This is a genomic window from uncultured Lactobacillus sp. (genome assembly GCF_946477725.1).
In the GTDB taxonomy this organism is placed as follows: domain Bacteria; phylum Bacillota; class Bacilli; order Lactobacillales; family Lactobacillaceae; genus Lactobacillus.
The window spans coordinates 115,343-214,674 of record NZ_CAMKZC010000002.1; the positions used below are offsets into that span (position 1 = coordinate 115,343).

General features: G+C 35.8%; 96 protein-coding genes, 1 tRNA gene, 1 pseudogene and 2 other annotated features (1 of these 100 cut by a window edge). Of the genes and pseudogenes, 16 read left to right on the forward strand and 82 right to left on the reverse strand.

All coding sequences use genetic code 11. The features are described 5' to 3' along the window. Window positions 1-770: the 5' portion of a 50S ribosomal protein L11 methyltransferase gene (prmA, locus tag Q0R51_RS01840; RefSeq protein WP_294756275.1), read on the reverse strand. Its footprint begins 175 nt before the window's first position; only the first 770 of its 945 coding nucleotides appear in the window; it begins with the start codon at window positions 768-770; its stop codon lies beyond the left edge, outside the window. Between the two features lie 63 nt (window positions 771-833). Here prmA and ybaK point away from each other — a divergent pair, with 63 nt between their 5' ends. Then, window positions 834-1,334: a Cys-tRNA(Pro) deacylase gene (gene ybaK, locus Q0R51_RS01845; protein ID WP_046324899.1), complete on the forward strand. Its 501-nt coding sequence runs from the start codon at window positions 834-836 to the stop codon at window positions 1,332-1,334. Window positions 1,335-1,466: 132 nt separating this feature from the next. Continuing rightward, window positions 1,467-2,411, forward strand: coding sequence for a sugar-binding transcriptional regulator (locus tag Q0R51_RS01850; protein ID WP_294756279.1), 945 nt, complete (start codon window positions 1,467-1,469; stop codon window positions 2,409-2,411). On the opposite strand, the gene citX is transcribed toward Q0R51_RS01850, so the two are convergent. The 21 genes and pseudogenes from citX to Q0R51_RS01955 form a co-directional block, all read right to left on the reverse strand. After that, entirely contained in the window at window positions 2,408-2,965 is a 558-nt protein-coding gene (citX, locus tag Q0R51_RS01855) for a citrate lyase holo-[acyl-carrier protein] synthase (RefSeq protein WP_294756281.1), read from the reverse strand. The two genes, Q0R51_RS01850 and citX, sit on opposite strands and share 4 nt — an antisense overlap. Window positions 2,966-3,054: 89 nt before the next feature. Further along, the gene (gene citF, locus Q0R51_RS01860; protein WP_294756282.1) at window positions 3,055-4,593 is read right to left on the reverse strand and encodes a citrate lyase subunit alpha; all 1,539 of its coding nucleotides are present in this window, start codon (window positions 4,591-4,593) and stop codon (window positions 3,055-3,057) included. Then, a complete protein-coding gene (locus Q0R51_RS01865) occupies window positions 4,583-5,497 on the reverse strand; it encodes an aldolase/citrate lyase family protein (protein ID WP_294756283.1) in 915 nt (304 codons plus the stop codon). Before Q0R51_RS01865 ends, citF begins: the two co-directional genes overlap by 11 nt. Further along, window positions 5,498-5,794, reverse strand: a complete 297-nt coding sequence (gene citD, locus Q0R51_RS01870; RefSeq protein WP_294756285.1) for a citrate lyase acyl carrier protein — start codon at window positions 5,792-5,794, stop codon at window positions 5,498-5,500. After that, window positions 5,784-6,839: a [citrate (pro-3S)-lyase] ligase gene (gene citC / locus Q0R51_RS01875; RefSeq protein ID WP_294756286.1), complete on the reverse strand. Its 1,056-nt coding sequence runs from the start codon at window positions 6,837-6,839 to the stop codon at window positions 5,784-5,786. Before citC ends, citD begins: the two co-directional genes overlap by 11 nt. A gap of 20 nt (window positions 6,840-6,859) precedes the next feature. Further along, window positions 6,860-7,654: an alpha/beta fold hydrolase gene (locus tag Q0R51_RS01880; protein WP_294756287.1), complete on the reverse strand. Its 795-nt coding sequence runs from the start codon at window positions 7,652-7,654 to the stop codon at window positions 6,860-6,862. Beyond that, window positions 7,655-9,121: a DASS family sodium-coupled anion symporter gene (locus tag Q0R51_RS01885; RefSeq protein WP_294756288.1), complete on the reverse strand. Its 1,467-nt coding sequence runs from the start codon at window positions 9,119-9,121 to the stop codon at window positions 7,655-7,657. A gap of 5 nt (window positions 9,122-9,126) precedes the next feature. After that, window positions 9,127-9,837 carry an RraA family protein gene (locus tag Q0R51_RS01890; RefSeq protein ID WP_294756291.1) on the reverse strand — a complete coding sequence of 237 codons (711 nt, stop codon included), beginning with the start codon at window positions 9,835-9,837 and terminating at the stop codon, window positions 9,127-9,129. A 20-nt stretch (window positions 9,838-9,857) separates the two neighbouring features. Further along, a complete protein-coding gene (locus Q0R51_RS01895) occupies window positions 9,858-10,787 on the reverse strand; it encodes an L-lactate dehydrogenase (RefSeq protein WP_294756292.1) in 930 nt (309 codons plus the stop codon). 404 nt (window positions 10,788-11,191) lie between these two features. After that, window positions 11,192-12,586: a flavocytochrome c gene (locus Q0R51_RS01900; RefSeq protein ID WP_294756293.1), complete on the reverse strand. Its 1,395-nt coding sequence runs from the start codon at window positions 12,584-12,586 to the stop codon at window positions 11,192-11,194. Between the two features lie 30 nt (window positions 12,587-12,616). Further along, window positions 12,617-14,020, reverse strand: coding sequence for a class II fumarate hydratase (locus Q0R51_RS01905; RefSeq protein WP_294756294.1), 1,404 nt, complete (start codon window positions 14,018-14,020; stop codon window positions 12,617-12,619). 185 nt (window positions 14,021-14,205) lie between these two features. Further along, window positions 14,206-16,233, reverse strand: a complete 2,028-nt coding sequence (locus Q0R51_RS01910) for a copper-translocating P-type ATPase (RefSeq protein ID WP_367178601.1) — start codon at window positions 16,231-16,233, stop codon at window positions 14,206-14,208. Window positions 16,234-16,357: 124 nt separating this feature from the next. Further along, complete coding sequence (gene brnQ, locus Q0R51_RS01915; RefSeq protein WP_294756296.1) at window positions 16,358-17,731, reverse strand: branched-chain amino acid transport system II carrier protein; 1,374 nt, start codon at window positions 17,729-17,731, stop codon at window positions 16,358-16,360. Window positions 17,732-17,823: 92 nt separating this feature from the next. Further along, window positions 17,824-18,073 (reverse strand) — a binding site (T-box leader). Between the two features lie 198 nt (window positions 18,074-18,271). After that, a complete protein-coding gene (locus Q0R51_RS01920; RefSeq protein ID WP_294756298.1) occupies window positions 18,272-18,910 on the reverse strand; it encodes a copper homeostasis protein CutC in 639 nt (212 codons plus the stop codon). A 27-nt stretch (window positions 18,911-18,937) separates the two neighbouring features. After that, window positions 18,938-19,893: pseudogene (locus tag Q0R51_RS01925) on the reverse strand (N(4)-(beta-N-acetylglucosaminyl)-L-asparaginase). 349 nt (window positions 19,894-20,242) lie between these two features. Further along, window positions 20,243-20,962 (reverse strand): MIP/aquaporin family protein, encoded by a 720-nt coding sequence (locus tag Q0R51_RS01930; RefSeq protein WP_294756299.1) that lies wholly within the window; start codon window positions 20,960-20,962, stop codon window positions 20,243-20,245. A 259-nt stretch (window positions 20,963-21,221) separates the two neighbouring features. Beyond that, window positions 21,222-21,593: a dihydroxyacetone kinase phosphoryl donor subunit DhaM gene (dhaM, locus tag Q0R51_RS01935; protein ID WP_046324916.1), complete on the reverse strand. Its 372-nt coding sequence runs from the start codon at window positions 21,591-21,593 to the stop codon at window positions 21,222-21,224. Then, complete coding sequence (dhaL, locus tag Q0R51_RS01940) at window positions 21,590-22,174, reverse strand: dihydroxyacetone kinase subunit DhaL (protein ID WP_110446154.1); 585 nt, start codon at window positions 22,172-22,174, stop codon at window positions 21,590-21,592. Before dhaL ends, dhaM begins: the two co-directional genes overlap by 4 nt. 14 nt (window positions 22,175-22,188) lie before the next feature. Next, complete coding sequence (gene dhaK / locus Q0R51_RS01945; RefSeq protein ID WP_294756302.1) at window positions 22,189-23,184, reverse strand: dihydroxyacetone kinase subunit DhaK; 996 nt, start codon at window positions 23,182-23,184, stop codon at window positions 22,189-22,191. A gap of 165 nt (window positions 23,185-23,349) precedes the next feature. Next, window positions 23,350-23,832 carry a nitroreductase family protein gene (locus Q0R51_RS01950; protein ID WP_294756303.1) on the reverse strand — a complete coding sequence of 161 codons (483 nt, stop codon included), beginning with the start codon at window positions 23,830-23,832 and terminating at the stop codon, window positions 23,350-23,352. Window positions 23,833-23,884: 52 nt separating this feature from the next. Continuing rightward, window positions 23,885-24,529, reverse strand: a complete 645-nt coding sequence (locus tag Q0R51_RS01955; protein WP_294756304.1) for an SLAP domain-containing protein — start codon at window positions 24,527-24,529, stop codon at window positions 23,885-23,887. A 208-nt stretch (window positions 24,530-24,737) separates the two neighbouring features. Between Q0R51_RS01955 and Q0R51_RS01960 the strand changes: the two genes are divergently transcribed. Together Q0R51_RS01960 and Q0R51_RS01965 are read left to right on the forward strand one after the other, a co-directional pair. After that, window positions 24,738-25,598, forward strand: coding sequence for a glycosyltransferase family 8 protein (locus tag Q0R51_RS01960; RefSeq protein WP_294756305.1), 861 nt, complete (start codon window positions 24,738-24,740; stop codon window positions 25,596-25,598). A gap of 161 nt (window positions 25,599-25,759) precedes the next feature. Then, the gene (locus Q0R51_RS01965; protein WP_046324922.1) at window positions 25,760-26,041 is read left to right on the forward strand and encodes an HU family DNA-binding protein; all 282 of its coding nucleotides are present in this window, start codon (window positions 25,760-25,762) and stop codon (window positions 26,039-26,041) included. Window positions 26,042-26,104: 63 nt separating this feature from the next. Here Q0R51_RS01965 and Q0R51_RS01970 read toward each other — a convergent pair whose 3' ends face one another. The 5 genes from Q0R51_RS01970 to Q0R51_RS01990 form a co-directional block, all read right to left on the reverse strand. Next, window positions 26,105-26,806 (reverse strand): methionine ABC transporter permease, encoded by a 702-nt coding sequence (locus tag Q0R51_RS01970; RefSeq protein ID WP_046324923.1) that lies wholly within the window; start codon window positions 26,804-26,806, stop codon window positions 26,105-26,107. Beyond that, entirely contained in the window at window positions 26,799-27,863 is a 1,065-nt protein-coding gene (locus Q0R51_RS01975) for a methionine ABC transporter ATP-binding protein (protein WP_294756307.1), read from the reverse strand. Before Q0R51_RS01975 ends, Q0R51_RS01970 begins: the two co-directional genes overlap by 8 nt. 19 nt (window positions 27,864-27,882) lie before the next feature. Further along, complete coding sequence (locus tag Q0R51_RS01980) at window positions 27,883-28,734, reverse strand: MetQ/NlpA family ABC transporter substrate-binding protein (protein ID WP_294756402.1); 852 nt, start codon at window positions 28,732-28,734, stop codon at window positions 27,883-27,885. A gap of 42 nt (window positions 28,735-28,776) precedes the next feature. Further along, window positions 28,777-29,015 (reverse strand) — a binding site (T-box leader). A 60-nt stretch (window positions 29,016-29,075) separates the two neighbouring features. After that, entirely contained in the window at window positions 29,076-29,264 is a 189-nt protein-coding gene (locus Q0R51_RS01985; protein WP_122037646.1) for a hypothetical protein, read from the reverse strand. 1 nt (window position 29,265) lies between these two features. Further along, window positions 29,266-29,775 carry a dihydrofolate reductase gene (locus Q0R51_RS01990; RefSeq protein WP_294756309.1) on the reverse strand — a complete coding sequence of 170 codons (510 nt, stop codon included), beginning with the start codon at window positions 29,773-29,775 and terminating at the stop codon, window positions 29,266-29,268. Window positions 29,776-29,939: 164 nt separating this feature from the next. Here Q0R51_RS01990 and Q0R51_RS01995 point away from each other — a divergent pair, with 164 nt between their 5' ends. Beyond that, window positions 29,940-30,248 (forward strand): TipAS antibiotic-recognition domain-containing protein, encoded by a 309-nt coding sequence (locus tag Q0R51_RS01995; RefSeq protein WP_367178602.1) that lies wholly within the window; start codon window positions 29,940-29,942, stop codon window positions 30,246-30,248. 33 nt (window positions 30,249-30,281) lie between these two features. Here the strand turns inward: Q0R51_RS01995 and pnuC are convergent, their stop codons facing one another. From pnuC to Q0R51_RS02015, 4 genes are all read right to left on the reverse strand, one after another. Next, entirely contained in the window at window positions 30,282-30,995 is a 714-nt protein-coding gene (pnuC, locus tag Q0R51_RS02000; RefSeq protein WP_294756313.1) for a nicotinamide riboside transporter PnuC, read from the reverse strand. Window positions 30,996-31,139: 144 nt separating this feature from the next. After that, complete coding sequence (locus Q0R51_RS02005; protein WP_294756314.1) at window positions 31,140-32,300, reverse strand: cation:proton antiporter; 1,161 nt, start codon at window positions 32,298-32,300, stop codon at window positions 31,140-31,142. Between the two features lie 141 nt (window positions 32,301-32,441). Then, window positions 32,442-32,609 carry an AzlD domain-containing protein gene (locus Q0R51_RS02010; RefSeq protein WP_294756316.1) on the reverse strand — a complete coding sequence of 56 codons (168 nt, stop codon included), beginning with the start codon at window positions 32,607-32,609 and terminating at the stop codon, window positions 32,442-32,444. A gap of 15 nt (window positions 32,610-32,624) precedes the next feature. Further along, complete coding sequence (locus Q0R51_RS02015; protein ID WP_294756318.1) at window positions 32,625-33,032, reverse strand: carboxymuconolactone decarboxylase family protein; 408 nt, start codon at window positions 33,030-33,032, stop codon at window positions 32,625-32,627. Between the two features lie 157 nt (window positions 33,033-33,189). Here Q0R51_RS02015 and Q0R51_RS02020 point away from each other — a divergent pair, with 157 nt between their 5' ends. Continuing rightward, window positions 33,190-33,558 (forward strand): MerR family transcriptional regulator, encoded by a 369-nt coding sequence (locus Q0R51_RS02020; protein WP_046324932.1) that lies wholly within the window; start codon window positions 33,190-33,192, stop codon window positions 33,556-33,558. Between the two features lie 121 nt (window positions 33,559-33,679). Here Q0R51_RS02020 and Q0R51_RS02025 read toward each other — a convergent pair whose 3' ends face one another. Both Q0R51_RS02025 and Q0R51_RS02030 read right to left on the reverse strand, forming a co-directional pair. After that, on the reverse strand, window positions 33,680-34,003 hold the full coding sequence (locus tag Q0R51_RS02025; protein ID WP_294756319.1) for an AzlD domain-containing protein: 324 nt from the start codon (window positions 34,001-34,003) through the stop codon (window positions 33,680-33,682). Further along, window positions 33,990-34,697: an AzlC family ABC transporter permease gene (locus Q0R51_RS02030; RefSeq protein ID WP_294756321.1), complete on the reverse strand. Its 708-nt coding sequence runs from the start codon at window positions 34,695-34,697 to the stop codon at window positions 33,990-33,992. The genes Q0R51_RS02025 and Q0R51_RS02030 overlap by 14 nt, the downstream gene beginning before the upstream one ends. Before the next feature lie 212 nt (window positions 34,698-34,909). Here Q0R51_RS02030 and Q0R51_RS02035 point away from each other — a divergent pair. Then, window positions 34,910-34,999: transfer RNA gene (locus tag Q0R51_RS02035), tRNA-Ser, on the forward strand. Window positions 35,000-35,253: 254 nt separating this feature from the next. On the opposite strand, the gene Q0R51_RS02040 is transcribed toward Q0R51_RS02035, so the two are convergent. Continuing rightward, the gene (locus Q0R51_RS02040; protein ID WP_294756323.1) at window positions 35,254-36,174 is read right to left on the reverse strand and encodes a hypothetical protein; all 921 of its coding nucleotides are present in this window, start codon (window positions 36,172-36,174) and stop codon (window positions 35,254-35,256) included. A gap of 240 nt (window positions 36,175-36,414) precedes the next feature. Between Q0R51_RS02040 and Q0R51_RS02045 the strand changes: the two genes are divergently transcribed. Then, window positions 36,415-36,996 (forward strand): phosphatase PAP2 family protein, encoded by a 582-nt coding sequence (locus tag Q0R51_RS02045; protein ID WP_187157516.1) that lies wholly within the window; start codon window positions 36,415-36,417, stop codon window positions 36,994-36,996. Between the two features lie 96 nt (window positions 36,997-37,092). On the opposite strand, the gene Q0R51_RS02050 is transcribed toward Q0R51_RS02045, so the two are convergent. Continuing rightward, window positions 37,093-37,923 (reverse strand): DegV family protein, encoded by an 831-nt coding sequence (locus tag Q0R51_RS02050; RefSeq protein ID WP_294756324.1) that lies wholly within the window; start codon window positions 37,921-37,923, stop codon window positions 37,093-37,095. Between the two features lie 244 nt (window positions 37,924-38,167). On the opposite strand from Q0R51_RS02050, the gene eno reads away from it, so the two are divergent. Next, window positions 38,168-39,454 (forward strand): phosphopyruvate hydratase, encoded by a 1,287-nt coding sequence (gene eno, locus Q0R51_RS02055; RefSeq protein WP_110446171.1) that lies wholly within the window; start codon window positions 38,168-38,170, stop codon window positions 39,452-39,454. Window positions 39,455-39,525: 71 nt separating this feature from the next. Here the strand turns inward: eno and Q0R51_RS02060 are convergent, their stop codons facing one another. Beyond that, entirely contained in the window at window positions 39,526-39,861 is a 336-nt protein-coding gene (locus Q0R51_RS02060; RefSeq protein WP_294756326.1) for a hypothetical protein, read from the reverse strand. 571 nt (window positions 39,862-40,432) lie between these two features. Here Q0R51_RS02060 and Q0R51_RS02065 point away from each other — a divergent pair. Beyond that, window positions 40,433-42,706 (forward strand): HAD-IC family P-type ATPase, encoded by a 2,274-nt coding sequence (locus Q0R51_RS02065; RefSeq protein WP_294756327.1) that lies wholly within the window; start codon window positions 40,433-40,435, stop codon window positions 42,704-42,706. Window positions 42,707-42,808: 102 nt separating this feature from the next. Here the strand turns inward: Q0R51_RS02065 and Q0R51_RS02070 are convergent, their stop codons facing one another. The 28 genes from Q0R51_RS02070 to Q0R51_RS02205 all read right to left on the reverse strand — a co-directional run bounded on the left by Q0R51_RS02070 (window position 42,809) and on the right by Q0R51_RS02205 (window position 77,152). Further along, window positions 42,809-43,327 (reverse strand): GNAT family N-acetyltransferase, encoded by a 519-nt coding sequence (locus Q0R51_RS02070; RefSeq protein ID WP_294756328.1) that lies wholly within the window; start codon window positions 43,325-43,327, stop codon window positions 42,809-42,811. Window positions 43,328-43,600: 273 nt separating this feature from the next. Further along, entirely contained in the window at window positions 43,601-44,128 is a 528-nt protein-coding gene (locus Q0R51_RS02075; protein ID WP_265666653.1) for an adenine phosphoribosyltransferase, read from the reverse strand. Window positions 44,129-44,228: 100 nt separating this feature from the next. Next, window positions 44,229-46,505, reverse strand: coding sequence for a single-stranded-DNA-specific exonuclease RecJ (gene recJ / locus Q0R51_RS02080; protein ID WP_294756403.1), 2,277 nt, complete (start codon window positions 46,503-46,505; stop codon window positions 44,229-44,231). A 33-nt stretch (window positions 46,506-46,538) separates the two neighbouring features. After that, window positions 46,539-48,377, reverse strand: coding sequence for a translation elongation factor 4 (gene lepA, locus Q0R51_RS02085; protein ID WP_294756330.1), 1,839 nt, complete (start codon window positions 48,375-48,377; stop codon window positions 46,539-46,541). Between the two features lie 143 nt (window positions 48,378-48,520). Further along, a complete protein-coding gene (locus tag Q0R51_RS02090; protein ID WP_294756331.1) occupies window positions 48,521-48,685 on the reverse strand; it encodes a hypothetical protein in 165 nt (54 codons plus the stop codon). 57 nt (window positions 48,686-48,742) lie between these two features. Next, window positions 48,743-49,885, reverse strand: a complete 1,143-nt coding sequence (gene dnaJ / locus Q0R51_RS02095) for a molecular chaperone DnaJ (RefSeq protein WP_294756332.1) — start codon at window positions 49,883-49,885, stop codon at window positions 48,743-48,745. Window positions 49,886-49,965: 80 nt separating this feature from the next. After that, complete coding sequence (gene dnaK / locus Q0R51_RS02100; RefSeq protein WP_294756334.1) at window positions 49,966-51,822, reverse strand: molecular chaperone DnaK; 1,857 nt, start codon at window positions 51,820-51,822, stop codon at window positions 49,966-49,968. Between the two features lie 18 nt (window positions 51,823-51,840). Continuing rightward, window positions 51,841-52,428, reverse strand: a complete 588-nt coding sequence (gene grpE / locus Q0R51_RS02105; RefSeq protein ID WP_294756335.1) for a nucleotide exchange factor GrpE — start codon at window positions 52,426-52,428, stop codon at window positions 51,841-51,843. Between the two features lie 12 nt (window positions 52,429-52,440). Beyond that, window positions 52,441-53,490 carry a heat-inducible transcriptional repressor HrcA gene (hrcA, locus tag Q0R51_RS02110; protein WP_294756336.1) on the reverse strand — a complete coding sequence of 350 codons (1,050 nt, stop codon included), beginning with the start codon at window positions 53,488-53,490 and terminating at the stop codon, window positions 52,441-52,443. A gap of 134 nt (window positions 53,491-53,624) precedes the next feature. Continuing rightward, window positions 53,625-54,557, reverse strand: coding sequence for a riboflavin biosynthesis protein RibF (ribF, locus tag Q0R51_RS02115; protein WP_294756338.1), 933 nt, complete (start codon window positions 54,555-54,557; stop codon window positions 53,625-53,627). Between the two features lie 18 nt (window positions 54,558-54,575). Then, window positions 54,576-55,469 (reverse strand): tRNA pseudouridine(55) synthase TruB, encoded by an 894-nt coding sequence (truB, locus tag Q0R51_RS02120; RefSeq protein WP_294756340.1) that lies wholly within the window; start codon window positions 55,467-55,469, stop codon window positions 54,576-54,578. Window positions 55,470-55,514: 45 nt separating this feature from the next. After that, window positions 55,515-55,877 carry a ribosome-binding factor A gene (locus Q0R51_RS02125; protein WP_294756341.1) on the reverse strand — a complete coding sequence of 121 codons (363 nt, stop codon included), beginning with the start codon at window positions 55,875-55,877 and terminating at the stop codon, window positions 55,515-55,517. Window positions 55,878-55,894: 17 nt separating this feature from the next. After that, complete coding sequence (infB, locus tag Q0R51_RS02130) at window positions 55,895-58,534, reverse strand: translation initiation factor IF-2 (RefSeq protein ID WP_294756343.1); 2,640 nt, start codon at window positions 58,532-58,534, stop codon at window positions 55,895-55,897. Window positions 58,535-58,538: 4 nt separating this feature from the next. Next, a complete protein-coding gene (locus Q0R51_RS02135) occupies window positions 58,539-58,850 on the reverse strand; it encodes a ribosomal L7Ae/L30e/S12e/Gadd45 family protein (protein ID WP_294756345.1) in 312 nt (103 codons plus the stop codon). Window positions 58,851-58,852: 2 nt separating this feature from the next. Further along, window positions 58,853-59,149 (reverse strand): RNase P modulator RnpM, encoded by a 297-nt coding sequence (locus Q0R51_RS02140; protein WP_110446180.1) that lies wholly within the window; start codon window positions 59,147-59,149, stop codon window positions 58,853-58,855. Between the two features lie 18 nt (window positions 59,150-59,167). Further along, the gene (gene nusA, locus Q0R51_RS02145; RefSeq protein WP_294756347.1) at window positions 59,168-60,412 is read right to left on the reverse strand and encodes a transcription termination factor NusA; all 1,245 of its coding nucleotides are present in this window, start codon (window positions 60,410-60,412) and stop codon (window positions 59,168-59,170) included. Window positions 60,413-60,431: 19 nt separating this feature from the next. After that, a complete protein-coding gene (gene rimP, locus Q0R51_RS02150; RefSeq protein ID WP_198202174.1) occupies window positions 60,432-60,905 on the reverse strand; it encodes a ribosome maturation factor RimP in 474 nt (157 codons plus the stop codon). 105 nt (window positions 60,906-61,010) lie between these two features. Continuing rightward, window positions 61,011-65,318, reverse strand: a complete 4,308-nt coding sequence (locus Q0R51_RS02155) for a PolC-type DNA polymerase III (RefSeq protein WP_294756351.1) — start codon at window positions 65,316-65,318, stop codon at window positions 61,011-61,013. 5 nt (window positions 65,319-65,323) lie between these two features. Further along, window positions 65,324-67,024 carry a proline--tRNA ligase gene (locus tag Q0R51_RS02160; protein WP_294756353.1) on the reverse strand — a complete coding sequence of 567 codons (1,701 nt, stop codon included), beginning with the start codon at window positions 67,022-67,024 and terminating at the stop codon, window positions 65,324-65,326. Between the two features lie 23 nt (window positions 67,025-67,047). Then, entirely contained in the window at window positions 67,048-68,304 is a 1,257-nt protein-coding gene (gene rseP, locus Q0R51_RS02165; RefSeq protein ID WP_294756355.1) for an RIP metalloprotease RseP, read from the reverse strand. A gap of 10 nt (window positions 68,305-68,314) precedes the next feature. After that, window positions 68,315-69,112, reverse strand: coding sequence for a phosphatidate cytidylyltransferase (locus Q0R51_RS02170; protein WP_294756356.1), 798 nt, complete (start codon window positions 69,110-69,112; stop codon window positions 68,315-68,317). Between the two features lie 8 nt (window positions 69,113-69,120). Further along, entirely contained in the window at window positions 69,121-69,855 is a 735-nt protein-coding gene (locus tag Q0R51_RS02175) for an isoprenyl transferase (RefSeq protein WP_294756357.1), read from the reverse strand. 4 nt (window positions 69,856-69,859) lie between these two features. Further along, window positions 69,860-70,417: a ribosome recycling factor gene (gene frr, locus Q0R51_RS02180; RefSeq protein WP_046325001.1), complete on the reverse strand. Its 558-nt coding sequence runs from the start codon at window positions 70,415-70,417 to the stop codon at window positions 69,860-69,862. Next, window positions 70,410-71,141 (reverse strand): UMP kinase, encoded by a 732-nt coding sequence (gene pyrH / locus Q0R51_RS02185; protein ID WP_122026158.1) that lies wholly within the window; start codon window positions 71,139-71,141, stop codon window positions 70,410-70,412. The genes frr and pyrH overlap by 8 nt, the downstream gene beginning before the upstream one ends. A gap of 163 nt (window positions 71,142-71,304) precedes the next feature. Further along, window positions 71,305-72,216 (reverse strand): ROK family protein, encoded by a 912-nt coding sequence (locus Q0R51_RS02190; RefSeq protein ID WP_294756359.1) that lies wholly within the window; start codon window positions 72,214-72,216, stop codon window positions 71,305-71,307. Between the two features lie 75 nt (window positions 72,217-72,291). Further along, window positions 72,292-73,176, reverse strand: coding sequence for an alpha/beta hydrolase (locus Q0R51_RS02195; RefSeq protein WP_294756361.1), 885 nt, complete (start codon window positions 73,174-73,176; stop codon window positions 72,292-72,294). Between the two features lie 9 nt (window positions 73,177-73,185). Further along, window positions 73,186-74,373: an MFS transporter gene (locus Q0R51_RS02200; RefSeq protein ID WP_294756362.1), complete on the reverse strand. Its 1,188-nt coding sequence runs from the start codon at window positions 74,371-74,373 to the stop codon at window positions 73,186-73,188. After that, window positions 74,366-77,152, reverse strand: coding sequence for a family 78 glycoside hydrolase catalytic domain (locus Q0R51_RS02205; RefSeq protein WP_294756363.1), 2,787 nt, complete (start codon window positions 77,150-77,152; stop codon window positions 74,366-74,368). Before Q0R51_RS02205 ends, Q0R51_RS02200 begins: the two co-directional genes overlap by 8 nt. Window positions 77,153-77,265: 113 nt before the next feature. Between Q0R51_RS02205 and Q0R51_RS02210 the strand changes: the two genes are divergently transcribed. Together Q0R51_RS02210 and Q0R51_RS02215 are read left to right on the forward strand one after the other, a co-directional pair. Beyond that, window positions 77,266-78,360 carry an AraC family transcriptional regulator gene (locus tag Q0R51_RS02210; RefSeq protein WP_122026161.1) on the forward strand — a complete coding sequence of 365 codons (1,095 nt, stop codon included), beginning with the start codon at window positions 77,266-77,268 and terminating at the stop codon, window positions 78,358-78,360. A gap of 157 nt (window positions 78,361-78,517) precedes the next feature. Beyond that, window positions 78,518-79,639, forward strand: coding sequence for an acyltransferase family protein (locus tag Q0R51_RS02215; protein WP_294756365.1), 1,122 nt, complete (start codon window positions 78,518-78,520; stop codon window positions 79,637-79,639). Window positions 79,640-79,685: 46 nt separating this feature from the next. Here Q0R51_RS02215 and Q0R51_RS02220 read toward each other — a convergent pair whose 3' ends face one another. The 8 genes from Q0R51_RS02220 to Q0R51_RS02255 all read right to left on the reverse strand — a co-directional run bounded on the left by Q0R51_RS02220 (window position 79,686) and on the right by Q0R51_RS02255 (window position 87,148). Further along, entirely contained in the window at window positions 79,686-80,312 is a 627-nt protein-coding gene (locus tag Q0R51_RS02220; RefSeq protein WP_294756366.1) for a hypothetical protein, read from the reverse strand. Between the two features lie 103 nt (window positions 80,313-80,415). Further along, window positions 80,416-80,598 carry a hypothetical protein gene (locus Q0R51_RS02225; RefSeq protein WP_122037689.1) on the reverse strand — a complete coding sequence of 61 codons (183 nt, stop codon included), beginning with the start codon at window positions 80,596-80,598 and terminating at the stop codon, window positions 80,416-80,418. Window positions 80,599-80,625: 27 nt separating this feature from the next. Further along, window positions 80,626-81,468: a MerR family transcriptional regulator gene (locus tag Q0R51_RS02230; protein ID WP_294756368.1), complete on the reverse strand. Its 843-nt coding sequence runs from the start codon at window positions 81,466-81,468 to the stop codon at window positions 80,626-80,628. 89 nt (window positions 81,469-81,557) lie between these two features. Then, on the reverse strand, window positions 81,558-83,582 hold the full coding sequence (locus Q0R51_RS02235; RefSeq protein WP_294756370.1) for an FAD-dependent oxidoreductase: 2,025 nt from the start codon (window positions 83,580-83,582) through the stop codon (window positions 81,558-81,560). A 183-nt stretch (window positions 83,583-83,765) separates the two neighbouring features. Further along, complete coding sequence (locus Q0R51_RS02240) at window positions 83,766-83,948, reverse strand: hypothetical protein (RefSeq protein WP_294756372.1); 183 nt, start codon at window positions 83,946-83,948, stop codon at window positions 83,766-83,768. A 293-nt stretch (window positions 83,949-84,241) separates the two neighbouring features. Continuing rightward, the gene (tsf, locus tag Q0R51_RS02245) at window positions 84,242-85,117 is read right to left on the reverse strand and encodes a translation elongation factor Ts (RefSeq protein WP_294756374.1); all 876 of its coding nucleotides are present in this window, start codon (window positions 85,115-85,117) and stop codon (window positions 84,242-84,244) included. Between the two features lie 40 nt (window positions 85,118-85,157). Beyond that, window positions 85,158-85,961, reverse strand: a complete 804-nt coding sequence (rpsB, locus tag Q0R51_RS02250) for a 30S ribosomal protein S2 (RefSeq protein WP_122026169.1) — start codon at window positions 85,959-85,961, stop codon at window positions 85,158-85,160. A gap of 155 nt (window positions 85,962-86,116) precedes the next feature. Then, the gene (locus Q0R51_RS02255) at window positions 86,117-87,148 is read right to left on the reverse strand and encodes a GIY-YIG nuclease family protein (protein WP_294756378.1); all 1,032 of its coding nucleotides are present in this window, start codon (window positions 87,146-87,148) and stop codon (window positions 86,117-86,119) included. Window positions 87,149-87,206: 58 nt separating this feature from the next. On the opposite strand from Q0R51_RS02255, the gene Q0R51_RS02260 reads away from it, so the two are divergent. Both Q0R51_RS02260 and Q0R51_RS02265 read left to right on the forward strand, forming a co-directional pair. Then, the gene (locus tag Q0R51_RS02260) at window positions 87,207-87,821 is read left to right on the forward strand and encodes a 1-acyl-sn-glycerol-3-phosphate acyltransferase (RefSeq protein ID WP_294756380.1); all 615 of its coding nucleotides are present in this window, start codon (window positions 87,207-87,209) and stop codon (window positions 87,819-87,821) included. Window positions 87,822-87,903: 82 nt separating this feature from the next. Next, complete coding sequence (locus Q0R51_RS02265; protein WP_294756382.1) at window positions 87,904-89,079, forward strand: cyclopropane-fatty-acyl-phospholipid synthase family protein; 1,176 nt, start codon at window positions 87,904-87,906, stop codon at window positions 89,077-89,079. 76 nt (window positions 89,080-89,155) lie between these two features. Here Q0R51_RS02265 and Q0R51_RS02270 read toward each other — a convergent pair whose 3' ends face one another. From Q0R51_RS02270 to Q0R51_RS02290, 5 genes are all read right to left on the reverse strand, one after another. Next, entirely contained in the window at window positions 89,156-90,556 is a 1,401-nt protein-coding gene (locus Q0R51_RS02270; protein WP_294756383.1) for an FAD-binding oxidoreductase, read from the reverse strand. A 268-nt stretch (window positions 90,557-90,824) separates the two neighbouring features. Further along, the gene (locus Q0R51_RS02275; protein ID WP_294756384.1) at window positions 90,825-92,615 is read right to left on the reverse strand and encodes an ABC transporter ATP-binding protein; all 1,791 of its coding nucleotides are present in this window, start codon (window positions 92,613-92,615) and stop codon (window positions 90,825-90,827) included. 1 nt (window position 92,616) lies between these two features. Further along, entirely contained in the window at window positions 92,617-94,371 is a 1,755-nt protein-coding gene (locus tag Q0R51_RS02280) for an ABC transporter ATP-binding protein (protein WP_294756385.1), read from the reverse strand. Window positions 94,372-94,443: 72 nt separating this feature from the next. Beyond that, window positions 94,444-94,659: a YneF family protein gene (locus tag Q0R51_RS02285; protein ID WP_046325029.1), complete on the reverse strand. Its 216-nt coding sequence runs from the start codon at window positions 94,657-94,659 to the stop codon at window positions 94,444-94,446. Between the two features lie 68 nt (window positions 94,660-94,727). Continuing rightward, window positions 94,728-94,976: a DUF896 domain-containing protein gene (locus Q0R51_RS02290; RefSeq protein ID WP_046325031.1), complete on the reverse strand. Its 249-nt coding sequence runs from the start codon at window positions 94,974-94,976 to the stop codon at window positions 94,728-94,730. A 143-nt stretch (window positions 94,977-95,119) separates the two neighbouring features. Here Q0R51_RS02290 and lexA point away from each other — a divergent pair, with 143 nt between their 5' ends. After that, window positions 95,120-95,743 carry a transcriptional repressor LexA gene (gene lexA, locus Q0R51_RS02295; protein WP_294756387.1) on the forward strand — a complete coding sequence of 208 codons (624 nt, stop codon included), beginning with the start codon at window positions 95,120-95,122 and terminating at the stop codon, window positions 95,741-95,743. Window positions 95,744-95,780: 37 nt separating this feature from the next. Here lexA and Q0R51_RS02300 read toward each other — a convergent pair whose 3' ends face one another. After that, window positions 95,781-96,155: a MerR family transcriptional regulator gene (locus Q0R51_RS02300; protein ID WP_294756388.1), complete on the reverse strand. Its 375-nt coding sequence runs from the start codon at window positions 96,153-96,155 to the stop codon at window positions 95,781-95,783. 59 nt (window positions 96,156-96,214) lie between these two features. On the opposite strand from Q0R51_RS02300, the gene Q0R51_RS02305 reads away from it, so the two are divergent. After that, window positions 96,215-96,514 carry a hypothetical protein gene (locus Q0R51_RS02305; RefSeq protein ID WP_294756390.1) on the forward strand — a complete coding sequence of 100 codons (300 nt, stop codon included), beginning with the start codon at window positions 96,215-96,217 and terminating at the stop codon, window positions 96,512-96,514. Window positions 96,515-96,739: 225 nt separating this feature from the next. Here Q0R51_RS02305 and Q0R51_RS02310 read toward each other — a convergent pair whose 3' ends face one another. The 4 genes from Q0R51_RS02310 to rimM all read right to left on the reverse strand — a co-directional run bounded on the left by Q0R51_RS02310 (window position 96,740) and on the right by rimM (window position 99,300). Further along, window positions 96,740-97,507: a nucleoside phosphorylase gene (locus Q0R51_RS02310; protein WP_294756405.1), complete on the reverse strand. Its 768-nt coding sequence runs from the start codon at window positions 97,505-97,507 to the stop codon at window positions 96,740-96,742. Window positions 97,508-97,604: 97 nt separating this feature from the next. Further along, window positions 97,605-97,952: a 50S ribosomal protein L19 gene (gene rplS, locus Q0R51_RS02315; RefSeq protein WP_034981588.1), complete on the reverse strand. Its 348-nt coding sequence runs from the start codon at window positions 97,950-97,952 to the stop codon at window positions 97,605-97,607. A gap of 117 nt (window positions 97,953-98,069) precedes the next feature. Next, entirely contained in the window at window positions 98,070-98,795 is a 726-nt protein-coding gene (gene trmD / locus Q0R51_RS02320) for a tRNA (guanosine(37)-N1)-methyltransferase TrmD (protein WP_294756392.1), read from the reverse strand. Further along, window positions 98,785-99,300: a ribosome maturation factor RimM gene (rimM, locus tag Q0R51_RS02325; RefSeq protein ID WP_294756394.1), complete on the reverse strand. Its 516-nt coding sequence runs from the start codon at window positions 99,298-99,300 to the stop codon at window positions 98,785-98,787. The genes trmD and rimM overlap by 11 nt, the downstream gene beginning before the upstream one ends. Between the last annotated feature and the right edge of the window lie 32 nt (window positions 99,301-99,332).

The window sequence follows — 99,332 nt, forward strand, 5'->3', positions numbered from 1 at the left end:
AAATCAAGGAGTATTTCAGCTAAAATATTAGCAACTATAATATCATATTTACCCTGAACATTGTCTAATAAGCTGGTTTTTTTAAGTTTAATATTAGTTAAATCGTTCAAAGAAATATTTTCATTAGCAGCAGTAATTGCTTCGTCTGAAATATCAGTTGCCAGAACAGAACTGGCTCCCAAAAAAGAGGAAGCAATAGCTAAGATTCCTGAACCAGTGCCAACATCACAAACTCTTTTGGGTCTTATAAGAGTTTGCTCAAGTCCAATTAGGGCTAACTGCGTTGTCTCATGCGAGCCAGTGCCAAAAGCCAAACCAGGATCTAATTTTATTAACTTTTGATCTTTAAAAGCCGGCTGATATTCTTCCCATTCAGGTACTATTGCCAAATGGCGGGAAAAATCAATTGGATGATAAAACTTTTGCCAAACAGTATTCCAGTCCTCATCTTTAATGTAGGATGTACTTATTTCTGCTTTACCTATTTTTAAACCATAGCTTTTTAATTCAGATAACTTTTGCTTGTATTCTTCAATTAATTTCTCCTTATCTTGATCACTATCAAAATAAGCTAAAAACTGTAAATCTTCTGGTAAATCATTTATTTTATCAAGCTTAATCATTGTTGAGTCAGATTTCCAGCCAGCATGTTCAAAGTCAGACCGTTTTCGGGTCTCAGTACCCAAACAATGCAAGACATCATTACTAAATATGTTTAAGGCATCTTCAACTTCGTGACTGGTTTCAATTTTAATAATCAATAATTTCATTGTTTTTTAAACTTCCTTTTTATTTTCCCTTTTTGTAATGCTATCATGAAAAGGGTGATCAATATGTCAAAAAAGAAAAATAATATTGAAAAAACACTTGTCGAAAAAATTTTAGACAAGAATAAGATTCCATATCGTCAAGCAGAGTTTGCCACCCACGAGGATTCTGGTGGTGTAGCACAAATGGATACATCCATTTTAAACGAGAAAGAACATTTGGTCTATAAAACTCTCGTTTGTTCTGGAAATAATACTAAAGTTCTGGTAGGGGTTGTACCAGTAACAGAACATTTAAGCATGAAAAAATTAGCGCAAAATTCTGGGAACAAAAAATGTGAAATGTTACCTTTAAAAGATTTGGAAAAAACTACAGGTTATGCTCACGGTGCCAACACGCCTATTGGTATTTATTTCAAACATCATTTTCCTATTTTTCTTGATAAAAGCATGTCTAAAGAAAGCGAGATAGCAGTTTCAAGTGGTAAAATTGGCCGCAGCGTCTTTTTAAAACCACAAGATTTGCAAAAAATTACACATGCGAAGTTTTGCGATTTATTAGAGTAAGAAAAAATAAATATATTTTTCTGATATTCTGAAAAATATTTTATTTTAAAAAGTTGTTTAGGTTATAGTATTAAAGCGCTTTTTCTAATATAATTAAAATAAATGTAGAGTATGAAGAATAGGAATAACCAAATGACATTGTTAACAGATGAGCAAATTGCAAATATTGCACATGACTATTTTTTAAGTAAGTTAAATATTGCTGAAATTTCTAAGAAATACAATCTTTCTCGTTATCTTATTGCAAAAGCAATAGACGAAGCGGAAGACAAGGGTATTGTAAAAATTAGTATTTATCAAAGTCCCAAAAGAGCGCAAAATCTTGAACGGGAGTTTCAAAAACTTTTCGATCTGAAGGAAGTTTATATCTTAGAAGATAAAGAAACTAAAAATCAAGACAATGAAATGATTGTCAATTTTGCCGCCAAACAAATTCAAAACTATATTAATTCTGCTCACGTCGTGGGATTAACTTGGGGGACACTTTTAAGAGACATTATTGATGATTTTTCAGCCGAAACTCGCGCTGACCTGACATTTATTCAACTATTAGGTCAAGTGGTAAATTCTAGTAAACGCAAGCAGCCGCTTATTCAGCATGCTGCTGACAAATTTAATGCAAAAAGTTTAACCTTCCCCGCACCTCTTTATGCAATTGATCCGAGACTTATCAAAAAAATTCAGCAAGAACCTTATTATCAATATATTGAAAAATATTTTTCACACCTTGATCTGGTATTTGCAAGTATTGGTACCATGCAATCACTGGAATCAGGACAATTTTTTATGGATTATTACGCTGATAAACTGTTTACTGGAATTGAAAAAAATCAGTTAGCAGGAATTATTTTTGGCAGACCTTATGATATTAAAGGTCGTTTTTATAGTCCAATTGAGCCTCATATATCTGGCATCAGTCTTTCCGACATTTTTGCAGTTCCTGATCGGTTTGTAATTGTTAAAAACAGGTTTAAGGAAGATGCACTTTTGGGGGCTCTTAGATCTGGCATAATAACGCATTTAATTACCACTTCGGGTATAGCTGAAAGAGTTTTACGCAAAAATGAGGCACTTTAATTTGCGGATTTTTTACAGAACTCTTCATTATATAAGCTTGTAATATAATTTTGCAGATCTGCCACTGAATGTGTTCTTGAGCGAGCGCATTCTTTAGCGGGTTTTGAACATAAAAAGCATTTGCGAACAGGCAAGTCCAGATCTTTGCGGGATATTGCCTGTTTTTGCTTTTTAATTAATACATCGGCATCAAATAGCCGATTAATTTTTTGTTTATTTTCAAATTCAACTGCCCTTTTTTTAACTAAACGATAATCAGCATTAACGAGATAAAAGTTTTCTGAACCTGCTGCTCTCTCCCAATGTTCATACAAAGTAAAAGGTAACTGGTTATTTTGCAAAATTTCTTCTAAATTTAGAATACCTGAAGCAAAAATTTCTTTTAAATAGCGATTGTTTTTAATAGGGCCGGGAATGTTTAATTTAACATCCAGCAGCGTACATTCAGGAAACTTGTGAAATATTGTTTGTTGCAACTCTACCCTTTCATCCTTATTAGCTAATACCTCTGTAATACTCTGTGGTTCTCCTTCAGTAAATATTGTTTTTACCATTTTATCATCTTCTTTCTCTTTTTATATTAGAACTAAAAAGTGTGAGAACAAGTCTTACCCTCATTCTCACACTTTAGCAAAATAATTAGTTAATCTTTTACTTGCTTAATTGTATCAATAATAGTACCATCCCGATACTGAATTAAAGCAACAACACGATCAGTATATTCTAATGGCTTTGGTGTTCCAACCTGTTTTTGTGCCATTTCTTGCAGTTCTTTGATATCAACAATATTGAGTTCAGGAACCTTAGCAAAGGCAGCTATTAAGTCTTTACGGCGAGGATTAATTGCAATTCCTCTTTCAGTCACTAAAACATCAATTGAATCTCCTGGTGTAACGACTGTTTCTACCTCTGGGACTACTGTAGCGTTGCGTCCACGTACTAACGGAGCGGTGATAATAGTCATTTTTGCTGCAGCAGCATCCTGGTGACCACCAATAGCGCCACGAATAACGCCATCGGAACCTGTCATTACGTTAACATTAAAATTGGTATCGATTTGCAAAGCTGAGAGAATGGCCACATCTAAGTTATTTACTACGGCACCCTTATTATGAGGATCAGCATACCAGGAGGCATCAATTTCCTGTTGGTCTTTATTCTGAGCCATTGAAGCTGCAGCACCCTTGTCAAAGTCCTGAACATCCATAATTTTCTTGACCAGGCCTTCTTCAAGTAGATCAGTCGTAGGCTTTGTTATACCGCCTAGCGCGAATGATGCCTTAATCCCATCCTTTAGCATAGATTCTCTTAAGTATCTGGTCACTGCCAATGCAGCACCACCGGATCCAGTTTGGAAAGAAAATCCTTGTTTATAATATGGTGAATTTGTTATCACCTTATTAACAGTTTGTGCAATTTTCAGTTCTTTAGGATCTTTGGTAAAACGAGTCGCTCCTGAACCAATCTTATCAGCATCACCAATTTGATCAACCTTCACAACATAATCGACTTGAGTTTGTTTAATTGAGGCAGGCGTATTTGGATAATCAACTATATTGTCAGTCAGCAAAACTACTTTATCAGCATATTGTGCATCAATCAAAGCATAGCCCAGAGATCCAAAAACTGCATCCCCTTCTTGACCATTGGCATTACCAGCTGGGTCAGCATTTGGAACACCTAAAAATGCCACGTCAATTTTGATTTCTCCTTCTTCAATAGAACGAGCTCTATTGCCATGAGAACGGAAAATCACTGGGTTTTTCAAACCACCATGGGAAACAAAATCTCCCAAGCTGCCCCTCATTCCCGATGAAGTAATATTTGTGATAACACCCTTTTTTATTGCTTCAATCACCGTGTCATTCATAACACCGGTTAAGGAAGATGGAGCTAATGTTAAGTTTTGATAACCCATTTTAATAATTAGATTCATTACTTTATTAAAAGCAAAATCACCATTTCTAAAATGATGGTGGAAAGAAATAGTCATACCATCTTTTAAAGTTTTCTTAATAACATCTGCTAAAGAATCAACCACTTTTGATTCTCCCGTAGTAACTTGCACCTTAGGAGCCACTCTTTTCACTTCAGGGTTACCTATTTCCACAGATGCAAATGGTTTAAGATTCATTTTTGTCATCAAATCATCAGGCAAATTGCGTTTTACTTTATTCTTCAATGTAATTACCCTCCTCATCAATTAAATTCGATGCTTTAGCTGTTGCAATAACACGGTTAGCCTTCTCAACAACCGGTTTGTCGACCATTTTACCGTTCATTGAGATAACGCCTGAGCCTTTTGCCTTTGCTTCTTGAATAGCATTTTGGACAGAAAGAGCATTTTCAATTTCTTCCTTGGTAGGGTTAAATACCTTGTTAACCATAGGTATTTGTCTTGGATTAACTAAAGACTTACCATCATAACCTAGTTCATAGATATATTTGGTTTCACGGTAAAATCCTTCTGTATCATTCATATTAGAAAACACAGTATCAAAAGCATAAACATCGGCTGCTCTAGCAGCTTGCAATACCATGTTGCGGGCAAATTCTAACTCACGTCCATCCGGATAACGGTGTGTGTGCATATCTGCAGTATAGTCTTCACCAGAAACGGCTAAGCCCATCATTAATGGGGTTGCTGTTGCAATTTCAGGAGCATTAAGAACACCTTTTGCACTCTCAATCGCTGCCATAACACCAATAGAGCCTTTTTGAATACCGTATTCTTCTTCCGCTTTTTCCATATCCGCCACTAATTTTTTAATCATAGCGGCCGATTCAGTTTTAGGAAGACGAATAACATCTACTCCAGCGCGAACCATGGCTTTGACGTCTTCGTCATAAAAAGGAGTGTCTTGACCGTTAATTCTAACGACTATTTCAGCGCCACCAAAATCAACTGTTTTAATAGCATTAAATACTAACATTCTGGCTGCGTCTTTTTCAGTTAACGAAACTGCATCCTCTAAATCCAGCATAATAGAGTCAGCTCCATAAATGCCAGCGTCTTTAACCATTGCAGGATTATTACCTGGTACAAACATCATTGTTCGACGCAAACGATTTTTAACATAAGTCATTTATTGCAATACCTCCAATCTTGGCTGATCAGTAGTTTCAGTTGCTCTTTGCGCAGCCGCTAATGCTCTTGCAGCAATCACGCAGTCAAGAGCTCCTTTGTCAGTAGCCTTAACTTTTGCGTTAGTAATACCAAATTTATTTAGGGTTTCAGTTATTACCTTTTTGATCTGATCACCGTATGATTTAGCTACCTCTGAATCCAGATCAACTTCAATCCCATTTTGACCAGCAGAAATCATTATCTGAATATCCGAAGATTCTAATGTTCCTGCTACTCCAACAGTTTTAATTTCCATCAATGTTCATTCCTTTCTTGATTCTTTCTTGTAAAATTTGATAATTCTCATTTATAAAATTCATTGTAGTTGGCGGAACTAGAGTGGAAATATCTTTTAATTCACTATTTTTGATCAATTGGCGCACACTAGTTGCCGTAATTATTTTTTCGTTATCACGAAAACGTTGCACGATTTTAACAGCAATACTGGGACTAAGTATTTTTTGTAAACTTTGATTATAGAAATTAGTCGTCCTTGAAAATGGCTCAGTACCCAGATAACGTTTCTTAATTGTCAATTTTGGTGCAATAATATTTTTAAAAATTAAAGCGTCAATCTCTGTTTGTGTTGTAATTAGTTCATCAGGTGACTTTAAAAAATAAGCCGGAAATGTCGAGCGTGAAACTTGGTAATCTCCACCACTGACTACCACCACGTTTTTAAAGTTGGCAGTTCCTTTTTTTACTAAATCCATTCTTTCAGCTGTTTTAAATAAAGAAGCATCAGTAGCCACTACAAAAACATACACCAAATCATTTTCACTACTTGCTAGTTTTACTAACTTTTGGTGGCCCAAAGTAAATGGATTAGCATTCATTACAATTGCCGCAACTTCTTTTTGATTTTGGTTCTTAATTCTAGGCATTTTTGTTAAAAAGTCTTGAATACTTGGTGTTCCACTTTCTAAAAAAGCCGCAGTATCAGTATGAGCCAACTCATTAAAGCCTAAATGGCCGAAACTAGACGAATATTTTGCCTTGGTGAATACGAATGAATGATAAATTTTCTGACTAAAAAGGTATTCTTGCAAAGCCGACACTATTTGATTAAAGCGTGCCCCGTGAACAGCTTCATCATTTGACACTGCTATGTATTTAAGAACTTTGCCCGCGATACTACCAGTTCCAACCAAATGGCCATCTTCATCTATTAAACCAATAGTATGATCAAGAACGTCAACTTCGCGGGAGCTGAAATCTGTAATTCCCTGATTAATTAAGAAATTTTCCCATCTTGTTTTTGTGTCTGGAAAATTTAAATTGAGCTCTATTGTTTTATCCATTTATTTGGTTCTCACTTTAGCTAAAATTCTTGCAAAAATTTCATGACTTCTTGATACATTTTCAGAGGCTGTTCCGCCTGAATTAAGTGACCACAATTTGCTATTATTCCTGTGTCAATTTTAGGATTCAATTCTCTTGTAGCATAGGCAAAATGATAATCAAAAAAGGGTGAATTTTGTCCTGCTAAAACGAGCATAGGAACTTTTAAGCTAACTAAAACGTCCCGCCAATCCTGCTCAGCATGATCTATTCGACAAAGATAATTTTCTTCAGCATTATACGGATATTTTTGGGCTTCAATTTTGGCCTTTTTAAACATCTCATCATTGATATGAGCATAAATACCATTGCCCTGATCTGCCTTTAAATAATCCGGATAATTTTTCCAAGTTAAATCTTTAAACCCATAGTGCCAAGTGCAGTCTTGAATCATTTTTGGAGGTTGATCTAAGTCAACAATTGCCTGCAATCTCTGGGAGCCAAATAGTGAAACATAAGCCCAAATATTTGCGGCTCCCATGGAATTGCCAACAGCAATAATATTGTTTAAATCTAATCTGCTAATGAGCTCAGCTAAATCAGCTGCATGGCGACTAATGCGTTGCCCCTTAAATGTTCTTTGAGAACGTCCCTGATTTCGAGGGTCAATTATGATAATGCGGTAATCCTCTGTAAAAAGCCTTACAGCTTCTTGCCATAATGCTGCGGAACTACCTATGCCAGGAACCGCTAAAAGAGGTTGACCGCTTTTTAATGTATCGTAATAAGTTATTCGAATACCATCATTAGTGATAAAATTGTTTGCCTTAAGCATTTACCAAATTCCAATAACTTTCATCCATAAAGTGCCTATCACACCGAAAATCAGTAAATAGAGAATTCCTAAAATAAAATTATATTTCCACCATTCACTCTGCTTAATGTAACCAGTTGTAGCTAATATAGAAGCCGGTCCGTTAGCATAGTGAGTAGTTGAAGCATTAATTGCCCCAGTAAACGCCAAGAGCATAGCTGATAATCCTAATGGAGCACCTGTAGCAACAGCAACAGATAAGAATGGCAGGTATAATGCTGTCATATGTGCAGTACCACTTGCAAAGAAGTAGTGGGTGTAAAACATCAAGATCACTAAAACGGCTAATACTATTTGCCAGCTTATTCCGTGAAGACTAGTCTGAATTGTCTTAGAAAACCAGTCAATGAAACCAAAAGAAATAAGTTTACTTGCCATAAATATTAAAATCGACAGCCAAATTAGAATATTCCAAGCTCCAGTTTGGTTTAAAGCATCTTTCATAGTTAAGACACCAGTTAATAGCAATAAGCCGACAGCTAAAAAGGCCACAAAAGTAGAATCTAATTGAGGAATTTTGAAGATTCCGGATAAAACCCATAAAATAATAGCCAGCAAAAATACTATTGACATAATCATTTCAGGCTTTGTCACTGGTCCCATTTTTGCTAAACGGTCACTGGCCCATTTTTTAGCATTGGGAGTTTCTTTAATTTCTGGAGGAAAAATTTTATAAATCACAACCGGAATAATAATAGTTGCAACTAGAACAGGAACTATTGCTGCTGTAAACCAGCTGATCCAGGTCATATTATAATTTTTCTGTGCCGCCATTTGAGAAGCAACCATATTAGGAGCAGCACCTGTAATAAACAGAGCAGTTGACAGAATGTTGGCATGGAAGGCTGTAAAACTAAGATAAGCTCCAATTTTCTTTCTTGAAGGATCATTAGGATCAGAATCATAATCTTTAGAGATTGATTCTGTCACCGGCCAAACTACACCACCTGTACGAGCACTATTTGATGGTATTAAAGCTCCTAAAACTAATTCCAAACCGGTAATAGCATAGCCGATACCAATGGACTTCTTACCAAATTTTTCAATCATCCAATACGCAATCCGATTACCTAAACCGGTTTTGCTAATACCATATGCCATGATAAAAGCCATAGCAATTAGCCAAGAAGCAGAATTACTAAAGGCGCTGAGAATGCCAGAAGTTACTTTACCAGTTTTGGGATCTACAACATCTTTGATTGGAGCCAAACCAACTAAAACCGTCACTATCAGTCCGATCAAAGTGGTACCACCTATTGGCAAAGGCTTTGTGATGCAGCCAACAATAGTTGCTACAAAAATGGCAAACATCTCCCATGCTGGAGCAGACAAGCCAGCTGGACGCAGAGGTGTGATGCACCAAAGGATAACGCCAATCAGTAAAGGTAAAATAAAGCCCTTATAATTAACTTTTTCAAGTGTTTTCATAGTAATTACCTATAATTTTCCGGGCGATAAAAATCGTCGATAATTTCATAATTCTTATTCTTTAATTCATCATCAAGCCAATCTATATTTCCTGAACCATCATGAAAACTGGCTGCTTTTGCCTCATCCTTTTCATGAAAATTCTGAACAATCGGCAATAACTCCGTTGCTTCTTCCAGAGCAATTTTGATAACACCGTCAGCGTCACCTAAAATGACGTCACCTGGGTTAACACTTAGGTTACCACAAGAAACCGGTACATTAATTTCTCCTGGTCCTTCTTTATAAGGGCCATCTGGAGTGGTACTTACAGCATAAATAGGCAAATCCCAGTTGCTTAAACTATCAATGTCTCTTATTGGCCCATCAACTACTACACCAGCTACATGTCTTTGATCCCGTAGCCATGTCATCATTACTTCACCAATAACTGCCCTGGTATTATCATTTTCATTATCGATGACCACCACATCACCCTCTTGGCAATATTTTAAAGCTGCATAAATAGTTAAATTATCACCTGGGCGGTTATGAACTGTAAAAGCTGGACCACACATTTCTTCATGTGGGTGTGACATCAGCCTGATTCTGGGCGACATTGCACCTGTTCTATTCATACAGTCAGCCACATTTGATGAGGGCAGCTTTTTATATGCAGAAACTACTTCTTTTGCGGGAAGCTTTCTTTGTAAAAAAATTCTCTTACCAACCTGCATTATTCATGCCTTCTTTTTAATTAATCTAAAGCAATATTATTTAGTACTTCTTGCATTTTGGTAGCCGATTCCACCATTTTTGCCTTTTCAGACTCTGAAAGTTCAGTCTCAATCACCTGGCTGATTCCAGACCCGTCAACTACTGCAGGTGTGCCTAAATAAAGTTCGCTTTTAATGCCATACTCACCATTAATTGGTGCAGATAAAGGCAAAGCAATTGAACGGTTAGTCAATATTGCGGTAACAATTTGCGTTAACATCATCGCAATGCCATAAAAAGTTGCACCTTTATTTTCAATTATTTTTCCACCTTTTTGACGAATATTCAGTTCAACTTGGTTCAAAATATTATCATCAATATGAGCAAATTCTGTTAGTGGCTTACCGCCCACAGTTGACTCATCAAAGTTTTCAAATGAAGTATCACCATGTTCACCTAAAACCATGGAATTAACCCCAGCCACCGGAACATTTAATCTTCTGGCTAAATCAACCTTTAAACGAGCAGTATCTAGTGATGTACCTGTCCCAATTACTTTGTTTTTCGGAAAGCCAGATAGTTTTTGGGTTAAAGTTGTCAATATATCAACTGGATTAGCAGAAACTAAGAAAATACCATCAAAGCCCGATTCGACTACTGGTTGAATGATACTTTTCAAGATGCTAACATTTTTATTCACAAGATCAAGCCGACTTTCTCCTGGCTTGCGGGGAACACCTGCTGTAATTACCACCACAGCAGCATCTTTTGCATCAGAGTATTCACCAGAATGAATATTACACTCGCTTGTAAAAGGCAGTATATCTTCCAAATCCATTGAATCTCCCACCGGACGATTCTTGACCACATCACAGATTACCAGCTCGTCAACACTAGTATGTTGCAACAAGTCATTTGCAAAAGTTGAACCTACAGCTCCGTCTCCAACCAATAATACTTTCTTATTCATTAAGTCATTTCCTTTCGAATTTTTTAAAAATGTAATCCTTTACATCCACATTATAAATTTTATTTCTGTTATTTGCAATATTTAAAATAAATAATTTATTTTTTAATTTTTTAAAAATAAAAACAGTCTTACATATTTAAAATTCAGTTTGTTAATAAGGTAAAAATTAGTATTTTTGGCATACCCGTTTACCTAAAAACCTAAAATAAAAAAGCCCTTCGTCGCTGCTAGACGACAAAGAGCTTGAAAATTGCTAAACATAATTTTGCTTATGTAAAATAAAAAACAGTAGACAAATCATTGGCAAAACCACGACTGCCAAAACGTGGAGTTTGACAAAATACCTAACAATATTGCCAATGACTGCCAATTATTTTTTAAGCGCTAATTTAGTTAAATTATAGTTATTGGTTTTTGACAAATTTGCTCATTTGTATTCCTGCTTGCCTGCCAAAAATGACAGTTTCAGCAATCGAGTTGCCACCAATTCGGTTATTTCCGTGTAACCCGCCTGAAACTTCTCCCGCAGCATAGAGGCCTTTAATAATGTTACCGTCTGTATCATAAACTTCGGTTTTGGGATTGATATGGATACCGCCCATAGTATAGTGGATAGCCGGGTTAATATGAATTGCAAAGAATGGTCCCTGCGCAATTTGATGCTCCATTCCTGTTGTTCTGCCAAATTCTTTATCTGTTTTATTGGTGACAGACTCATTCCAATTAGTAATAGTTTCATTCAAGTTCGAAGCTGTGACACCAATATTTTGAGCTAGATCAGAAATTGTTTCTCCGTGACTAACCAATCCTACGTGATCATAAAATTCAACAGCAGTAAAGTTATTTCTAACAACTTGATCGAACACCAAAAAAGCACCGTTTTCATTTAAGTTGCTAATGGCGTCAGAAACAATTTTACGAGTACTTAACTCGTTGACGAATCTTTTACCAGATTTGTTAACGAGGATAGCCCCTTCTCCTCTTAATCCTTCTCCTATCAAGTAGACGTGATCAGTATCAGTTTGTGCAGTTGGGTGCACTTGAATAAAGTCCATTTGCTCTAGTTGTGCATCAATTTGACTAGCAAGCTTTAAACCATCACCAGTAGCCCCAGGCTGATTCGTAGTCTGATAATTTACCAGGTCAGGACGGTATTTTTTGATTAATTCTTTAGATGAGCCAAAGCCACCTGAAGCCAGTAGCACAGCGTTTGCATTTACTTTTACTTGTCCTTCAGGAGTATCAACCTGGACACCTGTTACTTGTTGTTTATAATCTTGTAAAAGCTTAGTTACTTTTGCATTATTAAAAACTGGTATTTTATCTTCTTGTATTTGCTTTAAAGCCCCAGTTACTAAATAATTGCCGACTGGTGCCATTGAAGCAGGACGGTGAGCTCTCTTCTTGCTCATCCCACCAGTAATAGTTAAATTAGTTAGCTCTATACCGTGATCCATTAGCCAATCTATTGCAAGAGCAGAATGATCGACAAAGTAGCGTAGAAGTTCACGATCATTCATCATTCCTCCACCTTTAAGAGTTTCACGGTAAAAGTCTTCTTTATCGTCTATAATTCCCTGTTTTATTTGAACAAGACTTTCAGAAGCATTCATTCCAGAAGAAGCTCTGTTTGTGTTCCCACCTAAATCAGAATTCTTTTCAAAGATAGCAACCTTCAGTCCTAATTCATGAGCCTGAATCGCTGCAGTTAAGCCGGCACCACCTGCACCGATTATAATTGCATCGTAACTTTCTTGTATTTCAGAAGCCTTATTAGGCGTAAAAACAAATTTACCCATTGATTTCTCCTCTACAGAAATTTAAAAGATTTATTTTTCAGGATTAGTCTGAGATATATTGGTCATCTCCATGTAATCCATCCATTCATCATATTCCTTTTCAGTTAATTTGCCACTTTTAAGGGCTGCTTCTTTAAGCGTTGTTCCTTCTTTATCTGCAGTCTGTGCAATCTTAGCAGCTGCATGATAGCCAATATGAGGTGACAAAGCCGTCACTGTCATCAAAGAACTTGCAAGTAAATTGTCCATTTTTTCAGCATTTACTGTTAAGCCGGCAATCATTTTATCAGCAAAACCATTAATGGTACCGTTTAAAATGTCGCAAGAATCCAGAAAAGCTGTGATCATGACAGTTTTATAAACATTCATTTCAAAATTGCCCTGGGAACAAGCAAAAGTGATAGTAGTATCATTGCCAAAAACTTTTGCAGCTGCCATAGTCACGGCCTCAGCTTGTGTCGGATTAACTTTGCCCGGCATAATCGAAGAACCCGGTTCATTAGCCGGAATATTAAGTTCATGATAGCCTGCTCTTGGACCTGATGCCAGGAATCTTATATCTTGGGCTATCTTAAACATGTCGGCAGCCAAAGTTTTTAAAGCACCATGGACAACATCTATGCCAGAATGATGAGCTAAACCCCAAAATTTATTGGTATTAACTTTAAAATCATGGCCATAAACTTGAGATAGTTTGTCAGCAATTTTGACAGTCATTCCCGGTGCAGCATTAAGGCCTGTTCCAACAGCCGTACCACCGATTGCCAGTTCATATAATGTAGGCTTAAGCTCTTGGATATAAGATAAATCATGTTTTAAAGCTGAAATATAACCTGAAACCTCTTGCCCAAAAGTTATCGGAGTAGCATCTTGCAAGTGAGTACGGCCAACTTTGACGGTTTTCCAATACTTGTCCTGCTTAATTTTGAGTTCGTCAATTAAGTGTTGCACAGCCGGTTCAAGTTTATCTAAAGCTTCCACTGCCACAATATTCATTGCTGTTGGATAAGTATCGTTTGAAGATTGCCCTCTATTAACGTCATCATTGGGTAAAATATCCAAATTTGGGTGCATCTTGTTAGCTAGATTTGCTACTACTTCGTTAACGTTCATATTGCTCTGAGTACCAGAACCGGTTTGTAATACGTGTAAAGGAAAATCTTGACGCAATTCATGATCATCTAATTTTAAAAGTTGATCTATTGCTTCCTCAATAGCCTGCCCTTTTTCTGCTGGTTCAGCGCCAACTTCTACATTCGATTCAGCTGCAGCTTTTTTTAAATGTAAAAAAGCACGAATAATTGCAAGCGGCATTAATTCACCACTGGGAAAATTGTGACGACTTCTTTCAGTTTGAGGACCCCACAGTGCATTTTTAGGAATTTTAACTGGACCAATTGTATCACTTTCAACACGGTATTCTTCTTTACTCATACTAAATCTCCTTTTTCAAATGTTAGTATTTAAGCTATTAAAGCAGTAATATTCTCTTGCACTTATAATACAGGTTTTTAGTATTATTTTCAATATTTTAAAATAAAAGGGGTATCATTTTAAAATTTTAAAATTTATTTTATTTTAGCAAAAAAGCACTCTTATTGAGTGCCTTAACTAGATATTTATATTTTTAGTGTTTCAGCATTAATAGCTACGATAACTGTTGACAAAGACATTAAAATCGCACCGACTGCTGGGGAAAGTAAAATTCCCCATGGTGCAAGTATACCCGCTGCCAGTGGTAAAGCTATGATATTGTAGCCTGCTCCCCACCATAAATTTTCAATGGTTTTTCTTTGAGTATGCTGAGCAAGGTTGAGGAAACTGATAATATCAAGTGGTTCACTGTTCACTAAAACAACATCAGCTGAGTCCACGGCAACATCAGTTCCTGCACCAATAGCTACACCAATATCAGCTTTAGCTAAGCTAGGAGCATCATTGATGCCGTCTCCCACCATCATGACTTTGTTTCCTTTTTCCTGAAGGTGCGCGACAATTTTTTGTTTGTCAGCTGGCATTAAGCCTGAGTGAACCTCGGAAATTTTTAGTTTCTGCGCAATACTCTGAGCGACTTTTTCATTATCGCCGGTTAGCATCACCGGTGTAATGTTAAGATCTTTAATTTGCTTAATCAAAGCTGCTGCATTTTTCTTTATTTCATCACCAACTGCTACGTAACCCAAAAGTTCATTTCCTGCTACCAAATAGCTGGAAGTGTAATTTAAAGCATCAATTTCCGGGAAATGACTCACCAAACTTCTAGCAGCTTTTTCATTTACAAGTTGATATTCCTTTCCATTTAAAGTTCCAGAAACACCTTTACCATCCAAAGTCTTACTGTTTGACAATGGATAGAGCTCAATATTTTTTTCCTTAGCAAATTGTAAAATGCTTTGAGCAATTGGATGATTGGAATCTTGCTCAAGTGAAGCGATCAGTTTGATGATTTCAGCAGAATCATATGCTTTATTTAAACTATCATATTTTCTTACCTGAAATTTGCCTTCAGTTAAAGTTCCCGTTTTGTCTAAAAGTAGATAATTTATTTTTGAACTAACACTGATAACGTTGCGGTTTCTAATGAGCAAGCCGTTTTTGGCACCAATCGAGGTACTTTTGGCATTTACTAAAGGAATAGCCAAACCGAGTGCATGAGGACAAGCAATAACTAAAACAGTTACCATCCGTTCAAGACCGCCAGAAATTCCCCGTAAACTGGTCCAAACGATTAAAGCAATAATACCAAAAACAAGTGCGGCATAAAATAACCAGCTGGAAACCCGATCGGCTAAGTTTTGCAGCCGTGATTTATTCATTTGAGAAGATTGCACTAACTTATTAACATTGGCCAAGAAACCTGAATTTGCGGAGCTAGTAACTTTGACAGTTAAAGTACCAGAGCCATTTATTGAGCCACCAATTACTTTGTCATTTTCTTTGCGCGTAACTGCACTGGATTCTCCAGTCACAAGTGATTCATTTACTTGACTTGAACCGTTTAATACTACGCCATCAAGAGGAATACTTTCACCGGCTTTAACTAAGATGACAGCATTTTTTTGGACAGCATTAATTGCCACATCTTCTGTTCGGCCATTATTTTGAACGTGAACTTTATCTGGCAGAAGTTTTGCTAAATCATGAACTGAGCTATTCGCATTCATTACGGACATCATTTCAATCCAATGTCCTAAAAGCATAATTAAAATTAAAGTTGCCAATTCCCAAAAGAAATCCATTACATGAACTTTGCTGTTTAGTAAATTGTTTTCAACGAAAGCATAAATACTATAAATATAAGCAGTAGTGATGCCTAAAGAAATCAAAGTCATCATTTCGGGCTTTTTTGCTTTTATTTCATAAAATGCACCTGATAAGAAGGGCTCACCGCCATAGAAGTAAAGAATTGTTGCAAAAATGGCTACAACCCATTCAGAACCTGGAAAAGAAAATTGAAATGGCAAATGGACCCCCATTGCTGGGGACAAAAAGATAATTGGCAAAGATAATATTAATGAAAGCCAAAACTTTCTTTTCAAATTACCCATATGCATCATATGACCGCCATGCATCATCATGTCATGACTACCCATTTTCATCGAAGAATTGGCGTTCATTGAATGATTCATATTTTCACTATGATTCATGTTCATATTATCCAAAATACTCAATCCTACCTTTACATTAACAAAATTGCTTTTTCTTTAATCTACTTTTATAAACAGTTGTTGTCAAAAGATGCGCTTGAGAAATCGAACAATATTTACACAATTAATTAGTTCTTTGCTTATGATAAAAGTGAACAATAAAACCGATTGCTAATCCAATAACTGCCGGAATAACCCAGTCCATACCTATGTCAGCAAAAGGAAGAAATTGTAATTGGAATGCTCTTAATTGTAGTGCCCATGCTTGTTTGCTAACTAGCGCAGGAAAAGACGCAATCATATCCAAAATGGCTGGAATAAAAGTAAAGACGATACTCCAGAAGTAAACAACTGGATCATGGTTAAATAAAGAACCAGAAATCGACAATATAATCAATACCATAGCGATTGGATATAAAAACATTAACATTGGCGTTGACCAGGAAATAATTGTGTCCAAACCAAAATTAGCAGTAATGAAGGAAACAATAGTCATAATTGTCAGCCAACCATGGTAACTAATTTTACTAAAACTGCGGTGAAAGTCTTGCGCGAAAGCTGCAATCAAACCGACAGCTGTAGTTAAACAGGTTAGTGTAACTAACGTAGCAAGTAGAGCATGACCAAAGTCACCCAGATAATAAGTCACTATTTGGTTAAAGACAGTACCGCCTTCAGCAGAAATTTTAAATTGGTTTAATGTCGTTGCTCCAACCCAAATTAAACCAACGTAAATGACACCAATTGCACTTGTGGCAATCACACCGGCTCTGGCAGTCACTTTTGCGTTACTTTTCGCCGAAGTTTTTCCAAGTTGGCGTACGGCTGAAACTATTGTGTAGCCAAAAGCCAATCCAGCCAGTGCATCCATAGTGTTGTACCCTTCCAAAAAACCATTAAAGAAAGGTGCACTTTGATAAGCCGCAGTAACATTTTGATTTTTGGCAGCACCCATTGGCGAAATAGCAGCTAATAAAAAAATTGAAAATAACAGCAATAAAAACAAAGGATTTAAAATTTTGCCGATACTGGTCAAAATCGTAGATTGCTTATAAGAAATAATAAAAGCCAAAATGAAGAATATTGCCGAGAATATTAAAAGTGCCGGCTTAGTAGCTGATTTCGGCAATACCGGCTGCAAGCCAACTGAAAAGGAAATACTCGCGGTCCGCGGTGTGGCAAATAATGGTCCTAAGGTCAAATGGATTAAAACCATAAACGCGAGAGCAAAACTATTTCCCAAAGGTTTGCCAATATCGTAAACCCCCTTAGCATGACTGGCACTAATAGCTAAAACGGCTAATAGTGGCAAAAGCACAGCCGTTACTAAAAAGCCAAAAGTGGCCATTCCCCAATTTGCTCCTGCAAGCTGGCCTAAATGAAGTGGAAAAATTAAATTACCGGCACCAAAAAATAGACCGAATAGCAATGATGCAACTACTAAATATTGTTTCCAAGATAAAGGCTTGGTATTAACATCTCTTTCGATTTCTTCCATTACAGTTCCTCCTGAAAAATATGAACACTTAATATAGATAAAGGGCCTTGATAAATTTATTTAGGTAATAAAAAAGCACCCTTGATTTGAAAATCAAGGGTGCTTAAGCACGGTACCACCTATATTACTGCAATAATTATCATTAAAGATGACAAAAACACAGTCACTTCACGTACGGCATACTGCGATACGCTAACACGTTAATGGGTGTACCCAATAATAGCTACTAACTTTCACCATATAGCTCAAAGTTACTTTCAGCTTACCATCACGGTCCCTTTTCAGCAACAGGACTCTCTAAAACGTTACTTGCAAACTTACTTATCTTTTCATCGCTTTATCAATATTAAAGATATTTTAATCAATGACTTATTTCCTGTCAACTATATTTTAGTGAAAATGATTAAGTCAGATCCTAATGCTTTTAATTTAGCTACTGTAGACAAATAAAACTAATGCCTTATTACTTAAAGTGGCTGTATATTTTGATGTGCAACTATTTTTCAGTAATCAGACTTTGAGCTATGTTAAAAATTAATTTCATTCAACAATTTTTGTACCATGTATCTGGTCTACCTGCAATCTTTCAGCAATTAAAGTGCTATTTTTGGCGGTAATGCCACCACCTGGTAATATTTCTATCTTGCCGTTTGCCCAGTTAATAATTTCTTTTAGATGAGAAATGGTATTTAAAACAGGAGTTGCTAACTCTCCGCCATGTGTCAAAATTCTCTTGACACCTTTATTCGCTAACCAGTTTAGTTCATCTTCTTGCTCAGTTAAAGGTATTGCGTCAAAAGCCATGTGCATAACAACATCAATATCTAAAGATCTGGCTAGAAATATAAGACGCTCCATTTTTGCTTTATCCAAATGATTTTGGGAGGTTAAACAGCCAAAAGCCACTCCTTGAGCACCTAATTTAGCTGCTATTTCTAAATCACTGGCCATTATTTCAATTTCACTTTCACAATAACAAAAATTTCCACCCCTTGGCCTAATCATCACAATAACTGGTATGTGAAAATTAGAGGCATAACTAACTGCTTTTTTGATAACTCCATAAGAAGGCGTGGTGCCACCTAATGCTAAATTATTATTCAGTTCAATTCTGTCAGCACCTTTATTAATAACATAAGGAATTTTAGCAAAATTTTCTACACAGGCTTCTTTTAACATTTAACTTCACTTTCTTCCTAACTTTGGTTACTTTACCGGTGCATTGATTTTGTTTTGGTAGTCATCTACCAGGCTTGAGAAATTGGTTCAATTTTGGTGTTATTGTGCAGCCCCGGATTTGCCATTAATATCTGAGGTCCTTGCTTTTTAGCAGCAATACAAAAAGGAAACTCAACATTGGTCGCTACGCCCCACTCGCCCTTTTTATTCAAAGCAATGAGGGAAATTTCCCCTACCTGACCATAACGCTTCTTTAAATCATTGCAAAATGGATAAACTGTAGCATCACAGGCTTCTTGGGGAGACTTTCCTTCTGCCATTTTACGGACTATTTCGTATGAAAGGCAGCCCTTCATGATGTCTTCTCCTAGGCCAGTTGCAGTCGCAGCTCCAATGTGACTATCCGCATAAAATCCTGATCCGGACAGAGGTGAATCGCCGATTCTACCATTTTTCTTCATAAATAAGCCAGAGGTTGATGTAGCAGCTGCCAGCGAACCATTTCGATCAAGAGTTATTGCTCCTACGGTATCATGACCATCATAAGGATGCAGGTCTGATTGAAGTTGCTGTTTTACTTTGTTCTGCCAGATAGTTTTGGCTCTTTCAGTCAACATATTAGTCATTTCAAAGCCATTCTGCATTGCATATTTAGTCGCTCCTTCTCCGACTAAAAAGCTGTTAGTCTTATTTAAGCTTAGTTTACGGGCTACCGAAACAGCGTGCTTTACGTTCTCAATTGCCGCTACAGAACCTTGCGCTAATGTGTCACCGTCCATGAATGCAGCATCCATTTGGACAACTCCATCTTCGTTAGGAAGTCCGCCATATCCTACAGATTTATAAAGAGGATATGATTCTACTTCTTTTATCAAATTTTCAACAGCATCCCCAGCACTTGCATCCATTCGCAGCAATTCTGCCGCTTTCACCAATCCGTCATACGACATACTCCAAGTTGATATTACAGCCCAATTATTCATTTAAACCGCCTTTTTTAATTCAATTTAATGCTAATAATACTAAACTAGAGCAGCAGAAAACAAGCACCCAAGGCAATTTTAAGGAGAATGTAACCTGTTCTAGTGAAAATCGTTGCTGCTAAACTCTTTTCTATAAAAAAATTAAAATATGTTAGCAGATTAAGCTCAACAGAACAATCAAAAATATTTAGCACATAAGCATTAAAAGTTTAAAAGTTTACTCGATAATTATTTTGGAACTAGAAAATTTTTATGAAATCAGATTGGAAAGGGAAAATGGATTGAGAAACAAGAAACACCCTCAAGTTTTACAAATTTGAAGGTGTTACTATAAGCTAATGCTTTTCTTTTATACAATAATTTTGAACAATAATGCAGCAATTACTCCGCCTAAAAGTGGGCCAAAGATTGGAACCCAGCTATAAGCCCAATCTGAACCACCTTTATTGGCAATCGGCATAAATTGGTGAGCCAGTCTAGGTCCCAAATCACGGGCTGGATTAATCGCGATTCCAGTCGGTCCTCCTAAAGACAAACAAATCGCTGTAATCAAAAATCCAGCTAACAATGGATTAAATCCTGGAGCTAATTTTGTATTGGTCAATCCCAACAAGCCAAATACCAAAACAAAGGTAGCAATCATTTCAGTAAAGAAATTCCAACCGTAATTTCTTATAGCTGGTGTCGTAGCAAACGACCCTAAAATGCCATCTTGATCAGTTGTTTCTTGCCAGTGAGGAAAATAGGTTAGCCATACTAAGATACCACCGATAAAGCCTCCAGCTGTTTGTGCCAGCATATAAGGCAAAACGGATGACCATGGCAACTTATTGGCAATTGCCATACCTAGTGACACTGCAGGATTAAAGTGACCCGGGCAAAGCCAGCTAACACAGAATACACCAAACGTCACGGCAAAGCCCCAGCCAAAAGAAATAACGATCCAGCCACTGCCCTTTGACTTCGACTTATTCAAATTGACACCGGCACAAACGCCATCTCCAAGCAACACCAAGATAATAGTTCCGAGGAACTCTCCCACTACTTGCATTGTTAAGCTATTATTCATTTTTAATCTCCTACTTCGATTATTGGACTTCCTTTTGAAACCCAAAATAATGTTTAGTAGTAAATTACTCCCAGATCCAATATATTATAAAATTCTACCTATGTAAACCCTTTCTTTAAATAAAACTATCTTTCCAAAAAATCTCAATTTGTTGTTATTTTATAACATAAGATTTAAAAGAGTTTCTGAATTTTTCGGCTAAAATTAAGTTAAGATACGCTTAATGTTATTTTTACTCAATATAAATCTGGTATTTATTCTATTTCTTTAGGGCTAGGGGCTTAAGCTGTCCTTCTATCTCCGTTAACTCGACCCCCGCCTCAATTAAAGTAGCGGCAGTATAAGCCCCTTCGATAAAGGCTACATCATATAGATGAATCTTTTTAGATGTCATTTCCGTTGCTAGTTCAAGATTCATTTTGGCACTGCCTAAATCATAAAATGCCAATATTTCATCAGCTTTATTTTCAGAAAAAGCCTGCAAAATTTTGTCCATACTGGTGCCAAGATCATCAGCGTTAGTTCCACCCGCAGTGGTAATTGACACATCTTTTGCAACCTGTCCCAACAGCTCAGACAAACCGGTTACAATCTCTGGAACATGGGATACTAAAGTAATGCCTAAACTCATAAGATACCTTCTGTTTCTAGTAACGCCTCAAAAAGGTACCCACTTGATTGCGAGCCAGGATCAACATGGCCTTTTGATCTTTCGCCTAAATATGAAGCACGACCTTTTTTGGCAACTAAGTCTTTGGTTGCCTCTACAGCTGAAGCGATTTTTTCCTGTGTTAGCTTATTGGTTTTAACTTCTGGAACTAATGCGGTCCACACATCAACCATGGTTTTATCACCAGGTTCAGCACCACCACGTTTTTTAATACCTGTCAATGCAGCAGCCAGTAAGTCTCCTATGTCTGAACTTGTGCTGCTTTTCTTCGCCATTTCCAAGAAAGCAGTTCCATAAAGTGGACCAGAGGCCCCACCAACTGTAGAAATGAGAGTCATAGCGATTTGCTTAAAAGCATCTGTGATGGTTTTGGGCTCAGTACTTAATTTTTGACTAACCGCTGTCATACCTCGGCTCATATTAAAACCGTGGTCACCATCGCCAATCGCAGTATCCAGATCACTTAAAAATTGCTTATTTTGTTCAATTTTAGCAGAAAAATTATTCATCCATTCAATCACATTTTTAACTGTTAAGCCCATATTAACTTCTCCTTTTACCAAGCAATTGTTTCTACTGGCTGATTGAGATAATCAAGCCACTTGTCATCAGCTAATTCAAATATTGTGAGTGAAATACCTGCCATATCAAGCGAAGTCATGTAATTACCCACTTTCATGAAAGCTGGCTTGACATTGAACTCTGCTAGTTTGTTAAGTAAATCATTACTAAAAATGTATTGTTCCATTAATGGTGTAGCGCCCATACCATTTACCAACACAGCATATTTCTTATTTTGGTCTAAATGCATTTCATCATTTAATTTGCCCACTAATTCCGTTACTAAATCTTTAGCAGGTTTAATCTGTTCACGCCGGTATCCAGGCTCTGAGTGAATACCAACACCGTATTCGATTTCATTATCTTTGAGAACAAAACCGGGTTTACCTGTTTCAGGATTGGTAGCAGCAGACAAAGCAACCGCGATTGTTTTAATATTAGGCAATACCTTTTTGGCTGTCGCATCAATCTCGTCTAGACTGGCACCATTTTGAGCCATTGCTCCCAAAATCTTGTGCATGAACAAAGTTCCGGCTACTCCACGTCTTCCTTGGGTAAATGTACTATTTTCGACGGCAATATCATCATCTACCACAATTGACTTGACCTTAATATTGTCCATATCAGCCATATCTTTAGCCATATCAAAATTCATCACATCGCCTGAATAATTTTTAATTACTAAAAAAACGCCCTGACCTTGATTAACAGCCTTAATAGCCTCATATATTTGATCTGGAGTTGGGGAAGTAAAAACTTGTCCGCAAACAGCTGCACTAAGCATTCCTTTGCCCACAAAACCAGCATGAGTAGGTTCATGACCCGAACCTCCGCCACTTACAATACCGACTTTGCCCGTCATAGAATCTTTATCTGCTCTCATAACAGCTTCAGTATCCTTAACTCTGGCAATATATTGGGGATATGATCTGACCATTCCTTCAACCATTTCTGGTACAACATTTGCTGGATCATTGATAATCTTTTTCATGATACTACTCCTTAAGTAAAAAATGTAACGCTTACATAATTATTATAGCAAGTAAGATAGCCATAGACCATTCTAGCTTTAATAAATTTAATTTTTGTCAAAAAAACTGTAGCCTCATCATTTAAAATTTGGACTACAGCTTTAATATTAAGTCTTTTAAAGCAGTTATTTTCTAATAACTTTATATCTATTCGATCTGTCATCATCTGGCTGCTCTGCAGCATGGCCACAGGCCACAATGACACTAGTTTCAAAATCTTCTGGAACTTCCAACTTTTGTTCTAAACTTTTAGCAGAATTTAACACATTTGCTGCATTCATTAGATAAACCGAACCTAAGTTAAGTGCTGCTGCCTCTACCATCAAATTTTCTGCAGCAACTGAAGCATCTCTTTCACCAAATTCATTCCCTTTTTTGACATTAATAATAAAGAGTAGAGGGGCATTATAACAAGCATTTTTTGTTACCTGTTCAATTTCAGATAGCAAATTCTCATCTTCAACCACTGTCATCTGCATTACATCAGCTTGGTGCATACCACAAGGCGAAGCTTGAAATGCTGCTATCAATGCTTTTACGTCGTCTTCAGAGACTTTTTCAGCCGTATATTTCCTAATAGCTACTCTTTTTAAAACTGCATCAGTCATTTTAGTACCTCTATCTGTAAATTCTTTAACTACCATTATTATAAAGCAATTTTTAATTAGTCTTATGAACTAAATCAGACCATTTTAGAAATTGGGTATTAGAAATTCCCGCAAATTTTTGGCCATTGATTTTCCTCACAAAATAGACCGGAATTTTTACTCCTTTTTTAACAAACGGATATTTATTTCCTATTACCACTAGTCTACCCTTTTTGTCGTAAACTTTGGCATTCGTCTTAACCTTGTAAACTTTAATTTTAAGAATTTTAACATTTCCCGGTTTAATAAATTGTTTTTTCTTACTTTTAGTACTTAGCTGTAAAAAGCTGTGTCCTTTGGCAGTATTAAGGCCGGAAACATATACAATTGTTCCTTTCTTCAATTTTTTATTTTTTATCTTTTTGCCTTTATTATCATAAATATATGCCGGCTTTTTTAATATGACACTTTTTTGCAAATACTTTAAAACTTTATTTAAATTATTAGTATTTTTGGAGGAATTGCCAGCAGCAGATGTTTCGTTTGAGCTAGTTTGTTCCTTATTGCTATCACTTTGAGTCGTAGTATTTGTTTCTTTAGCTGTAGCAGGATTCTGTCCTTGAATTGACGAACTTGCAGCTGCAACTGGGTTACTAACGGATAGCCCCAATACTAAAGCAGTAATTCCAGTTAAACTTAGCAATAATTTTTTCTTCATGTTAATACCTCTTTGCTAAAACTTTATTTATATACATTCTACTACTTTGAATAAATAATTTCTTTAGCAAAATCTAAGACAAGTAATTTAGTTATGACGTTTGCACACTAAGTTATTTTTACAACTTATATTATGAGGTATCTTAACGTGTTTTGCTTTATACTAATAAATAGTGAAAATAAACAAAAAACTGGTAAAGGAAGACTTTATGACTAATCCTCTAAAAGAACCGATCGAAATATTGGTTACTATTGACCAAAACTATATCAAACCACTTGAAGTGATGATGTATTCCCTCAGACTTAACAATATGACTGAGGAATTCCATGTCTGGTTAATTTATGATAATATTGATCAACATGCTCTAAATAAACTTAAAAAGTTTGGTACAAAAATCAGAATTAAAGTATCGACTCTAACTATGAACAAAAAAATCAAATTTCCAAATTCATTGCTAAACCTGCATGATTACCCCAAGGAAATGTACTTTAGGCTACTTTCAAGCAAAATTTTACCTGCAAACTTACATAGAATTATTTACCTCGACCCGGACATATTAGTTATAAACTCAGTAGTGCCATTATGGCAATTAGATCTTGAAGGTAAAATGTTTGCTGCTTCGGTTCATGAGGGCTTAACAGACATTATGAGTTCAATCAATAATATCAGACTTGGGACGTCAACTGGATACTTTAACTCAGGAATAATGTTAATGGATTTGGACCAAATGAGAAAAAAGATCAAAATTGAAGATATTACTCAGGCAATTGAACAGCATCATGACACTTTGATTTTGCCTGATCAGGATATTCTAAACTACTTATATGGCGAGGATATACTCAAAATTCCTGAAACACGGTGGAACTATGATGCAAGGGCTTTTTCAGTTTACTTGACCAGAAGCACTGGTGAAATTAACACAGAATGGGTCATGAAAAACACTTCAATTTTGCATTTTTGCGGTAAACCCAAGCCCTGGCAAAAAGAAAAACATTCTCGCTTCAAGCCTCTTTATTTAAACTATCTGCAAATGGTCAACCGCTTGTTAGAGCAGCAAAAATTAAGTTAACATTTAGCTTTTTACTATTGAAGGTAGCATTATCTGTGCTAAAATAATAAAAGTTGCCGGATATCAAGCGACACAATGCTTTAGGTGGATTAGTATAGAAAAAATACGAACTATTTAACAGCATTGAATATGTATAAATTTTTATAGAAAAGAGAAGAATTATGGCTTCAATTAACAAATCTGAACTCACTAAAGAGGTTGCAGCAAGAGCAGAACTTAAGCAAAACGTGGCAGAAAAAGTCATCGATGCTTTAATCGGATCAATCAAGGATAACTTGGCTAAAGGTGAAAAAGTACAAATTATAGGTTTTGGTTCTTTTGAAGTACGTAATCGTGCAGCTAGAAAAGGTAGAAACCCACAAACTGGCGAAACTTTAACTATTCCTGCAACTAAGGTTCCTGCGTTTAAACCTGGTAAAGCTTTGAAAGATGCAGTTAAATAGCTCTATATTTAAATACGAAAAAAACAACGAGTTTACCTCGTTGTTTTTATTTTTTTATATTTTTTAGCGACTTTGATGATTTAACTTCTTAGCGAAAAAGTCACCGATCACTTGAATGATAAATATCAAAATGATAACCAGCACTGTTGCTACAAGTGTTACATCATTGTTAAAGCGATTGTACCCATATGAAATTGCTGTATTACCCAAGCCACCTGCACCAATGGCTCCAGCCATTGCAGTTAAACCAATTAAACTAATAATTGTAACGGTAGAAACACGAGCAAGTTCTGATCTCGCTTCATTTAAATAAACACTAAAAATAATATCCCAAATCGTAGCACCCAAGCTTTGCGCTGCTTCAATTTTACCATGATCAACGCTTTCTAAAGCTACTTGAACTTGACGAGCATAAAAAGGAAACACGCCCAATGTTAATGGAACCAGAGCTGCTTTTATACCAATCTGAGTCCCGACAATTTTTTGAGTAACAGGTGCTATAAATGCCAGTAAGATAATAAACGGAATAGCACGAAAAATTGAAACTATTTTATCGCATACATTGAACCAGAATTTATTAGGTCTAATGCCATCACTTTTGGTCAGAACTAAAATTACACCAAAAATTAAACCTAAGATTCCCCCAAATATTCCGGACCAAAAAGTCATATATAATGTTTGAAAAATGCTGGTTCCCCAGCCAGTATCACCTAGCCAGCCCAGTTGCACAACATTGGGAAAAACTCTGCTAAACCAACTACTCATAAAGATCCCCCTTTTCGTTCAAACGAGTAACAGCGACTTTTTCTTTTTTCAAATAATCTACTGTTTCTTGCTGTTTTGTCTTATCACCTTTAACTTGAACAAGCAGAGTTCCAATTGGCTCATCATCAAGCAGTTCTACGTTACCATAGAGCATACTAGCTTCAACCCCGACTTTACGGTATAAATCAATAATGATAGTTTTAGTAACGTTAGCCATACTATAAACAAGTTGATAAATTGCTTCATTATTGTTATCTAATTTATTGATCTTAAGAGACCTTAAAGTATTAATTACTTCCAACGATCCGCCAACAAAACTCTTAGTCAAATCTTTTTGCGGATGCAAGACTACTTCACGGAGATTGCCATTTTCGATCACCTGACCAGATTGCATTAGCGCTACTTTGTTACAGATTTTTTTGACTGCAGCCATTTCATGTGTGATCAGTACGATGGTTAGGTTAAGATCTTTTTGTAACTTCTTTAATAAAGTTAAAATTTGCAATGTATTTTGAGGATCGAGTGCACTCGTAGCTTCATCAGAAATCAATATATCTGGTTCGTTTGCTAAAGCCCTGGCAATAGCAACTCTTTGCTGCTGACCCCCAGAAAGTTGAGCTGGATATGAATTTGCTTTATCTTTTAAATCCACCAGGTCCAACAATTTTAATGACTTTTCTTTAATTTCTTTTTCTTTTAAGCCGGAATGTTTCAGGGCAAAAGACACGTTATCAACTACGCTAATTTCGTTTAATAGGTTGAAATTTTGAAAAATCATGCCGATCTTTCTGCGAGCTAGTTGTAAATCCTTATTAGCAATTACTTGCTTACCATCTTTGACAAAGTCAGTACCATTTACCTTAATATTGCCTGCAGTTGGTTTTTGTAAAAGGTTGACAGTTCTAACTAGTGTAGACTTACCTGCTCCGGAAAAGCCTACAATGCCATAGATATCACCCTTTTCAACTGTTAAGTTAACATTATGAACAGCCTGAACAATTTTGCCTTTTTTACTAGGGAAATCCACACTAACGTGTTCTAACTCAATAATACCCATTTACAATCTTCTCCGATCATTAAAACTTAACGTCCCAAGCTGGTTTACTCATATCACCATAAAACTTCTTGTCTAAGCGCTTAGTTTCAGCTGTTTGATATGCTTTTACCACTGCCTGGTAATCCTTATTCTTTTCCTGACCTTTCTTTGCACAAATGATGTTTACCCATTGCAGAGAATCTTTGTTAACAGGCTCAACAAAAATTGTCTGTTTCTTACCTAAACCGGCAGGACCTGCAAAGTCGTTATTAACAACGGCGGCATCAACTGAATTAATTACTCGACCACATTGATCGGCACTAACTTCTTTAACTTTAATGTTTTTAGAAGTTTTAATTACATCAGCAGCTGAAACTAAAATCTTGCCTTTGCGTAACTTGATCAGACCAGCATTTTTAAGAACGAAAAGTGCGCGAGATTCATTACTTGCATCATTAGGCACAGCTATAGTTGCGCCCTTTGGAATATCACTCAATTTGTGATACTTCTTTGAATATAGTCTAATAGGGTTAATTTCGGTTCTACCAATTGCAACTACACCACCGTGATTTGCTTTGTTCCACGCTTTCAAAAATGCATAGTGTTGAAATGAATTAAGGTCAATATCACCACTTTTAACTGCCTTATTCGGTTGATTATAATCAGTAAAGTTCTTGATCTTAATTGTTACTCCATATTTTTCTTTAGCCAATTTTGCAGCTTTATTCCAAATAATTTGTTTTGGCTTTGTTTCACTAACAATACCTACAGTAACAACGTGATTGCTCTTTTGGTCACCACTTTTTTTACCAAAACTAAACCAGCCGACAGCAATAATTATAATTGCTGCAATCACTCCGATAATTATATTGCGACTCTTTTTTGTCATCAGAAAAACCTCCCAATTTTTCAATAAAAAAAGCACTCTTCCTCAAATAAGGACGAGTGCTTCGTGTTACCACCTTTAATTTGTCTATTACTCACGTAATAAACCTCACCAGCTATCTAGCAATAGCTTGCAATTATAACGGATGCAATTCCGCCACTAGCTAAATATCACCAGCAGTCATCATTTCAAGCCCATATTCACTAAGTCTTGTTAACTGACTCTCACCAAACGTCAGCTCTCTTTATTAACAAAAACTTAGCTACTCTGCTTTTCAAGATGTATTAATTATTTAATTGTTTATTAATTTAACATTGAAAAAATATTCTGTCAACCAAAAAAGTAAATTATTTTTTGGTCGATTGGTATGATTTTATTATTGCGAAAAAATATTGTCCAACAGCAAAAGTGACAACGGCCATGCCAATTACTTGCCACCAATAATTGTGATTAAAATTTTCTGCGAGAAAAAAACTGCTAATTAAGGTCATAATGCAGATTATAAAAACAATCGTTGAAGTAATAACTTGTTTCATGTTATTTCTCCTTTCTCATAAATGTCTGAAATTCATATGAATACAGATTAAGATTATCAGGCTGATGAAATTCTTTTTTGACTAAAATGAAGTCATCATAATCAATTTTTGTCATTGTGACATCAGCTTTAAAGGTTGCTATTATTTCAGTTTTTTCTAAACAATCTACCTGATTTTTTAAAGCGTTAAAAACCGAATTACCACCTATCACACAGAGGTTTTGCTGTTTATGCTCCTTGATCCAGTCCTGTAATTCTTTGACAGATTTAATAATTGAAACCTGGTTATTATTACGATATTTATTTTTTAATGTTAAGCTGGTCGTCAAAACAACGTGTTTGCGCCCAGGTAAAAGATGAGGCAAGCTCATGAAAGTTTTACGACCCATGATAATTGGATGTCCATAAGTGATTTTTTTAAAGTGGTGTAGATCTGCAGGCAGTTTCCAAGGTAAATGTCCATCTATACCAATTTGATGTTTTTGATCTTCTGCCCAAACAAAAGTGATCATTAATTCGCCTCTCTCTTTATTATAGCGCTTTAATTGGCGGATTTCTTAGCATCTGCTTAACTTTACCAATTATTTGGAATTAAATTATACCTTTTTTTATGTGATTTTTACTTATTTTGTTGCTATAGTATTTTAAGTATCTGAATAATTCGTTGGAGGGAAACATGGCTAAAAAAAATCAACTAACTGAAGAAAAATATCATAAAATGAAAGAAACAGAAGCCGATCTTGTACGAGATTTACAAGCAGTTGTTAATGATCCCAAGCAAGAAAAAGTTTTAAGTGCTGCTATTTTTAAAAATCACCAGAAATGGCTGCAGATCATCATGCCAAATTATTCTACCAAAATTCACCTGGCTATTGTTAATGCCTATGAGAATGATACACGCTATCAATCCTATTATGATGATAAAGCCGGTAAAGGTGCAACCAAAATCTTAAGTAAAATTGTGAAAAACCACTTGGAAAAATAAAAGAAGTCTTGTGCAAACAAAACTTCTTTTTTGTTAATGAAACCAGTGAACATGCTTATCGGTAAAAGCAAGTAAATCATTGGTTAAATACAAAATATATGTTAAGAACAATGTGAGATTAGCGTCACCTTGAAAGGCAGTAACTCCCCATAAAATAATTGAAAAAATTCCTTGCACAGTCCAAAAGTAATACTGTTCGCGAAAATGCAACATACAAAGAAGCGAACCGGTAATCCCTATTGCACCCGCAGTTGCATCAATTACAGGACGTGGACTAATAAATATTTTGGTGTCCAGCAGATAAAGTAAAGCTAAAACTATAGTGAAAAAGCTAATTGTCATAAGCCATTTTTTCAGCGTTAAACCATGAATATGTTTTTCCGTATCTTTAGACCATGACGGCAACATTAAGACTGGCAGATCCAATAACAGAATATAAATAGTTTGCAAGATCACGTTAGCGTAATTTTTTGCATACACTGAAATTATAATATAAATTGCAGCAGAAACTAAACCCAAGATGCCGTTAATTTGCCTAGCGTTAGTAATAGCGAGTGTGCACGTAAAGCCCAGAATAGCAGCAATCATCGTTAACAAAGAAATTTGACTGATGGGCGATGCCACAGTAGCACCAATGATAATGCCTATTCCCAACATTAACAATAAATATGTTTTAAAGCTCCAACCCCGCATTTGCTGAATATACCATCTTAATTTAAAGATTTCAGCTCCTGGCTGAATTTTCATTCGACCTTCCTACCTTCTGCTTAAATTTAACAATGAAAAAAACATGTTTTCCATATTATCATAACTTTTAAGCAATTTTAAGAGATTTGACTAGATGGCTAGGCAAATGATTATAGCCTTAGTAATTGGTATTTTGGAGTTTCATTATTTCTGAGCCATTTTTGCTATTGACCATTTTAGGAGAAAAGGCGAGACTACAGTGGTCATAATGATTGCTCCGATTACAGTTGAATAAGCCGCAGGTGCAAGTAAATGGTTGGTTAAGCCCATTTGCGCAACCACAAGAGCCATTTCACCGCGCGAAACCATTCCGGTTCCCACTAGTAATGCACTTGAATTACTAAAACCAGCAATTTTGGCTCCTAAACCAGCTCCCACCAATTTGGAAAAAACACTGCCAATTACTAAGACAAAAAACAAAATAAAGTCATTTAAAATACCTTTAATACTCATGTTTAAGCCAATACTAACAAAAAAGATGGGAATAAAGCTGCTGTAGCCAATTACCGTAAAATTCTTTTTGAGAGTTTTTTGCGCTGAAGTACGATTCAATGCCAGTCCGGCAAAAAAGGCTCCAATCACGTTACTAAGACCCACCTTCTCAGCTCCCCAAGAAGCCATTACTACAATAATCATTGCCACTAGCGTCTCCGGAACCGGTAATGTTAGACGCTGACTTAACATGATCAAACGGGGTATAACGTAAACACTAACAAAAACTAAAAGTATCAGAAATGCTGCTTGGGTCAGTAGGCTTAGAATTAAATCTTTACCCTTATTTAAGCCGGTTTCAGATACACCCGTCAGTCCACTAACAATGCTCAATAGTAGTATTGAGAGCAGATCATCTGCTACTGCAGCGCCCAGAATTGTCATGCCCTCTTTTCCTTCTAAGCGCCCCATTTCTTGCAGAACCGCAACTGAAATCGAAACAGAAGTGGCTGAAAACGTTAAACCTAAAAATAAACTCTCCACTTGAGAAAATGCAAAAAGAATACCAGTGAAATAAGCAATAATAATTGGTACAATCATACCAAATCCAGCCACCAATACACTGGGACGCAGTAACCTTTTCAAAGTTTTTAGATCACTGTCAAGGCCAGCCAAAAACATTAAAAAAATCACCCCAATATCGGATAATACTTTTATAATTTCTGTAGGTTGCACAAGATTAAGAACTGCAGGACCAACTATTATTCCAGCCAGCAATTCACCAACAACTGTCGGCAATTTTAATCTGGCACTAAATTGTCCTCCAATTAACGTGGCTAATAAAATAACGCTCAGCATACCTAAAAATCTCATTTGCACTCCCACTTTCTCCAGCAAAAAAAGGCCTTCACAAATTGCTTTGGCAACCCAAACCAAAGAACAATTCTTGAAAGCCTTAAACTCCAACCAAAATATTTATAATATTAATATTCTACCATTTTTAACTTAAATTTTCTAAATTAAGCGTAGGACTGCTAAAGATATTATGCCTACAATTACAATCACTAGCAAAGATTTACTAATAATTGCTGCTACCACAGTTGGTACCGAAGCAATTAAATAATCTACTCTTACCTTGGGTAATTGCCCTGGTTGAGCTATGAATATATTGCCAAACCACATAGTTGACCTGATGGCTCATTTACTTTTATGAGACATGGTGAAATCAATTCCGCGGTCTTTAAAAACTTGTTTTGCAACAGTAATTGCATTCAGGACTTTAGGAAATCCGACATAGGGAATAGTTTGAATAAAGGTTTCAATTATTTCTTCAGGCGTTAAGCCAACATTTAAAGCGCCATTAATATGAACATTCAATTGTGGTTCAGTGTCACCCTGCGTCAACAAAGTTGTGATGGTAATCATTTCTCTTTGCTTCAAATCTAAAACTTTCCGGTCATAGATGTCACCGAAAGCAAATTCAATAATGTAGCGCCCCACATCTTCTGATAAGCCAGCAAGTGAGTCAATAACTGACTGGCCTCCTTCCCTATCAACTTTCTCTAAATTTTCCAGACCCTTTTGATAGCGTTCATCGTTTGTCATAGTTTTCTCCTTTTCATTTTGTTTTTTGATATTTAATAAATTTCAGAATAATTGCTGGAGTATAGTCCATGTCAACTATTTTTTTAAAATTTGGAAGAAATAAAATATGACGATATACTATTTACTGAAATTAAAATTATTTTTGAAAGGAAATTCGATGAAGTATTCAATTGGTCAGTTTTCTGAACTAAGTGGTTTTTCAATTGACACATTACGCTATTATGAAAAGCAAAAATTACTTTTTCCGAAGCGAGATGAGAACAATCGCCGGGTTTATAGCGAAAAAGATGTAGCTTGGATCAGCTTTATCTCACGGTTAAAAAAGACAGGCATGAGCATTAGAGAAATGCAAAAATATGCCAAATTACGTTATGCGGGCGATCAAACTATCCCCGAAAGATTAGTTTTATTATTTAATCAATTAGATAATCTACATGAAGAAGAAAAGAAAATTGAAGATAATATTGAGTTTGTAGAACAAAAAATCAAAACCTACCTCAAGACAATTGGAGATTTAAAAGAATAAGAGTGGGATTTTCATGAATTTCAATCTTATTTAGCTAATTTAGAAATAAAAATATGACCTCCGAAATTGTCTTAATTTCGGTGATCATATCGGTCTATGATCCGTTTTTAAATTAAAATTTCTAAATTAAACGCAGAACCGCTAGGGAAATCATTCCCACTATCACAATGACTAATAGTGATTTACTAATAACTGCGGCAACAAAGGTTGGCAAGGATGCCAGAACATACTGCCAATTAAATTTAGGTAAATGACCCGGCCTAGCGATAATTAAATTACTAAACCAGAGTGCAGCCATAATTACTATGGGAACAAAAGAGAAAAATTCAACCAACTTTGGCGGCAAAGAGAATTTTTTTAATAAAACAAATGGTATCACTCTTGAAAGTAAAGTGGTCACTCCGCAAAAAACTATCGTTATTAAAATATATTTAGAAGAAGACATGTTTGAGCACCATTCCTAAACTGCAGCCGATCAAAGTAACAACTATTACTACTAAATTAGCGGGCAAAACAATGGTCAATAAGTAGGTCAACGCAAAAGATATTAATACAACAATTATCTGTAATATCTTATTAAGATTTTTGTCACCCAGCACTTGTAAATAAAGTAGACCAATAAACATTGCTACAATGGCAAAATCCAGTCCTAACTTTTTAGGATCTGTAATAAAACCGCCTAATATTGCACCGAGGAGTGTTCCAGCTTGCCAAGTTAAATAAGAAATAATATTGACAGTATTAAACCAGGTAAAGTTTAACTTACCTTTTGTGTAATTTATTTTATTCATACTAAGAGCAAAACTCTCATCAGTGAGAAAAGTTCCTATCAGGATATTTCTTTTTAAATTTTCTTGTTTTAAGTAGCCTGCGACAGTTGTGCTCATCAGGATTACTCGTGAATTAACTAAAAAAGCCGCTAATACAATTGAGGCTATAGGGCTGCCGGCAACCAGCATATTGAGAGTTGTCAGCTGAACCGATCCAGCGTAAATAATAAGGGACATTAAAGATACTTCGATGGTAGAAAAGCCACTTGCCTTACCGATAATTCCAAAAGCTACACTGATACCAATGTAGCCAAATATAGTAGGAAGTGCTTCTTTAATTGCTGCTTTTTTAGTTAGGTAACCGTCCATTGCTGCACCCTTTTCTGCAAGCTGTCTAAATAAAATATTAATTAAATTAATTTTAAATTAATTTGTAGTTTAACATTTATTATTATTTTTTACAACATTATCTTTTTCATTGCACGATAATTAAAAAATGCAGAATACTGACTATTAACAAGTTTTATGGATAAACAACAAGTTGAAAAAAATTTTAGATAAGGTATAATGTTATTCGTTACGGAGAGTTGGCAGAGTGGTAATGCACCGGACTCGAAATCCGGCGAACCAAGTTTTTCCTTGGCGCGCAGGTTCAAATCCTGTACTCTCCTTTTATTTTGCTCTGTAATTGCTGCTATTACAGACTTTTATACGGAAAAAGTATTCAAAAGGTGTCCAAGTTCTAATTTAAAAAAATAAAGTCTTTTTTCAAATCCTTCTGAAAAAGAGCAAATGAATAGAATCAAGCTTTATAACCAAATCTGTTTTCGGTATTAAAAAAAAGCCAGCGAAAGAAATTACTTTTACTGGCTTCTCTTTGTATCAGCGTCACAACTGTTAAAATTATCCAAACTTAGTCTTATAATTAAAAGACTCTGACTTTATGTAAATATTTGTATTGCAATCCTAGGCCAAATATTGCAACCAATGCTCCTAACAAGTTTGCTGCTAACCAATTGATTGAATTGCCCGTGAGCAGACACACTGCAACCCATGGTGCAACAATAATCAGATAGCCGCGGGCAGCCGTCATTAATAAAGTACCCCACTTAAATCCTTTACTTATATTATTTGTAACAACTTTATTGTGTAAAAATCTTTGAAATAGAACTGTACCCACTATTATTAAAATAGTAATTAAAACAAATTGCCAAGCTTCAAATTTAACTAAGATGAATTCTTTATAAGAAAAATGATTTGCCAAAAGCGCAAAACCACACGCAATATCAAAGAAAAAGCCCTGGCTGACATAACCCTTTTTGCAACTATTAACACTAAAGTCAATAGCATTTTTGCAGGTCTTTCCTAGTGATACCTTTTGCCTGTCAATGACTTGATGATTAGTCAGGTAATGATACTGACAAGTTATTCCAATCAAAGCCGTAAATAAGCCAACTAGCAAAGAAATAAAGAGGTTAAATCTTCCCTGAGTATGCATACTAAGAGCTAGTAATGGTGCGTTCCCTATTACAAAAGATCTCACTCCGGTTGATATCAAACTAGTATTTACGAAAAACGATGTCATTTTTTGGGAATTAACCTTGTGTCGCAAGAAGTTTTGGTAACGAATTACGCTAATGATTGCAACAATAGCTAACAATACAAATAGCCAGTCAAACCAAATAACAGAAAATAAAAGTGTAAAAAGATAAAGGGTGCCATAAATAACGAGATCACCAAGATGGTTAGTAGAATTATCAGCTAAAGCAAAGCTATGTTCATGGTGAGCAATATCACGTATAGCTTCACCGACAGTCTCTTGCTTAGAAGTGTGATTATTATTCATTTTTTCCTCCTAAATTACGCCCTAACTTGATAAGAATAATTTTAAGTTGGTTTTAATTAAAGTCAAGCTTTCTTTTAAAAATAATTACCTTGCTAGAACTTATCTTAGCGAAAATTATAATTCTGAATCTCCTTTAAATTACAATTCTTAAGTTTTACTCAAGAGTAGATTTTAATTTTTATGCTTTGCCCCGTTGCTGTTAAAATACAAGCGAATATAAATTATAGGTAGGGATGTGTTTTGAATATTAATTTTTGGATATCTTTATTATCTGCTCTAATACTAATACTACTTATCTTTAATGTCAGAAATTCACGGCGTTTTAATCTATTCGATCACTGGCTGCATCACAAACTGATTAGAAGACGTGATGGCATTGGTTGGCAAATAATTGCATTTATTAACGACCCAAAACTGCTGGTTGTTTTGGATGTATTTCTGGCAAGTTTTTTAATTAGCAATAATGAAAATTTGCTTGCCTTCTGGGCCTTATTTACATTAGGCTTTACCGATTTAATCGGGATTTTTTTGAAAAAGTGGATGCGCAGAAAACGTCCAATTCTGCACTCAGATTTAGAAGATGGCTATAGTTTCCCAAGTGGTCACGTTTTAGGAAGTACCGTCATGGCTTTAATTATCTGGCATCTTTTTGCAGGACAACTGGGAAACAGGCTGCTTTGGATTTTGCTGATAATTTGGCTGATGGTGGTCATTTCCCGTATTAGCCTTAAAGCCCATTTCCCATCAGACATTATCGGAGCAACATCGCTTGCAGTCTTCTGTTTTAGCATTTCGCAACAATTATTACTAATGATTATTTAAAAAACAGCTCTCACCTAAAAAAGTTAGAGCTGTTTTTTCATACTAAATTATTTCTATCTTATACAAAAGAGAAGCGAACCATTTTCTATTGAAAAATCACAAATCATCAAAGCCTATCATTAAACTTCCCTCTTCGGCATAAAAGGTACAAAGCCCTCTCATTGAACGAATTACTATTTCTGCTTGAGGGTAACTTGCTAAAATTTTTTCTTTTAACGTTTGGGCATCTTTTTCATTTTTACAATGATCTATAATCAATCGCCCACCTTTGTATTTCATTTCGGCCATTAATTTAAGAATTTCTTTAAAAGCACGCTTTATCCCTCTAACTTTTGATAATGGCTCTAATTTACCCTCATCACTGGCGGTGCCAACCACATCAATATTTAAAACTTTTGCTACTTTGGCAACAGCCATGTTTATCCGCCCATTTAGGGCTAAGTTATGGAGTGACTTTAATACAACAAGTAAATGTGTATGTGTCTTGTAATCTGAAATTTTTTGCTCTAAATCTACAAAACGAGTCTTACTATTAACTAATCGTTTAATTTCCCGTAAAATAACTGAAATTTCCGGTCCGGCCGTTCTGGAATCAACTACAAGTACGTGACTTCCTGGATGATCTTTTTCATAAATTTGTTTTGCCTGAAATGCAGAGGAGAAGCTTCCGCTTAAACCGCTGGTAATCGTCATAATGATTGCTAAGTCTGATCCCCTTAAAGCATTTAGCCATTGATTGATACTAGGGCAAGATGTTTTGCCTTCTTCAGTGTTTTTCTCCATACTAGCAATAAAACTATCTATATCAAGATTTTCGTCATCAACAAAATCTTGTCCAGCAATGGTCATTGTTAGAGGTACGACAGTTAAATCATCATTCATTCTATCGTTTGAACCAGAGTCGATTATTAACTTTACTTTATCCATTTTTTATTATCCTTATAGAAATAAACTATCCTTTTTAAAAAATATATAGCTAAATCATAAATCAAACCTGCAAAAAAAGCGACAAAAATATTTTTAATATTTTTTAACATTAGAAATCGTTTACAAATGTTTACATAATCACAAACTTAGGCTAAAATTTGTGATGTAGATATGGAGCTTATGCTCCACTAATGTATGTACTTACACAAAATAGTACAGCATTTATTATTTAGGAGGTTTTTAGATGTTAAAATCAGTCATTGAAAATGTTCATGCACTGGAAATCTATGATTCACGTGGTAACCCAACTGTTGAGGCTTTTGTGACCTTATCAAATGGTGTCGTTGGTAAAGCTGAGGTTCCATCAGGTGCTTCAACTGGTGAAAATGAAGCAGTTGAATTACGTGATGGTGGCAGCCGTGTAGGCGGTAAAGGTGTTTCCAAAGCCGTTGAAAACGTAAATACTAAAATTGCTGATGCTTTAAAGGGTTTGGATCCACACGATCAGGCAAACATTGACCGCGTAATGATTGAATTAGATGGTACCCCTAACAAAGCTAAGCTTGGTGCTAACGCCATTTTAGGTGTATCTATGGCTACTGCAGCTGCTGCCGCAAAAGACAGCCACCAACCTTTGTACAGATACCTCGGCGGCACTGATCTTGAAATGCCTCAAACTTTCCACAACGTTATTAACGGTGGTGAGCATGCTGACAACGGTATTGACGTTCAAGAATTCATGATCACTCCAGTTAAGAAGACTTCTTTCCGTGATGGTTTTGAAAAGATCGTTAACACTTACCATACTTTGAAGAAAGTTCTTGAAGATATGGGTTACGAAACTGGCCTTGGTGATGAAGGTGGTTTTGCTCCTAACATGAAGAACTCTGAAGAAGCTTTACAAGCTTTACACGACGCTATCGTTAAGGCTGGTTACAAGCCTGGTGAAGACATTGCCATAGCTTGTGACTGTGCTGCTTCTTACTTCTACAACAAAGAAGACGGCAAGTACCACTTCGAAGGTAAAGTATTTAACGATGAAGAATTAGCTCAATACTACGACAAGTTACTTGACGAATTCCCAGAGTTAATCTCAATTGAAGACCCATACGATGAAAATGATGTTGACGGCATGATTAAATTTACTCAAAGCCACAAAGACAGAATTCAAATTGTTTTGGATGACTTCATTTGTACCAACCCTAAGCTTTTGACTAAAGCTATTAAGGAAGGTGCAGGTAACGCTTCATTGATTAAGTTAAACCAAATTGGTACTGTTACTGAAACTTTGGAAACTATTCGTCTCTCACGTAAGAATGGTTACAACACCATGATTTCTCACCGTTCAGGTGAAACTGGTGACACATTTATCGCTGACTTTGCCGTTGCCGTTAACGGTGGTCAATTGAAGACTGGTGCTCCAGCTCGTTCAGAGCGTGTTGAAAAGTACAACCGTTTACTTGAAATCGAAGAAGAACTTGGCGAAGGCGAGCGTTTAGCTACTTTCCCAGACAGCGTTGATAAAGATTAATTTATCAATTTAAAAAAGTCTGCAATGATTGCAGACTTTTTCTGTGCCTTTTTTAGCTGATAACAAAGTGATTACTCATTATCTTGTTTAATTGCTTTTAGGTAAGTGGTTTTAGAAATATAGTCAATCTTTCTAACATACTGCCCTTTGTGGTCAATTCTTATATATTGCCTACCTGGTTCATAGCCGCCCACTCTCTTGATTTTATATGGCAATTTTTTACCAGTTTCTGGATTTATTGCTTGAACATTTAGATACTCTTGAGTATTACCCGGAACTTTCGCATAACTTATAGCTTCGTCAATTGTGGGATCTGCTCTATCAGTCCATGAATTATGGTTTAAAGGAATTTGGTTAGTGATAATTAAAAAACAAACATATATTGGTACTAACATTTTTTCAAACATGGTATTTCCTTTCTGCTTGCCTAAACCTATACTTTTGGTTCGATTTTTAGAACTTCTATTTATTTACAACTTTTGAAAATTTTTTTAGAAACATATTGAATTTCCTTAACATACTGGCCTCTATAATCAATTATTATATCTTCCTAACCTGGTTATTTTATAGGGATGCTTAACTTCCAGTTTGAATCGTATGCTCGCACGTTATAATATTGTTGAACATTTTGCGGTCCTTGAGCATAACTTTTGGTTTCCGGAAGCGCAGGGTTAAAGTAATCCAAAATTTCATTATGAATAAAAAAGGAAAACAAAAGAAAGCTGTAATTGTTAGCAATGAAACTAAAAGTATCTTTTTAAAGGACATGGGACTCACCTGATTAAATTAGGTATAACTGCATACATCCGACAGACTTGGGAATAATTATAATTGTTTAAGAGAAGTGTACTAATACACTACTATACCTAGTGTACACTATTTTGGGATTTTTTAAAACAAAATTGGGTATAAATTTATAGCAAAAGCGGTCTTTTTATGCTACTTTAATTAAAGTATTAAAACTAAGGAAGTAAAATTATGTCAGAAAAAATCACTGGTTTAACTCAGGCCCAAGCAGATAAACTTTTGCAAAAAAATGGCTTAAATGAGGTACCGGAACCCCAGTTCAATTTTTTTAAAGAGTTTTTATCCAAGTTGTGGAATTTATCAGCCTGGATTCTCGAAGCTGCCCTACTTTTGGAATGTGTTTTGGGCAAATGGATACAATCTCTATTCGTTCTTTTAATGCTTCTTTTCGCTGCTTGGAACGGGGCTTCCAAGAAAAAGCAGTCAAGACGCGTTTTAAATAATATCTCGCACAAATTGACTCCTACTATTTCTGTTCAAAGGGATGGTCAATGGCAAAATATTGACTCTAAATATTTAGTCCCAGGAGATTTAATCAGTATGCAAGGTGGAGATGTTTTGGCGGCTGATGTAAAACTAATTGATGGTCAAGTTTCTACCGATGAGAGCTCAATTACTGGTGAAGCCAGAACAGTTCGGAAAAATCCCCAAGATACAGCCTACGCCGGTACTACCGTTACGGAAGGCAACGGCCTTGCAGTTGTTACGGCTACCGGAGCTAATTCACGGTCTGGTAAAACAATTAATTTAATTAATAATTCCGCTGCCCCGGGTCACTTGCAACAATTACTTACTAAAATCATTTACTATTTGTGTATTCTTGACGGTATTTTAACTTTAATAATTATCATTGCTTCTTTCTTCAAAGGAGGAGACATTAATAATCTCATAAATATGTTGCCATTTTTGGCAATGATGTTTATAGCTTCCATTCCAGTTGCCATGCCCTCAACGTTTGCACTTTCCAATTCATTTGAAGCTACTCGTCTTAGCAAAGAAGGAGTGTTAACTTCAGATTTAACCGGAATTCAAGATGCCGCAAACCTTAATCTAATTTTACTTGATAAAACTGGCACTATTACCGAAAATAAAACAGCAGTTGGTCAATGGACAAATTTCAGCTCATTTAGTGATAAAGAAGCCCTTGAATTAGCTTCAGCAGCTACAGATCAAAGAAATAAAAAGCTAATAGACACTGCGATTGCTGAATACATAAAAAAGCAGGGCCTAACTGTCAAATCAGGTTCGGACTTTACTCCTTTTACATCTAGTACTGGCTATTCTATGGCAAATTGTAACGGTCATAATATTAAACTTGGCTCTTTTAAGCAACTATCATTAATTGATAGAAATGCGAACGAAAAAGCTAAGGAAGTTGATTTTAGTGCCGGTCGTTCAGTCGCTTTATTAATTGATGATAAATTAGCCGGTGTTTTCATCTTGCAAGATATGGTGAGATCTGATTCTAAAGAAGCCTTAGGTGAACTCAAAAAACGTGGCGTGAAGCCGATTATGTTAACTGGCGATAACCAAAAAACTGCTGTTGCAGTTGCTAAACAGGTTGATCTGCAAGGTGAAGTAATTTCTATTCATGATTTTACTGATCAAACTGATACCAGTAAACTGGCTGGAATTGCAGATGTTTTACCAGAAGATAAATTGCGCATGGTTAAATTCTTTCAAAAACAAGGCTATATTGTGGGGATGACGGGTGACGGTGTGAATGACTCGCCAGCCTTAAAACAAGCAGAGGTTGGAATTGCCGTTTCGAATGCGGCAGATGTCGCAAAAAGATCTGGCAAAATGGTTCTTTTAAATGATGGCTTATCTTCGATAGTAAAAATACTTGATGCTGGACACAGAGTTTATCAAAGAATGACGACTTGGTCCTTAACCAAACTAGCCAGAACTGCACAACTAACCATGCTCTTGACCTTTGGTTATTTATTCTTCAATTATATTCCGATGGCACTAAACGCCATGGTTATTTATACAATCATGAATAATATGGTTACGATGATGATCGGTACTGACAGAACTCATATCACCTATAAACCTGAAAATTGGAACATGGCTAAATTGGCTAAAATTGCTTTTTCATTGGCTTTCGGCTGGACTGTAATTGGAATAGCAGGTATTGCTTATCTCAATACTCATGGCTGGAGTCACGGCACAATATCAACAATGGTTTATGTTTATTTAGTTTTAAGTGCAATGTTCATTGTCCTAATCACCAGAACTAAAAAGTTTTTCTGGCAGGATTATCCTTCTAAAGCTGTTGGCTTAACTCAATTAGGTGATGTACTCTTAACCGTAATATTAGCTTTACTGGGAATTGCTATGACGAAAATTAGCTGGACTAATTTGCTACTCACTTTCGCTGTTGCCCTAGTGGCTGCCATACTGATTGATATCTTTTACCAACCAATTATGAAGAATCGCTAATTAAATAAAAGCAAAGAAAAACCTGGTGATGGAAAAACTCCATTATCAGGTTTTTAGTTTTGAATAGATTGTTATTGTGATATTTGATAACAATTTTTTCTTTTATTTAAGTAGTTCATAAACATATGAGGTTTCATTTGGTCGGTAAGCGCCATGCAAATAACCTACTTTAGAAAAACCCATCTTTGCAATCAAATGTTGCATGGCTTTATTGTCTTCGTGAGTATCAATTCTGATTGAGTCAATATCGTCCCTGTTGTTTTTGATATCATTGATAACAGCCTGTAACAGCTTGGTAGCATAGCCCTTACCAGAATGCTGAGAATGAATTGCCACGCGGTGAATAACCACATATTTATTAGTATCAGTCAACCATTTGCCATCCAAATGATCATAAACATGGTCTGGTCCGTCCACTATGGCAATAGCACCAACTGTTTCCTGGTCTTCAGAAACAGCTAAAAAGGCCCAGCCGTTTTCAATATCTTCTTTAATTTGTGCTTTTGACGGATAATCTCCTTGCCACTGATCAACACCACGTTCAGCCAGCTGATTGGCTCCGTCTTTTAAAATAGCGATAATTCGGTCAAAATCGGCCATTGTTGCTCTTCTTAATTGCAAATTATTCTATTCTCCTTTTTTAAAAATACTGTATCATTATATATACTTGACTTTGTCTTGTAAAAAATTTGCACTCAAAAAGAGCATAAAAGTTTTTATATTTCGGAAATCGCTTTCAGTAAAATCCAAGTTTTGCGCAATAATTTATTTTAGTCATGAAAAAAGTGCCCTTAATAGTTGACTCTATTGTCTAACTATTAAGAACACTTAAGATAAAAGCAGTATTTAATTACAAATCACGGATTTACCCTAAATTTCTAACTTTTGGTGATTTTAAGCACCATGATATTTAACGAGTGAAAATACGTCAAGTCCTGGTAATTTTTCTTTTCCCTTCAAATCTGGTAATTCAATATAAAAAGCTGAACCCACTAATTCTCCACCAAGATTTTCAACCAACTCTTTACATGCCCTTAAAGTTCCTGCAGTAGCAAGTAAATCATCACAGATTACTACACGCTGACCAGGTTTAATGGCATCTTTATGAATTTCCAAGCTGTTTGAACCGTATTCCAGATCATATGAAGCCCTTTCGACTTCCCGCGGTAACTTGTGCGGCTTTCTAGCTGGAACAAAACCAATACCCAATTCTGTAGCTACAGGGCAGCCAACAATAAAGCCACGGGCCTCCGGACCAACAATTAAATCAGCATTTTTACTTTTAACGTATTCAGCTAGCTTATGAGTAGCTGCTTGAAACAACTTGCCATCCTGTAGAACAGGGGTAATGTCACGAAAGATAATACCCTTATTAGGGAAATCCTTAACACTTGCAATATGTTTCTCAAAATCGTTTGCCATAAGAAGAAAAAACCTCCAAAACTTAACTTTCTTGCTAAAGCTTACTCGACCTTAATATTCTAACAGATTTTGAACTTAAAAGCATTAAATACGTGAAAAATTAATGTTGCTTTAATTGCTCATTCACGTACATTAATAATTTTTGACTTGGCATCTGTCTTAAATCAGTTATAAATTTAATTTGGGAATTAGTTGCCCTAAAATAATTAGAATCTGTTAATTTTCTTTCTATGGGATTCGCGACACCAAATATTCTGTCATCTTCTAATTTGATAAATTTTAGTTCAAAAAATACCCGCAAAATGAAAAGAATATTATCATAAGCGATTTGTAAAAATAAACCTACCGTGCGATAATCTGCTACAGCCAAACCAGGGTGAGAATACACGTATTTTAGCAGTCTCACAAAATCAACTTTTGGCGGGAGCCGCTTAACAGGCAATTGATCCATAATAAAGCGCAAATAAAGTTGTTCATAATTATAAGTTAAAGCCAAATTAAGTTCCTGCTGATTACGGGGAGCATCAAGAAAAGCAGCTACTTCACCCTCATTGTTATAATCATTTACCAATGTAATTTTAGCCGGATCAATATCATATAGGCTAGAGGCAGTATTTTTATTTCTTTTATCAAAAATCAAATACCTATCGGCAAATCCCATTATGTATTTTTCATCCCGCAAATCAATAACAGGTGCAGGAACTACTAATTTTGGCGCAGCAAAAATAATGCCTTTTATTATTCCTTGCAGTTTTACCTGATTACGGTAACAATTTTCCTGCAGCTGAATAAATATTTGATCTACATATGGTAAGAGGATCTTGGTCAAATATTTTTTGTTGAAGCCGACAACATCAATATTTTTATTATTTTTTCCAATATTTAACTTAATATGATTCTTTTCTTTTCCCATGTAAAAGCAACTATTTATTGCTGGATGCAATATGCTGAAAACAGGAGCCACATTATCGCTGCCAAAAGGCCCCGCCTTTTTAATGTCAGTAATTATTTTCAAGTCAAGATTAGAAAATGGTAATTCACAATCATAATAGCGAATATTTTGATTATAAATTCCTTTAAAACTTTTCTCGAAAGTGGCGCGCAATGAAGAAATCTTGTCTTCTGTCATTGACAGACCACAGGCAAAGTCATGACCGCCAAATTTGAGAAAAAGCTCATTCTTTAAAGGTTCTAAGGCATTAAAAAGATTAAAGCCGTCAACAGACCTCCCAGAACCTTTTATGATTCCCTGGTCATTTTTAGTCAGTACTATAGTTGGTTTGTGAGTTTTTTCTACCAGTTTATTGGCGACTAATCCTAAAATTCCTTCATGAAACTTAGGATCATATAAAACTAATGTTTTATTTCTTTCCCAACCGCTAGTTTTAATTTGACTAAGACAGGAATTGTAAACTTTACTAGTTAAATTTTTGCGTTTAGCGTTTAATTCTTCAATTTTATCTGCAATTTTTTCTGCTTCATCATCAGTTTCACACAAGAGAAGGTCCACAGCTAAACTGGCATTATCCAGTCTGCCAACTGCATTAAGTCTTGGCGCAATATTAAAGCCGACATCATTTTCGTCTATGTGTCCCATTTGCAAACCGGCTTTTTTTATTAGGGCTCTCAAACCTGGTCGCTCAGTTTCGTTGAGCATTTTGAGGCCCCGCTTGACGATAATGTGACCTTCTCCTGAGACTTTAACCATATCGCCAATTGTCCCAATCATTGCCAGCTCCAGTAATTCTGGCATTGAATCCTGCATCAAGGCCCGGCTAATTGTATAGGCTACTCCAGCGCCACAGTAATCATCAAACGGATATTTTTGCCCGGGGTAATTACAATGAACTATAGCATAACTTTCAGGCACTTTATCTTGAAAGTTATGGTGATCAGTAATTATTGTATCAACGCCCATACTTTTAGCATAGTCTACTTCTTCAACGCCCGTAACACCATTATCAACAGTAATAATTAGTTTTGTACCATCTGCTGTAATTTTCTTGTAAGCGGCAAGATTTGGTCCGTAGCCATCTTTAAAACGATCAGGAATGAAGAAATGGACATCAGCTCCTAAAATTCCCAGCGTTTCCATCATGATACAGGTAGCAGTAATGCCATCGGCATCATAATCACCATAAATAGTAATTTTTTCACCTGCATCAATTGCCTGATTAATCCTTGTAACAGCTTTTTGCATATCATGCATTAAATAAGGATCTGCTAAATCATCTTCAGTTGCATTAAACCAAAATGCAAGTTTTGCATCAGTATTTATTCCGCGCAAAGAAAGCAGCTTAGCCGTAATCGGACTAAGCTGATACTTTTCAATCAATTCTGGAGCTAATTCTTCACCCTTACGCTCGCGCCATTCAATCATTAATTTAATTCAGCCTTTTTATTTTTTCTACTATTTAGAATTTAAGTCATCATCATTCATTTTTAAAACTGCCATAAAAGCATCTTGAGGAATTTCAACATGACCTACTGCTTTCATCCGCTTTTTACCCCTCTTTTGCTTTTCTAGTAATTTAGCTCTTCTATCAGGGTCTCCCGTATGAATCTTCCAAGTTACATCCTTGCGGTATGGCTTAACAGTGGCACGCGAAATTATTTTAGCACCAATTGCTCCCTGAATATCAACCTCAAAGTTTTGCCGCGGAATTAATTTCTTAAGCATCGAGGTCATTTGTCTTGCTCTATTTTGCGCTTCATCACGATGAGCAATGAAACTAAGAGCATCAACAACTTGTTTATTCAACAGAATGTCAATTTTAACCAAATCAGTTGCACGGTAACCAGTAATTTCGTAATCAAGAGAAGCATAACCTTTAGTAGAAGACTTCAAATCGTCGAAAAAGTCATAAATAATTTCAGCCAATGGCATATTATAGATAACATTAACACGATACTTGTCTAAATAATCCATTGTCACAAATTCACCACGTTTGCGCTGACAGAGTTCCATTACTGGACCGACAAAATCATTAGGAACCATTACTTCTGCTTTGACAAAAGGTTCTTGCACTTCTTTATATTCACCAGCAGATGGTAAATCTGAAGGATTATCAATTACTTTTGTGGAACCATCATTCATAATTGCGTGATAATCAACAGAAGGGGCAGTCATGATCAAGTCCAAATCAAATTCCTGCTCCAGTCTTTCTTGAACTACATCCATATGGAGCAAGCCTAAAAAACCGCAACGAAAGCCAAAGCCCAGAGCAGTCGAAGTTTCGGGTTCAAATTCTAAAGCAGCATCATTTAGCTGCAATTTTTGCAAAGCTTCTTTAAGATCATCATATTTAGAGTTGTCAACTGGATACATACCTGAATATACCATTGGTGGTATTTGGCGATAGCCTGGTAATGGTTCTGCTGTCGGGTGTTCCGCTTTAGTGATAGTATCACCGACACGAGTTTCACGAACAGATTTAATGTTGGCAGTTAAATACCCAACATCCCCCGCAATTAAAATATCTTTTTTAACTGGATGTGGACTGGAAACACCCACTTCAGTTACTTCGTATTCTTTACCCGTATTCATGATTTTTATTTTATCGCCAGGCTTAACAGTGCCCTCTTCAATTCTGACAGAGAGAACTACTCCGCGATAGTCATCATATTTAGAATCGAAAATTAATGCTTTAAGTGGGTCTTGCAAATTACCTTGTGGTGCTGGAATATCTTTTACAATCCGTTCAAGTAGTTCTTTAATACCCTGACCTGTTTTACCAGAAACTTCAACAGCATCAGATGCATCTAGTCCCAACATTTCAGTAATTTCTTCTTTAGCCTGCTCCGGATTAGCAGATGGTAAATCAATCTTGTTTATTACAGGCAAGATTTCGAGATCATCATCAATTGCCAAGTATGTATTTGCCAGAGTCTGAGCTTGCACACCTTGTGAAGCGTCGACTACTAAGAGTGCACCTTCACACGCGGCCAAAGAACGTGAAACTTCGTATGAAAAATCTACGTGTCCCGGTGTATCAATTAAGTGAAAAATATAATCCTCACCATCGTTGGCATGGTACTTAATTTCGACCGAGTTCATCTTAATGGTAATACCGCGTTGGCGCTCAAGCGGCATGTCGTCTAACATCTGATTCTTCAATTGGCGTTCAGATACTGTATCTGTCAACTCTAAAATGCGGTCCGCAATCGTTGATTTTCCATGATCAATATGAGCAACAATGGAAAAATTGCGAATGTGTTTTTGATAATCTTGTAATTTTTTTATATCCATAAATATTTTGCACCCTTTACTCTATCTTTATTATTATAGCAAATTCAAGAGACTGTATAAAACTAAATAAGAAACATGCCAAAATTAAAGAGCTAATTCCTTGATATTTTAGGAATCAGCTCTTGTTCAAATTGCTAAAAATATTAATAATACTTGACTAAACCGTGTTTATCAGGTTTTCCATTTTTTGCAAAAAGTTCCATATACTGATGAAATTCTTTTTTTGCCCATTGAGGTGCATCCGCCAATATAGTTATCCCGGTATCATTTTTATTCCAATATTTATAACTCTTAGGATATTCTAACATTGCAATTTTTCTTTTTATCAAAAAGATCTGATCAGTTAAGTCATGATAACTTGATTATCACTGTAATTTTTCTTTTAGTCTTTCAAAAAAACCTTTTTCTTGCGGTGTTATTGACCCACCACCTGCTTTGACAAAATCAATTAGAGCCTGTTTTTGCTTCTCATTAATTGATTTTGGAATTTGAACTTGAACGGTGGTAATCTGATCGCCGTTACCGTTGCCACGCAAATACGGAACACCTTCACCGTGTATGGTAAATTCCTTATTTGGTTGAGTACCTGCAGGAATCTTTAGCTTCTTTTCGCCATGTACTGTTTTAACATTAATCTCATCGCCTAACGTTGCCTGGGCAAATGAAATTGGAACAGTCGTATAAATAGTGGTACCTTTACGCTCAAATTCCTTTGATGGTTTAATCCGATAGCTGATGTACAAATCACCGTAAGGCCCACCATTTTTACCAGCTTCGCCTTGACCTTCATAACGCAATTGCTGACCATTATCTATTCCGGCAGGAATATTGACTTCAATGGTATTCTTACCGTCAATTACGCCATTACCATGACAAGTCTGACAAGGATGTTCAATAATTACACCTTTTCCATGACACTTATCACAAACAGCTTGCTGTCGAATCACACCTATCAGAGATTTTTGAGTTATGGTCATATAGCCTGAGCCATGACATTTATCACAAGTTATAGGATGTGTGCCTTTTTCAGCACCATTGCCCCCACAAGTTGGGCAGGTTTCACTCCGAGTATACGAAACTTGTGTTTTCTTACCCGTAATTGCATCCATAAAATCAATAGACAACGTATAATCTAAGTCTTCACCGCGAGTTGGCGCTGTGGGATTTACATGATGTTGACTCTCACCAGTGGCACCACCGAAGAAATCATTAAATATATCGCCAAAATCACCGAAGCCACCAAAGTCACCGTATCCTTGACCAGCACCACCGAAACCTCCTTGACCATTGACTCCGGCAGAACCAAATTGATCATATTGGGCTCTTTTTTGCTTGTCATGTAATACTTCATAGGCTTCGTTAACCTTTTTATATTTTTCCTCAGCACCAGGCTCATGGTTTAAATCGGGGTGATACTTCTTGGCAAGTTTTCGATAAGCAGAGGTAATTTCTTTATCACTGGCATTGCGATCTACTCCCAGCACTTCATAATAATCTTCTTGTGCCATCTATAAGCTCCTTAACTTTACAAAAGAAAAGAACTACTTTTCCTGGCAGTTCTTTTCTAATTTATTCAATTATAAACCCTTTACTTATCTGGGTCTACCTTATGGAATTCACCTTCACCCGCTGAACCATTATTACCATCTTGTGAACCAGGATTTTGTGGTCCGGCTTGAGGTCCAGCTTGTCCTTGTGCACCTTGAGCTCCACCATTAGCTTGGTACAATTTGACTGCTAAGTCTTGTGCAACCTTGGATAATTCATCTTTCTTAGCTTTCATTTCATCCAAATTGTTGTCTTTTTGAGCTTTCTTTAAAGCATCAAGTGCATCTTGTACTTTCTTGGTGTCGTCATCAGATACTTTGCCTTTGACATCTTTCAAGGTCTTTTCAGTGGAGAAGATTAATTGATCAACTTCATTACGTAAGTCAACTTCTTCTTTCTTCTTCTTATCCTCTTCAGCATGTTCTTCCGCTTCTTTTTGCATCTTCTTAATTTCTTCATCAGATAAGCCGGATGAACTCTTGATAGTAATCTTTTGTTCTTTTCCAGTTCCCATATCCTTAGCAGAAACATTAACGATACCATTCTTGTCAATATCAAAAGTAACTTGAATTTGTGGTACACCACGAGGGGCTGCAGGAATATCAGTTAATTCAAACCGTCCTAAAGTCTTGTCATCAGCAGCCATTGGGCGTTCACCTTGCAAAACGTGAACGTCAACAGCCGGTTGATTATCTGCAGCAGTTGAGAAAATCTGGCTCTTTGAAGTTGGAATAGTTGTATTCTTTTCAATAAGTTTGGTAAATACACCACCCATTGTTTCAATACCAAGTGATAATGGAGTTACATCAAGTAAGACAACATCCTTAACGTCACCTGAAATGACACCACCTTGAATAGCAGCACCTAAAGCAACAGCTTCGTCTGGGTTAATTGAGTGATCAGGTTCTTTACCGGCCCACTTCTTAACTGCATCCTGTACAGCAGGAATTCGGGTAGAACCACCATTTAAAATGACTTTGTCAATGTCATTAACTGTTAAATCAGCATCTTTTAAAGCATTATCAAATGGAATCTTAGTCTTTTCAACTAAATCAGCAGTCAGTTCGTCGAATTTTGCCCGTGTTAAATCGGCTTCAAGGTGTAATGGGCCAGATTCTCCTGCAGAAATAAACGGCAGTGAAATATGGGTTGCTGACACACCAGACAAATCTTTCTTCGCCTTTTCGGCAGCATCCTTTAATCTTTGCAAAGCCATCTTATCTTTTGAAAGGTCAACGCCATTTTCATCTTTAAAGTTCTTAATCAGCCAATCAATAATCTTATTATCAAAATCATCACCACCAAGGTGGGTATCACCATTAGTTGACAATACTTGAAAGACGCCATCACCTAACTGCAGTACGGAAACATCGAAAGTACCACCACCAAGGTCGTAAACTAAGACTTTTTCATCTTCTGCGTCCTTGTCCAAACCATAAGCAAGTGAAGATGCAGTAGGTTCATTAATAATTCTCTTAACATCTAAACCAGCTATTTTACCAGCATCTTTGGTAGCTTGGCGTTGAGCATCATTAAAGTATGCAGGTACGGTAATAACAGCATCGGTTACTTTCTCGCCTAAATAATCTTCAGAGAATTTCTTGATGTACTGCAAGATCATTGCTGAAATTTCCTGTGGTGTATAAGCTTTATCACCAATTTTAACCTTGTAATCAGTTTCACCCACGTGACGTTTAATAGAAGAAATAGTATTAGGATTGGTAATTGCTTGTCTCTTAGCAACTTCACCAACTTGGATTTCTCCGTCTTTAAAAGCAACTACTGAAGGAGTAGTACGATTTCCTTCTGGGTTAGTAATAATTTTTGGCTCTTTACCCTCCAAAACAGCAACTGCTGAGTTAGTAGTTCCGAGGTCAATTCCGATAACTTTTGACATTGATATGCTTCCTTTCAATTATTGTGCTACAACAACCATAGCTGGTCTTAAAGTACGATCTTTGTACAAGTATCCCTTTTGCAAAACTCGTACAATATGATCTTTTTGATCATCATTTTCAGCTGCAACGGTTTGAACAGCTTGGTGTAAATTGGGATCAAATTTGACACCTTCAGCTGTAATTTCGCTGATACCGTGATCTTTCATCGCTTTAACAAGTGAATCAAGTGTCATCTGGACACCTTTTTTAAGCTGTTTTGATGCTTCATCGTCGACTTTAGTAGCTAAAGCTCTTTCTAAATTATCCATCGCCGGCAAAACATCTTTAGCTAAAGATTGAGATTCATATTTGATAAGCTGCGCTCTTTCTTTATTATAGCGATTTTGCATATTTTGCATCTCAGCTTGACTGCGCAAATACTTATCTTCCAAATCGTCTTTTTCTTTTTGCAATTGAGTCAAATTATGCTGCAATTTACTTTCCAAAGACTCCGGTTTCTTTTCTTCGTTAGCCTTAGAATCTTCTACTTCTGCCTGTGACTTTTTATGTTCAGCTTTTTTTGACTCTTTTTTTGAGTTCTTACTATTATCTTCTTCTTTACTCACGGCTAACCTCCTTTATTTGAATCTACCATAATAATCAAGTAATTTTTTTGATAGCTCGTTTCTGAAATACTCGAGTAATCCAATCACCTGAGAATACGGCATATTATCAGGGCCAAGTAAAGCAATTATGCCCTTTCCATGAGAGCCAACGCTATACTCTGCCGTAAGCAGACTGTAATCCTTTAACAAATCATTTGATAATTCGGATCCTAAACTAACTCGAACCGGATACCTGTCGCTTTTCAAATTTTGCCTATTGTCTAAAATACTGGAAATCAAATCATTATGCTCAATCATTTCATAGAGCGATCTTAAATTTGAAACATCGTCTAAAGAAATGTTATTAAGCAGGTTAATCTGACCATCAACATAGGTTTGTTCACTAGCGGCATCGTTAATAACATCCTCGACCAAATTAATCAGTTCAGAGACATGAGCAACTTTAAGTTTATTGCCCAAAGTCCTTTTAAGATAGTCTGGAGTAACCTGATCTAAAGTTTGACCCACCAGCTGATCGTTAATCATGCGCACAGCCTGTTCAATTTCATCACCATTAACATTATAAGGTAAAGTATAAACCTGGTCATGAACGTCACCATCACTAGTTCCTAAGACGGCCATAATCTGTCTGTTAAACAATGGCACGATCCGAAAACCAGTAATAGTTAATTCACTATTTTCAGGACCTTCCGCAAATGCTGTGTAATTGGTTAGATCCGATAAAATTTTTACAGCTGCCTGAACGATGTCGTTAACCTGATGAAACGGTTGATCAAGCTGACTAATGATTCGCTTATATACAGAAGATGAAATTTGTAAAGGTTCAACCAAGTTGTCAAGATAGTAGCGGTAGCCTTCAGTTGAAGGTACGCGGCCACTGGACAAATGAGTTTTTTCAATCAAACCCTTATCTTCTAAAACAGCCATTTCGTTACGAATAGTAGCACTTGAAACCTTAATAGGCAGTTGATTCATAACAGTCTTGGACCCAACAGGATCATGTGTCTGCGTAAAATCATTGATAATTGTTTTTAAAATTAATTCTTGACGTTCGGTCAACATAAATATCGCCCTCACTTTTAGCACTCAATCTGATTAGGTGCTAACAATTTATATGATACTAGCTTTTAGCAGAATGTCAAGTTGAGTGCTAACTTTTTTCTTAAAAAACGTCAATCATTTTTTAGTGTTATTAATTAATCCATCGCAGCAAAATAATTTTTAATTTCAGCCTCGTCTTGACTCATTTGTTTTGTTAGCTCTTTTAAATTGGCAAATTTAATTTCACCACGGGTATACTTATACCATTTAATTACCATTTCCTCATCATAGGCTTCCTGATCAAAGCCAAATAAGTTTGACTCAATATAAAGCTTTTTCCCCTGATTGATAGTCACATTATAGCCTACACTTGTCATTGAGTCATACCACTTACCACAAATCTTAGTTTTAGTCGCATATACCCCAATTTTAGGAACAGCCTTGTCATCAGTCCAAACCAAATTAGCTGTAGGAAAACCGAGTTTATGACCATTGCGTAAACCGTGACCAACATAGCCTGACATAACATAGGGAAAACCTAACAACTTAGCAGCTAATTCCATATTTCCGCTAGTTATCGCCTTCTTGATTTCCGTAGAACCAATTTTTTGACCATCATAAGATTGCTTAGGAACATTAACAATATCGAATCTTCCCTGAGCAAACTTAGGGAAATTTTTCATATTAGCCCTGTCTTTAGGGCCATAGGTGTAGTCAAAACCAGCTACGACAGTGTCTGCATGTAATTTAACTATTATATTATCAACAAATTCCTGTGCAGTTAGTTTACTAAAAGCTTCATTAAAGTGCATCACCAACAAATAGTCAACTTTAAGTTTCTGCATCTTGTATGCTTTTTCTGGAAGAGTATCAATGTATGTAACTTTTTTATTTTGATAAACTTCTTTTGGATGACGATCAAATGTCATTACCACTAGTGGCAAATGTTTTTGCGTTGCCTTTTCTTTTGCAATTTTGATTAATTCTTGATGTCCGCGATGAACTCCATCGAAGAAACCTAAAGCAAGAATAATATTTTGGGGAATTATGTTTTCCTTAAAGGGGTATGTTAAATGGATAATTTCCATAATAAGACCTTCATTCACCTATTCATTTTGTAAAAGCATTAAATACGGGCGATAAATGGTACCATCTTTGCGATAAATTGCCTTAACTTTATTATTGTAACGTAATGCCACATTATTTGCATTCGTTTTCAAAGAAATAGCTGCACCATTTTTAACTTTAGACCATAATTTTTCATCAAGATCCATTTGCACGTAATTTGTAAAAAAAGAATCAATGGGTTGAATAATTTGATCAATTAATTTAGGATCTGCAATTATTTCAGACAATTCTACAGATTGACTAATATCAAAGCCTGAACTAGATGTGCGACGCAAACATTTCATCACAGCTGGTACTTTTAACTCAGAACCTAAATCATTTATTAAAGAACGAACATAGGTACCTTTACTACATTCAATTTCAAAGTCAAAAGTTTCTTGACCTTTTTCTTTATCATAAAAAGGTTCATTTACAAGATTATAAGCCAAAATTTCGACCTGTCTTTTAGGTCGTTCTACTTCAATGCCAGCTCGTGCATATTCATACAAATGCTTGCCCTTAACCCTCACAGCAGAATAGATTGGCGGCACCTGCTCAATTTGTCCCACAAATTCCTGCATTGCTTCTTTTATCTCAGTTGAAGTGATTTTGGTCGTAATTTTTTTGTTAGCAGTTATTTTGCCGCTAATATCGCAACTATCGGTGGCAAATCCAAGTATACCTTGACCAATATATCTTTTATTTTGAGTATGCATTAACTCAATCAGCTTAGTGGCCTGTCCTATTGCAACTGGTAAAACACCCGTAACATCTGGATCTAGAGTACCCGCATGACCTATTTTCTTAATATGCAAGATTTTGCGTAAGTGATAGACAACATCAGCACTTGTCATGCCTTTTTCTTTATCTATTACCAAAATACCATTTAACATTTTTCCATACCCTAACCATGAAAAAAGCGCCTAACAGCGCTTTTCTTAATTATTTCGATTTGCATCCTGCTTTTTTACTTCAGCGATTAACTGATCAATTTTACTACCGTATTTAACTGAATTATCTCGTTTAAAGATCAATTCAGGAACTTTGTAAACTGTTAAGACTTGGCCTAATAAATGTCGCATCATACCTTTTGCTTTATTTAAACCAGCTGCAGCCTCTTCTTCCTTTTTTGTATCTTCTGAAAGAATACTGTAGTAAACAGTAGCATATGAGAGATCATTAGTACACTCAACAGCTGTGATTGTAACGTCATTAACACGTGGATCACGAATATTTTTGCGCAAAATTTTCGTTAATTCACGGAGGATTTCTCCTTCAACACGACCAATTCTGTGTTTCATACTTTCCTCCCAGTTAATTACTCTGGTTTGACTTCTTGCTTTTCAACGGCTTCCATTTCATCACCAATTTTGATATCATTGTAGCCCTCAATTGTTAAGCCACAGTCAAACCCTTGTTTAACCATTTTAGCATCATCTTTAAATCTTTTAAGTGATGCCACTTTTCCAGTATATATTACAACACCGTCACGAATCAAATTGATTTCAGAATCTTTTGAAACATAACCAGAATCAACAAAGGCACCAGCAATTGTTCCCACCTTGGAAACCTTCCAAGTCTCGCGTACAGTTAAATTACCTACAACCTTATCTTCATAAGTTGGTTCAAGCATACCCTTCATCGCAGCTTTAACATCGTCAATAGCCTTGTAAATAATGCTGTACAAACGAATATCCACACCATCTGTTTCAGCTTGTGACTTTGCGGTAGCTGTTGGACGAACATTAAAGCCAATTATGAAGGCATTCGAAGCGCCAGCCAAGGTAACATCTGATTCATTTACAGCACCAACTCCAGCATGAATAATGTTTACACGCACACCTTCAACTTCTATCTTTTCAAGTGACTGCTGTAAAGCCTCTACAGAACCTTGAACATCCGCTTTTAAGACAACATCTACTTCCTTCATGTTTTCTTTTTTCATTGTGTCAAACAGGTTATCAAGAGTAACATGTTGAACATTTTCACGAGATTGTTGCAAAGCTTGTTGCGCTCTTTGTTCACCAACACTTCTAGCAGTCTTTTCATCATCGAATACTACTATTTTATCAGCAGATTCTGGAACATCATTTAATCCGGTAATCTCTACCGGCATTGACGGTGTGGCCTTTTCAACTTGACGACCACGGTCATTAGTCATGACACGGACTCTACCAAAGCGATTCCCAACTACAATTGGATCGCCAACCTTTAGTGTTCCTTGTTGAACTAAAAGGTCGGCAACAGGACCGCGTCCACGAGAAAGTCTAGCTTCAATAACAGTACCAATTGCTTTTTGTGTTGGGTCTGCTTTTAATTCCATCACATCTGCCTGCAGGAGAATCATTTGCAAAAGTTCATCAACATTTTCACCGGTTTTGGCAGAAATGTTAACAAATATTGTGTCCCCACCGTAATTTTCCGGGATTAAATTGTACTTCATTAACTGTTCAGTAACATGCTCAGGATTTGCTCCCGGAACATCCATCTTGTTAATGGCAACAATAATTGGAACTTTAGCACTCTTAGCGTGATCAATAGCTTCAACAGTTTGTGGCATTACACCATCATCTGCAGCAACAACCAAGACAACAATATCGGTAATTTCTGCACCACGTTCACGCATATTTGAAAATGCGGCATGTCCTGGTGTATCCAAGAAAGTAATTGGCTGATTATCAACCCTTACCTGGTAAGCACCAATTTTTTGCGTAATTCCTCCAGCTTCATGAGCCGAAACATGAGTGTGACGTAAGCGGTCAAGCAAAGTAGTTTTACCATGGTCAACATGTCCCATAATGGTAACTACTGGTGGACGTTTAATTAAATGCTTAGATTTCAAAGAGGCTTTCATTCTCTTGTCATAAAGATTATCAATGTCAGATATATCCTCATGAACCTTTTCTTGAGCATTAATATTATATTCAGCCGCCACTAATTCTATTGCATCTTTATCAAGGGATTGATTTTGATTAGTCATGACACCCAGCATAAATAATTTTTTAACTATTTCCGCTGGCTCGCGGTGCAGAATTTTTCCTAAGTCTTGAGCATTCATACCCACTTCGTAAACCAGAGTATCCGGCAATGGCCGCTCTTTTCTTTGCGTTGGCTGCTTTTTATGTACTTGTTCAAACTGCTTCTTCTTATTTTTACGTTTACGCTTTTCTTGATGCTTCGAATAATTATTTGCACCATAGGTTTGATTTTTACCTTTTCTGCCTGGCTTGCCAGAATTACGACCATGACCGTTGCCACGACGTTTTTCTTCTTTTTCGGGTTCAGGAGCAGCAGTATCTAAAATTTTAGGCTGGCGAACAGGCGTAGACTTTTGCTTATTCTTAAACCTGGCTGGTGAAGGTTTAAGAATTTTAGGTCCAGTCACTTTAGGAGCTGTAGTTTCAGTTTTAACTACTTTATTTTCTGTCTTAGAAACAGACTTATTAGTTTCAGCAGACGCTGGTTTAATTTTAGTCTGATTTTCTTTATAAGACTTTTGTGCTCTTTCCGTTTGCCGATTTAATTTTTTCTCTTCCACTCGCTGTTTTTGCTTTAATTGCTTTAATAAATCTTGAGCTACTGGTTTAGAAGTTTTTTGACTCAAATTGGAATGTTGTCTAGTGCGATCTTGACCTTGTCTTGATCTATTATTTGATTTGTGAAAGTTATTATTTTTTCTATTACTTTTACTATTCTTAGTTTCATCATGCTTTTTTTCATTCTTTCGAATTGAAGTAACAGAAATTTTGATTTTACTACTCTTTTTCGCTGGTCTTTCTTGCTTTTTGGCGGGAGCGGAGCTGCTGCGGAAACTACCCTTTATTTGCTCTACTTGTGTATCTTCAAGTGATGACATATGATTTTTTACATCAAACCCCAGGTCCTTTGCTTTATTGACCACAGTTTTATTATCGATGCCTAATTCTTTCGCCAATTCATAAATTCTTGTTTTAGTCATCAAATCACACTCCTTCTTTGATTTTTTGTAACATTGCTTTGCCAAAACCAGCATCAGTAATTCCCAAAACTTTACGCTTTTTACCAATAGCTTGGGAAATTTCACTGCTATTGAATTCTGTAATCACAGGTACGTTATTTTGCTTTCCAATTTTGCTAATCTTTGCGGTGGTATCTGCCTGTGTGTCATGAGCTAAAATAATCAGCTTAACTTTTTTAGCCTTTACGCCCATTGACACAATTTCAAATCCTGAAACCAGTTTACCTGCCTTTTGGCTTAGTCCTATTAAATTTAATGCTTTTTGTCTATTTTGCAAACCTATTTATCACCAAACAATTCTTTTCTTGCCTTTTGATGGTCAACATATGAATAAAGCTCTTGGTAAAACTCTTCAGGCACTTTTGTTCCTAAGCTGCGCTCAATCAGTCCCTTTTTCTGAGCGTTTTTAATCTGACTTGGATCAAGTGAGACATATGCTCCTCTACCAGGTTTCTTTCCAGTAGGATCAACTGCGATATTTTTTTCTTTGTCAACCACAATTCTGACTAATTCTTTTTTGGGCTGCATAGTATTAGTTAACAAGTCTTTTCGCATTGGAATCTTTCTTTTTTTCAAAAAGTTTCACCCCTTGCATTATTCTCCAGTAGTATCTACCGTTTCACCGTTAGTAACTTCATCTGGAAGTCCATCTTCTGTTTTGGTCTCTTCAGATGCAGGTTCTTCTTCTGCAGCAGAATTATCTGTTACATCACTTGCAGAATTTGCATCACCTGCTACGAAAGTGTCAGATTCAGCCTCTTTATTTTCCTTTTCAGCTTGATCACTGCTTTCATCAACAAATTCTACTTCTGATTCTGGTCTGATATCTATTTTATAACCTGTTAGCCGTGCAGCCAAACGAACATTTTGTCCCTTTTTCCCAATTGCCAGTGATAATTGGTAATCAGGAACTATTACTAAAGCACTTTTTTCATCATCTTCATCTCCAAATTGCACGGCAATAACCTCTGCAGGATTTAAAGCATTAGCTATATAATCTGACGGATCTTCTTCGTATTTAACTACATCTATATTTTCTCCGTCAAGTTCGTTGACCACATTTTGCACTCTGGCACCTCTTTGACCAACGCAAGTACCAACCGGATCAATGTTAGGATCGTTCGATTTCACGGCAATTTTAGTTCTGTCTCCTGCTTCACGTGCAATTGAAGCAACTTCTACCGTTCCATCGTAAATTTCAGGTACTTCTTGTTCAAATAACCTTTTTACCATATCAGGGGCAGTGCGTGAAACCGTAATTTGGGCTCCCTTAGAATCCGAGCCAACATGTGTCACTAAAACCCGAATCTGATCTTGTGGATTATAAGTTTCACCTGGCATTTGATCATTGCGAGGCATTACTGCTTCAACATTACCAATTTTAACATAAACAAAGCGATTATCACGTCTTTCAACTGTGCCGGTTATCAATTCATCTTCATATTGAGAATATTCATCAATAATATGGTTTCTTTCAGCTTCGCGTAAATGTTGCATAATAACCTGTTTAGCTGTTTGGGCAGCAATGCGACCAAAGTTCTTGGGTGCAACCTCAAAACGAATTTTATCACCAAGTTCATAGGCCCGATTAATTGTCAAAGCATCTTTTAAACTGATTTCCAGGCGTTCATCATGAACTTCTTCAACAACAGTTTTTTCAGTCATTAATTTGAAGTCCCCTCTGCGCTCGTCAAATTCAACTATGACGTTTGTTGCTTGGTTATAATTCTTCTTATACGCCGCAACCAGTGCCGCTTTTATTGCTTCAACAATTACATCTTGTTTTATACCTTTAGTTTTTTCCAAAGTAGCAAACGCTTCAAGCATTTCTTTAGACATAATTTTTTAATCAACCTTTCTAAAACTCAATTGCAAAACGAATATTTGCAATTAATTTACGGGGAAGCGATAAAACCCTTTTTCTTGTTTTTACCTTTATTTCAAGCTTGATCTCGTTATCATCAAAAGATTTTAAAGTTCCCTCATATTCCTTTTCGCCTTCAACTTTTTGATAAAGGTTAACATGTACATAGTCATTTAAGGCCTTTTGCCAGTCGGAAGCATTTTTTAATGGTCTTTCGATACCAGGTGAAGAAACTTCTAAAATATATGGATCAGGAAATGGATCAGGTTGCAACTGATCAAGTTTCGTAGATAATAGTTCACTTAACCCCGCAATTTCATCCATATCAATACCATTTTCACGGTCAACGTATATTCTTAAATAATTCTGACCTTTTTCTTTAACATATTCCATATCGACAAACTCATCGTTTCGTGCAGCAATAATTGGTTTGATCTCTTCGATAACAGAATCTTTAACTTTCGCCAAGTACTTTCCTCCGTAATAAAAAGAGTGAGCAAATTTGCCCACTCCGAATCATTTATTCGAACTTCTTTAGGAAGTATAACACATTTATATTAATACTGCAAAATTTTAAAAGAGTGAGAGTTGATTTTGGTCTGGCATACCTGCTAAGACTTCGTTATCCTCCAAATAATCCATGATCGATTGCGATACTTTGCCCCGATTAGCCAAATCTTCTTTGGATAAAAATTCTTGCTCAGTTCTAGCAGCCACAATCTGTTTAGCTGCATTGTTGCCTAATCCGGGAACAGCATTGAATGGTGCTAAAATAGTATGCTTATCTATTATTTTAAAATTGGTCGCTTCTGACTTATTAATATCGACCATTTTAATTTTAATTCCACGTTCCAAACATTCATTAGCAATTTCAAGAACAGTTAACAAACTCTTGTCCTTTGCCGATGCATCGTTTCCCTGATTCTGAATATCGGCCATTGCCTTTTTGACCGTATTTTTACCATGACTCATAGCGACCAAGTCAAATAAGTCGGCACGGACTGAAAAATAAGCGGTATAGTAAATTTCAGGATAATAAACCTTGAACCAGGCAATTCTAAGAGCCATTAGGATATAGGCGGTAGCATGGGCCTTAGGGAACATATACTTAATTTTGAGACACGACGGAATATACCAGTCAGGTATCTTATCGTTTTTCTTTAAAACAGCCATATCGTCATCACTAATTCCGCGGCCATGACGCACAGATTCCATTGTAGAAAAGGCTACTTCAGGTTTAACACCCCAGTGGATCAGGTCCATCATGATATTGTCACGACAGCCAATAACATCTTTTAACTTGCAAGTGCCATTATTAACTAATTCCTCGGCATTTCCGAGCCAAACGTCAGTACCATGAGACAAGCCTGAAATTTGCAACAGTTCAGAAAAAGTAGTTGGCTTGGTTTCTTCAAGCATCCCTCTAACGAATTTAGTACCAAATTCCGGTACCCCTAGGGTACCTGTTTCTGATTGAATTTGTTCAGGGGTCACACCTAATATTTTAGGACTTGAAAATAGTGACATCACTCCGGGATCATCAGGTGGGATTGTTAACGGATCAACGCCTGAAAGATCCTGCAACATCCTAATCATCGTTGGATCATCATGACCTAAAATATCAAATTTTAAGATATTATCATGGATGGAATGAAAGTCAAAATGCGTCGTTAACCAGGCAGCATTAACATCATCTGCTGGATATTGTACTGGAGTAAAATCATAAATATCCATATCATCTGGAACCACAACAATTCCTGCCGGGTGCTGACCAGTTGTTCTTTTAACGCCGCTGACTCCAGCTGCAAGACGATCTAGTTCTGCTCCGCGCAAATTCAATTCTTTTTCTTCATCATAATGCTTAGCATAACCATAGGCTGTTTTATCTGCCACTGTGGCAATTGTACCGGCACGGTATGAATTATCAGGTCCAAACATTACCCGAATAAAGTTATGAGCCACTGGTTGATAGTCACCAGAGAAATTCAAATCGATATCTGGAACTTTGTCACCATGGAACCCTAAAAATGTTGCAAATGGAATATCCTGGCCGTCTTTAACTAACTCTGCCCCACAGTTGGGACACTTTTTATCAGGCAAGTCATAGCCTGAACCAAATTCACCATTTTCAAAGAACTGCGAGTATTTACATTTTGGACAGCGATAGTGCGGCGGCAGAGGGTTGACTTCAGTGATTCCTGACATTGTAGCAACAAGGCTGGAACCGACGGAACCCCGCGAACCAACCAAATAGCCGTCTTTATTAGATTTAGCCACCAATCTTTGTGAAATCAAGTATATAACTGCATAACCATTTGAAATGATCGAGTTGAGTTCCATGTCAAGTCTGTCTTGAACTATTTTAGGTAACGGATCTCCATAAAGCTCATGAGCCTTGTCATACGTCAAACGTTTCATTTCTTCATCTGCATTATCAATGTGAGGAGGATAAAGTCCATCTTTAATAGGTGAAATTTCCGCAATTGATTCAGCTATTTTATTAGGATTGGTTATGACTATTTCCTTAGCAACATCTTCACCTAAAAAATTAAATGCGTCCAGCATTTCCTGAGTAGTGTAAAAGTGCATATCAGGCTGCTTTTTGTTTCTATCAGGATTGCTGCGTTGTGCCGAAATTAAAATTGTACGGTAAATAGCATCATGTTCCTCAATGTAATGCGCGTCTCCAGTAGCTACAACTGGTTTATTCAATTCCTTACCCAATTTATAAATGTTAGTCAGAATTTCTTCAAGTTCTGCTTCGTCGGCAATCAAATGATCTTCAATCATAATGGAATAATTTGCAGGAGGTTGAATTTCGAGATAATCATAAAAGCGGGCTTTTTTACGGGCCTCATCATATCCCTTCTGCATCATTGCGACAAAAACATCGCCCTCAGAACAACCTGAACCGTATAGCAAGCCTTCATGATTTTTTACTAAATCAGATTTTGGCGTTCTTGGTATTCGATAAAAATCTTTCGTATTTGCGATTGAAACCAACCTGTACATGTTTTTAAGACCCGTCTGATTTTTAGCTAAGATGGTCATGTGTTGTGGTCGTGCCCTCTTAAATACTTGACCTTGAGCAGCATATTCGTTCATCTTACCCAAATTGTCTTCATGATACTTTTTGGTAAAAGCTTCCAGAAGCTTAAACATTAAATAGCCCGTAGCCTCAGCGTCCTGATTAGCTCGATGATGATGCTCTAAGACTACATTATATTTTTTAGCCAGTGAATCAAGCGTATGTCTTGATTGTTCTGGGTGAAGCAAGCGCGATACTTCAAGTGTATCCACTACCGGTTGAGTTATTTCGCCAAGTTGTGCCCGTCTTAATGCAGCATTGACAAATCCAACGTCAAATTGCACATTATGACCGCAAAGTGGTCGATCGCCATAAAAATCTTGAAATTGCTTAATTACTACAGCTTCGTCATCAGCAGCCCCAACCATTTCATCAGTAATTGAAGTTAAGTTAATTGTCTGTTCGCATAATGGATGGTGGGGATTAATAAATTTATCGAATCTTTCCAGAACTTCACCATTTTTCATCTTAACGGCGCCAATTTCAATGATAGTATCGTAAACAGAAGAAAGACCAGTTGTTTCAACGTCAAAAATGACAAATTCACGATCTTTATAAGTCATTGATGCAGGATTAAGAACAAGCAGAGCATGATCATCAATCATATTAGCTTCAAGACCATAAATAATTTTGACGCCATTCTTTTTACCAGCATTATATGCTTCCGGAAAGGCTTGAACATCGGCATGGTCTGTAATGGCGATTGCCTTTTGGCCGAACTTTTTGGCTGTTTTGACAAAATCTGTTGCTGTATTAGTCGCATCAAGCTGACTCATATTGGTGTGCAGATGTAATTCTACTCTTTTTTCATCGCCTTGATACTTTTCCGTTCGCCCAACATGCTCAATAATTTCTAAAGCAGAAATGTTAAAAACGGTATCATGACTCCACTGGTCCTGAGAAGCTGATCCCTGCATCTTTGCCCAGGTTCCAGGCTTTATGTCTTCCATACCTTGAATTTGCTCTTTATCAGAAACAAATTTCTTAAATGAGATGGAATCAGTATAGTCTGTTATTTCACCAGTAAAAATGATTGAACCTGTTTTTAATTCTCTACTAGAAATATTAAAAATATTTCCTTCTATTACAACATTTCTACTGCCATCAATAACATCTTTAATTTGTGTTAGAGGCAGATTTTCATCTAGCTTACGGGTACCATAGCGACTTTTTTTAGTAGGATAACTTGGAGTTTTGCCTTTTTCTTGTGTTGGAGCAGCATCATATTCTTCCTGCATGTTTTGCTCATGCTGCTGCTGCAATTCTTGCAGACTGGCTAAATTATTGAGAGAATTTTCATCATCGATTTCAGTCACAAACTTCAAATTAAAGAAACCATAATTTCTCATTTCTTCAGCTAGCTCATCAAGCATCTTTTGTTCAAGTAGCCCATCAACAACCAAATTATCTACGGGAATAATCCAGCGCCCATCTTCCTTTTTAGGTTTATGGCTGGAAATAAATTCTCGAGCCACCGGCTGCAAAGCCTGAGAATTCTGGACAGCATAGTGCCAATAATCAGTTAAGTAGTCATCTGCTCCATCCTGGGAACGAATATATAAGCGAGTATTAACAAAAGAAGAAAAATTAGCGGTTATTGCCTTATTTAATGCATCAAAAGTTGCAAATTTTAACGGTGTAGTAAAAAGAACGTGGATATCCCACCTGTGTTCTCTAGCGTAAACATCCACGTTCTCTATTTCACCTTTTTGCAGCAATTTATTATCTGCAAATTCTTGCGGAAACTTTATTTGCTGCAACAACCTTAAAAATAGTTTATTTTTATCAGTCACGAAAATTATCCTAACTCTTTATTAACAAAATCATCTAATTCAGACAGTGTTATTTCAGTAGCTTTTTCGTCAGCAGGTCTTTTGACTTCAACTACACCTTCAGCTGCTTTTTTACCGACTGTAACCCTAACTGGAGCGCCAAGTAAGTCAGCATCTGCAAACTTCACACCAGCACGCTCATTACGATCATCATATAATACATCATACTTAGCACTGTATTTTTCTTCAAGTTTTTGAGCCAGAGCAGATTGATCATTATCTTTCATTTTCATTTGAACGATATGAAGACTAAAAGGTGCAATCTCTTTTGGCCAGGCTACACCATTTTTGGTTAAATGTTGTTCAATGACTGCAGATAATACTCTAGTAACTCCAATGCCGTATGAACCCATTATCACAGGCTGGGCTTTACCATTCTGATCTAAAAAGTTTGCACCCATGGTTTTGGTATAATATGTTCCCAGTTTAAAAATATGACCAACTTCAATAGAAGTAGTGAATTTTAAAGGGAGATGATCAACCGGATCCGGTTCACCTTCATTGGCTACCCTAATATCTCCAAACTTGTCTGGATTAATATCACGCTTTAAATTCACATTTTTAAATTGAAAACCAGTTTTATTAGCACCCACAACAACATTATACAGGTCTTTTACCGTGTTATCTGCAACAACTTGATCTGCCCAGTCAGCATTAATTGGTCCGACACTACCCTTAGTGACACCAGTTATCTGTTCTAGTTCATCATCTGTAGCTACTCTAAGTGAATTTACATCTAACAGGTGCTTTAATTTTACTTCGTTGATCTGTTTGTCGCCACGAATTAAAACCAATACCTTTGCTTTTTCATCAGCAAGGTAAAGGATACTTTTAACTATCCGTGTAGCTGGCACTTGCAGGAATTGAACAAGATCAGAAATAGTTTCTTTACCTGGAGTAGCAACTTCTTCAACTTGCTTTAATTGTTCTTCTTCTGGCTTAAAAGTATCGACACTTGAAGCCATTTCTAAGTTAGCTGAATATGTTCCTGTTTCATTAGTGGCAATAGTATCTTCACCAATTGCTGCAGGAGCTTGGAATTCTGTCGAATTTTTGCCACCCATAGTACCAGAATCAGCAATTACTGGGGTAACCTTTAAACCACACCGATGATAAGCAGCCGTAAAAGCTTTCTTTTCATCCTCAAACTGCTGATCAAGTTGCTCTTTGGTAGCAGCAAAGCTATAGGCATCAAGCATTATAAATTCACGAGACCTTAATAAACCAAAACGAGGTCTGTTTTCGTCCCTAAACTTTGATTGAATTTGGAAAAGAGCGATCGGCATTTGTTTATAGCTCTTTAAATCTTTAGCGACAATATCAGTAAAAGTTTCCTCATGAGTCGGTCCCAGTAAACTTTGGCGCCCATGTCTGTCCTTTAATTTAAACATTTCAGGCCCATATTTTTGCCATCTACCCGATTCTTCCCATAGAGTCGCAGGCAAAAGATCTGGCATTGCCATTTCCGGCACGTTGATTTTTGCCATTTCTTCGCGCATTATTTTCTCGGCTTTACTTAAGACGCGATATCCTAAGGGCAAATAAGCATAAACTCCAGCTGTTACTTGGCGAACATATCCACCTCGCAACATTAATTTATGACTTTCAGCAACAGCATCAGCTGGTGCCTCTTTTAAAGTCGGCATAAATAATTTAGATTGACGCATTAATTCTCTCTCCCAAATTTATTTTATTTAATAAAGTAACGGTAGATATCATTGCCCGTTACAGCAATAATTAAAACTAACAGTAAACCGAAACCGATTAATTCCACTATAGCTTCATGATTTTCAGAAATTGGTTTACCACGAATGATTTCAATAATATTTAGTAAAAATTTACCACCATCTAAGCCAGGAATTGGTATTAGATTGACAATACCCAAGTTAATAGAAATCATTGCCAAAAAAGCCAAAATATAGGTGAAGCCCATTTTAGAAACCTGTGAAGTCTGTGAATAAATCCCAACTGGGCCGGAAAGTTTATTTAAGCTGAAGTGACGGAATAAACCACCAACTGCATTAAAAATCATCCCCGTAGTGGAAACGGCTGTATCCCAGCCCCGCTTAAACTTAGCATTAAAACTATCATTGCTTTTGGCTCTAATTCCAATTTGATAAACTTTTTGCCCCTGCACCTTAACGACTTGTGGTTGAACACTTATCACTTTTTTGTGATTATTTTTGACCACCGCAATATTAGTTTTTTCGCCTTTGCTTTGATAAATTTCTTCAGATATTTGTTCAAAAGAGGTTATTTTATGGCCATTAACAGCCGTTATTTTTGAACCAGGCTCAAGCTTTGCAAGCGCAGCCGGGGAATTTGGTGCCACTTCTGCCACTTCTGTAGTAGCTGGTCCTGGAACGGTAAAAGTCCATATCAAAAAAACAACAAAACCCAAAATTATATTCATCAAAGGGCCAGCAATGTTAGTAGCTAATTTTTGCCAGACATTTGCTTCTTGAAACTGCGTGTCGCGGGGAGCAATGATCAGTTCAGTATTTGATTGATCAATGATAGTGGCATCATGATTGACCTGATATGTTACTAGTTTTTCTTCTTCGCCGTTTTCATATCCGGAAATAAAGAGTTTATCAACTAGGTCAAACTTAGTGATTTGCAATGGAATTCCTTCAATTGGGATGTCCGACTCAGAAGCATCAATCCGAACTACTTCATTTTGCTGATTGAGTTGCAAAACTACTCTCATACCAGGAGCTAATGTAGTTTCATCATCTTTACTTGCCAAACGCACATAACCACCTAAAGGTAGCCACCTAATGGTATAAGTAGTAGGATTGCGTCGAACTTGGAAAAGTTTAGGTCCCATCCCAATTGAAAATTCACGCACTAAAATGCCGCATTTTTTAGCAACAATAAAATGCCCAAACTCATGGACAAAAACCAATATTCCAAATACAACTAAAAAGATTAGTATACCTTTCACAAGAATTCTCCTAGTGCATGATTCCCATTAAAGCAGCAAATACAGGCAAAACAAAGAGCATACTGTCAAAACGATCTAAAATACCGCCATGACCAGGTAGTATTTTGCCAGAATCCTTAACCCCGTAATATCTCTTATAAGCTGATTCAACTAGGTCGCCCATTTGGCCAACAATTGATAGCACAAAGGCAAAAATAATCATTTCAACTTGTGAATGGTTTAAGTTGACAAAATAAACATAAATTGCGGCACAAACAACTGCACAAATTGTGCCCCCAATTGATCCTTCCCAAGTTTTATTAGGACTTATCACAGGCCATAACTTATGTTTACCAATTTTTCGGCCAATCATATATGCACCTGTGTCAGTAAGCCATACAACGACAAAAACGTAGCAAAGAAGTGCAAGACCATTACTTGCATTTCTGACGCTTGCCATATAATGAAAGCCTGTGCCGACATATAATGAGCCTAAAGTATAAACGGCTACATCGTCAAAAGTGGTTTTATTTTTAGTTAAAACAGTCCAGGTAAGCATTAGCATGATAAGGGCAAAATAAATACCATATTTCGTCCAGTGAAATGGCATTGACTGGATAAAATTATCTGGTACAGCCCAAGTGATAGTAGCCAGTAACGCCAATAAAAAATTGACTGAAACCAGAATTTGCTTTTTCATTAAAAAGAATTCGCTAATACCAACGGCTGCAAAGATGACGGTGAGCCACTCCATCCAGAGCCCACCCATAATTACAATAGGAATAAATAAAATTAAAGCAATTACTGCTGTGATTATACGTTGTTTCATATAAATACCTAACTATCCGATTCATCAAGTTTGCCGAAACGACGATGACGATTCTGAAAATCTTTAACAAATTTTTCTAAATCAGTTTTATTAAAATCTGGCCAATTTTTCTCACTAAAAGCAAGTTCTGAATAAGCTAACTGCCAAAGCATAAAATTAGAAATCCTTTGTTCACCAGATGTTCTAATTAATAAATCAGGATCGCTATATTCGCCAAAACTCGCAGTCATCAATCTGTGGGAAATCATTTCCTCATCAATTTCTTCGCTTGTTATCGCATTTGTTTCAACGAGCGTGGCAAGCTCTTTTACTGCAGTCGTAATCTCTCTTCTAGAGCCATAATTGAAAGCAAAGTTCAAAATTAAACCGCTATTTGTGGCAGTTTCCGCCATTGCTCTTTGGACAACATCATAAGTCTTAGGCGGCAACTCATCTAAATAGCCCATAATATTCACTTTGACGTTTTCCTTCATCAGGGTAGGCATAAATTTGTCAAAAAAACGCACTGGCAAGTTCATCAAATATGCTACTTCTTCCTTGGGTCTGGCCCAATTTTCTGTAGAAAATGCATATAGTGATAAGACTTTGATACCAAGTTGGTCGGCTGCCAAAGTTATTCTTTCGACATTATTCATGCCTTCGTAATGGCCTGCAATTCGCGGCTTCCGTTGCCTAGTTGCCCAACGACCATTACCATCCATTATAATAGCTAAATGGTTTAATTGATTTTTTTTACTTGCCATTTAATTAGCCTTGTGTAATTTCCTTACGCTTTTCTTCCGCAATTTTGTCGATTCTTTTAGTAGCATCATCCGTAACTTTCTGCACTTTCTTTTCCAAATTGCGTTGTTCGTCTTCCGTGATTTCATCGTCTTTCTGTTGTTTTTTCAGACTGTTCATAGCATCACGACGAACATTCCTAATGGCAATCTTACTCTCTTCAGCCATCTTGTTGACTTCTTTGGCAATTTCTTGTCGTCTCTCACCAGTAAGTTGCGGGATCACTAAACGAATCACCTTACCATCATTTGCAGGTGTTAAGCCCAAGTTTGAAGCTAAAAGAGCATGTTCAATATTATCAAGACTGCTTTTGTCATAGGGCGTGATTAATAATACTCGCGGCTCCGGAATAGTGACACTGGACATTTGCGTTAGTGGTGTCGGGGCACCATAATAATCAACTTTTACACCTTCAAGTAAAGCTGCATTAGCAACACCAGCACGAATAGAGCCCAAGTTTTTTTCAAAAACGGTAATTGATTTATTCATATTATCTTGTGCTTTTTTAATAGCATCATTATTCATTATTTTCTCCTCCGATTACTGTTCCAATATTTTCACCTAAAACCACTTTTTTAATATTACCTTCAGTATTAACGTTGAATACAATAAGAGGAATGTTCGTGTCCATTGAAAGTGAACTTGCCGTTCTGTCCATGACTTTTAAGTTTTTAGAAATAAGATCTAACTGAGAAAGTGCACTATATTTTTTGGCATTGGGATCAACTTTCGGATCAGCAGAGTAAACTCCGTCAACTCCATTTTTAGCCATCAGAATGACATCCGCGCCTATTTCAGCGGCTCTTAGTGCAGCAGTGGTATCAGTCGAAAAGTAAGGATTACCAGTGCCACCACCCATAATTACTACTCGCCCTTTTTCTAAATGACGAATTGCTTTTCTTCTAATATATGGTTCTGCTATTTGTCTCATTTCAATCGATGTTTGTAATCTAGTAGGTACGCCTACATGTTCCAAGCCATCTTGAAGAGCTAAACCATTCATTATAGTAGCAAGCATACCCATATAATCAGCTTGTGAACGCTCCATTCCTAGTTTTGCACCAGTTTCACCTCGCCACATGTTACCGCCACCAACGACAATACCAATATCAACACCGAGTTCATGAACTGATTTGATTTCTTTTGCTAAATGACTAATGACCGTGGGATTTATTCCAGTTCCTTCAGCACCAGCAAGAGCTTCACCAGAAATTTTTAAAACTATACGCTTATACTTAACTTTAGTCATGACAGCCTCCTCTATTAACTTTAGTTATTCTACCATATAAAAAGCGCAAATGTGGACTTAGAAATAAAAGAGAGGGATTTCTTAAAAAAATTCTTTGACCTAAAAATTAACGGGAAAAGCAAAAAATCTCAAAGTTATCTACTTCGAGATTTTCAAAATATAATTAATATTTATTTTCCCTATTAATTTGCAGCAATAAATTGTAAAGTGACCCATACAAATTTGAATCGTTCCTAAAATGAGCAGAAACAATGGCAGGCTTAGTTAAAGTATTTCCTATAATAGGGTTCTTTTCCTGTACCAATTTGTCATATTCTTTGTTAATACCACTTATTAAAATTGGTTGGGCACTGATACCACCACCAATAGCTATTTTTTCAACATCTACTACGGTTTGGATATTGAGAATTAAGCCAGCTATAATAAGACAATAGTTCTGAAAGATATTTACCGCGTCAGGTGACTTCTCCTTAATTGCCTCAAAAGCATGAAGTCCATCATTTTCTTTAGGATAATTAAGTTTGTGGTTTATCTTTTTAATAAAATTGACGGCAGAGCCAATGTTACCCAAAGAGCCCTGCATATTATCTGGGTGAGATAAATCATTAATCATAAAACTTAATTCACCAGCCTGATAATGTGTTCCTCTTAATAAGTGACCATCAATAATTATGCCACCGCCAACTCCTGTTCCCAAAGTAATAGCGGCACAATTTTGTTCACCTTTTAGACTCCCCAACCAGTTTTCAGCTAGAACACTGGCTTTACCATCATTAATAACAGCAACCGCTATGTGGTACTTTTTACCATATATTTCGGCAAAGTCAATGCCATCTAAAAATGGTAAGGCTCCGCCAAACCTTATTTTAGTATTTTCAATTTTACCAGGAGCACAAAAGCCGATGCCCTTGATATCTGAAATATAGCGATTGACAATTCCATCAATACTTTCTAAAAAATTTGCTTTATCTTGATCAGTAGCAATTTTATCTTTTTCAATTATATTTCCTGCAGAATCTAATTTAGCAAATTTAATTTCAGTTCCGCCAATATCAATGCTCAAATAATTTTTCATAAATCTCTTCCATATAAATCACGACAATACTGCAAACAACTTTAATACATTATCTCAAATACTCACCTTAAACAACTATTTGACATGCGAATTAAAAAAATCACCTATTTGCTTTATTGCTAATTTGGTTTCTGGACAATCAAATAAAACAAAAACATGAAAAAGATCTTGCCAAACATGCCACTGTACATCAACTCCAGCTTTTTGACATAAGAAATTTAGTATTGCTGAGTTATCGTATTTTACTTCCTCACTGCCACAATTAATTAAAATTGGAGGAAAGTCATGGAAGTCGTCATATATTGGTGAGATTAAGGGATCTTTCTTTTCGGGATCATCAAAGTATGGAACGGGAGCAGTTGCCCCAATGAGCATAGGATCTCGTTCATTTCTATAATATTCAGATGGAAAAATATTAAGCTGACTAATAATCGGAGAAAATACTGAAATTTTTTCAGGTAAATTTTTATGTTCATTTCGCAATTGAATAGTAAGTGTAAGAGCTAGTGTAGCTCCTGCTGACTCACCAAACAACAAAATTTTATCATATTTATCTTTTAAGTAAATATAGGCATTGTAGACATCTATTTGAGCATCTGGATGTTTTCCTTCTGGATACTGTCGGTAATCTACTGAAAAAACATCTGCTTTACTGCTTTTACCCAAACTTATTGCAAGTTTTCTTCTTGAAAAAACTGTTCCTGTAGCATAGGCACCACCATGAAGAAACATAATAACATTATTTTTGTTTTGCGCATTTTGAATTAAATAAAACTCACCTTTTACGAATTCTTTATTAACTTTCTTAACTTTTACATCGTCAGGTATTTTGTATTGATTCCCTATATCCGCATTTGCTCTTGCTACTCTTACAACTTCTGGTGTTAGCGGTTCATTTTGACTAGGCTTAATATTATTTCTAGAGAAATCAATCGCCTTTTTTGCTTGTTCACTAATCATTTTTACTCCCTATTTATTTGAATGATAAACTAGTTTTTTATAGTTAAAGCCAATCCATAGTACAAATATTAACAATAATCCAAAAATTACAGTTCCACAAATGAAAGTAAATTCAGCACTGTTATTTTTAAATAGTGCCCCAAAGCCTTGGGCGGTATATGGAGCAATTAATGTACCAATATTAGCAATTGTCATGACCACTGATGTAGAAAATGGTACTTGAGCAGGTGAAGTAAAAGCACCTACGCTTGACATTGTCGAAACCATTGTCATCGAAACTGAAATCCCTACCAGTATGACACCTATACTACTAACCAATAAGGAATTAGAAACACTAAATATAAAAAATGCTAATAGACCGCATCCGATGGAGATAGACAAAGAAAAGTTTTTAGTAGTTTGCGGTAAAGCCATGTAGATAAATCCACCTGCTGCCATTGCAAAAGACATTATTCCCAATAATGTACTTGCATCTTGAGCTGTGCCATATCCTTTTTCAATTACCAGAGTTGCAAACTTAATTGAAACAAAAGCAAAAATAGAATTAAATAAGAATATGAAGAGTGCTAAAAGCCAAATTTTCCCATTTATTTTTCGACTATTATTTTCAGGTTTTTCAGATTTATTGTTCTCTTGATCAATTCTTAAGTTCTTAGGTATATAAGCAAAAAACATGAGTAAGACTGGCAAAGCAACTGCATTAACCCAATAGGCCATGTGCCAACCATAATTTAGCAGCACCCCTGCCAAAAAAGTCATTAAAAACATCCCTAATCCTTGAACTACACTTGACCAACCAAGAAGTTGCTGTTGCTCTTTGCCGCTGAAAAGAGAAATGATTAAAGATTGAGAATACGATGCTAATAGTCCTGTTCCAATTCCGATTCCAATTCTTGACGTAAAAATTAACCCAAAATTATTACTAAGTGCAGGTACTATGCCACTAAGAAAAATTATAAATAAGCCTAAAATTATTGTGCTCTTAATTCCAATTTTGTCAGCTAAAATATTACTGATAGGTGTGAAAACAATTATTCCAAGTGATGAAACCGTCATGGTTAATTCAACAAGAGTTGGATTAACATTTGAGAAAGATTTAATCATTAAGGGTATAGTTGCAGCAGTTGCACCCGATGAAACAACAAAAATATTTAACAATAAGATTGCTAATTTTAAACCGAAATTCTTTTTATTCATTTTTGACTCCTAAGATCGCTGTTTGTTTAAATAAGTCATTGATTTTTTCAACTTCTTGTTCATTAAATGGTCTAAACCCAATACCCTTCATCTCTTTACTTAATTGATAAAGGGAATATTTCGCAAAGTTTTTCATATTTCCTGGTAATGTCAAGAAATCCCAAAATGGTACCAATTTACTTATTTTGCTAGTTAAGTTCTTATTTTCTAAAAATTCACCAATAGGGGTATGTATATCAAAAAACTCAACAATAGGTTCCTTAACAGTTAAATAGATATGATATTCTCCAGATGGCAAAGTATATTGAGCATGGTTGTCATTTACTATAAGCTCTCTAACATTTGAGAATTTCAGCATCATTTCACTGCCGTAGGGAATATGAACGTTAAAAGCAACATGAAATGCATCTTTAATTTCCCAATTTACTTTTACTAATCCAGTTGGCAATTTTATCTGACCAGATACTGTATGGAATTTTGTTGATATTGCTGGATCAAACTCAACATTGTTTCCAGATTGTTTTAGTCCAAGTAAGTATTCATATGCCCACGCCATTACTGAACCATTAGAATAGTGATTTAATGAATTCATACCATTTTCAGCTATTTTCCCTTGATCATCGAGAGAATTCCATCGTTCCCAAATTGTTGTAGCTCCATGATCAACTTCAAATAACCAACTTGGGTAATCTGTTTGCAAAAATATTCTTAAAGCCAGATTTTTCTGATTGTTTTCAGATAAGGCTGGCAATAAAATTGGTGTCCCCACAAATCCAGTATCTAAATGATTTTGCTTTTTTTCTATTTTCTCAACCAATAGATCAATGACCTTCTGTTTGGCATTTTCAGGGTACAAATGGAACTTTAAGCAAAGAGCTAAACCCGTTTGTGTATCCGCAACTGTAAGTCCATCTCCTGTATAAAAATGCTTGATAAAGGCCGTCTTGATTGAATTTGCCAGTTGACCATATTTCTCTTCTTCTTTTTTAAAATAAAGCACTTTAGCTGCATTTTTCACAATAAAAGAAGAATAGTAATAAAAAGCACAGGCAATCAAATCATCTGCAGTTTTACCCTTGAGTTTCAGAATATCTTCTGTGTCTAATGCTAGCCAATCGCCTAGTTGATCGTCACCTAACCACAAGAACTCATTACCAGCTTTTTTGGCCCTCTTGTGAATCCAGTCTACCCAGGATTTCATTTGCGAAAAGTTTTGTTTTAAGATTGATTTGTCTTGACTTCGTTGATATGAAATCCAGGGGATGATAGTCGCTGCATCACTCCATACAGCTTTGCCGCCGTCATCTGTATCAACTCTTGGCACATAAAGTGGAACTTTTCCCTCCTGTTCATCTTGTTCAATCGCTATATCTTTAGCAAATTTTTTAAAAAATGCGTAAGTTTCCATATTATAACTAGCTGTTTCGGCAAAAATAGCAGCATCTCCTGTCCATCCCAAGCGCTCATCACGCTGAGGGCAATCAGTTGGTATATCTATAAAATTTGATTTTTGCCCCCATTTAATATTTTCAAAAAGTCTATTTACTTTTTTATTATCAGTTTTTATATTGCCTGTTTCCTCCATATTAGAATACAAGGCAAAAGCCTTAAAATCGTCAGGATTAATTTCTTTAGCAAAATTATCCAATTTTACATATCTAAAACCAAAATAAGTAAAGTGTGGCCTGACCCACTTTGATTTACCATTACTTTTGTAGGTGAATTTTGCCCTAGCTGAGCGAAGATTATCTCTATAGAATTCTTCATCTTGCAAAATTTCACCATATTCTAACGTTACTTTTTGTCCTTGAGGCAAATTATTTTTAAATTCAACCCAACCAGCAATGTTTTGACCAAAATCTAAAACTGTAGAATTATTAGGTGTATGAATAATTTTTTTAACTTTGAATACTTCATGCTTTTTGACTGGTAAACTTAACCTGTCATTTAAGACGCCTTTAGTTTTTTGGCTTAAGTGTGCAGACTCTAAAACTTTTGGTGAAATAGTATCATCGTAATCTTCACCATAATATATTCCCGAATCAGTAATAGGTGATTTAATTACTTTCCAACTTTCATCTGTGGTAACTATTTGTTCACCATTTTTATTAGTAATTATCAAATTAGCAATAGCAAAAAGATCTGCACCATAGTTATTTGGTTGTCCACCATGAGTTTTTAGGCCCAGTTTACCTTTATACCAGCCATCCCCAACTAAAATTGAGATAGCATGATTGCCGCTACTTAAAAAGTCAGTTACATCATATGTTTGAATTTGAATATTACGAAAATAATTTGTAAAACCGGGGGTTAAATATTCATCACCTACTTTTTTATTGTCTATGTATACCTCATATAGTCCCAAAGCAGAAATGTAGAGCCTAGCATTATTTGCTTTCTCTACTGAAAACTTTTTGCTAAATATCACTGAATGAAGTTTATGAAAGTTGGTTCCAATCCAGTTTCCTTTTAAATTTTCATTAATAAGAGCCGTTTCAAACCAAGTTACTTTATCTACTATTTCATTTTTATTTCTAACGGACATAATTACATAATATTTGGTCCTTGGCTTTAAACTCAACGAAATATCATATATTAAGTCGTTAGCCGCCTCCCAGTTGGTTTGATAAATCGTTTTACCATTATTTTTAATCACCAATTTCCTTTCTAATTTTTGGTCAGTACCTTGATCTAAAAAGCCAACTATATGCAAAGAGTTATTAAAATCAAAACCTAATGGTTTAATCATATGATTTACTTCTATAGTTGTAAGCTTCATAAATATCTCCCCTTTCTGATATCGCTTACAAACAAATTATGGTATAATTTTAATAACTTTTTTTATGTTTTCTGTTTATTTTTTATGTTTTCTGCTGCAAAAGGAAATATTTTATGATAGATAAATATCTTGAGGAAATTTTAAATAACTTTCATCGCGCTACAGACTTGAACTTATATGTTTTTAAAAATCAATATGATCAAATAAGAAAGTACACATCTCCTTTAGCTCCAAACTTTCCACTGAGTTTATTAAAAGAATCAGATAATACAAGCAATAAATTAAATTTAATATTGTTTAATAATCAATGCGCCATGGGCTTTTTTAACATAAAAGATTTAAAAATTATTGGCTTAAACTTAAATTTTACAATTGCTAATAACAAAAATTATGATCGCCTAGCTCCACTATTAGGGTGGAATAAATTTTCACAAACCATGAAATGTCTTTATTTCATGATCTTTAATAATTGGCCAATAATTACAAAATCCAGTGAGACTTTTCCCCTAGGAGAAAATATTTCACTGGATAATAAGAAAAAAGCTTCTTACAAAGGATATCTTATAGAAACTGAATTAATGAAATCAGTTAGTAAAGGTAACTTAGATGAATATAATGATAACTTCAAAAAATTCGTTAAGTATGGTAATTTAGGCACATTTGGAGACAACAAGCTCAGAAATTCAAAGGATATGGCAATTGCTGCAACTACCTTATGTACTAGAGCAGCAGTTAAAGGTGGGGTTCCCGTATCTGAAGCATTTGGTCTCAGCGACGAAATAATAAAACAAATTGAAAAAGATACCGTTATATCTAACTACTATGAATACTCAAGAGCAATTGGTGAAATCTTTGTAGCTCGAGTTAACAGAGTAAAGAGGAATAACATAACTTCCATAGTTTATCGTGCACAAGAATACATTTTTTCTAACTTAACTTCTATCAAAAATATCAGTGAAATTGCCGCAGAACTAAATGTCAGTACCTCATATTTACAACATCTTTTTAAAAAAGAAAAAAACTCTTCCTTAGTAACTTATATGAACCAAGAAAAGGTAAATTTGGCTGTTCACGAACTGATTTTTACTAATAAAAAAGTAGAAGAAATCGCGTATGATGCTGGGTTTAGCAGTACAAGCTTGTTTTCGACTACCTTTAAACGTTTTAAGGGTCTATCGCCTTTAAAATATCGCAAAAAGTTTAAATAGCCGAAGGATGAAAATTTTATTTTCGAAAATTGCAATTTTCGTTAATTTATCAGGTAATTTGCCATTATATTTTTGAACTTTATAATAAAAATTATTACAATCTCTATGATGATTTTAGCAATTTATCCTAAAAGAAAAGGAATTTTTAAATTAGAAAATGAAAACGCATTCATCAGAATCATGTAAATTAGCTGACATAGGTGATTACCTGAAGGTTTTTGCTTGCAGCGCCGTTATGTCTCAACCAATAATGTCCTTAATTATGGGAGTGGGACAACCATATAATACGCAAGATATTTTTGGCGTTATGTATAATTTGGTTAAGTACACTGCTCCAGCATTTATCTTTGGCATTTTGTATACAACTATTCGTACTAACGATATTGCAGGCAATTTTTCATATCAAAAACATTTACGAGCAAACTGGTCAAATTTGTTTGTTCCTACAATCTGGTGGACTTTGATCTACTTGTTGGGAATGCCCTGGCTTCAGCAAATAAGAATGTTTAATAACTTCGGTACGTTTTGCTGGCAATTTGTCAACGGTAACGCTGCTCCTCATCTGTGGTATAACACCATGATGTTGCAATTTATACTTTTAATGCCACTTTTTTGGGGAATTAGTCGTTATGTTGGTAACAACGTAAAGAGAGGTTTATCAGTTGCTGGTATTACGTTTGTTTTGTATTTTGCTTGGCTGTGGTTTTATGACTTTTACGTTTTTCATGGGCCACACGAAAAAAGCTGGTACCTGCTGGATCGTATTTTCATTTCGTTCCTGATTTACGGTGTCTTTGGTGTATTGGCTTGGCAACTTAGGGATTACGTTAACACATTTTTATATAAATTTTGGTGGCTGATTTTAATTGGCTTTACTGCATGCTTTTTCTGGACTAATTTTGAATTGCATGGCTTTGGCCATCCGGTCCTTTTCGCAAACGCACCTTATTATAAACCGTCCATGACTTTTTACTGCTTAGCTGTAATTGCTTTGGTAGCTGCACTATGTCTATTTAATGTTAGGCACAAATCAGAGAAATGTTTAAAAGTTTTTCACTTTCTAGCAACCTATGCCTATAGAGCATATTTATCAAATGTATTTTGGGATCAACTGCTATGGCGTGGGTTAAATATGAGTTATCATGCCGTATATCACCCATTTCTAACATTTTTTGGCATGTGGATACTGACTTGGACATTGTCCTTCACTTCAGCATATTTTCTTCATATTTGGTGGTCAAAAACCAAAAGGTTCTTAAGTAGGCTTAGTTTAAAATAACAAAAAACACTTTGACGATAATAAAAGTCAAAGTGCTTTATTTTTATTACTTTTTTACTATAGAAGCAATACCTGCCATAATATTTAAGTATTGTTTTTCATTTGCCACAAAAGAGTCATTGTTAACAATAATATCTGCTATATCCTTTACTTTTAGCGCTCCATGCTTGATTTTGAACTGATCCTTCTTTTTGGTCCGTTCTACTATTTCATCAAAAGTAAAATTCTCGCCGTTATCGATTGTTTGCTTTTTATATTCTCTTTGTGCACGAACTTCAAGAGGCGCTTCAACGTAAATGTTCATCATTTTAGGACCCAGTTCTTTTTTTAGATAAACACCCAATTCTGAACGGTAGAGGCTTTCTATTGATGCATAATGAATATTTTCTTCTTGCATTTTACCTATTAAACGATATAAGAACTCTTTAAACACTTGTTCAGTGTCTTTGGCATAAAGATTGGTAAAATCTTGTTCTGATGGATGTCCAGTGAACTGATAATTACGTTCTATCATCATTTCTTTTTCTATTGCAATAATCTTCATTCGTTTGATACCAATGCTGTCAAAATAGATTCCAGCAGCTGATTTGCCACATTCACTTAATCCACCTAACGAAAACATACCTTTGACAAAATTTTTACGATTTTCAAAATTTTGCTCAGTAAATTCCATTTTCACGCCTCCATTAAAAACTAAAATACTGCGCTGTAAATTAACAGTGCAGTTTTAAAGTATACACGGGATATTAACCATTTGCAAGCGATTTCATGATAAATCAGGTGATTTTCATGACAAATTCGGCTCCGTCTGGTGTAGATAAGAAAATAGCTCCAGCTATTAACAAGAAACCGACCAAAAAAGCAATATATTTTGTTGTTTTAGAAAACCGACCAGCAAAACCAAGATAAATTAATATTGCTCCAAAGGCAAGACCTAAAACCATAATCCAAAATTTCATAAATTTCCTCCTATGTTACTATTTTCATCACTTACTTTTTATTGGTATCCAGGCCTCATCATATCTGATATGCTTTTGCGAATTATCTAAGACTAAAAGTAAGGAAGTTATGATATCACCATTTAAGAGATAATTATTTTCTTTTAAATAAGATCTTATAGAATTTAACCACCCCTTATTATCAATATTTTGAGCATTACCCACTACAACTGTATGCAAGCAAGTTTTGGAAGGGATAGTATTAACACGATTACTATTTTTTAAACCAAAAGCTTTGAAATATTTTTCGCTGATTAGCATTTCAATTTCTGGTTCAATCTTGGATGTTTTATTCAAAATATCTTTCTTTTTGTAACGGATTGAGCCATTGGTTATTGGCATTAACTCATTCCAAGTGCGATATTCATCTGTTTGTTCTTGATTACTTTTATGTGGGCCGTCCATTTCTCGTAAAAACAATGTTTTTAATGTTGGTGATTTTGTTATTTCAAAAAAACTGTGATAGTTCAAAACTTTTTGTAAAAGCTTTATGTTGTGAGTCATTACTTCTATAGAAGCGTTGATACGTTCAAATTCTTTTTCAGAATCATGCAAATTTTTTACTAAAAACTTTAAAGCAATTTGTTCATTTGAAGCATTTAAGACATCCAGTGTGTCATTAAGAGTTAAACCCGACTGACTAAGATACCTAGCCATGAAAATTCGATATGTATCATTTAGATTAAATTGTCTTTGATTATTATTGCCCACTCTTTTAGGGTTGATTAATTTTTTTCTCTCATAATATTCTATACCCTTAATGGAAATCCCAAAATACTTACCCAGCTGTGAAGAAGTATAGACATAGGGATACGCTTTATGATCTATCATTTTTCTACTTCCTTTGTATGCTTATAGCTATATTAAAGCAGAAAAAAAGACTTTAACATATTTTGTCAAAATCTTTTTAATTTTTTTAACTAGTTTTCATTCAATTTAGAAACGGCATCTTTAGCTGTAGCGCGTCCAAATACTCCACAATTTAATAATGACATACCATCTCCAAAATAATCGATTCCCATTACTCCACTGTCAGCACATGAACCGGCTGCGTATAATCCTGGAACGGGCTTTTCAGTATTATCGAGCACCTGACCGTTTTCATTAATTTTTGCTCCAGTATAGCCATCAGTACAAATCTGTGGCATTCTTAAAATATAAAACGGCGCGGTAATTTTAATCATGTTCTCTCTATTTTTGTGGAAGTCCTCATCTTTTCCTTTTTCACAGAGTATATTGTACCGCGAAACTGTTTCTTTGAGTTTATCAGGATTAATTCCAACATCTTTTGCCAATTTTTCAAGAGTATTTTCTTTATAACCAAAGTTCTTACCGTGAATTGTCTTTTTGGTTAGGCCTAATTCAGTCATAACTGGGTACTTTTCTGCTGTCTTCTGCCCATAAACGGCGTAGCCTTCATCGTAACCATTACGCCAGCATCTTTTAGTAAACTCAAATGTGAAATCATCTTCAGAAACCAGTCTCTGACCGCCACCATCAACACATAAGACATCATAGTTTGGTAAAGTAGGAGATTCTGGAATTGCTTCAGGAAATTTATCTCCAAAAGAGACACCGTAAAAGTAATACATAAATTGCAAATAAGGAACGTTTATTATTTTGGCATTAACCTGCTTGAAAAAGTTTAAAGCTGATCCATCACCATTGCCAACTATTACCTCTATATTAGTCATTTTAGGATTAAGTTCTTTAATTTTTGCCATATTTGCGGTATAAGAACCTGTTCCAACTATTACCGCTGACGCATATATCGACAGTTTATCACCATCTACAGTGGTTGCTTTGACACCTTTAACTTTTCCATCTTCCACGATTAGCTCATCTACTTTTGTTCCCAATCGCAGATCTATACCTTTTGCTTTGGCTGAATCAACCAGAGCATGAATTAAAGTTGTTCCCATACCCTTAATAGTGTGAGCCCGTTTTGTTAATCTTGGCTTTTTAGGAGCTATATTAACCACTTTATCCCATTTTATTCCCTGATTTTCTAAAAATGAAATATAATCTGCAGACTCATTAGCTAGCTTGCGTAACAATTTGGGTTCAATATTTGGCTCATCACCATAAACAGTCATTAAATCATTATAAAAGTCATCGGCTGAGTCCTTAATCCCCCTTCTCTTTTGTTCATCCGTATCAGCACCCATGACAAATCCTTGTGCACGAGTAGTAGAGCTGCTATAAGTTTGTCCCGCTTCAAGAAGGACTACTCTAGCACCTTCATCTGCTGCTTCAATTGCTGCACTAAATCCAGTTAACCCTGCTCCAATAGCTATAATATCTGTATGTATTTCCTTATGTTTAGCAACAGGTTTTTGAATTTTGCGATTTGCAAAAGACTCAGGGTTACCACCCGCTTTTGAAATTGCTTTTGCAACACCAGAAAGGTATGCATTTGAAGAAACTGTTGCACTAGTAATCACATCAACAGCAGTAGACTGATTCTTTATTATTTTATTCTTTAATAGATCAAATGCCATTCCGCCAATTACTGGTGTATCAGTATATTCTGGTACAACAATATTTGTAATTCTATTATCTTTAAATGTGACATTGATCGATGCCCTGCCAGTACCAGGCAGTCCCTGGTTTTCTTTAAAAGACTTTACTTCAACTGTATAATTACCATCTTTTACAGTAGTTTCTGTTCCGACTTCTACACCATTTAACTGATTCTCAATATCTATTAGAGCTTCGTTAAAGCCCTTAGAAGTTCTTGATGCTCCAGAAATCACATCAACTTGAAATTTTTTACTTTTATTTGCAGCATCTACAAGTTTTGGTAGGGCTTTTTCACCGACATCTTTGGTTTCATCACTTGAAACTAACTCTATTTCACTTAATTTATTGTCAGCAAATTCTCCTTTTAAAACTATTTGACTCTTAAAACCCTGACCTTTACCTACAAATGATTTCTTAGTCATTTTTATTTCTCCTTATCAAATATTTTTTACAAATTTATTTTAATTGATGAAGTAAGTTCATCGTCAAGATGATAAGTGATAAAAGTCACAATTTTTTATAAACAAAAATATCTTGCTGCCAATGCAACAAGATACAGTGCCAATTTTTATAAAAGCTCTAGCACTTAAATACATTTCACTTTCCTATGTGATTTTCATTATAAAGTCCGCTCCGTCTGGTGTAGCTATAAAAATGGCTCCAGCTAACAGTAAAAATCCTGCTAAAAAAGCAATATATTTTGTTGTTTTAGAAAACCGACCAGCAAAGCTAATGTATATTAGTATTGCTCCGAAAATTAGTGAAAGAATCATAACCCAGAAACCCATAAATATCACCCCGTTTTAAATAAATCTAGTTATAAACAAAATTTTGTCCTTTAATAAATACTGCACTAATTCTAAAAGAAATTCCGCAATAAATGTAAATTGCTTTTAAAAATAAAAGAAAATTTAAGTTTTTTTGTTGAGATAGCTGTTTATTTTATACGTTATCTTGTTTTTTCTTATCATTTAGGCTTGATTAAGATTTTTGTTACCTTAAAATGAGCGTTCAACTGAATACAAAAAGCCCTCATCAATAGAGATGAGAGCTTTTCATCAGATAATTTTATCAATAATATCTATTTCATTTGTTCTTTTACTTCAGCAGCAAAGTCTTCTTGCTTCTTTTCAATACCTTCGCCAACTTCGTAGCGCTTGTAGCCGACAACTTCGCAGCCTTCTGATTTAGCATATTCTGCTACAGTCATGTCGCCACCTTTAACATAAGGTTGGTCTACTAAACAAATTTCACTAAGATACTTGTTTACTCTACCTTCAACAATCTTAGGAATAATCTTAGCAGGTTTGCCTTCATTTTCAGTTTCTTTAGTGAAAACTTCTTTTTGACGATCAAAGTCAGCTTTTGGTACAGAATCTTTATTCAAGTATTCTGGATTAATTGCAGCAACATGCATTGCAATATTTTTAGCAGCTTCTTCACTGTCTCCCTTAAGGGTAACAACAGCGACAATTGCACCACCATTATGCTTGTATGCACCAAAGACTTCGTCATCATTTTTAGTAATTAAATCAAATCTTCTTAAAGTGATTTTTTCACCAATAACTGCTGTTAAATTAGTGATAGCATCACCAATTGTTGAATCACCTAGCGGAGCTTTCAATGCTTCGTCAACATTTGCTGGTTTCGCTGCCAAAATAGCTTTGGTAACATCATCTACCAACTTAATGAATTTATCATTAGATGAAACAAAGTCAGTTTCTGAGTTGACTTCAACCACAACTGCATCGTTGCCATCAAAAGCATATTCAGCAAGACCTTCGGCTGCGATACGGCCACTCTTCTTAGCAGCTTTAGCAACGCCATTTTCTCTTAAAATGTCAATTGCTTTTTCAATATCACCATCAGCTTTAACCAAAGCCTTCTTGGAATCCATCATACCAGCACCTGTGCGGTCACGTAATTCTTTTACTTGTTTAGCAGTAATACTTGCCATTATTTTTCCTTCCAAATAAAAACTTATTGATAATTAAAAACTAGTCTTCATCTGAGTCAGAAGTTTCTTCAGCTTCTACTGCTTTTTCTGCATCATTTTCAGTATCAGCATGCTTTTCTTCTGCACCCTTAGCCATTTCAGCCTCGGCATCATCGTCATCTTGACCTTGTTTACCTTCAATAACAGCGTCAGCCATGGCACCAGTAATTAAACGAATTGCACGGATAGCGTCATCATTTGCAGGAATGACTACGTCAACTGGATCTGGATCAGTGTTAGTGTCAACCATAGCAACAACAGGAATACCAAGAATGTTAGCTTCGTGAACAGCAATCTTTTCTTTCTTAGGATCAACTACGAATAAAACATCAGGAATTCTAGGCATATCTTCAATACCACCTAAGAATCTTTCCAATTTATCCTTTTCTTTAGTTAAAAGAGAAGCTTCCTTCTTTGGCAACACATCAAATGTGCCATCTTCTGACATCTTCTTCAAATCTTTTAATCTTTGTACTCGGCTTTGGATAGTCTTCCAGTTAGTCAAAGTACCACCTAACCAACGTTGGTTAACGTAGTATTGACCAGCACGAGTAGCTTCCTCAGCAATTGAATCTTGTGCTTGCTTCTTAGTACCAACAAAAAGAATAACGCCACCATTTTGAGCAACGGCTCTAACAAAGGCATAAGCATCATCCAACATCTTGATGGTTTTTTGCAAATCAATGATGTAAATACCATTTCTTTGGGTGAAGATATAAGGAGCCATCTTAGGATCCCATCTTCTAGTTTGGTGACCAAAATGGACACCAGCTTCAAGCAATTGTTTCATTGAAACTACTGACATATTAAATTCCTCCTACGGTTTTAATCCTCTCAAGCGGTCATTTCAGTATTTCACCATTGTGTGGCACCAAAATACTGATCGCTCTTGATGTTTTCTACATATATGCTAAAACGCATACGTTAAAATAATACTAGATTATTGCTGAAGATGCAAGACTAAAAGTCAACTTTATGCTCTTTTAAAAACTTTTCTTTCCATATTCTGTTATGGTGCTTAAACCAATATTCTCTTTTAAGTGCCAAATTTTTATCTGGAAATTCTTCATGATAAATTAATTTTACTGGCCTGCGTGATTTGGTGTATTTAGCACCATTACCTTTGTTATGTGCCTCTAATCTTTTTTGTAAATCATCTGTAAAACCCCCATAAAAGCTGCCATCGCTACACAACAAAACATAAAAAAAGTATTTTTTAATTTTTTCCCTTTTAGCCTTTTCTTGTTTCGTCTCACGAATGATACACTGAATAGCGGGAAGATAATTGCCTTGTTGATCGTGTACCTCAATTGCATCCCTTAACACTAATCCGGCGCTACCTGTATGCTTAACTGCTTCAATAATTATCAAATTGCAGTCTTCTCCGCGGTGAGAAACGTATGGTTGGATCACTTTAATACTCAAATCATGCTGAAGACAAAAATAAGCAATTTCATTTAACCGCTCAGGTCTGTGAACCATAAACATTTTCCCCTTCATCTTAAGCAAACCGCTCGCCACGGCAATTATTTCTTCAAGATTAATTAATATTTCGTGCCTGGCAATGGCTTTTGCTGGATCAGGATTAACTTTATGGTTTGGCGCCACTTTAAAATACGGTGGATTTACGACAATAACATCATAAGAATCCTTTCTTAAGAATTTCGGGGCATCCTTAACATTTTTTTGAAAAACTTGAATCCTGTTTTCCATCTGGTTTAGTGCAATAGATCGTTTTGCCTGTGATGCCACTTCTTTTTGAATTTCAATTGCATCATATTTGGCACGATTAAAATAGGCCATGTACATTGTAGCTGCGCAATTACCGGCACATAAATCAGCTACTTTAGAATTGTCTTTAATAACATTTTTTGCGGCCGCCGCTAATAAGAGCGTATCTAAAGAAAAACTAAAAGAGGTCTTATTCTGAATAATTCGTAAATCATCACTATACATATAATCAATGCGTTCATTTTTCAATAATTTTGCCATAAAAATTTGTCCTCTTCCTCAGCTTTGTTATAATATTCTACATCAATTGGAGGAAATTATGTTTTATCATTTTATTCGTCCCGTAGCTCGCTTTATAGTTTGGCTATTAAACGGACATCTACACGTTAATCATAAAGAAAGAATACCAGAAGGCAATTATATTTTAGCAGCACCGCACAGAACATGGTGGGAACCAATATTGTTTGCACTTGCCGCTAGCCCCAAAGAATTTATGTTTATGGCTAAGATAGAATTATTCAAAAATCCCATATTGCGCTTTATCTTAAAACACGCTCATGCCTTTCCCGTCGATCGGAAGCATCCTGGACCTTCAGCTTTAAAAACACCAATTAAGGGTTTGAAAAATGGGAACTTTTCTTTAATCATATTTCCATCTGGTACCAGACATTCAGCTGAAATGAAGGGTGGCACTATTGCCATTGCCAAGCTGTCAAATAAGCCTATAGTCCCCGTCGTTTATCAAGGGCCCCTCACATTTACCGGATTGTTAAAGCGGCAACCTTTGGAAGTTTGTTTTGGCGAACCATTCATGGTTGATCGTAAAACTAAGCTTACGCATGAAAATGAGGCACTCATAGATAATAAATTGAAAAAAGCCTGGGATAAAATTGATTATGAGCAGAACCCAAGTTTTCATTACCATCCTCAATAAAAAGAGATGATTTTACATAAAAATTATTTTATTCCAGTGTTAGAATATTAGTGTAAAAATGTCAGACGGAGGATTTTGAAAATTGTTAGAAAAAACTTTTTATAGAACAATGTTAAGTAAGTCTTTCCCGTTCCCGGTTAAAGTGACCTATTGGGACGGTAAAAGCGAAATATATGGAAACGGTACTCCGAGTATTGAGATTATTTTTAACGAGAAAATCCCAACCAGCGCTATTTCTAAAAATGCTTCTTTAGCTCTGGGGGAAGCATACATGGATAAAAAAATTGAGATTAAAGGTAGTTTGCAAAAATTAATTTGCGGAGCTTATGAAAGTGCAGGAAGCTTTTTGCGCTCCAGTAAATTCCGGAAATTTTTACCAAAAGAAAAGCATACGGAAGAACAAAGCGAAAAAGATGTTCAAAGTCATTATGATATTGGTAATGATTTTTATCAATTATGGCTCGACCCTACTTTAACTTATTCCTGTGCTTATTTTGAAAATGAAAATGATGACCTTGAAACTGCACAGTTGGCAAAAATACATCATATTCTCAACAAATTAAATCCAGAAAAAGGGAAAACCCTGCTTGATATTGGTTGTGGTTGGGGAACACTCATGCTGTTAGCTGCAAAAGAATACGGCCTGAAAGTGACTGGTGTAACCCTGAGTGAAGAACAATATAAGTTAGTGCAAAAGAAAATTTATGATCAAAACTTACAGGATGTTGCTGAAGTTAGGTTAGAGGACTATCGCGAATTAGGCAATCAGCAGTGGGACTATGTAACTTCTGTCGGCATGTTTGAACATGTTGGTAAAGAAAACTTAGGCCAATATTTCGGAGATGTTGCGAAATACCTGAAAAAGGACGGAGTCGCTTTAATTCACGGCATTACTCGCCAGCAAGGTGGTGCTAAAAATGCTTGGCTTAATAAGTACATTTTCCCGGGTGGTTATATTCCTGGCTTAGCAGAAAATATTGACCATATTATTGCAAATAATATGCAAATTGCAGACATCGAAATGCTAAGAAGGCATTATCAAAAAACTTTGGAAATTTGGGATCATAATTTCAACAGCAAACGAGGTCAAATTGAAAAGAATATGGGCGAACGTTTTACCCGAATGTGGGATCTATATTTACAGGCTTGTGCTGCTTCCTTTGAATCGGGAAATATTGATGTTGTGCAATATCTCATTACCAAAGGACCATCTGGTAAAAATTTACCTATGACGAGGAAATATATGTTAAACAAGTAAAAAATTATCATATACAAAAAAGCTGATAAAACGAAATTTATCAGCTTTTTTTATTTGTAAAAAACAGAAAATATTTTTAAGGCTCAAAAATTTTTCCTGGGTTGATGACATAGTTAGGGTCAAATAGCTTTTTAACTTTACGTAACAAATCAGTATATTCTTTGCCGTAAAAGTCTTCAAAGTAATTTGCTCTGGCATAACCAATTCCGTGTTCACCTGACATATTACCATCAAGAGATTTAGCAGTCTTATATAGCTCAGAAATAACCTTATTGCTAGTCTTGACATATTCTTCATCTGTCATATTGTCAGAGCAAAGATAGATATGCAGGTTACCATCACCAGCATGGCCAAAGTTTGGAATGCGAATATTTAGTTCCTGTTCAAGTTCTTCAATACGATCCAAAACTACAGGAATGTGATTTATTGGTACACAAACATCAATTTCGTCCATTTTTGGAGTGGACTTTTGAATAGCTAAAAGCAATTCTTCACGACATTGCCATATTTTCTTGGCTTCTTCAGAATCAGCACCCAGGACAACAGCTTTTTCAGCTTTAAACGGCTTTACTACTTCCAAAGTTTCCTTCAGCTCAGCCTTCCACTCATCTTCAGTAAAGGCATCAATACCAATCATAATGAAGCCATCACCTTTTTTAAGTGGAAATTCATCTTTAGCATATGATTCCCACAATTTAATTACTTTGCGTCCCATAAATTCAACAGTTGTTGGCACAACACCTGATCTTAAAATAGCCGGAACGGATTTAATTGCATCATTTAGAGTTGGAAATGGAATAATAGCATTTATTGACTTGTGAGGTTTTGGATATAACCGGATTGTAACTTCCGTTATAACCCCAAGAGTACCTTCAGCACCGATAAACAAATCTTTTAACGAATAACCTGACGATGATTTAACTGCTTTGGAGCCAAATTTATATAACTTGCCATTTGTCAAAACAGCCTTGATCTCACGAATATGCTCTCTAGTTACACCGTACTTTATAGCCTTAAGACCACCGGCGTTTGTTGAAACATTTCCTCCTATTGTAGCCCAATGCATAGCAGGTGCTGGCATATAAACAAATGGCTTATCAGCACAAAACTCGTCTAGGTCCTTCAACCTGATTCCTGCTTGAACTGTCATTGTCAAGTTTTCAGGATCGTATTCTAAAATCTTATTCATCTTGATCATATCAAGTGAAATTCCGCCATCAACTGTCAAGTTAGCTCCCATTAAACCGGTGGAATTACCCCTTGGAACAATAGGTATTGAGTTGTCACTTGCATATTTAACAACATTCATAACTTCTTCATTAGTTGTTGGTTGAATTACCAAATCTGGCATTGCCCTCACAGTCCGAAATTGGTCATGATCCCAGTGCTTTGTGGGATTAGTAATAAATCTTTCTGGATCTGAGATAAATTTTCTTAAATTTTCCAAATCAGTTTCATTGATTTTATGATATTCCATTATAATTCCCTTCTTACTAAAAAGCATAGTATCCTATGCTTATAAATTAATTTACTCTATACTGCAAACGCTGTCAATAGTGTATATATTTATAACGTATATAAATATTTTCCAAGTTAAAAGTCCATTAAAAGTTTCAATTAGACTTCTTTAATCCTAGAAAATAAAAGCTTTTAATTTGGTTTCTTTTATTAAAAATAGACACAATAAAACCTCCAAATTGAGATAATTTGGAGGTTTTATCAAAGCTTTTAATCGAGTACCGTTTTTACTTTTGACTGTTCTGTAAAGTATATAAGTTATAATAATAACCTTTTTGTGAAAGAAGCTCTTCGTGATTGCCCCTTTCAACGATTTTACCATCATTTAATACAATAATTTGATCTGCATCTACAATAGTTGAAAGTCTGTGAGCAATAGCAAGAGTAGTACGACCCTTACGAAGCCGTTTCAACCCCTGTTGAATAAGCGTTTCGGTTTCAGTATCAACGTTTGCCGTAGCTTCATCTAAAACTAAAATTTTGGGGTCAGTAACTAATGTACGAGCAAATGAAATAAGTTGTCTTTGTCCTTGGCTAAATTCACTTCCTCCTTCACCCACTTTTGCATGGTATTTACCAGGAAGATTTTCAATAAAACCATCCGCCTGAACGGTTTCAGCAGCCTTTTTTATTTGTTCATCCGTAATATCTTTATTATAAAGACGGATATTTGAGTTTATATCCCCATAAAACATGAACGGTTCTTGCAGGACCAGGCCTAGTTTTTTACGTAACTCAGCTTTTGGATACTTTTTGATATCAACTCCGTCAATTAAGACTTCACCCTGATAGAATTCATAAAAACGCATCATCACGTTTATAATTGAACTTTTACCTGAGCCAGTATGACCTACAATACCGAGAGTCTCACCGGGATTAACGGTGAATGAAATATCATGTAAAATTTCGTTTTTACCATCGTAAGAAAAACTGACATGCTTAAATTCAATTTTTCCTCGATTTATTGTTAGGCCTGCTTCAGCATTTTGTTTAGGTTCATAATCAGTATTATCTAAAATCCGGAAAATTCTCTTACCCGCAACAATACCGTCCTGAAAGAAAGTCATTTGATCCATCATATTAGCGATTGGATTGAAAAACTGTGAGATGTACTGTGAAAATGCATAAACAACACCAGCTGGTACAAAAGTTTCCCTTAATGGAAAACCAAAATACATTAAAGTTAAAGCGAGGGCGAGCGAATACAGTAGACTAGTCAAAGGGGAAAGTAAAAGTGAATTAAGATTAATCATATTGAATCTTGTTTTCATTAAGGCTGTATTTTCATCCTCAAAATGATTAGTCATACGCTTTTCCTGCTTAAATTGCTGAATTAACGAAACCCCTTCGATTGATTCATTCAGATTGGTATTAATGCGACTTAATCTTTCACGATAACTGCGGTAAAGTTTGGAACTTCTTTTAGAATATTGCCATATTATTACCAAGAGTAAGGGCAGAAAAGCCAACACAATCAATCCAGCCATCACATTTGTAGAAAACATTGCCACCATGGCTGAAATAATTGAGAAAAACGACATTACAACACTGGATAAAACGGTAAGAAAGTTACTCAATGTCATAGTATCATTAGTTACTCTCGAAACTATCGATCCAGCCGGAGTTTGATCAAAGTAGCGCATTCCCAGAGTATGTAATTTTTGATATAATTCCGCACGCAAGCCTTCAAGCGATTTTTCAGAACCTAAAGCAAAGAAGTACTCATAAGTGAATTGCAAAATCCCTTTGACAACTGAACCAAAAGCATAGAGAAAACCAGCAAATAATATTATTTGAGTGGTTACATCTGCTTTTACCAAAAAGTTATCTAAAAAATACTGTAAACCATAAGGCAGCAGAACATTAATAATACTTACTAAAAGCGCTCCAACTCCAGCAATAATCATTTCGTTCTTAAAATGCATTACGAAACGCAAAAGGCGTTTAAAAATACTGAGCTGTTCTTTTACCGGTATTTCTTGAGACCAAACTGATTGAAATGAGTTTTCATCATCCATCTTATTCACCCACCTTATCTTCTAATTCCTGTCTTTGCCACATATCGGCGTACCAGCCATTTAGTTCGAGCAACTGATCGTGAGTACCTCTTTCAACAATGCGGCCGTCTTTTAATACTAAAATTAAATCGGCGTTCATGACAGAAGTAAGTCTGTGTGTAGCAATTAAAGTTGTATTGCCTTTTCTTTCTTTCTTTAAAGAATGCAAAATGGCCATTTCTGTTCTGGCATCAACAGCAGAGAGAGCATCATCTAAAACTAATATTTGACTGTGCTTAAGTAAAGCTCTCGCAATCGACATCCTTTGCTTTTGCCCACCAGAAAGTGAAACACCATTTTCACCAACCAGGGTGTTGTAGCCACCCGGCATTTCTAAAATGTCATTGTGTAAATCACTCTTTTTTGCGGCAGTGATAATTGCATCCTTATCACTGTCTGCATTTGAAAATGCAATGTTCTTTTGAATACTAGTAGAAAATAAATAATTATCCTGAGGTACATAAGAAATTTGCCGCAATAAAACATTAAGTGGAATTTCTCTAATATCATACCCATTTAGAGTTATCTGGCCATCATATTTGTCAAATTCTCTTAGCAAAAGCTGAATTATAGTTGTTTTACCGGCTCCAACTTTACCAACAAGTCCCAAAGTTTGTCCCGTTTTTAGAGTAAAATTAATATTATTCAGCACTTGAACATTTGGTTCATCCGGATATGCGAAAAATTTAACGTGATAATCAAGATCCCCTGCTATGTCCTTAGCCGAAATCTTTTGATCTGCAAATTTATCAGTAATTTCTGATTTTTCTTCCAGCAACTTTTCTATACGGTCGTAACTGGCACTACCACGCTCTAAGATGTTAAAAAGATAACCAATCGCAAACATCGGCCAAACCATATTGCCAATATATGCAATAAAAGAAACCAGTTGACCAATGGTAAGAGCTTTATTGAAAACCAAAAGACCACCATAAATAATGGTAATAGTATAGGTTAAACCAATAAGCAATGTTCCTAAAGGATCAAACAGTGAATCCCATTTAAAAACTTGTTTATTAATTTTAATGGTGTCTTCAACCATCTGGTCAAAAGCGGCAGTATCTTCTTGACCCTGACCAAATGTTTTTAAAACTTTAATACCTGAAACTGATTCTTGAGTTTTATTATTCAGCCTTGAAAAAGCCGCTTGGGATTTGTCAAATGCATCGTGAAGCCTGTCACCTAATTTCCAAGCTCCCCAAGCTAGAAATGGTAATGGCAAAAGAGCAACAATCGTCAGGCGCCAATCAACAAATGCAATCATTGCAACCATAGTCGATACACTCATGATAAGAGAATCCACCAAAGTTAAAACGCCTTCACCCGCAACTTCCTGGACAGCTGAAACATCATTTGTGGCATGAGCCATTAAGTCCCCGGTTCTGTGACGTTGATAAAAAGTACGATCCATCGCCATAAAGTGATCAAATAATTTCGATCTCAATTGCAATTCAAGTTCAGCAGCTCCACCCCATATTTGTCTACGCCAAAAATAGCGAAAGCCATAAAGCAAAAGGGCGGAGAAAATAATAGCTAAAATTAACAGACTATATTCTTGCCAGCTAATGTGACCTTTATCCAATTGATCTGCCATTAAGCCTAAAATTCTCGGTGGTACTAAGTTAACAACAGATGTAAGTGCTAAAAATGTAATACCGATGAGGTAACGCTTTTTCTCTTTTTTAAAGAACCATCCTAATTTAAAAAATATTCCCATTATTCACCTTAAAATTCAGTAAAAAAGCGGAGAAATTATTCTCCGCCGCACTAATTCAATCTAGTAAAATTGTTATTTTTGGTGCTTCATCATGTTCATCACTTGGTTGACCTTCTTAGCCGAAGGCTTTTGGCCCATTTGAGACATCATAGCAACAATCATATCTTCACTGATTGGCGGATTATCTTTAAAATATTTTTTCATATATGATCTAGCACCATAGAAGCCCCCTACAAGGCCCAATAATAGTGCAATCACAATCAGAAAAATCGCTAATCCTAAATTCATAAAAAATCACCTCAATTTGTCCAATAGTTATATCTTACCTAAAAAATAAGGAAAATTAAAGATCAAAGTTAATCTTTTCTTAAACCTTTTTTTCTTTGAGCTCGCTTTGCTTTCTCAGACGTAATTTCCTTACCATTCTTGTCAATTATGACTAAATTTTCAACATCTTGCTTGAAGCCAGCTCTAAAATTTTTGATAAATTCCTGGTGTAATTCCTTACGTTCTTTCTCTTCAGCTTCAGTTAAGCCTACGGATTTCTTTTTGTGATAAAGCTCATTAATACGATTGATTAATTTTTTTTCGGGATCTTCACTCATCTTTGCACCTCTCAATTAAAAAATTCTACCTTATTTTGGCAACGAAAAAAAGTATAAATTTTTTAGAACGTTTGTTTGCATTAAACGAAATATTTTGCTAAAATTAAATATATAAGAAAACGTTTATAATACTGGAGATAATTATGACAACTAAACAAAATACTAAGCAGTTGCAAATTCTACGCTATATATATGAAACAGTTGAGGACAGAGGATTTCCTCCTACTGTACGCGAAATTTGTCATGCTGTAGATTTATCTTCAACTTCAACTGTACACGGCCATTTATCTAGGCTAGAAAATAAAGGTCTACTGATCAAGGATGCCACCAAACCAAGAGCTCTGGAAATAACCGATGCAGGTAAAAAGGCAATTGGCGTCCAGCCGAAAGAAATTCCCGTAGTTGGTGATGTCACAGCTGGTCAACCGATTTTGGCTGTTGAAGATATAGAAGATTACTTTCCCTTACCTCCAGATCTGGCAAACGATGCCGGAGATCTTTTCATGTTGAGAGTTCATGGTGAAAGTATGATCAACGCTGGTATCTTAAACGGAGACAATGTCATTGTCCGTAAGCAGTCTTCAGCAATCAACGGAGAAATTGTAGTTGCTATGACCGATGAAAATGAAGCTACAGTCAAGAGATTTTACAAAGAAAAAGATCACTATCGCCTGCAACCGGAAAATGATACTATGGCACCGATTATTTTGTCAAGCGTTCACATTTTAGGCAAAGTGGTAGGACTGTATCGTAACACTATTATTTAACAACATGACTTTATAGCATTATTGGGGTTAGTAAAAATCATTTTTTACGAGTTTCAATAGTGCTTTTTTTCTGCAAAATTTCTCCTACTTTTTCTAGCACTTTTTTCTGCATCTTTAATTTGTTTATTTTTGCATTTATAACAGCGATTTTATCCTTAATTAACTTTAAGTTTTGTTTACGCTGCTTTTCAGTACTACACGACTCATCATGTAGTTTTTTTATGTCCTTTATTTCTTGAAGTGAAAAGCCTAAGCCTTGGAACTCTTTAATTGCTTCAAAAATATCAGTTTCGTTTTCAGTAAACCAATAGTTTCTTCCCTTACGACCAGGATTTAATAATTTTAAATAGATATAATGTCTAACGGTATCAGGTGTAGTATTTTCCTTTTGAACAAATTCTTTTAAATACATAATTATTTCCTTGACGTTGGGTCGACCCCAGATGGTTAAATTTTGGTGGAGGTATCAAAATGTCATATCTTACAATCTTATTTAATATTATATATGGTGTTATCATGATTAGCGCCAGCTTTTTATCTTTTACTAGTTTGCCAATTTGGCTAATCATGATCAACGTTTTGTCCGCATTAGGCATTATTGCCGGAAGTTTTCTAAAAAAACCACTTTTAACTACTATATTTCTAGTAGCAGTTTTACTTACCGCTCTAGCAAATGGAATTTTTCTTTACGGACAAACCACTTGGTCTCACTGGTTTATCAGACTTATTTTGACTATTATTTTGATTTGCTTGAACTTTAAGTATTTTTAGATATTTATCTAGCAAAATTCCTGTTAATAGTCAAGCGTAACTTCTCAAAATACTGTCATGATGGCAAGAAATTGACTTTCCACAACTAATGCTTTAAACCAAATCACAAACTTTATATTGAAAATATACTTCAAAATGTTGTTTCTAAAGCTTTTATGTTATTTGCTTGTGAATTGTGCGGCTGTTTCACTTTGGTTCCACAGCAGTATTTTTTCACAAACTTGGTTAAATTTCCTTAATAATATTTGCTGCCAAATTAATGGCTGTCTCATGAGCATCCCTGCCCCAGCCTCTGTCATCATGCTTTTCTATGTCTTTAAGAGAATCTGCCGTAAATAATATTTGTGCAAAGTCGACCCCTCTAAATTGTGCACACGCAGCCATAGCAGCACATTCCATCTCTACACAAGAGGCTCCCAACTCTTTAGCCTGCTTTACTTTCTTGACTGTTTCCCTAAAGAAGCCATCAGTTGTCCAGGTAGTTACTTCTTCAACCTTAAGACCTTCTTCTTTCAGCAATTTTTTGGTCTTAGTTAAAAACTCTGACTTTAAGTCAATATACGTTCCTGGTTTCAGATAATGAAAGGATGTGCCCTCGTCTCTAATAGCTTTTGTAGGCACTAGAAAATAGTTCTCTGGTAAATCAACTAAGCAGCCTGCTGATCCTATTGCTAAAATTTGTTTAACACCATAGCTTATTAACCAATCTAATAGCTCTACAGCAGCTGCAGCACCTATCTTTGCCTGACAAAAAGTAATTTTTTGTCCGTCTAAATCAACCTCGTAAATAGGGGTTTCTCCTTCAAAACAGTCAAAGAACCCTAGCTTTTTATGAGGATAACGAGCCAAAAAATCACTGATTACAGCAGGAGTTAAGAATGCAAACAGCAGCTTAGGCTGAAAATGAAAGTTATTAATTTCTTGTTCGTGATCTGGTTCTAGAACAGACTGCTTTTCAGGATCAAAATTTAATAAAAATGGTTCTTTCATAATTCTTCTCCTCAATAAAAATATATTGTTAAAGATTTTAACATAAACAAAAAAGAGAATCATCCCTTTTGGGAATGGTTCTCTTTCACTTAAGCGTGAATTAGCGACGCTTTTCTGCAATTCTAGCAGACTTGCCGTGACGATCACGTAAGTAATAAAGTTTAGCACGACGTACACGACCGTGACGCAATACCTCAACTTTAGCAACACGAGGATCGTTTACAGGAAAAGTACGTTCTACACCAACTCCAGATGCCATTTTACGCACTGTGTAGCTGGCACCAATTCCAGTGCCCTTACGCTTAATTACAACGCCTTCAAACATCTGAATACGTTCATGTGAACCTTCAACAACACGCACGTGAACACGAACTGTGTCCCCTGCACGGAAGTCAGGAATATCATCACGTAATTGTTCTTTAGTTAATTCTTGAATTAATGGATCCATTTTTATTTTCTCCTTCTGCGGCATTCATTAGCGTTTTCTACGTCAGCGGAATACCCCTAACTATTAGTGCAAAATAAATTTACACCTCAATCATACTAGCAAAAATATCAGGTAAAATCAAGTTTGATCTTCTTCTTGTTTTATTTCTGTCAGCATTTTTTCTTCTTCTGCACTTAAAGCATGTTGCTCAAGTAAATCTGGTCTGCGTAAATAAGTTGCACGCAATGCTTCTTTATGACGCCACTGCGCAATTTTTTGGTGATTGCCTGAGGTTAAAACTGCAGGAACTTTCATTCCTTGAAAATTCTCCGGTCTAGTGTATTGGGGATATTCCAGTAACCCATGAGCAAAGCTTTCTTCCACTGGTGAAGCATCATTACCTAAAATTCCGGGAATTAACCTGACTGTAGCGTCTATCATACTCATTGTTGGCAGTTCACCACCTGTCAAAACATAATCACCGATTGAAACAATTTCATCAGCCAAATCATAAACGCGTTGATCAAAACCCTCATAATGACCGCAAATAAATGTCAGGTTTTCTGCTTGAGACCAATCCTGCGCCATTTTTTGATTAAAAGTTTTACCCTGCGGCGCGGTAATGATTACTTTACCTTTATTCTTAATTGAGTCGAGTGCTTTTTTGATCGGCATAATTTGCAAAACCATGCCAGCGCCCCCACCATAAGGACTGTCATCAACGTGATGGTGAATATCAGAGGTAAAATCACGAAAATTGACTAAATTGAGCTGCCATTTGCCATCATCTAGCCCACGCCCAAGCATCGAAGTCGTGAGCGGGGTAAACATGTCAGGAAAAAGCGTCAATACATTAATCTTCATTGCGTAATCCTTCCAAAAGTTCTACATAAATCTTTTTATGTGCAATATCTATTTTCTTAACTACTTCATCAATATAGGGAATTAAATATTCATTACCATTTTGTTCGGTAACTTCCCAAACATCGTTTGCACCGGGGGTCTCAATACCAGTTATTTTGCCCAAATCATTGCCTGACTGATTATCTATGATTGCACAACCCAAAATATCGCGGTAATAATATGCTCCATCAGGCAGATCATGTTGATTTTGCTCGCTGACAACTAGTGTTTTTCCTAGCAATTTTTCAGCGCTATCAATATCAGTTATTTCATTAAATTGCACTAGCCAAAATTGCTTAAAAGGTCTACCGCTTTTAACAGTTAATTTGGTTTGCGGATTATCCTTTAAAGCTAGTTCTTGGTTTGAGGCAAAGCGTTCTTCAGGAAAATCAGTAATCAGAGCAACTTTTACCTCTCCTTTTAGTCCATGGGTAGACAATATACGCGCAACATCATAAAATTGCATAGTTTCTCCTACTCAAAGAAAAAAGCTTGAAG

Excerpts from the sequence above, each read along its gene's own strand:
- Q0R51_RS01990 (WP_294756309.1), bottom strand. The coding sequence starts at position 29,775 with ATGATCACTTTTGTTTGGGCAGAAGATCAAAAACATCAAATTGGTATA.
- Q0R51_RS02215 (WP_294756365.1), top strand. The coding sequence starts at position 78,518 with ATGAAAACGCATTCATCAGAATCATGTAAATTAGCTGACATAGGTGAT.
- Q0R51_RS02260 (WP_294756380.1), top strand. The coding sequence starts at position 87,207 with ATGTTTTATCATTTTATTCGTCCCGTAGCTCGCTTTATAGTTTGGCTA.
- Q0R51_RS01970 (WP_046324923.1), bottom strand. The coding sequence starts at position 26,806 with ATGAGTAGTTGGTTTAGCAGAGTTTTTCCCAATGTTGTGCAACTGGGC.
- Q0R51_RS01975 (WP_294756307.1), bottom strand. The coding sequence starts at position 27,863 with ATGGGTATTATTGAGTTAGAACACGTTAGTGTGGATTTCCCTAGTAAA.
- citX (WP_294756281.1), bottom strand. The coding sequence starts at position 2,965 with ATGGTAAAAACAATATTTACTGAAGGAGAACCACAGAGTATTACAGAG.
- Q0R51_RS02060 (WP_294756326.1), bottom strand. The coding sequence starts at position 39,861 with ATGTTTGAAAAAATGTTAGTACCAATATATGTTTGTTTTTTAATTATC.
- Q0R51_RS02210 (WP_122026161.1), top strand. The coding sequence starts at position 77,266 with ATGATAGATAAATATCTTGAGGAAATTTTAAATAACTTTCATCGCGCT.
- Q0R51_RS02275 (WP_294756384.1), bottom strand. The coding sequence starts at position 92,615 with ATGGATGATGAAAACTCATTTCAATCAGTTTGGTCTCAAGAAATACCG.
- Q0R51_RS01885 (WP_294756288.1), bottom strand. The coding sequence starts at position 9,121 with ATGAAAACACTTGAAAAAGTTAATTATAAGGGCTTTATTTTACCTTTA.
- Q0R51_RS02020 (WP_046324932.1), top strand. The coding sequence starts at position 33,190 with ATGAAGTATTCAATTGGTCAGTTTTCTGAACTAAGTGGTTTTTCAATT.
- Q0R51_RS01960 (WP_294756305.1), top strand. The coding sequence starts at position 24,738 with ATGACTAATCCTCTAAAAGAACCGATCGAAATATTGGTTACTATTGAC.
- Q0R51_RS02205 (WP_294756363.1), bottom strand. The coding sequence starts at position 77,152 with ATGAAGCTTACAACTATAGAAGTAAATCATATGATTAAACCATTAGGT.
- rpsB (WP_122026169.1), bottom strand. The coding sequence starts at position 85,961 with ATGTCAGTAGTTTCAATGAAACAATTGCTTGAAGCTGGTGTCCATTTT.
- Q0R51_RS01985 (WP_122037646.1), bottom strand. The coding sequence starts at position 29,264 with ATGAAACAAGTTATTACTTCAACGATTGTTTTTATAATCTGCATTATG.
- infB (WP_294756343.1), bottom strand. The coding sequence starts at position 58,534 with ATGACTAAAACAAGAATTTATGAATTGGCGAAAGAATTAGGCATCGAT.
- lexA (WP_294756387.1), top strand. The coding sequence starts at position 95,120 with ATGACAACTAAACAAAATACTAAGCAGTTGCAAATTCTACGCTATATA.
- dhaK (WP_294756302.1), bottom strand. The coding sequence starts at position 23,184 with ATGAAAAAGATTATCAATGATCCAGCAAATGTTGTACCAGAAATGGTT.
- Q0R51_RS02200 (WP_294756362.1), bottom strand. The coding sequence starts at position 74,373 with ATGAATAAAAAGAATTTCGGTTTAAAATTAGCAATCTTATTGTTAAAT.
- rplS (WP_034981588.1), bottom strand. The coding sequence starts at position 97,952 with ATGGATCCATTAATTCAAGAATTAACTAAAGAACAATTACGTGATGAT.
- dnaK (WP_294756334.1), bottom strand. The coding sequence starts at position 51,822 with ATGTCAAAAGTTATCGGAATTGACCTCGGAACTACTAACTCAGCAGTT.
- Q0R51_RS02195 (WP_294756361.1), bottom strand. The coding sequence starts at position 73,176 with ATGATTAGTGAACAAGCAAAAAAGGCGATTGATTTCTCTAGAAATAAT.
- Q0R51_RS02005 (WP_294756314.1), bottom strand. The coding sequence starts at position 32,300 with ATGAGATTTTTAGGTATGCTGAGCGTTATTTTATTAGCCACGTTAATT.
- Q0R51_RS02125 (WP_294756341.1), bottom strand. The coding sequence starts at position 55,877 with ATGAAACACAGAATTGGTCGTGTTGAAGGAGAAATCCTCCGTGAATTA.
- Q0R51_RS02300 (WP_294756388.1), bottom strand. The coding sequence starts at position 96,155 with ATGTATTTAAAAGAATTTGTTCAAAAGGAAAATACTACACCTGATACC.
- trmD (WP_294756392.1), bottom strand. The coding sequence starts at position 98,795 with ATGAAGATTAATGTATTGACGCTTTTTCCTGACATGTTTACCCCGCTC.
- tsf (WP_294756374.1), bottom strand. The coding sequence starts at position 85,117 with ATGGCAAGTATTACTGCTAAACAAGTAAAAGAATTACGTGACCGCACA.
- Q0R51_RS02175 (WP_294756357.1), bottom strand. The coding sequence starts at position 69,855 with ATGGCAAGTAAAAAAAATCAATTAAACCATTTAGCTATTATAATGGAT.
- Q0R51_RS02270 (WP_294756383.1), bottom strand. The coding sequence starts at position 90,556 with ATGGAATATCATAAAATCAATGAAACTGATTTGGAAAATTTAAGAAAA.
- ybaK (WP_046324899.1), top strand. The coding sequence starts at position 834 with ATGTCAAAAAAGAAAAATAATATTGAAAAAACACTTGTCGAAAAAATT.
- Q0R51_RS01950 (WP_294756303.1), bottom strand. The coding sequence starts at position 23,832 with ATGACTGATGCAGTTTTAAAAAGAGTAGCTATTAGGAAATATACGGCT.
- Q0R51_RS01880 (WP_294756287.1), bottom strand. The coding sequence starts at position 7,654 with ATGCTTAAGGCAAACAATTTTATCACTAATGATGGTATTCGAATAACT.
- Q0R51_RS02190 (WP_294756359.1), bottom strand. The coding sequence starts at position 72,216 with ATGAAAAATTATTTGAGCATTGATATTGGCGGAACTGAAATTAAATTT.
- Q0R51_RS02285 (WP_046325029.1), bottom strand. The coding sequence starts at position 94,659 with ATGAATTTAGGATTAGCGATTTTTCTGATTGTGATTGCACTATTATTG.
- pyrH (WP_122026158.1), bottom strand. The coding sequence starts at position 71,141 with ATGACTAAAGTTAAGTATAAGCGTATAGTTTTAAAAATTTCTGGTGAA.
- lepA (WP_294756330.1), bottom strand. The coding sequence starts at position 48,377 with ATGGATATAAAAAAATTACAAGATTATCAAAAACACATTCGCAATTTT.
- Q0R51_RS02025 (WP_294756319.1), bottom strand. The coding sequence starts at position 34,003 with ATGTCTTCTTCTAAATATATTTTAATAACGATAGTTTTTTGCGGAGTG.
- Q0R51_RS01955 (WP_294756304.1), bottom strand. The coding sequence starts at position 24,529 with ATGAAGAAAAAATTATTGCTAAGTTTAACTGGAATTACTGCTTTAGTA.
- Q0R51_RS01930 (WP_294756299.1), bottom strand. The coding sequence starts at position 20,962 with ATGAATAATAGCTTAACAATGCAAGTAGTGGGAGAGTTCCTCGGAACT.
- eno (WP_110446171.1), top strand. The coding sequence starts at position 38,168 with ATGTTAAAATCAGTCATTGAAAATGTTCATGCACTGGAAATCTATGAT.
- Q0R51_RS02040 (WP_294756323.1), bottom strand. The coding sequence starts at position 36,174 with ATGAATAATAATCACACTTCTAAGCAAGAGACTGTCGGTGAAGCTATA.
- Q0R51_RS02030 (WP_294756321.1), bottom strand. The coding sequence starts at position 34,697 with ATGGACGGTTACCTAACTAAAAAAGCAGCAATTAAAGAAGCACTTCCT.
- Q0R51_RS02065 (WP_294756327.1), top strand. The coding sequence starts at position 40,433 with ATGTCAGAAAAAATCACTGGTTTAACTCAGGCCCAAGCAGATAAACTT.
- Q0R51_RS02220 (WP_294756366.1), bottom strand. The coding sequence starts at position 80,312 with ATGGAATTTACTGAGCAAAATTTTGAAAATCGTAAAAATTTTGTCAAA.
- dhaM (WP_046324916.1), bottom strand. The coding sequence starts at position 21,593 with ATGAGTTTAGGCATTACTTTAGTATCCCATGTTCCAGAGATTGTAACC.
- Q0R51_RS01865 (WP_294756283.1), bottom strand. The coding sequence starts at position 5,497 with ATGACTTATGTTAAAAATCGTTTGCGTCGAACAATGATGTTTGTACCA.
- Q0R51_RS01920 (WP_294756298.1), bottom strand. The coding sequence starts at position 18,910 with ATGTTAAAAGAAGCCTGTGTAGAAAATTTTGCTAAAATTCCTTATGTT.
- citD (WP_294756285.1), bottom strand. The coding sequence starts at position 5,794 with ATGGAAATTAAAACTGTTGGAGTAGCAGGAACATTAGAATCTTCGGAT.
- brnQ (WP_294756296.1), bottom strand. The coding sequence starts at position 17,731 with ATGGAAGAAATCGAAAGAGATGTTAATACCAAGCCTTTATCTTGGAAA.
- Q0R51_RS02160 (WP_294756353.1), bottom strand. The coding sequence starts at position 67,024 with ATGCGTCAATCTAAATTATTTATGCCGACTTTAAAAGAGGCACCAGCT.
- Q0R51_RS02240 (WP_294756372.1), bottom strand. The coding sequence starts at position 83,948 with ATGGGTTTCTGGGTTATGATTCTTTCACTAATTTTCGGAGCAATACTA.
- Q0R51_RS02075 (WP_265666653.1), bottom strand. The coding sequence starts at position 44,128 with ATGGCAAACGATTTTGAGAAACATATTGCAAGTGTTAAGGATTTCCCT.
- hrcA (WP_294756336.1), bottom strand. The coding sequence starts at position 53,490 with ATGTTGACCGAACGTCAAGAATTAATTTTAAAAACAATTATCAATGAT.
- Q0R51_RS01900 (WP_294756293.1), bottom strand. The coding sequence starts at position 12,586 with ATGGGTAAATTTGTTTTTACGCCTAATAAGGCTTCTGAAATACAAGAA.
- frr (WP_046325001.1), bottom strand. The coding sequence starts at position 70,417 with ATGAATAATGATGCTATTAAAAAAGCACAAGATAATATGAATAAATCA.
- Q0R51_RS02090 (WP_294756331.1), bottom strand. The coding sequence starts at position 48,685 with ATGTTAGAATATCCTAAGAGTTATAAATATTGGAATAAAAATGATACC.
- Q0R51_RS02010 (WP_294756316.1), bottom strand. The coding sequence starts at position 32,609 with ATGTGGTTTGGCAATATATTCATAGCTCAACCAGGGCAATTACCCAAG.
- Q0R51_RS02015 (WP_294756318.1), bottom strand. The coding sequence starts at position 33,032 with ATGACAAACGATGAACGCTATCAAAAGGGTCTGGAAAATTTAGAGAAA.
- truB (WP_294756340.1), bottom strand. The coding sequence starts at position 55,469 with ATGTTAAATGGTATTTTGGTAATAGATAAAGAAAAAGGCATGACAAGT.
- Q0R51_RS02170 (WP_294756356.1), bottom strand. The coding sequence starts at position 69,112 with ATGAAACAACGTATAATCACAGCAGTAATTGCTTTAATTTTATTTATT.
- Q0R51_RS02050 (WP_294756324.1), bottom strand. The coding sequence starts at position 37,923 with ATGGATAAAGTAAAGTTAATAATCGACTCTGGTTCAAACGATAGAATG.
- Q0R51_RS01895 (WP_294756292.1), bottom strand. The coding sequence starts at position 10,787 with ATGAATAAGAAAGTATTATTGGTTGGAGACGGAGCTGTAGGTTCAACT.
- rimM (WP_294756394.1), bottom strand. The coding sequence starts at position 99,300 with ATGCAATTTTATGATGTTGCGCGTATATTGTCTACCCATGGACTAAAA.
- Q0R51_RS02230 (WP_294756368.1), bottom strand. The coding sequence starts at position 81,468 with ATGATAGATCATAAAGCGTATCCCTATGTCTATACTTCTTCACAGCTG.
- citC (WP_294756286.1), bottom strand. The coding sequence starts at position 6,839 with ATGGATAAAACAATAGAGCTCAATTTAAATTTTCCAGACACAAAAACA.
- dhaL (WP_110446154.1), bottom strand. The coding sequence starts at position 22,174 with ATGGGCTTAACAGTTAAAAATGTGATTGAATGGATGAATAATTTTTCT.
- Q0R51_RS02255 (WP_294756378.1), bottom strand. The coding sequence starts at position 87,148 with ATGGCAAAATTATTGAAAAATGAACGCATTGATTATATGTATAGTGAT.
- Q0R51_RS01995 (WP_367178602.1), top strand. The coding sequence starts at position 29,940 with ATGGCTAAAAAAAATCAACTAACTGAAGAAAAATATCATAAAATGAAA.
- Q0R51_RS02305 (WP_294756390.1), top strand. The coding sequence starts at position 96,215 with ATGTCATATCTTACAATCTTATTTAATATTATATATGGTGTTATCATG.
- Q0R51_RS01910 (WP_367178601.1), bottom strand. The coding sequence starts at position 16,233 with ATGAATCATAGTGAAAATATGAATCATTCAATGAACGCCAATTCTTCG.
- Q0R51_RS01905 (WP_294756294.1), bottom strand. The coding sequence starts at position 14,020 with ATGAGTAAAGAAGAATACCGTGTTGAAAGTGATACAATTGGTCCAGTT.
- Q0R51_RS02225 (WP_122037689.1), bottom strand. The coding sequence starts at position 80,598 with ATGAAATTTTGGATTATGGTTTTAGGTCTTGCCTTTGGAGCAATATTA.
- Q0R51_RS02290 (WP_046325031.1), bottom strand. The coding sequence starts at position 94,976 with ATGAGTGAAGATCCCGAAAAAAAATTAATCAATCGTATTAATGAGCTT.
- ribF (WP_294756338.1), bottom strand. The coding sequence starts at position 54,557 with ATGGAAATTATCCATTTAACATACCCCTTTAAGGAAAACATAATTCCC.
- Q0R51_RS02280 (WP_294756385.1), bottom strand. The coding sequence starts at position 94,371 with ATGGGAATATTTTTTAAATTAGGATGGTTCTTTAAAAAAGAGAAAAAG.
- Q0R51_RS01890 (WP_294756291.1), bottom strand. The coding sequence starts at position 9,837 with ATGCAGGTTGGTAAGAGAATTTTTTTACAAAGAAAGCTTCCCGCAAAA.
- nusA (WP_294756347.1), bottom strand. The coding sequence starts at position 60,412 with ATGTCTAAAGAAATGCTTGAAGCGTTTGCTACTTTGGAAAAAACTAAA.
- dnaJ (WP_294756332.1), bottom strand. The coding sequence starts at position 49,885 with ATGGCACAAGAAGATTATTATGAAGTGCTGGGAGTAGATCGCAATGCC.
- Q0R51_RS02235 (WP_294756370.1), bottom strand. The coding sequence starts at position 83,582 with ATGACTAAGAAATCATTTGTAGGTAAAGGTCAGGGTTTTAAGAGTCAA.
- Q0R51_RS01965 (WP_046324922.1), top strand. The coding sequence starts at position 25,760 with ATGGCTTCAATTAACAAATCTGAACTCACTAAAGAGGTTGCAGCAAGA.
- Q0R51_RS01850 (WP_294756279.1), top strand. The coding sequence starts at position 1,467 with ATGACATTGTTAACAGATGAGCAAATTGCAAATATTGCACATGACTAT.
- pnuC (WP_294756313.1), bottom strand. The coding sequence starts at position 30,995 with ATGAAAATTCAGCCAGGAGCTGAAATCTTTAAATTAAGATGGTATATT.